At 67.7% G+C, this 113,891-nt stretch carries 106 protein-coding genes, 1 tRNA gene and 3 pseudogenes (1 of these 110 only partly in view); 46 read left to right on the plus strand and 64 right to left on the minus strand.

From position 1 onward, the window contains the following. Positions 1-9 precede the first annotated feature (9 nt). From IOD16_RS30855 to rpmE, 3 genes are all read right to left on the minus strand, one after another. A complete protein-coding gene (locus IOD16_RS30855; RefSeq protein WP_201437221.1) occupies positions 10-1,218 on the minus strand; it encodes an acyl-CoA thioester hydrolase/BAAT C-terminal domain-containing protein in 1,209 nt (402 codons plus the stop codon). Between the two features lie 21 nt (positions 1,219-1,239). After that, positions 1,240-2,295, minus strand: a complete 1,056-nt coding sequence (gene prfA, locus IOD16_RS30860; RefSeq protein WP_236594484.1) for a peptide chain release factor 1 — start codon at positions 2,293-2,295, stop codon at positions 1,240-1,242. Between the two features lie 87 nt (positions 2,296-2,382). Then, positions 2,383-2,595, minus strand: a complete 213-nt coding sequence (gene rpmE, locus IOD16_RS30865) for a 50S ribosomal protein L31 (protein ID WP_053721986.1) — start codon at positions 2,593-2,595, stop codon at positions 2,383-2,385. 246 nt (positions 2,596-2,841) lie between these two features. Here rpmE and IOD16_RS30870 point away from each other — a divergent pair, with 246 nt between their 5' ends. Next, positions 2,842-3,252 (plus strand): hypothetical protein, encoded by a 411-nt coding sequence (locus IOD16_RS30870; protein WP_123745741.1) that lies wholly within the window; start codon positions 2,842-2,844, stop codon positions 3,250-3,252. Between the two features lie 103 nt (positions 3,253-3,355). Here IOD16_RS30870 and rho read toward each other — a convergent pair whose 3' ends face one another. The 6 genes from rho to argS form a co-directional block, all read right to left on the minus strand. After that, positions 3,356-5,473 (minus strand): transcription termination factor Rho, encoded by a 2,118-nt coding sequence (gene rho, locus IOD16_RS30875; RefSeq protein WP_201437222.1) that lies wholly within the window; start codon positions 5,471-5,473, stop codon positions 3,356-3,358. A gap of 344 nt (positions 5,474-5,817) precedes the next feature. Next, positions 5,818-6,708 (minus strand): homoserine kinase, encoded by an 891-nt coding sequence (thrB, locus tag IOD16_RS30880; protein ID WP_201437224.1) that lies wholly within the window; start codon positions 6,706-6,708, stop codon positions 5,818-5,820. Further along, a complete protein-coding gene (gene thrC / locus IOD16_RS30885; RefSeq protein WP_201437226.1) occupies positions 6,705-7,781 on the minus strand; it encodes a threonine synthase in 1,077 nt (358 codons plus the stop codon). The genes thrB and thrC overlap by 4 nt, the downstream gene beginning before the upstream one ends. Then, the gene (locus IOD16_RS30890) at positions 7,778-9,091 is read right to left on the minus strand and encodes a homoserine dehydrogenase (protein ID WP_201437228.1); all 1,314 of its coding nucleotides are present in this window, start codon (positions 9,089-9,091) and stop codon (positions 7,778-7,780) included. Before IOD16_RS30890 ends, thrC begins: the two co-directional genes overlap by 4 nt. Positions 9,092-9,094: 3 nt before the next feature. Further along, positions 9,095-10,519, minus strand: a complete 1,425-nt coding sequence (lysA, locus tag IOD16_RS30895; RefSeq protein WP_123748354.1) for a diaminopimelate decarboxylase — start codon at positions 10,517-10,519, stop codon at positions 9,095-9,097. Continuing rightward, entirely contained in the window at positions 10,519-12,162 is a 1,644-nt protein-coding gene (gene argS / locus IOD16_RS30900) for an arginine--tRNA ligase (RefSeq protein ID WP_201437230.1), read from the minus strand. Before argS ends, lysA begins: the two co-directional genes overlap by 1 nt. Before the next feature lie 170 nt (positions 12,163-12,332). Here argS and IOD16_RS30905 point away from each other — a divergent pair, with 170 nt between their 5' ends. From IOD16_RS30905 to IOD16_RS30915, 3 genes are all read left to right on the plus strand, one after another. Continuing rightward, positions 12,333-13,136 (plus strand): DUF3105 domain-containing protein, encoded by an 804-nt coding sequence (locus IOD16_RS30905; protein WP_201437232.1) that lies wholly within the window; start codon positions 12,333-12,335, stop codon positions 13,134-13,136. Positions 13,137-13,140: 4 nt separating this feature from the next. Next, the gene (locus IOD16_RS30910; protein WP_201437234.1) at positions 13,141-13,824 is read left to right on the plus strand and encodes a DUF305 domain-containing protein; all 684 of its coding nucleotides are present in this window, start codon (positions 13,141-13,143) and stop codon (positions 13,822-13,824) included. A gap of 96 nt (positions 13,825-13,920) precedes the next feature. Then, positions 13,921-14,289 (plus strand): hypothetical protein, encoded by a 369-nt coding sequence (locus IOD16_RS30915; protein WP_201437236.1) that lies wholly within the window; start codon positions 13,921-13,923, stop codon positions 14,287-14,289. A 519-nt stretch (positions 14,290-14,808) separates the two neighbouring features. Here the strand turns inward: IOD16_RS30915 and IOD16_RS30920 are convergent. After that, positions 14,809-15,954: an ROK family transcriptional regulator gene (locus tag IOD16_RS30920; RefSeq protein WP_201441641.1), complete on the minus strand. Its 1,146-nt coding sequence runs from the start codon at positions 15,952-15,954 to the stop codon at positions 14,809-14,811. 178 nt (positions 15,955-16,132) lie between these two features. On the opposite strand from IOD16_RS30920, the gene IOD16_RS30925 reads away from it, so the two are divergent. Beyond that, complete coding sequence (locus tag IOD16_RS30925) at positions 16,133-20,398, plus strand: GH92 family glycosyl hydrolase (RefSeq protein ID WP_201437237.1); 4,266 nt, start codon at positions 16,133-16,135, stop codon at positions 20,396-20,398. Positions 20,399-20,411: 13 nt separating this feature from the next. Here IOD16_RS30925 and IOD16_RS30930 read toward each other — a convergent pair whose 3' ends face one another. Together IOD16_RS30930 and IOD16_RS30935 are read right to left on the minus strand one after the other, a co-directional pair. After that, the gene (locus IOD16_RS30930) at positions 20,412-21,320 is read right to left on the minus strand and encodes a cation diffusion facilitator family transporter (protein ID WP_201437239.1); all 909 of its coding nucleotides are present in this window, start codon (positions 21,318-21,320) and stop codon (positions 20,412-20,414) included. A gap of 43 nt (positions 21,321-21,363) precedes the next feature. Next, on the minus strand, positions 21,364-22,932 hold the full coding sequence (locus IOD16_RS30935) for an SDR family oxidoreductase (RefSeq protein ID WP_201437241.1): 1,569 nt from the start codon (positions 22,930-22,932) through the stop codon (positions 21,364-21,366). Between the two features lie 86 nt (positions 22,933-23,018). Between IOD16_RS30935 and IOD16_RS30940 the strand changes: the two genes are divergently transcribed. Further along, positions 23,019-23,093: transfer RNA gene (locus IOD16_RS30940), tRNA-Arg, on the plus strand. 691 nt (positions 23,094-23,784) lie between these two features. On the opposite strand, the pseudogene IOD16_RS41580 reads toward IOD16_RS30940, so the two are convergent. The 11 genes and pseudogenes from IOD16_RS41580 to IOD16_RS31000 all read right to left on the minus strand — a co-directional run. Then, positions 23,785-24,789, minus strand: a pseudogene (locus tag IOD16_RS41580) (recombinase family protein); the annotation flags it as partial. After that, the gene (locus IOD16_RS41585) at positions 24,786-25,241 is read right to left on the minus strand and encodes a recombinase family protein (protein WP_201437243.1); all 456 of its coding nucleotides are present in this window, start codon (positions 25,239-25,241) and stop codon (positions 24,786-24,788) included. The pseudogene IOD16_RS41580 and the gene IOD16_RS41585, both read right to left, overlap by 4 nt. A gap of 172 nt (positions 25,242-25,413) precedes the next feature. After that, positions 25,414-26,184, minus strand: coding sequence for a hypothetical protein (locus IOD16_RS30960; RefSeq protein WP_201437245.1), 771 nt, complete (start codon positions 26,182-26,184; stop codon positions 25,414-25,416). Then, on the minus strand, positions 26,177-26,998 hold the full coding sequence (locus IOD16_RS30965; protein WP_201437247.1) for a replication-relaxation family protein: 822 nt from the start codon (positions 26,996-26,998) through the stop codon (positions 26,177-26,179). The genes IOD16_RS30960 and IOD16_RS30965 overlap by 8 nt, the downstream gene beginning before the upstream one ends. Positions 26,999-27,209: 211 nt before the next feature. Beyond that, positions 27,210-29,282, minus strand: coding sequence for a type IV secretory system conjugative DNA transfer family protein (locus IOD16_RS30970; RefSeq protein ID WP_201437249.1), 2,073 nt, complete (start codon positions 29,280-29,282; stop codon positions 27,210-27,212). A gap of 100 nt (positions 29,283-29,382) precedes the next feature. Next, positions 29,383-29,613: a hypothetical protein gene (locus tag IOD16_RS30975; RefSeq protein ID WP_201437250.1), complete on the minus strand. Its 231-nt coding sequence runs from the start codon at positions 29,611-29,613 to the stop codon at positions 29,383-29,385. Positions 29,614-29,763: 150 nt separating this feature from the next. Further along, the gene (locus tag IOD16_RS30980) at positions 29,764-29,961 is read right to left on the minus strand and encodes a hypothetical protein (protein ID WP_201437252.1); all 198 of its coding nucleotides are present in this window, start codon (positions 29,959-29,961) and stop codon (positions 29,764-29,766) included. Then, positions 29,954-30,550: an MT-A70 family methyltransferase gene (locus tag IOD16_RS30985; protein WP_201437254.1), complete on the minus strand. Its 597-nt coding sequence runs from the start codon at positions 30,548-30,550 to the stop codon at positions 29,954-29,956. Before IOD16_RS30985 ends, IOD16_RS30980 begins: the two co-directional genes overlap by 8 nt. A 229-nt stretch (positions 30,551-30,779) precedes the next feature. Continuing rightward, a complete protein-coding gene (locus IOD16_RS30990; RefSeq protein WP_201437256.1) occupies positions 30,780-31,481 on the minus strand; it encodes a hypothetical protein in 702 nt (233 codons plus the stop codon). Beyond that, positions 31,478-32,578, minus strand: coding sequence for a hypothetical protein (locus tag IOD16_RS30995; RefSeq protein ID WP_201437258.1), 1,101 nt, complete (start codon positions 32,576-32,578; stop codon positions 31,478-31,480). The genes IOD16_RS30990 and IOD16_RS30995 overlap by 4 nt, the downstream gene beginning before the upstream one ends. Beyond that, positions 32,575-33,396, minus strand: coding sequence for a hypothetical protein (locus IOD16_RS31000; protein ID WP_201437260.1), 822 nt, complete (start codon positions 33,394-33,396; stop codon positions 32,575-32,577). The genes IOD16_RS30995 and IOD16_RS31000 overlap by 4 nt, the downstream gene beginning before the upstream one ends. A 323-nt stretch (positions 33,397-33,719) precedes the next feature. Between IOD16_RS31000 and IOD16_RS31005 the strand changes: the two genes are divergently transcribed. Further along, positions 33,720-35,360: a hypothetical protein gene (locus tag IOD16_RS31005; protein ID WP_201437262.1), complete on the plus strand. Its 1,641-nt coding sequence runs from the start codon at positions 33,720-33,722 to the stop codon at positions 35,358-35,360. Here IOD16_RS31005 and IOD16_RS31010 read toward each other — a convergent pair. After that, positions 35,357-37,153, minus strand: coding sequence for a hypothetical protein (locus tag IOD16_RS31010; protein ID WP_201437264.1), 1,797 nt, complete (start codon positions 37,151-37,153; stop codon positions 35,357-35,359). The two genes, IOD16_RS31005 and IOD16_RS31010, sit on opposite strands and share 4 nt — an antisense overlap. Before the next feature lie 175 nt (positions 37,154-37,328). Between IOD16_RS31010 and IOD16_RS31015 the strand changes: the two genes are divergently transcribed. Then, the gene (locus IOD16_RS31015) at positions 37,329-37,670 is read left to right on the plus strand and encodes a hypothetical protein (RefSeq protein WP_201437265.1); all 342 of its coding nucleotides are present in this window, start codon (positions 37,329-37,331) and stop codon (positions 37,668-37,670) included. A gap of 532 nt (positions 37,671-38,202) precedes the next feature. Here IOD16_RS31015 and IOD16_RS31020 read toward each other — a convergent pair. Then, entirely contained in the window at positions 38,203-38,559 is a 357-nt protein-coding gene (locus tag IOD16_RS31020; RefSeq protein WP_201437267.1) for a hypothetical protein, read from the minus strand. Positions 38,560-38,840: 281 nt separating this feature from the next. Here IOD16_RS31020 and IOD16_RS31025 point away from each other — a divergent pair, with 281 nt between their 5' ends. Continuing rightward, entirely contained in the window at positions 38,841-39,668 is an 828-nt protein-coding gene (locus IOD16_RS31025; RefSeq protein WP_201437268.1) for a hypothetical protein, read from the plus strand. On the opposite strand, the gene IOD16_RS31030 is transcribed toward IOD16_RS31025, so the two are convergent. From IOD16_RS31030 to IOD16_RS31045, 5 genes are all read right to left on the minus strand, one after another. After that, positions 39,649-40,860 carry a JmjC domain-containing protein gene (locus IOD16_RS31030; RefSeq protein ID WP_201437270.1) on the minus strand — a complete coding sequence of 404 codons (1,212 nt, stop codon included), beginning with the start codon at positions 40,858-40,860 and terminating at the stop codon, positions 39,649-39,651. The two genes, IOD16_RS31025 and IOD16_RS31030, sit on opposite strands and share 20 nt — an antisense overlap. A gap of 107 nt (positions 40,861-40,967) precedes the next feature. Further along, positions 40,968-41,090: a hypothetical protein gene (locus tag IOD16_RS41135; RefSeq protein WP_268957648.1), complete on the minus strand. Its 123-nt coding sequence runs from the start codon at positions 41,088-41,090 to the stop codon at positions 40,968-40,970. 89 nt (positions 41,091-41,179) lie between these two features. Then, positions 41,180-41,497 (minus strand): hypothetical protein, encoded by a 318-nt coding sequence (locus IOD16_RS31035; protein ID WP_201437272.1) that lies wholly within the window; start codon positions 41,495-41,497, stop codon positions 41,180-41,182. Positions 41,498-41,502: 5 nt separating this feature from the next. After that, positions 41,503-41,889 carry a recombinase family protein gene (locus IOD16_RS31040; protein WP_201437274.1) on the minus strand — a complete coding sequence of 129 codons (387 nt, stop codon included), beginning with the start codon at positions 41,887-41,889 and terminating at the stop codon, positions 41,503-41,505. A gap of 3 nt (positions 41,890-41,892) precedes the next feature. Beyond that, positions 41,893-42,093: a hypothetical protein gene (locus IOD16_RS31045; RefSeq protein WP_201437276.1), complete on the minus strand. Its 201-nt coding sequence runs from the start codon at positions 42,091-42,093 to the stop codon at positions 41,893-41,895. 356 nt (positions 42,094-42,449) lie between these two features. On the opposite strand from IOD16_RS31045, the gene IOD16_RS31050 reads away from it, so the two are divergent. The 7 genes and pseudogenes from IOD16_RS31050 (at position 42,450) to IOD16_RS31085 (ending at position 49,239) form a co-directional block, all read left to right on the plus strand. Further along, complete coding sequence (locus IOD16_RS31050) at positions 42,450-43,622, plus strand: helix-turn-helix domain-containing protein (protein WP_201437278.1); 1,173 nt, start codon at positions 42,450-42,452, stop codon at positions 43,620-43,622. A 17-nt stretch (positions 43,623-43,639) separates the two neighbouring features. After that, on the plus strand, positions 43,640-43,924 hold the full coding sequence (locus IOD16_RS31055) for a 5-formyltetrahydrofolate cyclo-ligase (protein WP_236594488.1): 285 nt from the start codon (positions 43,640-43,642) through the stop codon (positions 43,922-43,924). Between the two features lie 30 nt (positions 43,925-43,954). Then, a pseudogene (locus IOD16_RS31065) lies at positions 43,955-45,393 on the plus strand (IS3 family transposase). A gap of 45 nt (positions 45,394-45,438) precedes the next feature. Further along, entirely contained in the window at positions 45,439-45,918 is a 480-nt protein-coding gene (locus tag IOD16_RS31070; RefSeq protein ID WP_201437280.1) for a 5-formyltetrahydrofolate cyclo-ligase, read from the plus strand. A 251-nt stretch (positions 45,919-46,169) separates the two neighbouring features. After that, positions 46,170-46,817, plus strand: coding sequence for a hypothetical protein (locus IOD16_RS31075; protein ID WP_201437282.1), 648 nt, complete (start codon positions 46,170-46,172; stop codon positions 46,815-46,817). A gap of 828 nt (positions 46,818-47,645) precedes the next feature. Beyond that, on the plus strand, positions 47,646-48,200 hold the full coding sequence (locus tag IOD16_RS41590) for a CDP-alcohol phosphatidyltransferase family protein (protein WP_442978135.1): 555 nt from the start codon (positions 47,646-47,648) through the stop codon (positions 48,198-48,200). A 136-nt stretch (positions 48,201-48,336) separates the two neighbouring features. After that, positions 48,337-49,239, plus strand: coding sequence for a phospholipase D-like domain-containing protein (locus IOD16_RS31085; RefSeq protein ID WP_201437286.1), 903 nt, complete (start codon positions 48,337-48,339; stop codon positions 49,237-49,239). Here the strand turns inward: IOD16_RS31085 and IOD16_RS31090 are convergent. Continuing rightward, the gene (locus IOD16_RS31090) at positions 49,133-50,686 is read right to left on the minus strand and encodes a hypothetical protein (RefSeq protein ID WP_201437288.1); all 1,554 of its coding nucleotides are present in this window, start codon (positions 50,684-50,686) and stop codon (positions 49,133-49,135) included. The genes IOD16_RS31085 and IOD16_RS31090 overlap by 107 nt on opposite strands. A gap of 138 nt (positions 50,687-50,824) precedes the next feature. Here IOD16_RS31090 and IOD16_RS31095 point away from each other — a divergent pair, with 138 nt between their 5' ends. From IOD16_RS31095 to IOD16_RS31125, 7 genes are all read left to right on the plus strand, one after another. Next, positions 50,825-51,451 carry a NucA/NucB deoxyribonuclease domain-containing protein gene (locus IOD16_RS31095; protein ID WP_201437290.1) on the plus strand — a complete coding sequence of 209 codons (627 nt, stop codon included), beginning with the start codon at positions 50,825-50,827 and terminating at the stop codon, positions 51,449-51,451. Then, positions 51,439-52,032 carry a DUF6461 domain-containing protein gene (locus tag IOD16_RS31100; RefSeq protein ID WP_201437291.1) on the plus strand — a complete coding sequence of 198 codons (594 nt, stop codon included), beginning with the start codon at positions 51,439-51,441 and terminating at the stop codon, positions 52,030-52,032. The genes IOD16_RS31095 and IOD16_RS31100 overlap by 13 nt, the downstream gene beginning before the upstream one ends. 110 nt (positions 52,033-52,142) lie before the next feature. Then, on the plus strand, positions 52,143-52,346 hold the full coding sequence (locus tag IOD16_RS31105) for a hypothetical protein (protein WP_201437293.1): 204 nt from the start codon (positions 52,143-52,145) through the stop codon (positions 52,344-52,346). Positions 52,347-52,450: 104 nt separating this feature from the next. Continuing rightward, on the plus strand, positions 52,451-52,822 hold the full coding sequence (locus tag IOD16_RS31110; protein WP_442978067.1) for a histone-like nucleoid-structuring protein Lsr2: 372 nt from the start codon (positions 52,451-52,453) through the stop codon (positions 52,820-52,822). Next, complete coding sequence (locus tag IOD16_RS31115) at positions 52,822-53,427, plus strand: hypothetical protein (protein WP_201437296.1); 606 nt, start codon at positions 52,822-52,824, stop codon at positions 53,425-53,427. Before IOD16_RS31110 ends, IOD16_RS31115 begins: the two co-directional genes overlap by 1 nt. A 67-nt stretch (positions 53,428-53,494) precedes the next feature. After that, entirely contained in the window at positions 53,495-55,027 is a 1,533-nt protein-coding gene (locus IOD16_RS31120) for a toll/interleukin-1 receptor domain-containing protein (protein WP_201437298.1), read from the plus strand. A 147-nt stretch (positions 55,028-55,174) separates the two neighbouring features. After that, the gene (locus IOD16_RS31125) at positions 55,175-56,068 is read left to right on the plus strand and encodes a hypothetical protein (protein WP_201437300.1); all 894 of its coding nucleotides are present in this window, start codon (positions 55,175-55,177) and stop codon (positions 56,066-56,068) included. A 243-nt stretch (positions 56,069-56,311) separates the two neighbouring features. Here the strand turns inward: IOD16_RS31125 and IOD16_RS31130 are convergent, their stop codons facing one another. Beyond that, the gene (locus tag IOD16_RS31130) at positions 56,312-56,581 is read right to left on the minus strand and encodes a helix-turn-helix domain-containing protein (RefSeq protein ID WP_236594489.1); all 270 of its coding nucleotides are present in this window, start codon (positions 56,579-56,581) and stop codon (positions 56,312-56,314) included. A gap of 258 nt (positions 56,582-56,839) precedes the next feature. On the opposite strand from IOD16_RS31130, the gene IOD16_RS31135 reads away from it, so the two are divergent. Together IOD16_RS31135 and IOD16_RS31140 are read left to right on the plus strand one after the other, a co-directional pair. Continuing rightward, the gene (locus IOD16_RS31135; protein ID WP_201437304.1) at positions 56,840-57,949 is read left to right on the plus strand and encodes a hypothetical protein; all 1,110 of its coding nucleotides are present in this window, start codon (positions 56,840-56,842) and stop codon (positions 57,947-57,949) included. A gap of 1,598 nt (positions 57,950-59,547) precedes the next feature. After that, positions 59,548-60,915, plus strand: a complete 1,368-nt coding sequence (locus IOD16_RS31140) for a hypothetical protein (protein WP_201437306.1) — start codon at positions 59,548-59,550, stop codon at positions 60,913-60,915. On the opposite strand, the gene IOD16_RS31145 is transcribed toward IOD16_RS31140, so the two are convergent. The 3 genes from IOD16_RS31145 to IOD16_RS31155 are packed head-to-tail and all read right to left on the minus strand — an operon-like array spanning position 60,909 to position 64,005. After that, positions 60,909-61,769, minus strand: coding sequence for a hypothetical protein (locus tag IOD16_RS31145; RefSeq protein ID WP_201437308.1), 861 nt, complete (start codon positions 61,767-61,769; stop codon positions 60,909-60,911). The genes IOD16_RS31140 and IOD16_RS31145 overlap by 7 nt on opposite strands. Before the next feature lie 21 nt (positions 61,770-61,790). Beyond that, complete coding sequence (locus IOD16_RS31150) at positions 61,791-62,147, minus strand: hypothetical protein (RefSeq protein WP_236594490.1); 357 nt, start codon at positions 62,145-62,147, stop codon at positions 61,791-61,793. A 34-nt stretch (positions 62,148-62,181) separates the two neighbouring features. Next, positions 62,182-64,005, minus strand: a complete 1,824-nt coding sequence (locus IOD16_RS31155) for a DUF262 domain-containing protein (protein ID WP_201437310.1) — start codon at positions 64,003-64,005, stop codon at positions 62,182-62,184. A gap of 121 nt (positions 64,006-64,126) precedes the next feature. Between IOD16_RS31155 and IOD16_RS31160 the strand changes: the two genes are divergently transcribed. After that, entirely contained in the window at positions 64,127-64,765 is a 639-nt protein-coding gene (locus IOD16_RS31160) for a uracil-DNA glycosylase (RefSeq protein WP_201437312.1), read from the plus strand. 23 nt (positions 64,766-64,788) lie between these two features. Here the strand turns inward: IOD16_RS31160 and IOD16_RS31165 are convergent, their stop codons facing one another. The 3 genes from IOD16_RS31165 to IOD16_RS31175 are packed head-to-tail and all read right to left on the minus strand — an operon-like array spanning position 64,789 to position 69,828. Next, a complete protein-coding gene (locus tag IOD16_RS31165) occupies positions 64,789-65,223 on the minus strand; it encodes a type II toxin-antitoxin system VapC family toxin (RefSeq protein WP_201437313.1) in 435 nt (144 codons plus the stop codon). Further along, positions 65,213-67,855 (minus strand): DEAD/DEAH box helicase family protein, encoded by a 2,643-nt coding sequence (locus IOD16_RS31170; RefSeq protein ID WP_201437315.1) that lies wholly within the window; start codon positions 67,853-67,855, stop codon positions 65,213-65,215. The genes IOD16_RS31165 and IOD16_RS31170 overlap by 11 nt, the downstream gene beginning before the upstream one ends. 47 nt (positions 67,856-67,902) lie before the next feature. Continuing rightward, positions 67,903-69,828: a site-specific DNA-methyltransferase gene (locus IOD16_RS31175; protein ID WP_201437317.1), complete on the minus strand. Its 1,926-nt coding sequence runs from the start codon at positions 69,826-69,828 to the stop codon at positions 67,903-67,905. A gap of 261 nt (positions 69,829-70,089) precedes the next feature. Here IOD16_RS31175 and IOD16_RS31180 point away from each other — a divergent pair, with 261 nt between their 5' ends. Together IOD16_RS31180 and IOD16_RS31185 are read left to right on the plus strand one after the other, a co-directional pair. Next, positions 70,090-70,251 carry a hypothetical protein gene (locus IOD16_RS31180; RefSeq protein ID WP_201437319.1) on the plus strand — a complete coding sequence of 54 codons (162 nt, stop codon included), beginning with the start codon at positions 70,090-70,092 and terminating at the stop codon, positions 70,249-70,251. A gap of 15 nt (positions 70,252-70,266) precedes the next feature. Continuing rightward, a complete protein-coding gene (locus IOD16_RS31185) occupies positions 70,267-70,551 on the plus strand; it encodes a hypothetical protein (RefSeq protein WP_201437320.1) in 285 nt (94 codons plus the stop codon). Between the two features lie 100 nt (positions 70,552-70,651). On the opposite strand, the gene IOD16_RS31190 is transcribed toward IOD16_RS31185, so the two are convergent. Next, positions 70,652-71,101, minus strand: a complete 450-nt coding sequence (locus IOD16_RS31190; RefSeq protein ID WP_201437322.1) for a hypothetical protein — start codon at positions 71,099-71,101, stop codon at positions 70,652-70,654. 316 nt (positions 71,102-71,417) lie between these two features. On the opposite strand from IOD16_RS31190, the gene IOD16_RS31195 reads away from it, so the two are divergent. Next, positions 71,418-71,687, plus strand: coding sequence for a hypothetical protein (locus tag IOD16_RS31195; RefSeq protein WP_201437324.1), 270 nt, complete (start codon positions 71,418-71,420; stop codon positions 71,685-71,687). A 153-nt stretch (positions 71,688-71,840) separates the two neighbouring features. Here the strand turns inward: IOD16_RS31195 and IOD16_RS31200 are convergent, their stop codons facing one another. After that, entirely contained in the window at positions 71,841-72,743 is a 903-nt protein-coding gene (locus IOD16_RS31200; RefSeq protein ID WP_201437326.1) for a helix-turn-helix transcriptional regulator, read from the minus strand. A gap of 99 nt (positions 72,744-72,842) precedes the next feature. On the opposite strand from IOD16_RS31200, the gene IOD16_RS31205 reads away from it, so the two are divergent. Together IOD16_RS31205 and IOD16_RS31210 are read left to right on the plus strand one after the other, a co-directional pair. Further along, positions 72,843-73,628, plus strand: a complete 786-nt coding sequence (locus IOD16_RS31205; protein ID WP_201437328.1) for an NAD(P)H-dependent oxidoreductase — start codon at positions 72,843-72,845, stop codon at positions 73,626-73,628. Positions 73,629-73,952: 324 nt separating this feature from the next. Next, positions 73,953-75,077, plus strand: coding sequence for an acyl-CoA dehydrogenase family protein (locus IOD16_RS31210; RefSeq protein ID WP_328809377.1), 1,125 nt, complete (start codon positions 73,953-73,955; stop codon positions 75,075-75,077). 202 nt (positions 75,078-75,279) lie between these two features. Here IOD16_RS31210 and IOD16_RS31215 read toward each other — a convergent pair whose 3' ends face one another. The 5 genes from IOD16_RS31215 to IOD16_RS31235 form a co-directional block, all read right to left on the minus strand. Further along, a complete protein-coding gene (locus IOD16_RS31215) occupies positions 75,280-75,630 on the minus strand; it encodes a VOC family protein (RefSeq protein WP_123745712.1) in 351 nt (116 codons plus the stop codon). Between the two features lie 61 nt (positions 75,631-75,691). Further along, on the minus strand, positions 75,692-77,086 hold the full coding sequence (locus tag IOD16_RS31220) for an MFS transporter (RefSeq protein WP_201437330.1): 1,395 nt from the start codon (positions 77,084-77,086) through the stop codon (positions 75,692-75,694). A gap of 118 nt (positions 77,087-77,204) precedes the next feature. Then, entirely contained in the window at positions 77,205-78,194 is a 990-nt protein-coding gene (locus tag IOD16_RS31225) for an alpha/beta fold hydrolase (RefSeq protein ID WP_123745710.1), read from the minus strand. A 286-nt stretch (positions 78,195-78,480) separates the two neighbouring features. Then, a complete protein-coding gene (locus tag IOD16_RS31230; RefSeq protein ID WP_123745709.1) occupies positions 78,481-78,834 on the minus strand; it encodes an ArsR/SmtB family transcription factor in 354 nt (117 codons plus the stop codon). Beyond that, entirely contained in the window at positions 78,831-79,277 is a 447-nt protein-coding gene (locus tag IOD16_RS31235; protein WP_123745708.1) for an SRPBCC domain-containing protein, read from the minus strand. The genes IOD16_RS31230 and IOD16_RS31235 overlap by 4 nt, the downstream gene beginning before the upstream one ends. Positions 79,278-79,673: 396 nt before the next feature. Between IOD16_RS31235 and IOD16_RS31240 the strand changes: the two genes are divergently transcribed. After that, entirely contained in the window at positions 79,674-80,501 is an 828-nt protein-coding gene (locus tag IOD16_RS31240; protein ID WP_123745707.1) for a p-hydroxycinnamoyl CoA hydratase/lyase, read from the plus strand. After that, positions 80,498-82,045 (plus strand): AMP-binding protein, encoded by a 1,548-nt coding sequence (locus tag IOD16_RS31245; protein ID WP_123745706.1) that lies wholly within the window; start codon positions 80,498-80,500, stop codon positions 82,043-82,045. Before IOD16_RS31240 ends, IOD16_RS31245 begins: the two co-directional genes overlap by 4 nt. 375 nt (positions 82,046-82,420) lie before the next feature. Here IOD16_RS31245 and IOD16_RS31250 read toward each other — a convergent pair whose 3' ends face one another. From IOD16_RS31250 to IOD16_RS31260, 3 genes are all read right to left on the minus strand, one after another. Further along, a complete protein-coding gene (locus tag IOD16_RS31250) occupies positions 82,421-83,167 on the minus strand; it encodes an SDR family NAD(P)-dependent oxidoreductase (RefSeq protein WP_201437332.1) in 747 nt (248 codons plus the stop codon). Positions 83,168-83,252: 85 nt separating this feature from the next. Then, positions 83,253-84,191 carry a hypothetical protein gene (locus tag IOD16_RS31255; RefSeq protein WP_201437334.1) on the minus strand — a complete coding sequence of 313 codons (939 nt, stop codon included), beginning with the start codon at positions 84,189-84,191 and terminating at the stop codon, positions 83,253-83,255. A gap of 60 nt (positions 84,192-84,251) precedes the next feature. Then, positions 84,252-85,301 carry an amidohydrolase family protein gene (locus tag IOD16_RS31260; protein WP_236594491.1) on the minus strand — a complete coding sequence of 350 codons (1,050 nt, stop codon included), beginning with the start codon at positions 85,299-85,301 and terminating at the stop codon, positions 84,252-84,254. 100 nt (positions 85,302-85,401) lie between these two features. Here IOD16_RS31260 and IOD16_RS40715 point away from each other — a divergent pair. The 3 genes and pseudogenes from IOD16_RS40715 to IOD16_RS31270 all read left to right on the plus strand — a co-directional run. Next, positions 85,402-85,566, plus strand: a pseudogene (locus IOD16_RS40715) (MerR family DNA-binding transcriptional regulator); the annotation flags it as partial. A gap of 359 nt (positions 85,567-85,925) precedes the next feature. Beyond that, positions 85,926-86,330, plus strand: a complete 405-nt coding sequence (locus IOD16_RS40720) for a hypothetical protein (protein ID WP_236595286.1) — start codon at positions 85,926-85,928, stop codon at positions 86,328-86,330. A gap of 30 nt (positions 86,331-86,360) precedes the next feature. Next, positions 86,361-86,723: a MerR family transcriptional regulator gene (locus IOD16_RS31270; RefSeq protein ID WP_201437344.1), complete on the plus strand. Its 363-nt coding sequence runs from the start codon at positions 86,361-86,363 to the stop codon at positions 86,721-86,723. An 85-nt stretch (positions 86,724-86,808) separates the two neighbouring features. On the opposite strand, the gene IOD16_RS31275 is transcribed toward IOD16_RS31270, so the two are convergent. Both IOD16_RS31275 and IOD16_RS31280 read right to left on the minus strand, forming a co-directional pair. After that, positions 86,809-87,567 carry an ABC transporter permease gene (locus IOD16_RS31275; RefSeq protein WP_201437346.1) on the minus strand — a complete coding sequence of 253 codons (759 nt, stop codon included), beginning with the start codon at positions 87,565-87,567 and terminating at the stop codon, positions 86,809-86,811. Beyond that, the gene (locus IOD16_RS31280) at positions 87,564-88,487 is read right to left on the minus strand and encodes an ATP-binding cassette domain-containing protein (protein ID WP_201437348.1); all 924 of its coding nucleotides are present in this window, start codon (positions 88,485-88,487) and stop codon (positions 87,564-87,566) included. The genes IOD16_RS31275 and IOD16_RS31280 overlap by 4 nt, the downstream gene beginning before the upstream one ends. A 103-nt stretch (positions 88,488-88,590) precedes the next feature. Between IOD16_RS31280 and IOD16_RS31285 the strand changes: the two genes are divergently transcribed. Beyond that, a complete protein-coding gene (locus tag IOD16_RS31285) occupies positions 88,591-89,334 on the plus strand; it encodes a TetR/AcrR family transcriptional regulator (protein WP_201437350.1) in 744 nt (247 codons plus the stop codon). Between the two features lie 54 nt (positions 89,335-89,388). Here IOD16_RS31285 and IOD16_RS31290 read toward each other — a convergent pair whose 3' ends face one another. From IOD16_RS31290 to IOD16_RS31305, 4 genes are all read right to left on the minus strand, one after another. Beyond that, positions 89,389-89,856 (minus strand): DUF417 family protein, encoded by a 468-nt coding sequence (locus IOD16_RS31290; protein ID WP_170185227.1) that lies wholly within the window; start codon positions 89,854-89,856, stop codon positions 89,389-89,391. 162 nt (positions 89,857-90,018) lie between these two features. Beyond that, positions 90,019-92,013, minus strand: a complete 1,995-nt coding sequence (locus IOD16_RS31295; RefSeq protein ID WP_236594492.1) for a putative bifunctional diguanylate cyclase/phosphodiesterase — start codon at positions 92,011-92,013, stop codon at positions 90,019-90,021. A 527-nt stretch (positions 92,014-92,540) separates the two neighbouring features. Further along, positions 92,541-92,915: a hypothetical protein gene (locus IOD16_RS31300; RefSeq protein WP_201437353.1), complete on the minus strand. Its 375-nt coding sequence runs from the start codon at positions 92,913-92,915 to the stop codon at positions 92,541-92,543. A 299-nt stretch (positions 92,916-93,214) separates the two neighbouring features. Beyond that, positions 93,215-93,706, minus strand: a complete 492-nt coding sequence (locus IOD16_RS31305; RefSeq protein ID WP_201437355.1) for a MarR family winged helix-turn-helix transcriptional regulator — start codon at positions 93,704-93,706, stop codon at positions 93,215-93,217. An 80-nt stretch (positions 93,707-93,786) separates the two neighbouring features. On the opposite strand from IOD16_RS31305, the gene IOD16_RS31310 reads away from it, so the two are divergent. Both IOD16_RS31310 and IOD16_RS31315 read left to right on the plus strand, forming a co-directional pair. Beyond that, the gene (locus tag IOD16_RS31310) at positions 93,787-94,671 is read left to right on the plus strand and encodes an EamA family transporter (protein ID WP_442978068.1); all 885 of its coding nucleotides are present in this window, start codon (positions 93,787-93,789) and stop codon (positions 94,669-94,671) included. Then, positions 94,640-95,233, plus strand: coding sequence for an NAD(P)-dependent oxidoreductase (locus IOD16_RS31315; RefSeq protein ID WP_201437359.1), 594 nt, complete (start codon positions 94,640-94,642; stop codon positions 95,231-95,233). Before IOD16_RS31310 ends, IOD16_RS31315 begins: the two co-directional genes overlap by 32 nt. Positions 95,234-95,279: 46 nt before the next feature. Here the strand turns inward: IOD16_RS31315 and IOD16_RS31320 are convergent, their stop codons facing one another. Then, complete coding sequence (locus tag IOD16_RS31320) at positions 95,280-97,880, minus strand: glycoside hydrolase family 3 protein (RefSeq protein ID WP_201437361.1); 2,601 nt, start codon at positions 97,878-97,880, stop codon at positions 95,280-95,282. 286 nt (positions 97,881-98,166) lie between these two features. Here IOD16_RS31320 and bdeA point away from each other — a divergent pair, with 286 nt between their 5' ends. Continuing rightward, complete coding sequence (gene bdeA / locus IOD16_RS31325; protein ID WP_201437362.1) at positions 98,167-99,036, plus strand: bis(hydroxyethyl) terephthalate hydrolase; 870 nt, start codon at positions 98,167-98,169, stop codon at positions 99,034-99,036. A 347-nt stretch (positions 99,037-99,383) separates the two neighbouring features. On the opposite strand, the gene IOD16_RS31330 is transcribed toward bdeA, so the two are convergent. Next, the gene (locus IOD16_RS31330) at positions 99,384-99,830 is read right to left on the minus strand and encodes an Lrp/AsnC family transcriptional regulator (RefSeq protein WP_123745692.1); all 447 of its coding nucleotides are present in this window, start codon (positions 99,828-99,830) and stop codon (positions 99,384-99,386) included. Between the two features lie 93 nt (positions 99,831-99,923). Between IOD16_RS31330 and IOD16_RS31335 the strand changes: the two genes are divergently transcribed. From IOD16_RS31335 to IOD16_RS31345, 3 genes are all read left to right on the plus strand, one after another. Further along, positions 99,924-100,757 (plus strand): LLM class flavin-dependent oxidoreductase, encoded by an 834-nt coding sequence (locus IOD16_RS31335; protein WP_123745691.1) that lies wholly within the window; start codon positions 99,924-99,926, stop codon positions 100,755-100,757. Continuing rightward, a complete protein-coding gene (locus IOD16_RS31340; protein ID WP_201437364.1) occupies positions 100,754-101,161 on the plus strand; it encodes a nucleoside deaminase in 408 nt (135 codons plus the stop codon). The genes IOD16_RS31335 and IOD16_RS31340 overlap by 4 nt, the downstream gene beginning before the upstream one ends. 276 nt (positions 101,162-101,437) lie before the next feature. Beyond that, a complete protein-coding gene (locus IOD16_RS31345; RefSeq protein ID WP_201437365.1) occupies positions 101,438-102,109 on the plus strand; it encodes a lytic polysaccharide monooxygenase auxiliary activity family 9 protein in 672 nt (223 codons plus the stop codon). A gap of 66 nt (positions 102,110-102,175) precedes the next feature. On the opposite strand, the gene IOD16_RS31350 is transcribed toward IOD16_RS31345, so the two are convergent. The 8 genes from IOD16_RS31350 to IOD16_RS31385 form a co-directional block, all read right to left on the minus strand. Then, positions 102,176-102,865 carry a hypothetical protein gene (locus IOD16_RS31350; protein ID WP_201437367.1) on the minus strand — a complete coding sequence of 230 codons (690 nt, stop codon included), beginning with the start codon at positions 102,863-102,865 and terminating at the stop codon, positions 102,176-102,178. A gap of 25 nt (positions 102,866-102,890) precedes the next feature. After that, positions 102,891-103,526: a hypothetical protein gene (locus IOD16_RS31355; RefSeq protein WP_201437369.1), complete on the minus strand. Its 636-nt coding sequence runs from the start codon at positions 103,524-103,526 to the stop codon at positions 102,891-102,893. Continuing rightward, entirely contained in the window at positions 103,527-103,739 is a 213-nt protein-coding gene (locus tag IOD16_RS31360) for a hypothetical protein (RefSeq protein ID WP_201437371.1), read from the minus strand. It lies immediately after the preceding gene. 207 nt (positions 103,740-103,946) lie between these two features. Continuing rightward, the gene (gene manA / locus IOD16_RS31365; protein ID WP_201437373.1) at positions 103,947-105,044 is read right to left on the minus strand and encodes a mannose-6-phosphate isomerase, class I; all 1,098 of its coding nucleotides are present in this window, start codon (positions 105,042-105,044) and stop codon (positions 103,947-103,949) included. A gap of 10 nt (positions 105,045-105,054) precedes the next feature. Beyond that, a complete protein-coding gene (locus IOD16_RS31370) occupies positions 105,055-106,011 on the minus strand; it encodes an ROK family protein (protein ID WP_123745685.1) in 957 nt (318 codons plus the stop codon). An 85-nt stretch (positions 106,012-106,096) separates the two neighbouring features. Then, positions 106,097-107,077, minus strand: a complete 981-nt coding sequence (mgrA, locus tag IOD16_RS31375; protein ID WP_123745684.1) for an L-glyceraldehyde 3-phosphate reductase — start codon at positions 107,075-107,077, stop codon at positions 106,097-106,099. A 10-nt stretch (positions 107,078-107,087) separates the two neighbouring features. After that, positions 107,088-107,921, minus strand: coding sequence for a LacI family DNA-binding transcriptional regulator (locus tag IOD16_RS31380; protein WP_123748348.1), 834 nt, complete (start codon positions 107,919-107,921; stop codon positions 107,088-107,090). Beyond that, positions 107,918-110,362 (minus strand): glycoside hydrolase family 2 protein, encoded by a 2,445-nt coding sequence (locus tag IOD16_RS31385; RefSeq protein WP_201437375.1) that lies wholly within the window; start codon positions 110,360-110,362, stop codon positions 107,918-107,920. The genes IOD16_RS31380 and IOD16_RS31385 overlap by 4 nt, the downstream gene beginning before the upstream one ends. 121 nt (positions 110,363-110,483) lie before the next feature. On the opposite strand from IOD16_RS31385, the gene IOD16_RS31390 reads away from it, so the two are divergent. The 3 genes from IOD16_RS31390 to IOD16_RS31400 form a co-directional block, all read left to right on the plus strand. Continuing rightward, positions 110,484-112,604, plus strand: coding sequence for an alpha-galactosidase (locus tag IOD16_RS31390; protein ID WP_201437377.1), 2,121 nt, complete (start codon positions 110,484-110,486; stop codon positions 112,602-112,604). Between the two features lie 138 nt (positions 112,605-112,742). Further along, positions 112,743-113,495: an ESX secretion-associated protein EspG gene (locus IOD16_RS31395; protein ID WP_201437378.1), complete on the plus strand. Its 753-nt coding sequence runs from the start codon at positions 112,743-112,745 to the stop codon at positions 113,493-113,495. Between the two features lie 97 nt (positions 113,496-113,592). Further along, positions 113,593-113,891, plus strand: partial view of a hypothetical protein gene (locus IOD16_RS31400; RefSeq protein ID WP_201437380.1) — the 5' portion only. The gene runs 103 nt beyond the window's last position; the window shows 299 of its 402 coding nt (coding positions 1-299); the start codon lies at positions 113,593-113,595; its stop codon lies beyond the right edge, outside the window.

Below are 113,891 nucleotides of genomic sequence, written 5' to 3' on the forward strand. Positions count from 1 at the left end.
AACGACACATTAGGTGCCCAGTTGGTCCGACAAGAACTCAACGGTCCGACGCCACGCGTCGGCGCGGGCGGCGGCCGTGGCGGCGGGCGTGCCGCCCGTCGAGAACCGCACGCCGGGGCCCGGGACGACCACGTCCGTGCTCGGCCGGTGCGGAGGGCCCGCGATCAGGTGTCCTGCCCCGGGGTAGACGACGTGCTCGTGCCGGTGCGGGTGCCCGTGCGCTTCGAGCCGGCGGAGGGCGACCTCGCTCAGCTCGGCGCACGGCCACGACTCGTCCTGCCCCGATGAGAGCAGCAACACACCGCCGCCGATCCGCTCGACCGGGATCTCGGTGTCCGCGGGGATGCCGTCGGTCAGGTCGAACGCGAGACCCAGCGGCACCGGCTCGCCCGAGACGACCCGGCGGCGCAGCTCGTCGGGGATCGAGTACGGCAGGTACGGCAGCGGCCGGCCCTGCCACGTCCACGACGCCGCCTCGTGCTCCAACTTCTGCAACAGCCGCGTCCCCGGTCCGATGCACTGCGTGACGACACCGCTGCCGACCACGCTCACCACGGCCTTGACCTGCGGGAACGTCGCGCCGACCAGCAACGCCAGCTCGCCGCCGCGCGACCCGCCGACGACACCCAACGCCCCCGCCCGCGCGCCGAGCCACTCCAGCGCGGCGCCGAAGTGCTCCAGCGGGATCTCGACCAGGTCGTCCGGCACGCCCGGCGCGCCGAAGTGCGCGAGGGTCAACGCCGCGAACCCGTGCCCGGCCAGGAGCGCGGCGTCCAGCTCGTGCGTCCCGCCCTCGGACCCGCTCAGCACCAGCACGCCGGGGCGGCCGGTGCGGCCGTCGTCGGGCTCGAACAGCACGCCGACCAGGCCGTTCTCGGTCACCTCGGTCCGCCGCACCCCGTCGGGCACGGCGAGCCGGTCCAGCTCCACCTCGTCGACCCCGACGACCTCGACCACCGTCGGGCCGCTCTGCTCACCCGTCCGGGTCATCGACCAGAACAACCCCATCGGGTCGACGCCGGCGTAGTCGCCCTCGACCGGGGCGTGCCTGGTCAGGTCCACCACGCCGCGCTCGTCGGCCAGGAACACCGCGGCGGACGACCAGTCGCCCGTCGTCGCGCGCACCTCGACCCGGTCACCCGGTGGCAGGTCGACCACCCGCACGTCCAGCGCGGTGTCGAGGGGGGCGCGCCGCGGGTTCACCAGGATTTCCGCCATCGCGCGCCCTCCGTCGTCGCCTCACCCGGCGGCGAGTCGCTCCGCGCGGTCGGCCGACGCCAGGGCGTCCAGCACCGCGTCCAGGTCGCCGTCGAGCACCTGGTCCAGGTTATGGGCTTTGTACCCGACCCGGTGGTCGGAGATGCGCGATTCCGGGAAGTTGTAGGTCCGCACCCGTTCGGACCTGTCCACGGTGCGGATCTGGGTGCGCCGGGCGTCCGACGCCTCCTGCTGCTGCTTCTCCTCGGCCAGCGCGGTCAGCCGGGCCTGGAGGACCTGCATCGCGCGCGCCTTGTTCTGCAGCTGGCTGCGCTCGTTCTGGCAGGACACCACGATGCCGGTGGGCAGGTGCGTGATGCGCACCGCCGAGTCGGTCGTGTTGACGCTCTGCCCGCCCTTGCCGGACGAGCGGAACACGTCGACGCGGAGGTCGTTCTCGTCGATCTCGACCTCGACCTCGTCGACCTCGGGGAACACCAGGACGCCCGCGGCGGAGGTGTGGATGCGGCCCTGCGACTCGGTCACCGGCACCCGCTGCACGCGGTGCACGCCGCCCTCGTACTTCAGCCGCGACCAGACGCCGTCCGGGGTGTCCGCGCGGCTCTTGATGGCCACCGTGACGTCCTTGTAGCCACCCAGGTCGGAGTCCGTGCCGTCGAGCACTTCGGCCTTCCACCCGTGCCGTTCGGCGTACCGCAGGTACATCCGCAGCAGGTCGCCCGCGAACAGGGCCGACTCCTCGCCGCCCTCACCGGACTTGATCTCCAGCACGACGTCCGAGCCGTCGTGCGGGTCGCGCGGCAGCAGCAGCTCGGTCAGCTTCGACTCCAGCGCCGGGACCGTCCTGGCCAGCTGCTCGGCCTCCTCGGCGAACACCGCGTCCTCGGCGGCCAGCTCGCGGGCCGTCTCGAGGTCGGACCTGGCCTGCGCGAGCTCACGGGCGGTCTTCACGACCGGGGTCAGCTCGGCGTAGCGCTTGCCGAGCTTGCGCGCGCCCGCCTGGTCGGCGTGCACCGAGGGGTCGGCGAGCCTGGCTTCCAGCTCGGCGTGCTCGGCCAGCAGGGCGTCCAGCGTCACGATCTCGCTCCGGTCTCGGCGTGCTTCTGGGGGTGGAGACGACAACGGCGCCCACCCGCGGAATCGGGGTGGACGCCGTTCTGGCAGCTACTTGGCGCGCTTGCCGTAGCGGGCCTCGAAGCGCGCGACCCGGCCACCGGTGTCCATGATCTTCTGCTTGCCCGTGTAGAACGGGTGGCAGTTGGAGCAGATCTCGACGTGGATGGCGCCGGACGTCTTGGTGCTGCGCGTGGCGAAGGTGTTGCCGCAGCCGCAGGTGACCTCGGTCGTCACGTACTCGGGGTGGATGCCGGTCTTCAACGTCTTGTCCTTTCCTAGGTGGCCGCCGGGTCCTCGTTGGGATTCTTCGAGGTGAACCGGAGCCGGACTCGACCCGACAGTGTGCCAGATCGGCTGTCAGAGACTGCAACGCGAGGCTTCGCACGCTTGTTCCCGGTGGCTGGGGTCACAACCGTTCACCGATGGCGGTCGACCATCCGGCGCATGAGGTAACCGCTGAACTACAGACAGCAGCGACAGGTGGGGCGTGGACGCCACACTGGCGGGGTGTTCTGCACTGTCGGGCGTCCCCTGTCGTTGACCTCGTGGCTGGCCGTGCCGTTCCTGTTCAGCATCGCCGTCCTCGGCCTCACCGGGTTGGGTGGCCTGCTGGTGGGCGCTCCGGGGCAGCTGGCCCTGTCGAGCCCCGTGTTCGGCGCGGGCGTGGCCGTCGGCGTCGCCACGTCCGGCGCGGTCGGGTGGACCGCCCGGTGGCAGCGCGCCTGGCTGCGGTGGCCGTACCTGGCGGCCGTGCTGGCGGTCGGGGTGCTCCTGGACGGCGTGCGCGTGCCCGTGGCGGCCGTCGTGGGTCTCGGCGTGCCGGTCACCGCGCTGCTGGTCGCCCAGTACTTCCTCGAACGCCGCCGCACCGCCGCGCTGGCCGAGGCGGGTCTGGCCTCCCCCACGCCACCCTGCTGACGGCGCCTCCCGGTCGACCCACCGACCCCTGGACCTCGGGGTCCCGGACGCCCGAAGGCCCGCCCGGCTCGGTGCCGGACGGGCCTTCGGTGGTCGGACGGGGTCAGTCGTTGTCCCCGCCCGGGGTGGTCTTGGCCACCTGCATCAGGAACTCGATGTTCGTCCGGCTCTTGCGGAGGCGGTCGAGCAGCAGGTCGATGGCCTGCTGGCTGTCCAGGGCGTGCAGCACCCGGCGCAGCTTGTGCATGACCGCCAGCTCGTCCGGCGAGAGCAGCAGGTCTTCCTTGCGGGTGCCGGACGAGTCGACGTCCACCGCCGGGAAGGTCCGCTTGTCCGCGATCTTCCGGTCGAGCTTGAGCTCGGCGTTGCCGGTGCCCTTGAACTCCTCGAAGATCACGCTGTCGCCCGCGGACCCGGTCTCGACCAGGGCCGTCGCGATGACGGTCAGCGAGCCGCCGCCCTCGATGTTGCGGGCCGCGCCGAGGAACCGCTTCGGCGGATACAGCGCGGTCGAGTCGACACCACCGGACAGGATCCGGCCGCTCGCGGGGGCCGCGAGGTTGTAGGCCCGACCCAGGCGGGTGATCGAGTCCAGCAGCACGACCACGTCGTGACCCATCTCGACCAGGCGCTTCGCCCGCTCGATGGCCAGCTCCGAGATCGTGGTGTGGTCCGACGGTGGGCGGTCGAAGGTGGAGGCGATGACCTCGCCCTTCACCGACCGCTGCATGTCGGTGACCTCTTCGGGGCGCTCGTCCACCAGCACCACCATCAGGTGGCACTCGGGGTTGTTCTTCGTGATCGCGTTGGCGATCGACTGGAGCACCGAGGTCTTGCCCGCCTTCGGCGGCGACACGACCAGGGCGCGCTGGCCCTTGCCGATCGGCATCACCAGGTCGATGACGCGCGTGGTGAGGATGTGCGGTTCCGTCTCGAGGCGCAGGCGCTCGTTCGGGTACAGCGGCGTCAGCTTGGTGAAGTCCGGCCGGTTGCGGGACTCCTCCGGGTCGAGGCCGTTGATCTTGTCCACCCGCACCAGCGGGTTGAACTTCTGCCGCTGCTGCTCGCCGTCGCGCGGCTGCCGCACGGCGCCGATCAGGGCGTCGCCGCGGCGCAGCCCGTACTTGCGGACCAGCGACAACGAGACGTAGACGTCGTTCGGCCCGGCCAGGTAGCCCGAGGTGCGGACGAACGCGTAGTTCTCCAGCACGTCGAGGATGCCCGCCACGGGCAGCAGGACGTCGTCGTCGCGGACCTCGGTGTCCGTGGTGGGGCCACCCTCGTCCCCGCGGCCACCGCGCCGGCGGCGGTCGCGGAAGCGGCGACCACGACGGCCGCCCTCTTCGTCGTCGTCGCCCGGACCGCTCTGCTGGCGGTTGCGGTTCTGGTCGCGGTCGCGGCCACCCCGGTCACCGCGGTCGTCACGACCGTCACGGCCGCTCCGGTCCTGCCGGTCGCCGCGGTTGCCGCGGTCGCCCCGGTCCTGGCGCTGTTCGCGCTGCTCGGAGCGGTCCTGCCGGTCACCGCGGTCCTGCCGGTCGCCCCGGTCCGACCGCTCGCCCCGGTCCGACCGCTCAGCGCGGTCCTGCCGCTCAGCGCGGTCCTGCCGCTCGGGGCGGTCCTGCCGCTCGGCGCGCTCACCCTGCTGGCGGTCCGCCTGTGGGCGGTCGGCCTGGACGCGGTCGGCCTGGGCGGGTCGGTCGGCCTGGGCCGGCGCCTGCTGGGCGTCCGCGGCGGGAGCCTCGGGGCTGCCCGCGGGGCGGTTGGAGGAACGGCGGCGGCGGTTGCCCCGGCGGCCACCCTCCTCCTCCGCGGCGGGACGGTCGGTCACGTCGAGCTGCTGCTGGGTCGGCTTGTCCACGGCGGGAGCCGCGGCGGCCTTCTCCACGATGGGCTTCTCGACGGCCGCCTTGGGCGCCTCGGCCTTCTTCTCGGCCTTGGGCGGCGTCGCGGCACTGCCCCGACCGGAGGTGCCGCCCTGCCGCTCCTTGATGGCGGCGATCAGGTCGCCCTTGCGGAGGCCGGCCGTGCCGGTGATGCCCAGCTGACCTGCGAGTTCACGGAGTTCGGCCAGCACCATTCCAGAGAGGCCCGCGCGCTTGCGCGGCGTGGCGCTGCCGTTCGAAGGGGTGGTCAGAGCGTTCTCCTCGGCTCCGGAACTGCCGGCAGCGGGATTGGGAGCAGCAGGAGCTTGGCTGCTCAGTACATCGGTGTTGGTCACACATGTCCTTCCTGACCGGAGCGCGCCTCCTACGCGATCCAGCGGACCTGCCGTCCGACGGAATGCGGTGCGGCAGTTTCGTCCCGGTTCAGGCGGACCTGGCGACGGCGCGGAACGCGCACGAAAGCGGAGTCCTCCGGTGCGGGACTTCGGTCACACGGCGAGCGGGTGCCTTCCAGCGTCGGCCCCGTCCATACGGCACAGAGCCAAGTCACTGGAGGAATGCGATCCGGAACGAACGTCCGGGCACCACACCGGCGCCCGTGCGCGCGGTGACTGATGGCCCCGAGGGTAGACGCCGGTCCGGCCGGGTGCAACAACCGGGGCACGGCGCGTCGCATCACTCAGCCGAGTGGCGCAACCCGGACTCCGGCCAGGTCGACCGGCACCCGGCGCGCCTCGAACCCGGCCAGGTCCACCCGGGGCGGCAGCACCCCGTCGGGGGGCAGGGCCAGGACCGCGGGTCCGGCGCCGGACACCGCGGCGGCCACCCCGGCCTCCCGCAGGGACCGCACCAGCCTCGTCGTCGCAGGCCAGGCGGGTTCCCGGTAGGGCTCGTGCAGCCGGTCGTCCAACGCGTCGACCAGCCACGACGGGTCCGCGGTGAGCGCGTGCACGGCCAACGCGGACCGCCCCGCCGCGAACGCCGCGTCCTCGTGCGGCACCTTCGACGGCAGCAGACCGCGCGTGGTGTGGGTGGAGGACTCCTCCGAAGGCACCAGCACGACCGGCGTCACACCGGGGTGCGGGTCCACACGGACCGCGCGGTAGCGGTCACCGTGCGTCCACGCGATCACCACCCCGCCGAACATGGCCGCCGCCGCGTTGTCGGCGTGGCCCTCGAACTCGGCGGCGAGTTGCAACGCGCTCGTGTCCGACTCGCGACCGGCGAGGGCGAAACCGGCCGCCACGCCGGCCACGATCGCCGCCGCCGACGAGCCGAGGCCGCGCGCGTGCGGGATGGCGTTGCGGCACGTCAGCCGAAGCCCCGGCGCCCGCACCCCGACCAGCTCGCACGCCGCCCGGAACGCGCGCACGACCAGGTGGCGCTCGTCGGTGGGCACGTCGGCGGCGCCCTCGCCGGACACCTCCACCACCAGCCCGCCGTCGGTCACGGCGAAGTCCAGCTCGTCGTGCACGCCCAGCGCCATGCCCAGCGCGTCGAACCCCGAGCCGAGGTTCGCCGTGGACGCCGGCACGGTGACGCGCACACAACGGGCCGCCAGGGCCGTCACGCCAGCTCCAGGGCGGTCGCGACGGCGCCGGGGTCCACCGGCACCGGCTCGACCTCGGGCATGCCCAGCAGGGCCGTGTCGGGGTCCTTCAGGCCGTGGCCGGTGACCGTGCAGACGACCGTGGAGCCCTTCGGCAGCCGGCCGTCGGCGACCGTGGCCAGCATCCCCGCCACGCTGGTCGCGGACGCGGGCTCGACGAAGATGCCCTCGGTCGAGGCCAGCAGGCGGTAGGCCTCCAGGATCTTCTCGTCCGTCACGGCCTCGAACAGCCCGCCGGACTCCTCCTTGGCGGCCACCGCGCCGGTCCACGACGCCGGGCTGCCCACCCGGATGGCGGTCGCGATGGTCTCCGGGTCCGCCACCGGCTGCCCGAGCACCAGCGGCGCGGAGCCCGCGGCCTGGAACCCGAACATCCTCGGCGTGGCGGCGATCACGCCGTCGGCGCGGTAGTCGGAGTAACCGCGCCAGTACGCGGTGATGTTGCCCGCGTTGCCGACCGGCAGGCAGTGCACGTCGGGCGCGCGGCCGAGCACGTCGCAGATCTCCCACGCGGCGGTCTTCTGGCCGATCAGCCGCACCGGGTTGACCGAGTTGACCAGGGTGATCGGGTACTCGGTCGCCGTCTTGGAGGCCAGCTCCAGGCAGTCGTCGAAGTTGCCGTCGATCTGCAGGATCCGCGCGCCGTGGGAGACCGCCTGGGCGAGCTTGCCCAGGGCGATCTTGCCGCGCGGCACGAGCACCGCGGCGGTGAGGCCCGCCTTGGCCGCGTACGCCGCCGCGCTGGCGGAGGTGTTGCCGGTCGACGCGCAGATCACCGCGCGGATGCCGCTGGCCAGCGCGTGCGTCATGGCCACGGTCATGCCGCGGTCCTTGAACGAGCCGGTCGGGTTCGCGCCCTCGACCTTGACGTAGACCTGGCAGCCGGTCAGCTCCGACAGGTGCTCGGCGGCCACCAACGGCGTGCCGCCTTCGTGGAGGGTGACGACCTTGGCGCCCTCGGGGAGCTCGATCCGGTCCGCGTAGGCGTGGATGATGCCGGGCCACCCCGGTCGCACGCCCGCTTGGATCGTCATGTTTCTTCGCCTTCCACCCTCATCACGCTGACCACTTCCCGAACCACGGGCAGCCCGCCGATTTTGTCCACGGTCGACCGCAGTGCCGCGTCGGTAGCGGCGTGGGTGACGATCACCAGGCTGGCGTCGTCGACCCGACCCTCCTGCCGCACGGCCGCGATGCTCACGTCGTGTTCCGCGAACACCGCCGCCACCTGCGACAACACGCCCGCCCGGTCGGCGACGTCGAGACTGATGTGATACCGCGTCGGCGTCTGGCCCATCGGTCGGACGGGCAGCGCCGCGTAAGCCGACTCGCGCGGGCCGCGCCCCTGGTGCACCCGGTTGCGGGCCACCGCGACGAGGTCGCCGAGCACCGCGCTGGCGGTCGGCGCGCCACCCGCGCCCTGGCCGTAGAACATCATCTCGCCGGCCGCGTCGGCCTCCACGAACACCGCGTTGAACGCGCCGTGCACGCCCGCCAGCGGGTGGGAGCTGGGGATCATCGCCGGGTGCACGCGCACCGAGATGCCCTCGGCGCCGTCCGTGCTCACCCGCTCGCAGATCGCCAGCAGCTTCACCGTGCGGCCCAGCGCCTTGGCGGCGGCGATGTCGGCGGCGCTGACCGACGCGATGCCCTCGCGGTGCACGTCGGCGGCCGTCACCCGGCTGTGGAAGGCCAGGGACGCCAGGATCGCGGCCTTGGACGCGGCGTCGAACCCGTCCACGTCGGCCGTCGGGTCCGCCTCGGCGTACCCGAGCCGGGTCGCCTCCTCCAGGGTCTCGCCGTAGCCGGCCCCGGTGGAGTCCATGCCCGAGAGGATGAAGTTCGTGGTCCCGTTGACGATGCCCATCACCCTGGTGATGCGGTCGCCGGCCAGCGACTCGCGCAGCGGGCGCAGCAGCGGGATCGCGCCCGCCACGGCCGCCTCGAAGTACAGGTCGGCGCCGGAGGCGTCGGCGGCCTCGAACAGCTCGCCGGAGTGCTCGGCCAGCAGCGCCTTGTTCGCGGTCACCACCGACTTGCCCGCGCGCAACGCGGCGAGCAGCAGCGTCCGGGCGGGCTCGATGCCGCCGATGACCTCCACGACCACGTCCACGTCGGCCGAGGCGACCAGCGCCTCGGCGTCGGTCGTCAGCAGCTCGGCGGGCACCTCGCGGTGCTTGTTCGGCCTGCGCACGGCGATGCCGGTCAGCTCGACCGGCGCGCCGACCCGCGCGGTGAGGTCGGCCGCCTGGTCGGTGAGCAGCCGGACCACCTCGGTGCCGACCGTGCCGCAGCCCAGCAGCGCGACCCTGATCGGTTCGCCGTCGCGTTCGTGGCTTGACACTTCTCATACCTCCAGGCGGAACAGGTCTTCCTCGGTCTCCCGGCGCAGCAGCAACCGGGCCTGGCCGTCCACGACCGCGGCGAGCGCGGGCCGGGGAAGTCGGTTGTAGCCGCTGGCCATGGAGTAGCAGTACGCGCCGGTCGCGGCGACCGCGATGAGGTCGCCGGGCGCGAGGTCGTCGGGCAGCCAGCAGTCGCGCACGACCACGTCGCCTGACTCGCAGTGCTTGCCCACGACGCGGCACAGCACGGGCTGCGCGTCCTCGCCCGCGTCGCGCGAGACGAGCTTGCAGTCGTAGACCGCGTCGTAGAGGGCGGTGCGGATGTTGTCGCTCATGCCGCCGTCCACGCTCACGTACCGGCGCACCACGCCCGCGTCGAGCTGGACGTCCTTGATGGTGCCCACCTCGTACAGCGTCACCGTGCCGGGGCCGACGATGGCGCGGCCCGGCTCGACCGCGATCTTCGGCACGGGCAGCTCGGCGTGCTCGCACTCCTTGGCCACGATGTCACGCAGCTGCCTGGCCAGCTCGGCGGGCGGCGGCGGGTCGTCGTCGGCGGTGTAGGCGATGCCGAGGCCGCCGCCGAGGTCCACGGTCGTGACGTGGTCGAGCAGCTCGCCGCCGTGCTCGTCGCGCAGCTCCGCGAGCAGCCCGATGACCCGGCGCGCGGCGACCTCGAAGCCGCTGGCGTCGAAGATCTGGGAGCCGATGTGGCTGTGCAGGCCGATCAGGCGCAGCCCGTCGGACTTCAGCACCCGGCGCGCCGCCTCGGCCGCGTCGCCGGAGGACAGCGAGAAGCCGAACTTCTGGTCCTCGTGCGCGGTGGCGATGAACTCGTGCGTGTGCGCCTCGACACCCACCGTCACCCGGATCATCACCGGCTGCACGCGTCCGCGTTCGCGGGCGACCTGGTCCAGCCGGGCGATCTCGTAGAACGAGTCCAGCACGACCGCGCCCACGCCGGCGTCGACCGCGGCGGCCAGCTCGGCCACGGACTTGTTGTTCCCGTGCAGCGCGATCCGCTCCGGCGGGAACTCGGCGCGCAGCGCCACGGCCAGCTCGCCGCCGCTGGCCACGTCGATGCTCAGGCCCTCCTCGGCGACCCACCGGGCCACCGCGACGGACAGGAACGCCTTGGACGCGTAGTGGACCCGGGTCGGGTCGCCGAACGCCTCGGCGTGCTCGCGGCAGCGGGCGCGGAAGTCGCCCTCGTCCATCACGAACAGCGGCGTGCCGTGCTCCTGGGCGAGCTGCCGCACGTCCACGCCCGCCAGGCGCACCGCGCCGTCGTCGCCGCGTTCGGCGTTGCGCGGCCACACCTGCGGGTGCAGGTCGCCGAGCGCCCGCGCGGAGGACGGCCGGTTGCCCGCCGTGTTCGACGGGACCATGACGTCGGCGTGCCGGGGACCGGCCGGGTGCGCGCGCATCACATGCGCTCCGGCGCGGTCACGCCCAGCAGCGCGAGGCCGTTGGCGAACACCTGGCGGGTGGCCGCGCACAGGCTCAGCCGGGCCCGGTGCAGCTCGGTCGTCTCCTCGTCGCCCCTCGGCAACACCCGACAGGCCTCGTAGAACCGGTGGTAGGTGCCCGCCAGCTCCTCCAGGTACCGCGCGACGCGGTGCGGTTCGCGCAGCTCACCGGCGGTGGCGACGACGCGCGGGAACTCGCCGACGGTGCGGATCAGGTCGCCCTCGCGGTCGTGCGCGAGCAGGTCGACCGCGTCACCCCGCGTGACGCCGAGGTCGGCGGCGTTGCGCAGCACCGACGACAGCCGGGCGTGCGCGTACTGCACGTAGAAGACCGGGTTGTCGTTGCTCCGCTTGCGCAGCAGGTCGAGGTCGATGTCCAGGGACGAGTCCGCCGAGGAGCGGGTCATGGCGTACCGGGCGGCGTCCACGCCGACCGCGTCCACCAGGTCCTGCATGGTGATCACGGTGCCCGCGCGCTTGCTCATCCGCACCGGCTTGCCCTCGCTGACCAGGTTCACCATCTGGCCGATCAGCACCTCGACCGACGCCGGGTCGTCGCCGAGCGCCGACGCGGCGGCCTTGAGCCTGCCGACGTAGCCGTGGTGGTCCGCGCCGAGCATGTAGATGCACAGGTCGAAGCCGCGCGCCCGCTTGTCCGCCAGGTACGCGATGTCACCGGCGATGTACGCGGGGTCACCGTCGCTCTTGATGACCACGCGGTCCTTGTCGTCGCCGAACTCGGTGGACCGCAGCCACCAGGCGCCCTTGTCGAAGTACAGCGCGCCGGAGTCCTTGAGCTGGTCGACGGCCTTGGCGACGGCGCCGGACTTGTGCAGCGAGTCCTCGTGGAAGAAGACGTCGAAGTCGGTGCCGAAGTCGTGCAGGTCCTTCTTGATCTCCTCGAACATGAGGCCGACGCCGATGCGGCGGAACACCTCGTGCGAGTCCTCGGCGGTCAACGCGCCCGGCTCCTGCCGCAGCACCTCGGCGGCGATGTCGCCGAGGTAGTCGCCCGCGTAGCCGTCCTCCGGCGCGGGCTCGCCCTTCGCGGCGGCGATCAGGGACCGGACGAACCGGTCGATCTGCGCGCCCGCGTCGTTGAAGTAGTACTCGCGGGTGACCGCGCCGCCGTTGGCGGCCAGGACCCGGCCGAGCGCGTCGCCGACCGCGGCCCAGCGGGTGCCGCCCAGGTGGATGGGGCCGGTCGGGTTCGCCGAGACGAACTCCAGGTTGATCCGGACGCCGGCGAACTGCTCGCCGCGGCCGTACGCCTCGCCCGCCGCCAGCACGTCCCGCACGATCGCGCCCTGGGCGTCCGCGGCGAGCCGCAGGTTCAGGAAGCCGGGGCCGGCGACCTCGACCGAGGCGATGGCGTCGGTGCCGGTCAGGGCGTCGGCGAGCCAGCCGGCCAGGTCGCGGGAGGCCACGCCGACCTTCTTGGCGGTCTGCAGGGCCACGTTGGTGGCGTAGTCGCCGTGCTCGGGGTTGCGGGGGCGCTCGATCGTGACCGCTGTCGGCAGGGCGGCGGGGTCGAGGCCGCGGGTGGACAACACGTCCACGGCCGTCGCACGGACCAGTTCAGCGAGCGCAGCGGGAGTCACCCGACAAGTCTAGGGAAGCGTTCCCGCTGGTCTCGACCGGGATGCGCGTCCCGCGAAGTGGGAACGGCAACTGTTGACGACCACCCGGCGTGACGGCCAGTTGACGGTGATCAGACATGGTATCCCTACACTGGCCCGCGGCATGGGCGTATGACGAGACTGAGGCGGACATGACCAGCGGCAAGAAGACGAAGGCCGCGCGCTCCAGCGTTGCGGCGGCGCGCTCCTCGGTGGTGGCCAAGAAGCCGAAGCCGTGGGGGACCATCATCGCGGTGGTGGCCGTGCTGGCCCTGGCCGGCACCGTGTTCGGTTACGCGTACAGCCAGATCGCGGACCGCAACGCGAAGGAGCAGGCCCTCGCCCAGTGGAATCCGTCCGAGGAGAACAAGGACCCCTCGGACAAGATCGCGGGCGTGACCAAGCGCGAGTACGCGCCGGGCAAGCACGTGGACGCGCCGAAGCGGGTCGCGTACGACTTCTCGCCGCCGTTCGGCGGGCCGCACGACAACCAGTGGGCGGACTGCAACGGCGTGGTCTACCCCACGGCCGTGCGCACCGAGAACATGGTCCACGCGATGGAGCACGGCTCGCTGTGGTTGGCCTACAACCCCGACCTGGTGACCGGCGAGGCCCTGGACAAGCTCAAGAGCCGGATCGACGGCCAGCCGTTCTCGATGATGTCGCCGTACCCCGGCCTGGACAAGCCGATCTCGCTGCAGACGTGGGGTCACCAGCTGAAGCTCGACAGCGCCGACGACGAGCGCATCGACCAGTTCATCCAGTCGCTGCGGCGCAACCAGTACACCTACCCCGAGGTCGGCTCGCCGTGCGACAACGCCGCCTTCGTGGACAACCCGGCCCCGTTCGTCGCCGAGGCGCCGGGCCCGGACGCCGAGTCGATGGGCAACGAGGCCGAGAGCGCGCGGAACAACCCCGCGGCGGCCTCCTCCACGGCGCCGTCGTCGGGCAGCTGAGCACGTGACCGACCGGTCCGAGACCACCCCCAGGCGGAGCAGCTCCGCCTGGGTGGTGGTCTCGGTCGCCGTGGTCGCCACCTTGCTGCTGGGCGCGGCGGTCGGTCTGCTCATCAAGCTCCCCGGGTCGGACTCGGCCGCCACGCCGGCCGCCGACTCCGTGGACGTCGGGTTCTCCCAGGACATGGCCATGCACCACCTCCAGGCGGTGCAGATGGCCAACATCGCCCGCGACCGGACGGCCGACGGCAACATCCGGTCGTTCGCGTTCGACGTCTCCAGCACGCAGCTGGAGCAGGTGGGCCGCATGAAGGGCTGGCTGATGCTGTGGGGTCAGCCAGAGCAACCGTTGCAGGGCCGCCACATGGCCTGGATGACCGCGGACGGGGAGCACGGCCACAGCGCCACCGCGGCCACGTCCGCCGGCAGTCCGATGCCGGGCATGGCGACCTCCGAGGAGCTGGCCGAGCTGCGGTCGCTGTCCGGCGTCGAGTTCGACGTCTACTTCCTCCAGCTGATGCTGCGACACCACCGGGGCGGCACCTCCATGGTGCGCTACGCGGTCGACCACGCCGGCGAGCACGCCGTGCGCACTCTCGCGGAAAGCATGCTCAAGTCGCAGGCCAGTGAAAGCGAGTACATGGAACGGCTCATCGCCGAACGTGGGGCGCAACCGCTCGCCAAGTGAGCGACCCGGCGCCGACGCTTTTCACCTTGCCACCCGCTTCTCCTCTCCGATACGTTCCGAATCAAGGCAGCAGGCGGCTGCCACGAGGGGACGACAATGAAGCGAATCGGGGCAATTCTGGCTGCGCTCTTCTCGGTGTTGGCGATCATGGTGGTCGTCAATCCGTCGGCGCAGGCGAGCAATTCCAGCACGAGCGGCTGCACGAACGTGTTCATCGAGTACGAGTCCATCAACTCGACCCTGCGGTACGTGTACTGGGTGGAGTCGCGCAACGTCTGCGGCCCGTACCCCGGCCACTTCCAGACGTACGGCGTCAACGACGTGGACCGCAACCCGATCCTCAACCACCGGGTCTACATCAACCAGTACTTCAACCGCGGCGGCTGCATCACCGGCACCGGTTGGCGGAACGACGGTGGCGGCAATTTCTTCAACATGGGCAGCACCTGCACCCTGATCGCCTGATCTCACCGCGAATGCCGCGGCCCTCGGTTTCGGGGGTCGCGGCATTCGTGCGTTCGGCGATGAATTCGCTCCGGCGGCGGTCCCGCCGGCGGGACGCGATTCCCGTTGTCGACGCCCGCCGGCGGGCCGCGATTCCCACAAAGCACGTCCCGCCGGCGGGACGTGATTCCCGCGGGCGGGAGGCGATTCCCCGCCGGTATTTCCCGCCGGCGGGACGGAACGCTTGGGGCAGTGGCATGAAGGTGAAGCGCGAGCACGGCGACACGTGCCGGACGGCCGGTTCGCGACGTGACGCGTGTGGCCGCCGGTGTGCACGGGGCAGGTGTTTGCTGGCGCGGCACCTGCCCCGCGGCACGGTCGAAAGGGGACCACGTCCCCCGTACTCCCCTTTCGACTCCCCTTCTAACAGCGGAAGGAACACACCCTCCAGGAGGAGGTACGGTCACGCTACGTCGTTACCGACGAGTTCGTTCCTACGACTTTCGAGTGAATCACCAGGTGAGAGCCACTCGACTACCGTCAGAGAGTCACAGCACCGCGCCGGTCGAACACGAGGTCGCGCGCCGACCGCAACCCGATCGCGATGGCGCCGCTGAGCACCGCGCCGTCGCCCAGCTCGCCCGCCACGATCCGCGGCACGAGCGGCGTCATCCGCCGCAGCGCCGCCTCCATCGGCTCCTGCAGCAGGTCGGTGTTGCTGCCGACGCCGCCGCCGAGGACCACCAGCCCCGGGTCGACCACCGCCACCACCGACGCCACCACGAACGCCAGCCGCTCCGCCTCGTCGCGCACCGCGAGCAGCGCCCGCTCGTCACCGGCCCTGGCCGCCGCGAACACCTCCCGCGCCGACCGCGCCGCCAGGCCGTGCCGCTCGGCCAGCGCCACCACGGACTCCGCCGCCGCCGCGGCCTCCACCTGGCCGCGCCGCCGTCCGTCCTCTTCGGACTGGCCGAGGTAGGGCAGGTAGCCGACCTCGCCCGCCGCGCCGTGCGCGCCGCGGAACAACCGGCCGTCCACCACGATCCCCATGCCGATCCCGGTGCCGACCGTGACGCACACGAACACGTCGACGTCCCGGGCCGCCCCGTGCGCCTGCTCGCCGACGGCGGCCAGGTTCGCGTCGTTCTCCACCACCAGGTCCGCGCCCAGCGCGGCTTCCAGGTCGTCCAGCAGGCCGGGGCGTTCCCACCCGGGCAGGTTCGGCGCGTGGTGCAGCGTCCGGTCGCGCGGGTCGGGCACGCCGGGCGTGCCGACCACCTTCACCACCAGGTCCGCCGGCGACAGGCCGGCGTCGGACACCGTGCGCTCGGCCAGTTCCCGCACCGTGCGGACCAACGCCGAGGCCGAGCGGCACCGGTTGCGCTCGTCGGACCGCGCGATCACCGAACCGGCCAGGTCCGCCACCGCCACCCGGATCCGCTCCCTGCCGATGTCGACGCCGAGCACGTGCCCCGCCGCCGGGTTCGGCTCGTAGACCACGGCCGAGCGGCCCGGTCCCGCCGACGTGCGGCCGGTGGTGCGCACCAGGCCGTGCTGCTCCAGGTCGAGCAGCGCCTGGCCGACGGTCGGCTTCGACAGGCCGGTGTCCTGGGCGATGCGCGGCCTGGTCGCCGGACCTCCCACCCGCAGCCGGTCGAGCACCGCGCGCTGGTTGAGCACGCGCATCCCCGCCGGGGTGCCCACCTGGGGCGAGTTCGGGGCCGTCACAGTGCGCGAGTGTAGATCGGGTGGAGCAGCGCCCGGACAGGCTTGCGGACAAGATGCGCGGGCACCCTTGACATCGATGTCAGCAACCCATTTGCTTCGCTAAAGATCGGGTCGGTATGGGCGAAAGGCGTGCGCGATGGGGCACATGCGGGGCAGGAGATCGCTGGTGGTCGTCTCGACCATCGCGCTGGCGCTGGGGACCGTGGGAGGCTGGCCCTCCGCGACCGCCGCACCGGGGGAGCCAACCGTGAGCGAGACGCTCTTCGCCACGTCGTTCGAGGACGGGCAACCGCAGCCGACCTGGACGAGCACCGTGGAGACCGGCCCGGACGGCACGCCGAAGACCGCGGGCGTCGACGGCTCGGACTCCACCGGCATCCCCGGCAACGTCACCGACCGCGTCGTCGACGTGGTGGCCAACTCCGAGAACTCCGGTTCCGGCGAGGTCGCGGCCAACCTGGTCGACGCCAACGTCTCGTCGAAGTGGCTCACCTTCACGCCGACCGGCTGGGCGCGGTTCACCTTCAACGAGCCCGTCGCGGTCAAGCGCTACGCCCTGTCGTCGGCCAACGACGCGCCCGAGCGCGACCCGAAGGACTGGACGCTGCGCGGCTCCGACGACGGCACGACGTGGACCCCGGTCGACACCCGCGCCGGCGAGGCGTTCGCCGAGCGGTTCCAGACCAAGGTCTACGACCTGGCGAACACCACGGCGTTCAAGCACTACCGGCTCGACATCTCCGCGACCGCGGGCGGCGTGGACCTCATCCAGCTGGCCGAGGTCCAGTTCTCCGACGGCTCCACCACTCCGCCGGCGAAGAACATGCGCACCACCGTGGGCAAGGGCGCCAACGGCGGGTACAACGCGAAGGCGGGCGCCGGGTTCACCGGCGTGAAGGCCCTGCGGTACCAGGGGACGCACGTCGCCGAGGGGCGCGGCTACTCCTACAACAAGGTCTTCGACGTCGACATCCCGGTCACGTCGAGCACCGAGCTGTCCTACCTGATCTTCCCGTCGTTCACCACGGACGACCTGAACTACCCGGCCACCTTCGTCTCGGTCGACCTCGCGTTCGCCGACGGCACCTACCTCAGCGACCTCGGCGCGCGCGACCAGCACGGGTTCGAGCTGTCACCACGCGGCCAGGGCGCGGCGAAGTCGCTCTACACCAACCAGTGGAACCGGGTCGCGTCCGTCGTCGGTCAGGTCGCCGCGGGCAAGACGATCAAGCGCGTCCTGGTGGCCTACGACAACCCGAAGGGACCGGCCGGGTTCAACGGCTGGGTCGACGACATCGCGGTGAAGTCCGCGCCGGCCGCGGTCGACCGGCCGCGCCCGTCGGACTGGGTGCTGACCACCCGCGGCACCAACTCCAGCGGCTCGTTCTCGCGGGGCAACAACTTCCCGGCCACCGCGGTGCCGCACGGCTTCAACTTCTGGTCGCCCATGACCAACGCGGGCTCGATCAGCTGGCTGTACGAGTACGCGAAGAACAACAACCGGGACAACCTGCCGACGTTGCAGGCGTTCACCGCGAGCCACGAGCCGAGCCCGTGGATGGGTGACCGGCAGACGTTCCAGGTGATGCCGACCGCCGGCACGCCGACCGCCGACCGGGCCGTGCGCGCGCTGCCGTTCAAGCACGAGAACGAGACCGCCAAGGCGCACTACTACGGGGTGCGGTTCGAGAACGGGATGCGCACCGAGATCGCGCCGACCGACCACGCCGCGCTGTTCCGCTTCACGTTCGTCGACGACACCTCGAGCCTGGTCTTCGACAACGTCAGCAACAGCGGCGGGCTCACGCTCGACCCGGCGACCGGCGTGGTGACCGGCTTCTCCGACGTCAAGAGCGGCCTGTCCACCGGCGCGACCCGGCTGTTCGTGTACGGCGTGGTGGACAAGCCCGTCGTCTCCAGCGGTCGGCTGACCGGCGCGGGCCGCGACGACGTGGCCGGCTTCTTCCAGTTCGACACGTCCGGCGACAAGACCGTCACGATGAAGATCGCCACCTCGCTGCTGGGCGTCGACCAGGCCAAGCGCAACCTGGAGCTGGAGGTGTCCTCTTCGGACACGTTCGACTCGGTGCGCGACCGAGCGCAGCAGGCGTGGGACCGGGTGCTGGGCACGGTCGAGGTGGAGGGCGCGTCGGAGGACCAGCTGACCACGCTGTACTCCAACCTCTACCGGCTCTACCTCTACCCGAACTCGGGCTTCGAGAACACCGGCACCGCGCAGGCGCCCCGGTACCGGTACGCGTCGCCCGTGCAGCCCGCCGGGCCGTCCACGCCGACGCAGACCGGCGCGAAGGTCGTGGACGGCAAGGTCTACGTCAACAACGGGTTCTGGGACACCTACCGGACCACGTGGCCCGCGTACAGCCTGCTGACGCCCGGCAAGGCCGCCGAGCTGGCGGACGGGTTCGTGCAGCAGTACCGCGACGGCGGGTGGATCTCGCGCTGGTCCTCCCCCGGCTACGCGAACCTGATGACCGGCACGAGCTCCGACGTGGCGTTCGCGGACGCGTTCGTGAAGGGCGTCGACCTGCCCGACGCCAAGGCGGCCTACGAGGCGGCGGTGAAGAACGCGACGGTCGCGCCGCCGAACGCGGGCGTCGGCCGCAAGGGCCTGGACACCTCGATCTTCACCGGCTACACGTCCACCGCCACCGGCGAGGGCATGTCGTGGGCGATCGAGGGCTACGTCAACGACTACGGCATCGCGAACATGGCCCGCGCGCTGCACGAGAAGACCGGCGAGGCGCAGTACCAGGCGGCCTACGAGTACTTCTCGAACCGCGCGCAGAACTACATCCACATGTTCGACCCGTCGACGGGCTTCTTCCAGGGCCGCAACCCCGACGGCACGTGGCGCGTGCCCACCGACGAGTACGACCCGCGCGAGTGGGGCCACGACTACACCGAGACCGACGGCTGGAACATGGCGTTCTCGGTGCCGCACGACGGGCAGGGCCTGGCCAACCTCTACGGCGGTCGCGACGGGCTGGCCAAGAAGCTGGACGACTTCTTCGCCACGCCGGAGACGGCGAAGTTCCCCGGCTCGTACGGCGGCGTGATCCACGAGATGACCGAGGCGCGTGACGTGCGGATGGGGCAGCTGGGCCACTCCAACCAGGTGTCGCACCACATCACCTACATGTACGACTACGCCGGTCAGCCGTGGAAGACGCAGGAGAAGGTGCGCGAGATCCTGTCCCGGCTCTACCTGGGCAGCGAGATCGGCCAGGGCTACCCCGGCGACGAGGACAACGGCGAGCAGTCGGCGTGGTGGCTGTTCAGCGCCATGGGCTTCTACCCGCTGCAGATGGGCAACTCGACGTACGCGATCGGGTCGCCGCTGTTCAAGAAGCTGACCGTGCACCTGGAGAACGGGCGCTCGCTCGTGGTCAACGCCCCGGCCAACTCCGCGGAGAACATCTACGTGCAGTCGTTGGAGGTCAACGGGAAGAAGTGGGACAAGTCCTACCTGCCGCACGCGGAGATCGCCGACGGCGGGGTGCTGGACTTCCGGATGGGGTCGTCGCCGTCGCGGTGGGCCACCGGTCCGGACGCCGCGCCGCCGTCGTTGACCACGGGTTCCTCCGTCCCCGCGCCCCTGCGGGACGTGACGCTGTCCGGCACGGTGACCGGCGCGCCGGCATCGTTGGTGGACAACACCTCGCAGACCTCGGGCGCGCTGTCGTGGTTGCAGGTGGACCTGCCGTCGAACAAGGAGAGCTCGTCGTTCTACACGCTGACGTCGGGCAAGGGGGCCGGCGACCCGACGTCCTGGGTGCTGAAAGGCTCCTACGACGGGACGAACTGGTCGACGGTGGACGAGCGGTCCGGCGAGGCGTTCGCGTGGCGGCAGCAGACGCGGGCGTTCAAGATCGCCCGACCGGGGCACTACCGGCACTACCGGCTGGAGTTCCCGGGCTCGGTGACGGTGGCGGAGTTCGAGCTGCTGGCCAAGCCGTTCGTGGCGTGCACGGCCACGGTGACCGGTGAGCACGCCGGGCCGTTGCGCGTGCAGTCGGGCGTGACCTGCGTGGACGGCGCCTCGGTGACCGGTCCCGTGACCGTGGCGGCCGGCGCGTCGCTGTACGTGTTCGGCGGCGAGGTCAAGGGTCCGGTGAACGCCACCGGCGCGGCGGCGGTCGTGCTGGTGGAGACGTCGGTCGGCGGGCCGGTGAACGTGACCGGGACGTCCGGGCAGGTGTCGCTGGAGCGGGTCACCGTCGGCGGGCCGGTGCGGCTGGTGGACAACAAGGGCGGCACGGTCGTCGCGGGCAACACCGTGGGCGGGCCGCTGTCGTGCACCGGGAGCAGCCCCGAACCGGTGAACAACGGGTGGGTGAACGCGGCGAGCGGGCCCAAGACGGGTCAGTGCGCCAAGCTGTAGGTCGTCGACCGGGTCACCAGGAGATTTCGCGGCACCTCTGCGCGGAGTCTCCTGGTTCGACCTGGAGCGTGGCGTGCTCGATGTGGTAGCGCTCGGCCAGCAGCGCCTGCGCCGCGCGCAGCACGTCGGCCGGGTCCACCAGGTCGCGGGTGGTGAGGTGCGCGGAGGCGACCTCCATGCCGGAGGTGAGCGTCCAGACGTGCAGGTCGTGCGCCTCGGCCACGCCGGGCAGGCGGCTCAGGTCGGCTTTCATCTCGGCGACGTCCAGCCGTTCCGGGGCGTGCTGGAAGAGGATGCGCAGCGCGCTCGCGGCCAGCTTGTACGTGCGAGGGAGGACGAACAGGCCGATCGCGACACCCATGACCGGGTCGGCGTAGCGCCACCCGAAGACCAGCGTGACGACACCGCTGACGAGCACGCCGACCGACCCCACGAGGTCGGCCAGCACCTCCAGGTACGCGCCGCGGACGTTGATGCTGTCCTTCGCGCCTTCCCTGAGCATGAAGAACGAGACGACGTTGGCCACGAGGCCGGCGGTCGCGGCCAGCACGACGGGCAGGCCGGGCACCTCGGGCGGGTTGCCGAACCGGCCGACGGCTTCGTGGACGACGTAGCCGGCCACGCCGAACAGCAGCACGGCGTTCGCCAGCGCCGCCAGCACCTCGGCCCGGTAGAGGCCGAACGTGCGGCCACCGCCCGTTCGCGCGCGGCGGGCCAGCATGATGGCCGCCAGCGCCATGCCGACGCCCAGGACGTCGGTGAGCATGTGGGCGGCGTCGGAGATCAGGGCCAGCGAGCCGGTGGCCAGGCCGACGACGAACTCCAACGCCATGAACGCCGCGCCGATGCCGAAGGCGACCCACAGGCGACCGAGGTGCTTGGCGCTCCCCGACGACACACCGTGGCCGTGTCCGTGACCCATGAGCGGAACATATAGTCACATGCGCATGAGTGCAACTCGACTGTCAGGGGCGCCACAACCGTCCCAAGGCGCGGACCAGGCCGGGCGCGATCCGGTGACCCAGGTACGCCGCCTTCGCCTCCATCGTGACGGGTACCACCGCCCGGTGGTCGTCCACCACCTTCAGGACTTCGGCCGCGACCTTCTCCGGCCCGAAGCCGCGCCGGCGTGCCGCGTCGTCCGCCCGGCGGCGTCGTTCCTCCTGCTCGGCCGGTGAGGCGCCGGCGAACGTGAAGGTCTTGGTGAGGTCGGTGCGCACGGCCCCGGGGCACAGCGCGGTCACCTTGATCCCGTGCCGCCGCAGTTCGGCGTCCAGGCACTGGGCCAGCATGAGCACCGCGGCCTTCGTGGTCGAGTAGGCGGGCAGCGCGGCGTTCGGCAGGTAGCCGACCACCGACGACGTGACGACCAGGTGCCCGCCCTCACCCCGGTCCACCATGCGCGGCGCGAAAGCCCTCAGCGTGTGCACGACACCCCAGAGATTGACGTCCACGACCCGCCGCCAGTCCTCCTCCGACGTGCGGAGGAACGAGCCGACCACGCTGATGCCCGCGTTCGCCATCACCACGTCCGGCACCCCGTGCCGCGCCACGACCTCGTCCGCCACCGTTCGCACCGCCGCCGAGTCCGCCACGTCGACCCGGTACGCGTGCCCACCGACCCGTTCGGCCGTCTCCCGCGCCTTCGCCTCGTCCACGTCCAGCACGACCACCTCGGCGCCCTGTCGCCCGAAGGCCAGCGCCGTCGCCCGGCCGATCCCGCTGCCCGCCCCCGTGACGACCACCAACCGCTTCCGCCGCTTGCCGTCGACCGCGTCCGCGATGTGCCGGGCCACGTGCTCCGGGTGCGTCCGCGGCGCCCAGTGCCCGGCGTGGATCGTGCTCCGCGTCAACTCGTCGACCCAGGGCTCCGCCGCCTCCAAGTGCTCCCGCACCACGTACGGGTCCTTCGCCAACTCGATCTGGTGAACCGGCACCGACACCCGTGCCGCGGGCAACCCCCGCCCGACGTTCGCCCGGTACAACCCCAACCCGTTGACCAACTCCCGCCGCCCCGCCCGCAACCACTTCCGCACCGGAGGCAGCGCCCACACCAACTCCGGCGCTACCGGCACCTTGAACCCCGCGATGTACCAGGACCGAGCCAGGACCTTGAGCACCTTCACCGGCCGCAGACGATTGCGCCTGACCCAGTCCGCCACCTGCCCCAGGTCCGGCCCGGAGATGCTGGTGAACGACCGGAACAACTCGGGCCTCGCCGCCACCGCCGCCCACCCCTGCAACGACCCCCAGTCGTGCCCGACGAGGTGCACCGGCCCACCGACCGCCTCCACCACCGCCACGAGGTCCTCGACCAACCGCTCAAGCCGATACCCCTGGCTCCCCCGAGGCGCGTCCGACCCACCAGCTCCCCGCACGTCGAACCGCACCACCCGGAACCGCTCCCCCAACCTCGCCGCCACCCCCTCCCAGACGTCGGACGTGTCCGGGAACCCGTGCAGCAACACCACCGGAACCGCCCCGGCCACCCCGCTCTCGACCACCCGAATCCGCAGGTCATCGACCCGAACCACCCACTCGCGTCCTGGCTGCACAACCCAAGAGGGTAGGGGGTGAAACCCGCTGTCCCGAGTGCGCTAAGCTTCCACCCGTAGCTGCGGCCCCCGTAGCTCAGGGGATAGAGCACCGCCCTCCGGAGGCGGGAGCGCAGGTTCGAATCCTGCCGGGGGCACCAAAGTAGTCACATTCAAACCTTCGACCCTCTGAACAGGGATCGAAGCAAGATCCAGAAGACCCCCAGCAGCGCTCAGCGCCCTGGGGGTCTTCTCGTTGGGATCGCCACCCTCTTTACCCTCGTTCAAGCCATCTGCCAGCTCAGATGCTGGCGACAGCCTTGCTCGCCCTCGCTCCATGACCTCGCTTCCAAGCAGCACGTCGAACGGCTCCGCCAACGTGCCCCGCACCCCTTCGTCGTCGATGTACAGGTGCGTGAAGAACGCCTGGTTGAACAGCCGACGCAAGAACGGGCCAGCCGTTCTGTAGGCGCCGTGGCAGTCACGGGCCAGGTCCAGAGCAGCGGTCAGGTTCCCTTCGATCCGGTCGAACTCCGCGGCTGCCCCAGCCAGGCGCTGCTCGATGCTGGCTAGCTGCTCGCTGATGCGTTGCTGCTCCCCGGCGATCAGGTCCATCGGGACGGCGCCGGTGTAGATCGCTTCGACCAACTTCTCTCGGCGTGCCATCAAGGCGGCTCGCTCACCAGACAGGTGCTTGCGCTCCTGCTCGGCCTCGCTGCGATACGAGGCCAGCTCGGACCGAAGCCCTGCCTCTACGGCGTCGCGCAGTGCGGGATCCATACGCACCGTCGCCCAGTAGTCCTCGACCAGCTTCTCGATCTTCGCTACCAGCAGCGCCTTGCGAGTACAGGTAGTGCGCTTCTGGTGCCGACCGAGGCATATGAAGTACGGGTAGGTCATGCCGTGGCGGTTCTTGGCGTTCGTGATGATCAGCCTGCTGCCGCAGTCGCCGCAGAAGACACTGGACTTGAGGTAGTGCCGGTGGTCACGCTGCTTCTCGCCGACCAAGTGCGCAGCCAGAACATCCTGGACTTTCTGCCAGGTGACCGGGTCGACCAGCGGCTGATGCCTGCCGGGATGCCGAACACCCCGGTAGACGACCTCTCCCTTGTAGTACGGGTTGGTTAGGATCGAGTGCAGGACGTTCGGCCGTACCGGCCGCGCCGGGTACTTCGGCGTGCGACGCGTACGCAGACCTCGAGTCTCGAGCTCGTCGGCAAGCGTCCGCAGCGTCCAGTTGCCGGAGGCGAACGCTACGAAGGCCCAGGCGATCAGCTCAGCGCGTTCCGGGTCAATCTCGACAGTGCGCTCCTCGCGCCCTTCGGACGTGAACCGGCCGACGTTGCGGTAGCCGAGCGGAGCCTTGCCAGGCGTGCCGCCGGTCTTAGCCTTCTGGCTCATGCCCTTGTGCACCTCGGTGGCGAGGTTGCGCGAGTAGAACTCCGCGATCGAGGACATGATGCCGTGTAGCAGCATGCCTGACGGCGTCTCGTCGATGTTCTCGGTAGCCGACACGAGCGCGGCGCCCGACTTCTTGATCGCCATCGTGATCTCGACGTCGTCTGCGCGGTTCCGGGCGAGGCGGTCCACCTTGTGCACCAGCACGTAGTCCACCCGGTTTGAAGCCAGGTAGCGCAGCATGCGCTGCAGGTTCGGCCGGTCAGCAGACTTGGCGGACTCGCCCGCGTCGACGAACTCCTCGATGATGACGGCATCGAGGCTCTCTGCCTTACGCCGGAGCGCGTCACGTTGAGCCGGGATGGAGAAGCCCTCGGCCTGCCCGCCTTTTTCGGCTTGCTCCTTGGTGGACACACGGAGATACGCGATGGCGGTCGCCAAGGAGCCAGTGGGTGTCATCGCTCCTCCTGTTCCTGCTCACCAGGGGTCGACCTGCCACGTTCAACGATGCCCATGAACAGGGCGCGCAGTTCCTGCTGACGGATGAAGCGCTCAGCGACCTCCACTCCGGTCATCGTGACGACCTCAGCGCCGCAGGCACGCACGCGGCCGATGACTTCCTCCAGCTGCCTCATGTCACGCGCCAGTCGGGCGTAGTCCCACACCACTACGGCTCGGATGTCGCATTGGACAGCGAGGTCGTCGAGCAGCTGCTGGAGAGCAGGCTGCCGATCAAGGTGCGCTGGCCGCCCCACATCGACGTACTCCCGCACGACGGCCAGCCCGTGTTTGTTGGCGATGCGCTGACACGCCTCACGCTGCAGCGCGACAGCAGCGGCGTCGTCCGGATGCACGGAACCCAGACGTAGGTACATGACCGCACGCCTCCTGCTAATTGCTTCGTCGCTCATACCAAGCCTCCCTTCCACGAGTTTCTCTATGCCGCTATTTCACCGGCCGCATTTACCTTTTCCGATCATACCTCTGATTTACTTAAATTCCAGTCCAATTTTCCGTTAAAGGAAATGGGCGCGTTTCACCGCGACAGGCGAGTGGAACAAATTAGAGCACCACACAGACGAATCACTTCAAGAAGACGTACAGCCGTCCTTCGAGGAACACGATGTTCCAAGTTTCACGAGCCGCCATCGACAGGCGCCGGTAGTCCAACGTGATGAAGTCGGCGAAGCCCCAGCGACTCGCGACCTGCCTGACCGCCTCCATGCAGGCTCGGGCGTCTGTCAGCTCGTCGACCAACGCCGCCATCGAGTCGAAGCTGCCGACGTAGCAGTCCTGGAAGCCCTTGAGGAGGTCCGGCTGGTCGATGGCAACGGTCGGCAGACGCAGGTACGCACTGAAAGCAGCTCCGTGCTGCTGGAGCGCCTCCCCGACCTGATCAAGCAGTGGCACGGACTGGGCCACTCCCTCCTCAGCGGACGCCGGGTCGGCTGGTGAACTTCGAGCTTCGATGTGGCGGGCGAGCCAGCCCACCCAGGTACGTACTTCGTGCTGCTCCGGCGTCTGGCTGTAGATCAGGGCCAACTCACGACTCAGTTGCTGCGGGTCGAGGCGGCCAGTGGCCGCAAAGTGATGCAGCGCCGATGGTCCTTCCGAGTACTCGTTAGCCAGCGCCCGGGCAATGGGTCGGGCGCCCCAGTCCGGCAGCGCACCGCGCGCCTCGGCCTCAAACAATGCGTCGCCGATGACATCAGCAAGGTCTTCATCTCGATCCACGGCACCGGTGAGATCGATCTCGCCGGGGCTAAGCCGCTCCTGCTCGGGGATGCCGTGGTCGTTGTCGTCAGGGTTGCGTGGTTGTCGTTCTATGGGATACCTCCTTTCGTCGTTAGTCATTGCTGACCTCGCCAGGCGTCGCGTGCCCACGGGCGATGAGCGCGGAGAACTCCGCCGTCGTGATGATCCTGAACACCGCGGGCTGGATGGCCTTGTCCCCAGCGAAGGCGGCCTCCAAAGCCGCACGCCGGACAGCGTCGGGCACCACCCAGACAACGGCCGGAAAGAGGCCGTGCTTCGCCTGGTGGGCGCCCGTCCGGGCGTACCGCTGGTAGACCTTGGCCTTGCGCACGACGACCGGTGGATGCTCCGTCGCCAGGTCGGCCTCGAACCACCAGTGGTCTTCGTAGTCGCCGCTCGCAGTGACGGCGTAGAGGTCGGGTTTCAGCCACTCAACCGTGCCGTGTTCCCCGATGAACGAGCGCCAGCAGGACGGCTCGGTGTCGACCGTGAGCACCTCTACCGCCTGTTGGGCCTGCAACTCGTACAAGCCGATCGCCAAGTCGGCCACGGCGAGCGTGTGAGCAGTAAAGGCTGGTGACGGTTCGACGTAGCGGCGACGGTGCTTCTCGCCGTGCATGGTGCGCTGCAACCGCTCCCCCGCAGCACCGAGTTGCCACGTGATGCCCGACGACCCGGCACGTACACCTCCGATGCGCCGTCCCAGCCGGGCAACCAGATTGTGGGCTTCAAGCCGACCGAGCACCCGCATGACAGCGGTGGCGGCTGCACCAAGACTGGCGTGGCCGGAGGCGAAGTGAAGCCTGCGAATCTGTGCGGTGGTGAGCAGCCGGAAGGAACGCAGCGACGCCAGGATCGCGAGATCGCGCTCCGAGAGATGCTGCAACAGGCTGGTCGTCGTACTTGGGCTCATGACCAGCCTCCTGGCGCGCGTCCGGGGCAGCCGTCCGGGACGACACCGTGACCCCCGGATCGGGGGTCAGTCCCATCCGGGATAGGGAAACGTGATGGCTTTGAGCTGCGAGAACGTAGCGCCAAGGTCGTCGCGGATAGACGCGCGGACAGACGGCTGAACCAAGACGCGTCGCTAGCCACACCAGCCCTCGAAGTCGCCTCGAACAAGCTCATCGCTGCCTCCGCTTTCGGCCGATGGGCTCAGACACACCGGACAACACAGCGGTAGAGCCATCGGCACGTGCCTTACTGGTGTCGGTGCTGGTCTGTTCCGAGCTGTCGGGTGCGTAGTTGGCGCGCGTAGCGGCCCGCACTTGATCCGGATGGCGGATCGCCGGAGGCGGTGGCAGCGTCCGCACCAAGGCCCAACCGGAGGGATGCCCGTCCGCAACGAGGTTGGCGTACGCGTGGAAGCGGGGCAGGGCGACGAAGTCCTCCGGGCCGAGGTCACGTGCGAGCTTGGCCGCTTCGCGGGCGTCCTCGTGCTCGGTGGCGAAGATGACCTTGGATCGCGCGTTCATGTCGACGGCGGTCCGAAGCGCAGGCGGGAACTGCGCGCGGAACTGTGCAGCCAGGAACCAGCCGACCGAGAGCGACCTCGATACCGCGAGCGCGTCGGCGAGCGAGAGCGGCAGATTCAGGAAGCGGGGCGCCTCGTCGACGTACACCACGCCGGGACGCTTCTGCGCGTCCGGCTCGTCGGCGCGCTCCTGGGTAGCCTGCCAAAGATCAGCGACGATCAGGCTGCCGAGAAGTGAGGCCGTGCCTGGCCCGATGATGCCTTCGTTGAGTGGCACCAGCACGACCTTGTTCTGCCGGAAGGTGTCCCGCAGCCGGAACCGGCCACCCTGCTGACCCAGCATCCGGATGAGCGCAGGCCGGAGCAGGAACTGGCGCAGCTTGTTCAGCGGTGCAGCGATGGCTGCCGCCTGCGCTGCCGGGGACTGGCTGTCATACCAGGCCCAGAACCCCGCCAGCGCCACATCGTCTCGGACATGGCCTACCTGTCGACGGCGGAAGACCGGATCGGTCAGCAGTGTTGGCAGGTCGAGCAGCGTTGCCGGGCGCTCGTCGGTGCTGGCGCGGGCGAGCGTGCGCAAGCTGGCGCTGAAGATGTCGGCTGTGCGTGGACCCCAGCCGTCGCTGAACACCGCTTCGAAGACAGCCAGGATGCCATCGACCACCACATCCGGGTCGCGGCCCGTGACGTCGAGCGGGTTGAAGCCGACGGGCAGCTCATCCGCTGCGTTCAGCTCAACAACGTCGGCCAGGCGGTGTTGCGGGATGCGCGAGAGGATGTCGTCGATGAGCTGGCGCTTGGGATCGAGTACGGCGACCGGTCGACCGCCATCGACGTCGGCGAGGATGAGGTGAAGGAGGGCGTTGGACTTGCCCGAGCCGCTCGGACCGAACGTGACCCCGTGGTACGTCTGGTCCTGTGCGCTGATGCCGAGCTGTCGGTCATCGCCTGGTGCGGCGCTCTCGGCGAACACCCGAGGACCGGTGTGGACGGACGTGGCGGCGCGAAGAGCCTTCGGATGGGCCGCGGGCAAGCCAGGAAAATTGCCATCTCCCAGCGGCCAGCCGAGCAGGCCCACCAACTCGCTGACCGCGAGGTGCAGCGGCCAGCGCCAAGGAAGCTTGACGTTGTTGACCGCCTTCGGTGGCAGCCGCACCAAGTCGATGCGGACGCCAGGTGACTGGGCGGTCGCGATGGCGCTCAAGGCGCTCGTGATGAACCGCCGCGTCCTGTCGATGTCGGCGCTGGCAGCACCCAGACGCACCACCGCGGCGAAGCCACCGTGAGCCAGGCGCTCTCGCATCCGAGCGCGGAGTTCGGTACTGGCGGGCCGGTCGCCCTCCAAGAGCGCGCGCAGAAAAGAGCGCCCTGGTGCGGGCGCGTTGGCGGGAACGATGCGGGGAGCATGGCGCGGTCCGAGTGCTACCTGCACCACAAGGTGGTCCCCTGGATACTTTGCAGCAGCGAGTGCCGAGAGCAGGGCTCGCGTGGTGCCTTCCGGCCGGTCGCTCAGCAGCGGCAGTCCTGGCGGCATGATGCGAAGCTCGGCAGCTACGTCGACCGCGCGGCGTGGGGTGTTGGTTCCCGTGCTTGGCGAGGTCAGGAGGGTTCCGGGGATGAGATCGCCGAGCAACCGCCGCACAACGTGGACATCGGTTGCTCGGCAGCCGATCAAGTAGCGGACGCCCGCACTATCGGCGCGGACTTCCAGCACGAGCCGCATACCCGTACGGTCAGCGGCCAAGCCCTCGAGGAACCGAACAACGACGCCCAGGTCCAAGGGCCTCGGCAAGTGCAGGCCCGAGAAGACGATGTCGGCAGCCTTACCCATCGACTGCCCCCTCGCCCCGCCCCATGGGCCGCTGGTCGCCGTTCCCTGCGTCCTGGACGTGCTCGGCTTGGGCCTGCTTCTCCAGGTCGGCCACCACCAAGCCGAGTAGCGCCTTGCTGAGCTTCTCAATGTCCACCGGCTCACGCCGGATACCGCGTACGGTGTAGCGACGATCGACGCCCCGCAGACGACGGGACTGGCGGTGGTTCTTTTTCTTGACCATCTTGGACGGACCTCCTTTCGTTACACGACGAGCCGGGATGTTGCCGGAAACGCAACAGATAATTTCCGGATCAACTTATGAACTATGTTTACCGTCTCGTCAACTATGATTGTTAATTCCACAACGCTCCACCCCTGCCGAGTGGGACAGTCACCAGCGCGAGCGCCGCCAGCGGATAAAAGCCGTCACGGCCCAGGTGAACACTGCGAGCAGTGCACCACCGACAAGCCACGGCACGATGGGCTTCAGGTAGATGACCGCGAGGTGCAAGGCGATCACTGAGCCGAGCACCAGCAGGCTGGCGCGGAACAGCCGCTCGACGGGACGGGGTGCCTTCTCGTCACCCACAGTCGTCCACCTCGCTGCGGTAACTTGGTACGGGGTAGCCGGGGACGGAGATGTCCGAGTTGATCTCGTTGCCCCATACTGACCAGTCCGCATTGGACGGTGGCCGCCTGCGGGCGAACAGCTCCAGGTATGGGCCGTGAGAGATGCGCTCGATGACGGCGTACTGCTCGTCCGGCTTGCGCGAGTGTTCCTGCACCGGCGCGTTGATCCACGTCGGCTGACTGCGGAAGTTCACCGGTGCACGTCCCCGCGTGGCGAACAACAGGTGCTCGGTGGAGTTGCGCAGGTACTTCCCCAGTCCCATCCGGAACTTGATCCACGTAAGCGGGCTGCGCACGGTGAAACCCCACGCCTCGGCAACGTCGTAGCCGTCGCGGAGGGTCGCGTTGGTGACCCACAACCAGAGGTGCGCGTCCGGTGCCGCCAGGTCCCCAACCGGCATGGCCTTGATGCGCTCCAGGCTCATGAGGTTGTAGTGGCGGGCGGCACCACGTTCACCTTGCTGCTGGATATCCCACGGCGGGTCTGCCAGGACGGTACGGAACCGCCCGGAAGGATTAGAGGGCCAGTTACTGCTATTTTGGTTCACGTATGAGGCTCCTTTCTATTCGACTGAGCGATTTACTAGGCGCGTGTTCGACACTGCCTCTAGGTATGCGGCATCCATGCCAAGGAGGGAACCGTCGGTCCGCTCGAACATTCGCCCGAATCATCGAGCGAACCGACGATCGCCTGCCGCCGTTATTTCTCGTTTTCTGGCAGCGTGCATCACTCAGCCAATTGCGTTGTGGAATGAACTACAGGAGCTCGACAGGCTTCTACTTGGAGGCGAGGCTTCCCGGCCGATGAGCGACGAGACTTGCAAACAGTGCGCGGGCTACCGCGCCGGGTGCGTCTCCAGGTCGCACTGTCGTCACCGCGATGCGGTCGTCGAGCAGCGCGATGTGTGGCTGGCCACCTAGCACCACGGCATGCACCTCACCGGGAAAGACCGCTAGGTCGGACAAGATCGCCCTGGGGTCAGGATCGAGTAGTTCGAAGTCTGACAGCACGACGAGCGTCGTCTTGTAACCCTGGTAGCTGTCCGCCAGTCCGACGGCCCTACGCAAGCTCGGACCAAGTTCGCTTGACCCCGCTCCGCCCTGTGGCGTCCGCAAGCCTCGGCGCAGCCGCCGAAGACCACGGCCGGTGAGCCGGACCGGGGCGACATCGGCGTCGCCCCCAACATCGAAGTGGACAACAGCACCGAACTCGCGGGCTACGCCAGCCTGAGCCACGCTGACGAACGCCCGCTCCATCTCCTTGTACCGCGCCGCCACCGGGTCATTGCCGCCACTGCTGGTGACGGATCCCGAGTCGTCGGAGACGGCGATGAGCAGAGTCGGGTACGGTGCCGGCTGGCCAGCGTCGCCAAGTTGGTAGGCCGGTTCGGGCAACCCGATCCGATCACCCGAACTGACGCCGCCAAGAAGCTGCGCAGGGCACAGGGTGCTTCGAAGCACCGTTGGTCGCCGGTTCATGACCGGTCCCCCCGTCGCGCCTTGCGCCCGATAACTCCGCTGGGCTCGCCTGCGGGGAAGCCGTGCCCAAGTACATGCACGTTGTTCCGCTGCACCCGCCACGACAAGGACTCCACGCGCTTGGCGGCTCCATGCCCGCGTAGCTGGTACTCGCTCTTGATTGAGCGGGCTTCCTCCAAGGCTTGAGCCCGTTGCCGCGGAGCCGCCGAGGAGGCCAGCTTGAAGTGCCGCTTGACTGCGCGGCGCAACCGGTTCTCCATCGTGCCGACCAGGTCAGCCACCTCGTCAGCAGCGGTGTAGCCCAGCAGTCCCGACCCGAGCGCCGTGGCGGCCGCGAGCAAGCCGAACGTGAGACCGGCCTCGCCGCCTTCGATACTGCTGCGGAGGATGGCGATGCCCAGCGCCAGCAGTGCCACTACGAGCAACGAGAGCAAGCCGACCAGCCGTACAACCGCCATGCCCTTGCCCGCGCCGGTGAACAGCCGCCAGTACCGCTGTTCGTCCTTGCCGAGCGACTCCGGGTCGCGCTGACGGGCTTGCGCCATCCGGAGATCCTTGAGTTCCGAGCCAACGAGTCCGGCGCAACCCGCGGCAACGCCTGATGCCAGTGCCTGCCAGAAGGCAATGAACGGGATGTCGCCGTTTACGACGGCCGCCGACCAGACACCCGCCATGTCGCCCAAGATCAAGAGCGGCCAGCAGACCCAGTAGCGCACCTTCGCACCGGACTCTCGCCTGATGTATGGCGTGAGCACACGGACGGCGTCTTGGTAGTCGGCCTGAGCTTCCTGGACTTCCTTCTCACTGGCGGCGAGCAGGAAAGCAGTCGCGGTATCGGCTGAGGCGAGACCTTCTGCCTCGACCTGGTACGGCCGAGCCGCACTCTCGCCCTCAGCGGGCCACACCAGCTCCTGCTCGTCGGCGAGGGCGCCGTACTCGTACTCGCTGTATACGGTGCCGACCGTGCCAGGGCGGCCTTGTGCCTCTACCTCGGAGACACGCGGCAATGCGACGGCGTCAGCTTCTCGTGTCCACGCATCCACAGAACGCTGCGAATCGACAGGGCCGCGGCGGTGCTGGCGAATCACGCGGCTCACCGGCCTTCGGTGGCGAAGTCCGACACCGACACGCACTTGCTCGCCGCTGTCTTGGCGCACAAGGCGTTGTAGTAGTGGACAAGTCCTTCCACCACCGAGGAGGGCGGCGCACCCTCGGCGACCCGGCCGAGACCAGCCACCGTCACGGACGCGCCTACAAGCTGCGGCAGCGCGACCTGGTCGGCGAGCGCCAGTGCCTCGTCCTTGCCGAGCGGCTTCGCGCCGAGGTCAACGCCGACGTTGTGGAAGCCATCGCTCAGGATGACCAGCTCGAGCTTGTAGCCGCTGCCGAGCTGCTGCGTCCACTCCGCAGCGAGGCGGTACTGAGCGGTGATGTCGCTTCCCCCTTGTGGCAAGGCGGCAGTAGCCGGTCCGTACCCAGCGCGCACCTTCTCCATCACGCCCTTGACCGCCTCGGGCACTCGCTTCAGACGAGCGTTGTCGGTGGCACCAGGCATCTTGAGTTCACCGTCGAACAACACCGTCGTGGCCGCGCTGGAGGCCGAGAAGACCAAGACCCTCAGCCGGCCTGAGCACACGGCCGTGCGGGCGGCGATGGACTCAACGGCCGCCATGCGCTCTGTAGTGATGGCGTCCGACGCACTGGAGCCGGTGCCGTCGATCTCCACGAGCGAGGCGGGCGGCGACGCCGGGTCGCAGGCGGCGAGGAGCTGCTGGTTGGTGGCCAGCTCATCCTGCGGGGCGGAACCATCGCCGCAGCCCGACATGAGGAGCAAAGCCAGCACGAACCCGGTGATCAGGCTCGCCGTGCAGAGGCGGGAGAGCGTCCGTGGTGTCACGGAGACGTAGGTCGACATGAGCGGGTCCTCCAGTTGGTCTCAACTGAGCCGGGATGCACTCGCGCTACCCGGCTTGGAACCAACCTTCGGCCTGATGTTGCTCGTAGAATGAGCACGGAGTGAGCAGCTTGTGCGCTCTGAGCGTGGGGAGGTCAGACTCGGTGCTGCAAGCAGAAGGCGATCCCCTCGCATCGCTCGAAGCGGAGCTGGACGTCTGGCGCAAAACACCGTTTGGTCGCCTGGTTGCCCGTCACTACTGTCCGCCGGCGCTCGCTTGGGCGACACGCAAAGTCCGCAACATCGATGATCAGGCGCCCGTTCGCCCAGACCACATTCGGGCGATGCTCACGGCCGTGACGGCCTCACCAGGTGAGGAACCCGCCGCTGGACGTGGAGACCCTGGCGAGGCGATCACCAGCATGCGGGTCATCAGAGAGGTCTTTGGGCTGACCAGAGATTCGAAGGAAGCGAGCACCCGCGTTCGGCAAGAGATTGCTGGGCAGGCAAGTGGACACGGACTGACGTGGCACACGATCCGCAAGCACAGCCAGGTGTACGTCGAGCAGCTCAGTACCGCAATCCGTGCAACGCTCAGCACGTTGGGGGCAGCCGACGCACCGATGGGTAGTACGTCCGGTGGTCTAATACCGCGCCCCGATGACCTGGCATGGCTACACGCGGCGTACCGCGAAGCTCTTGCCGGTGGCGGTGGAGTCATCACCGTCTGGGGACTGGACGGCGCGGGCAAGTCGAGCCTCACCAAGCGGTTCGCCAGCGAGATCGCACCGTCTGGAGCCTTTGGGTTCATCCGTCTCGGGAGGCGAGGACTGTTCGAGGAGGACGTACGACAGATCCTCCAGCTAGAGGGTGTCGATACGACTTCGCTGTCCGACGACCACTGTCAGGCACTCTTCCGGACCACGGCGGTACGGTTCAGCGCCGTTCGCCTTCTGGTGCTCGACGACGCCCAGAAGGAAGGCGACGTCTCGGCGCTGCTTCCCCACGGGAGCAACGTCCCGGTCGTCGTCACCGCTCCGAGGCGGCTGCTACAGACCGACCCAGGTCGATTCCGGCAGCTAGGGCACGTGACGGTCAGCGATACCGCCGCCTACCTCAGGCAAGAGCTGCCACATGTTGGCGAGGAGACCGCCCACAGGCTTGCCGAAGTCCTTGGAGGGCACGTTGAGTCGATGCACCACGTCGTTCGCTACCTCTCAAGCCAGCCAGCAGTGGACGCCAACGCCTTTCTCGGCGAGATCACTCAGGGAGCGAGTCAAGTGCTGGAAGATCTGGCCGAGGTGATCGACGCACCGCGGAGCTTGCCGTCGATCGTGCGTGAGCTTTACGGCGCCGTCCACGAGGACGCTCTCGCGAACGCGATCTTGACCACCGTTGTCTGGACGGCTAACTCTGGTGAGCGACCGACCGAGCTGGTCGTCGAGACCGTGCGGAAGCTCGGTCACGCTCCCACGGAGTTGCAGCTACGAGCAGCTGTACTCCGCCTCGAGCGCGTTGGGTTGCTGACATCGACGGCGACGTCGCTTGCGGTCCCTCGCCTAACGGCACGCATCCTGCGCGAGTTCACGGCCGCTGACCGTGAGCCTGTCCTGGTTGCATACGAGCGGGCGATCGCAGTGCCTCCTAAAGCGGGTGAGGGGTCGCTGCTGAACATCCTTCGGTGGGAGTACCAGTTCCTGGCCGAGCACCGGGTCGCTGTGGCGACGGCGCTCGGCAACCAGCAGAGACAGCTACCGGCTCTCATTGCGCTCGACGCCAGTGACTGGGCCTTGCTTATGACGGACGCGGATGGCCGCCGAACCGCCGAGATGTACCGAACTACCCCAGAGTCGCTCCTCCGCGCGCGGCCGTCTGCTCCAGGCTGGGAGGTAGTCGACGCCGGACACAGGAGGCTTATAGCTGGCCTTGCTTCGAAGGTCTATCCAGCTATAAAAGCTGGCTGGCAGAGCAAGCAATCGATCTAAAGTCGACCCAGAACGATCCTGACGAGTTCACCCACCTTCGCCTTATCGTTTGGATCCGACTGGTTGCCATTTCGAGTGATTGAAATATCAACTGTGCGATCTTTGTGGAATATAATTGCCCGGGAACCATCCACGTACGTGATTTGCGCGGAAAACTCGCGTAACTCTTCATTCTTCCCCTCGCCTCCTACCTTACGAACGACATCATCGTATAGCGGCTTTGCATCTTCCGGCGCGACGGGTTCCATGATGCTCAGTTGCGCGATGGTCATGTTGGGTCCGAGTTCTGGGGAACGGTAGACACAGTCAGTCATGCCGATCTCGACGCCCGTGTCCATAGTCCCGACAGAGGGTGGGCTGTTCGACTGCTCAAGCTGGCCGCCAAGGATTCCGATTACGTCATCACGCGCGAGGACGTTGCAGGCCACCGGCATATCTTTGGAGTACTCCGTCGAAGAGGGCTGAACAGCTGGAATCTCTGGCCCGACTTCAACCCACGCCCCGTTTTGCCATCGATATTGCTTCGCGTTCGTTACAGCCGTCGTTCTGAACGGCTTACCGTTATCGTCGATGACTAAGGTTCTTTCTTCGCCGTCGACCACCAGGGTAAGTTCGACCTTGTATGTCCATGAACGCTCGATCGTGAACGCTTGAATATCGATAACCTCGGTCTTGCCCGAATCGATCGGGATATGCAGATCCTTCGGCTGGTCGTCGGTGCCGTCGAAGTAAGTCTTCTCGCCCTTGTCGAGGTCAATGGAAATATGACGCACGGGCGACGCCCCTTTACCGCCACACGTCGCCACATGTCCCACATTTGGACTCTTGTCGGGCTCGATCGCCACTCGCTTAGCACCGACGATAACAACCGTGTGTCCCTCGTCCGGCGTTATGCTGACTCGCGTTAGCGTGGAGCCAACATCGATGGCGCCATTGGCATGCGCCCACTGATAGCGGTCGTAGCAAGTATCTCTGGCGACAGGCGGAGGTTCGACGTCCTGAATGGCAGACGAAAAGAGGTACTCACCGCCGGTCAACTCGTTCCGAGTCTCGATAGCGTCATAATCGGTGGTGACGACTGTCTTATAAGGTTCGTCCGGCTTCGACGAGTCGATGATCTTCCATATGCCGATTGCTACGATCGCTAGAGCAACGCCACTTGCTGCCAAAAACAGCAGCCTACGCCTAGTGGACGTTCTGGGAATTTCGGGGCTAGGGAGCATTTCACCCGGATCAGAGTCCTCAGCAAGCGCAGCGCCGCCGATGGTGGCCTGTCGCAGACCAAGTTCAGTGGCAAGTTTCAGAGCCTCGTCACGGTCGTTGCGCAGGAAGTCGTGCAAAGCATCGACAGCCGCAGGCATCCATACCGTTTTCTGGAGATTACGTTCAGCCTGGTAGTCCGTCGATGTTTGCGTACCGTTAGCGAGTGCAGCCGCGCGTTCCTCCGGGGAGAGTGCGGCTAGTCTTGCCAAATGAAGGCGCGCACCTTTCGATTCAACATCCTTCGGGGCCTTCCGTTTGCCTAGGTGATGCTCCAGGATCCCCTGAGCTTGCTCCGGAGTTTGGCCGAGACCCAGCAGTTCCCTGGCAGGGTTCAAAACCTGACTAACGTATTGAGGATCTTTAGCGTCTAGGGCTGCCCGCAGGAAGCCTCCGACCAAGTTGGCTTTAGCTTCGCTTGTCTCGACCGCCTGAAGGTCAAGATCATCAGTAACAACCTTTATGACGTGGCTCGCCTCGAAGAAGTGTGCGCGAGGCGGCTTACTAGGACCCTTTGAGTCGGTGATGATCATGTTGAGATCGTCAAGCAGTACTGCCGCTGGCCATTCTCGGGACACCAGCACCTCCTCCGAAGTGCCGATGAGTGTAGCCCAGGCATCCAGACGTGGTGCCACTAGGGTACCGGCTTGAAAAGATGATCATGAAATGTTATAGCAGTATGTGGGCGGCCAATAAAAAGAGGAACCAATGGCCGAATCTGCATACCTCCATCGCGTCGTACGGAAGTTCGAGGACTTCGTTGCCTCGTACGGAAACATCCGAAGCGTTTCAAGTGTCGAGCTACTACTTCTTGAGTGGCTCGCTGAAGGTGATGGCGTCAAGGACTGCGCCAACAACCGAACGATCTTCTTCGCCGTGGCGACGCTCGTCCTTGCCGAGTGGCATGACGACACAATGAATAACGGAAGCTCTGCTCGGATTCCACGTCACATCAAACGTGCACGTACGTCACCCGGCGACTACCTCCACGGAAGCATCTTCGATGAGTACTTCTTCGAAACTGCCAAGGATGGAAAACTCAAAGAGTGAACAAGTAGCTCATTAGACGAGCCCGCTCATGCCGCCCGCCCGCGCCCGCTTCCCATCGGGAGCGGGCGCAACTTCACAATTATCCCCCGTTTGAGGTATTTGCTGCCTCTTATCTCCTTGTTTCCTTCAGCTTGCGACCGCCATATCGCCACCTTTGGTCAATGTTCTCCATCTTCTCGACACGAATATTTGCGGCTCCATAGCTTCCTCATTGGGTGCGCGCACCTCTCGCAGCCGCCTCGGCGGCCTGACCAGAGAGGTACCCAATGGGTTCTCGGGACAAGGGCAAAGAGCAAGAAGAGAAGGAAGCTCGTGATGCCGAACTGAAGGCGGCACACGAAGCAATGGAGCGCCTCGCTTCCGAAGAGAAGTGATCGCGTCGTTCAATACATGAGCTGCATAGACATATAGCTTGGTGCTGCGACGACGAGTGAAAACGGCGGGAGCGCCACCTCGATTTGTAGTCATTACTGACCAAATCTTAGGTGGGGCTCCCGCCTCGCGGTCGGCTTCGACAGCTCGAAGCCAGTATCTACTCGCCTGCGGGCTTACCCCGGCGCTGCGCAGGGCGTCCGGTGGCCGTCTCGTCGATCTGAGAGTCGGGCTTTGGAGCCTCGTCTCCACCGAAGATGGCGGCGATAGCCCGTTGCCGGGTTTGCGCATCGCGCTCGATCTCGGCCCTAGCGGCTGCCGCCTTACGCAGGATCACAGGATCTGCTTTAGTCTTTTCAATCCAGTGTTCCAAGGCCATCCGGATTTCCTCGGTTGCCGTGCGACCGGTGAGCTGCGCCAGAACATCAAGTTGCGCACGCAGATCTTCAGTGATCCGGACGGCGAGCGTCCGAAGCTGACCGGTACCCGTGGGGGTAGTCGTTGGTTGCTCGCTCATCGAGCGAGTCACCTCCTCGGTTTAGTGCGGCCGACGACTTGACAGTCATCTGAAAGCCGCATGACACCGACGAGGTGTAGGTACTGCCACTGCGGCCCTATAGGTTCGCGATGGCCTGCTCTATCAATCACTCAAAGCAGAAGTATTTGCAACGCTATCTTCGCTCTTGATGTAGCAACTACGTCACTAAGCCGCGACTGACGTCTCGGAAGTCTCCATGCGCATGACGTAAGAATCCAATGCCAGCTAGCAAAGAACTCCACACATGCTACGTTGTTGTTGTGTCCATCGACCTTCGTAAAACCTCCACCGAAGCGGTCGCCTCCCGCGTCAAGAAAACCCTCGCCACAGACTTCGACTCCGCCACCGAAGTCCGCAAACGTCGCTCCCTCGGGTACGCCACCACCCGAGGCACCTGGGTACGCATCGAAGTCCGCGCTCTCGCCCGCGTAGATGGCCAAGGGTGGGGACTGGAAACCGCCGCCGTCCTGGACGGCGTGGCTATGCCTGCCTGGCTGCAAGGTGTCTCCTGGATCGACCACGACCTTGGCGTCATGTGGCGAGCCGACGAAACCGAACGGGTGATGGACACGCCCATCAGGGCCGGAGGCACCCTGAAGCAGAACCCCGACCTGCCCGAGTCGTGGTGGGCGACGTTCCGGAGCTCTATGCAGGCCCTGGCCGCTCACACCATGACTCGGACCGCCACGCCTCATCTCCACCCCCTCACCCAGGAGCGCGTCAGCGCGACCATCCACAAGCTGTTCCCGGCTGTGGACACCTCGCTCACCGAGTGGCGGGCCGCCCACGCCGATCTCGCCTGGGCCAACCTGACGGCTCCAAACTGCTACTTCCTCGACTGGGAAGACTGGGGCATGGCACCGCGCGGTTGGGACGCCGCCAACCTGTGGGCCTCATCCTTCTCCGTACCTGAACTGGCCGAGCGCGTCTTCGAGGAACTTCGTGACGAGCTGGACAGCCGGACGGGCAAGCTCGCGCAGCTCTACCACTGCGCCGAGATTCTGAGCTACCCGCCCGGCTACGCCGACGAACTCGTGCCGCTGGCTCGTGAGAACGCCGACCGGCTGCTCAGCGACCTTCGGGCGTGAGCACACCCTTGTAGCCAGCCGCCAGTTCCGGCGTCAGCGCGGCACAGATGCCCTCCTCGACCAAGACGTCGGCCAGCATCGACGCGTCGACGCCGGTCTCGGCCGCCACCTCCGGGATGACCACCGGCCTCCCGCTGAGCAGCAGCTTGAGCGCCGGAAGTGCGGCCTTGCCGAACTCGATCCGCCGCGCTGCTGCCGCCAGCACCACCGTGTCGTCCAGCTCCTCCAGGTGCGGCGCGAACTCCGTCACGCAGACCACTGCCGTGGGAGAACCGAACACCCCGTGCGTGGCGATGTGCCTGCTCGGCGGCATCTCCCGTTCGCGGGCGGCCAGGAAGTCGTCAACGCTCGTCGTCGCGGCCAGCTTCACCGCACCATCGGTAAGAGCGAACTGCTGCTCACCGCGGAAGCGCACCGAGTCCCATCGGGCGATGTCGTGCCGGAACACCTCGCTCCGCCGCGACTGGTCGGCCAGCCAGGTGAAGTAGTCCACGCCGGTGCGCTGGGGAAAGCCGAACGTGAGGTGCAGGCTGAACCCGTCGCCTCGGTCTTCCCGCGTGGCCTGGTGCCAGTAGCCCCTCGGGATGTGCATCACGTCCCCTGGCTGCATGGTGCCCTTCCAGACGATCTCCTCAGGCGGCTCGACGTTCGGCTCAGCGTCGCGGTACATCGGCGCGGGGCGCGTAAGACCTCGGACTTCCCACGACTTCTGGCCGGCCACCTGCACGATGAGCACGTCGTGGTCGCCCCAGTGCAGGTTGAACCCGGCCGCATCGCCGGTAGTGAGGTAGGTGTTGACCTGCACCAGCTCGTGCGTCCACCACTGGAGCGCCCGGCAGGCGACTTCGAGCGTGGCGTCGTAGGTGTTGACGCCGTCGAGCACCAGCGTGGCGCCCTCCTGGACGAGCCGTCCCAGCCGTTCCATGTCGACCATCGGGACGCCCTCGGATCGCCGGACGGGCTTCGTCGAGATGAAGGCGTTCGGGTGCAAATCTCGGCCACTCTGCAAGATGCGTAGGCGCGAGGCCGTCAGGCTCCGCCGCATGATGATGTCCAGCAGCTTCTCGGGCGTCAGCAGCTGCGAGCCGAGAGCTGGGTCGGGGAGGGAACCGCGGGCGAACTCACGACCCAGTAACCCCGGCCCCATCCAGCCCAGGGCCTCCTCGATGCCGCGAACCAACTGATGATCCATCGCGTAGGTGTCCTTATCTCTTCATGACAGAAGGGGCTCCGCGGCGTAGCCGAGTGCGGAGCCCCTTCTGCTTCGGGTGGGTGTACGTGAAGGAGCGGTCTTACGGCCTACGGGTCGCGGGTCTCACCCGAGTCGCCGACGGCGCCGTCCGACGCCTGCAGCTCCGTGCGGTTCTGGACGACCGGGGTGCGCTGCACCTCCACCACCAGTCCCAGTTCGGACTCATCCACGTGAATCACCTCCTTCCGTTAGTCGTGCCTGATCCACCCCCTCACGGCTGAAGGGGCTGTCCTTGGGTGTGGGCCGCTAGTACGCGGCGCTACTCCGGCGGCTCCGGAAGCCGTTGGCCCGGTGGCAAGAGCAGCGCTCCCGCGATGTCGCCGAGACGACCGCTGATCCTCACCAAGGCCGCGGGCGGCGCGAACGGCGCGTCGCTGCTGAAGGTGTTTTGCACCCGAGCGTGCGCGGCGTGGTACAGCTCGCGCTCATCCGCCCACACCTGAACGATGTCGACCACGCCGCCCGGTGTGACGCGGTGAAGATGCAGCCCGCTGAAGACGCCGTCGCCGTCGAGCAGCGGCAGTGCAGCGAAGCGCGCTTCATGCAGCAGCTGCCGCACGAGGTCGTCCTCGAACATGGGCGCTACCACCACACCGACGTGTCGTCTTGGTGCTGGCTGATGACCACGATCTGCGCCGGTGTCTGCGAGATCCGCAGCGCCAGCACCATGAGCGCCTGCTTCGAGCGGGACAAGTGGTCGTTGCTCGGCACGACGAAGCCGAACGTCTCCGGCATGGCGAGCACGTCCAGGAGGCCACCAAGACCAGGCCGCTGCACCGTGTCGCCAAGCGGCCCTCGGTCAACGAAGACGTTGGCGAGCACCAGGCCACGGGCACGGCAGAAATGCCGGATCTCCCGCTGCCAGGCCACGATCTCCAGCTCGTCTGGCTGCTCGGCCAGCAAGTAGCCGTAGACGACCTTCGGCGACTCCACCTGGAGGACGAGCTTCTCCTTCTTGGCGGGCAGCATGGCTTAGAACCCCTCGCGCAGCCGGTACGCGCGGCGCACATGGTCACACGGCCACACCTCACGGCACCGCGGGCACGAGCCGTCGACGTCGATGTGCAGCAGGAAGGCGATCACCGTCAGGTAGTAGAGGGTGGCCGGTTCGGGAACGTCGGCCGTGGACGCGGCGCACTCGCCGAGGATGTTCTTGTCTTGCAGGGGGATCACGGCCGCGAGGTTGGTCATGGGGTTGCCGCCTGAGTGATCGGTAGTGGAGGTGGATGGCAGGGCCGACGACGGCGTCGGGGGCTTAACGTCATCGGCCCTGCCGGTCTGGGAACCTCGGCTCGGTGGTGACCAGGGCCGAAGATCGTGGTCAAGGCGGGTCGAATGAGACTGGTGTGAACGTCGGTGCTGGTCGATGGCCCTCAAGTGCCGTTGTCGCGTCGTCTTGGTGGCCGTACGCTCAGACAACCGGATGTAGCGGATCGAACACAGGGCGTCCTCCGGGCGGTGTCAGGGCAGAAACCGGACATTGGCCCCGATGACCTGCACGAACAACGGCAGATCGGCGGGAGACCGACGTGGCAGCCAGACGGCGAAGCTTGGCGAGGCGCCGTAAGTCGCTGGGGTTCAGTCAGGAGTCGCTGGCCGAAGCGCTCGGCGTCGATCCCAAGACTGTGCAGCGCTGGGAGCGTGGTGTCACCGAGGACGGGCCGCAGCCATGGCTTCGGCCCAAGCTGGCTCGTCTGCTCGAGGTCTCACCGGACGGGCTTGAAGCGTTGCTCGTCGACGTCGAGCGTGACGACGGCGAACCAGACGAGCGCCTTGCCTACACGCTCCAGCATCCCGGCAGTGTCGATCTCACAGCGGTAGCACGACTCCGGGAACGCGTCCACGAGCTGGATGAGCGCTATGACCGCGCGCCTTCGACGTCGCTGCTGGCCGAGACTGGCCAAGCGCTCGGGCAGGTCACGTTCCTTTCGAGCCACGCCAAGACGCAGCGGATTCGCCGTGAGCTGAGTGCGGTGGAGGCCGAGAGCGCCATCTTGATGGGCCAGCTGGTGTGGGACGCCTCCCAGCGCCGTGACCACGCCACCGCGCACCGGTACTTCGACCAAGCTGTCACTGCTGCTCGGAAGGTGCACGACACCGCGGCCGAAGGGCTGGCCCTGCTGCGGAAGAGCTACGTCGCCCTGTACGGCGAGACCGACCCCGACACTGGACTTACCCTCACGCGCCGGGCAGCCGAGACGACTGCGGAAACAAGCCACGTCCTTAGCGGCCTCGCCCTGCTGCATGCGGCTGAAGCCCACGCCATGCGGGGCGAGTTGGCTGAGTGCGAACAGGCCCTTGGCGAAGCCGAGACTCGCTTCGAGCAGATCGACGAAGACGACGCGGCGATCGAGCTGTTCTCGCCCACCCAGCACGGCCGTTTGGCCGGCTCCTGCTACCTGTTCCTAGGACGGGCCAAGCAGGCTGAACCCATCCTCCAAGCCACCGCGGCCCAGCTCCGGGATCGCTCGAAGTCGCAGGCCATCGTGCTCGGCAACCTCAGCTTGGTCTACATCCGCCAAGCCAAGCTGGACGAAGCCGCGGGCACGCTGCACGGCGCGATGGACGTCATTGAGGCGACCTGGGGCGGTGGCGGGCTCAACATCCTGTTCGACGCCTGCCGCGAAATGCAGCCGTGGCGCACGGAGCCCAGCGTGCAAGATGTCTACGACCGGGTCATGACCCTGATGGCTACGCGCTGAACCGTAGGGAGCACCAGGTGGCGGACGTCGACCAGGCGAAGCAAGCCGCACGCGAGAAGGTGTGGTCGCTGCTTGAACGCGAGCGGGCCGTGCCGCCAGGTGTCCACGGCCGCATCCCGGCGTTCTTCGGAGCCGATGAAGCCGCCGCCCGCCTGGCTGAACTGCCCGAGTGGCGTGCAGCGCGTGTGGTGAAGGCCGTTCCGGACACGCCACAGGAGCCTGTCCGGGCTCGCGCACTCCACGACGGCAAACCCCTCTTGGTCAGACTGGTGCGAGACACCTCGTGTGATCGAGGTTCGTGATCAAGGGCGGGATCGGAGATTCTTGTGCTCGTGTCCACCCCATCCGACAAGCAGTCCCGGCGTTCCTCCGGCGCGACACCCACCGATCCGGCCGCGCGTCCGTCCCGGCGGACGTTCACCACCGAGTACAAGCTCGCTTTGGTCGCGGAGTACGAGAATGCCCCGAACGGGGAGAAGGGCGCGATCCTGCGCCGCGAGGGCCTGTACTCCTCGCACGTCATCGAGTGGACCCGGGCTCGAGACGCGGGCCGGTTGGGCGGTGCGGCGGCGGAATCGACGGCCTCGGCGACACCGGCGCGCAGGTCGGCCGAGCAGGTCGAGCTGGAGAAGCTGCGCCGGCAGAACGAGAAGTTGGCCTCCGACCTGGTCAGGACCCGGATGGCGCTGGACATCATGGGAAAAGCTCACGCGCTCTTGCGGGAACTCTCCGTGAGCACGGACGAGGGCAGGCCGCCCAGGACGTGACGGCGGCCGCGTTCGCCGAGCTGCGCGCCGCCGACGTCCCGGTAACCACGTCGTGCGCGCTGACCGGCAGGTCCCGGGCCACGCACTACCGCCACGCCGGGATGACGGGCCCGCCGTCCGGCCCCCGGCCGCGACGTCGTCCGCCGCCGCACGCCCTGGACGCAGCCGAACGCACCGAGGTGTTGGAGGTGTTGACCAGCCCTGTCTACCGGGACCTGGCGATCCCGCAGGTGTGGGCACGCGAGTTGGACGAGGGCCGTTACCGGTGCTCGATCTCCACGATGTACCGGATCGCCCGCGCCGCCGGGCAGGTCCGCGAACGCCGCCGCACCGCCACCCACCCGCCCCGGACACGCCCGGAACTGCTCGCCCGTGGTCCGAGCCAGGTGTGGTCGTGGGACATCACCGCGTTGAAAGGGCCGGTGAAAGGCATCTGGTACCGCTGTTACGTCGTGCTGGACATCTTCTCCCGGTACGTCACCGGGTGGCTGGTCGCCGCCGCGGAGGACGCGGTCGTGGCCAGGGACTTCCTCGCCGACGCCGTCGCCCGCAACGGCACCGCGCCACACACGGTCCACGCCGACCGCGGCGGCGCCATGGTCTCCAAACCGGTCTCCGCGCTCCTGGTCGACCTCGGCGTGCTCCGCTCGCATTCCCGTCCCCGCGTCTCGAACGACAACCCCTATTCCGAAGCCCAGTTCAAGACGATGAAGTACGTGCCCGACTTCCCCGAACGGTTCGGCTCCCTGGCCGACGCCCGCGCGTTCTGCGAGGAGTTCTTCCTCGCCTACAACCACGAACACCGTCACTCCGGCATCGGCATGCACACCCCCGCGTCCGTCCACTTCGGAACCGCAGAACAGATCCGCGACCAACGCCAGGCCACTCTCGACCGCGCCCACACCCGACACCCACAACGCTTCGCACACCGACCCCGACCACCCCGACTGCCCGAGACAGCCTGGATCAACCAGCCTGTCGAGCAACCGCAACCGACCCCGTAAACACAACCTGTCTCATCTGAATTGACAACTACCGAACTTCTCTACATGGCTGTGCCGAAGCTCGCGGAGCCGAAGCCGTTCGTCCTGCTCGACCCGGCGGAGCTGACCGTACCGCCTGAGGAAGTGTCGGTACGGCACACGGCGGTGAAGCTCGGACGCCAGGTCGACGTTGACGCCATGCAGCCCGTGGACCTAATCGTGTGCGGCAGTGTGGCCGTGAACCGGCACGGTGTGCGCCTCGGCAAGGGCGCTGGCTACTCCGACATCGAGGTGGCGCTGCTGCAGGAGGCCGGGCTCATCTCCGAGGAGACGACGATCGTGACGACGGTGCACCAGCTCCAAGTCGTGGACGACGAGCTGCCCGAGACGGCACACGACTTCAGCGTGGACATCATCGTGACGCCGGAGGAGGTCATCCGGTGCAGTAACCCTCGTAGGCCGAAGGGCTTGCTGTGGGACGAGCTGCCGGCGGAGAAGGTGGCGGCGATCCCGGTGTTGCGAGTTAGGAAGCAGCTCCGGGCGTAAGACCGCGATCACGCTTATGCGCTGTGCAGCACAGCGTTCCGCATGTGCCTTGAGGGGGTAAAGTCGTGCCGCGTCCAGAACGTCCTCTTGACCCGTCAAACGGCCCCCTTCAGAAGTTCGCTAACGAGTTGCGGCAACTACGACGGCAGGCAGGCAACCCTAAGTACTTGACGATGTCTCGACAGTCTGGGCGATCACGCACTGCACTTTCCGAAGCAGCTGGTGGGGACCACCTCCCAACGTGGGAAACTGTGGAAGCGTTCGTCAAGACCTGCGGCGGAGATATCGGTGAATGGCGCGTGAGATGGGAAGCATTGCAGCAACAGATGCGTCAATCGGGCCTTGGACTCACCAAGGGCCCGGTCGTGCTTGGGGTATCTGCAGAGAACCCCGCTGTTGCTGAGGCAGTGGTCTCCGAAGGTAGCGGCCAGACAGTCGACGTTCGGGACCGAGCTGAAGTCCTACTTCGCATGTGGCAGGAGCAGAGAGCGCAGGCACGCCAATGCGAAAACCATCGTGCAATAATGACTATGATCGTTGCACTTGTGGCGTCAGTAGCGTTAACCTACCTGGCCGTCGGCCACGCGGCACCCGAGATTACTATAGGTGTTGCTGTGGCAATAGTCATCCTCGGCCTATTTGGCGCACTTGGAGTCAGTAAGTATTACGAACGGTTCAAGATGCACATGGATGCCGCCCAAATGTTGCGCGGCCGTCTGAACCGAATGTTGCCAGATCTTCAGCTTGAGAACGACTGGGCAATGAATCGCGCTCAGCACGCAAGCAACTACACCTTCTTGCATCGAGTACCGTTGCACTATCTTTGGGTGGCGATTCACGTAGGGGTCAGCGTGACGGGCTTGTTCGTGATCGGATTCTTGGTGATTCGCTCGGTGTAAATATGCGCAGCAGAGCAGCCCGTTGTTTCACCTCATGGCTGGACAGGACGGTCACGCACACGCGTAGTGTGACGTCGACGGTGAGGGCATAAACCGCCGACGCAACGATGTTGACCGTCGCCAGTGCTGGACAACGGCGCCGTAGGCTACGACTTGAGCTATGGCTGAGCCGCAGAACGACATCCGCAGATTCTCTCAAGATACGCGTCTCTCGACGCGATTTTTGACAGCGCGAACTCCTGTAATCTGCCATGAATCTGCTTAGTCCTTGGGGCAGGAAATCGCCACGAGTAGCATCCTTGCTGATGGCTGCGCCTTCATGGCTTGCAGCAGTTCGTATCGCGATAGGAATCGCTTACGTGGCTTGGGGCGCACATCCAGCATGGGGTCATTGGCTGCTATGGCAGTTGTTGGCCGTCTGCACAATAGTCGCGGACCATCGCCTTAGTCGCATCCTACGATCTAGCCCATCCGTGGGAGGTGCCTTTGACACTCTAGGTGACTTCCTCTTCGCCCAGTTGCTGTTGATCGCAACTGCTGACACGTACATGGTTCCTTGGGTGGCTCCCGCTATAGGGTGTCAGTTCCTTCTGGTTGTCACGGCTCGCATCTTGTTCGCGCTAAAACACCACTACTTCGCCGTTCCGGTGCTGGCCAGCTATGGGGCAGCGGCGGTCAATGTCTGCATCGCTCTAATAGCCATCAACTACACCTGGACTGGCGACGATGTGAGGATGCTCTTTGCCGTGACTGTCGGAGCGAACCAAGTATATCTACTCGTCTGCTGGATGCAGGCGTTTCGTAGTCCTGTCAGTGATCGGAGCTCAAATGAGTAGACTTAGTGCATGGATCCGGGCTTCCTTGCCCAACACGCTTGCTGCAATCCGGCTCATTGCTGGTCCGTTGTACTTGGCCTGGGGATCACTGCCCGCTGAGCCATTGGAGTTGGTAATCCTCATTGCGATTGGCGCTACGGACCTGGTCGATGGAAGATTGGCGAGAGCTTGGGGTACAACGAGCCTGCTTGGTCGGTATCTAGACCCACTCGCGGACCGGACGTTTATCGCCTGTGTCCTCATCAAGCTGGTAACTCACGGCATCCTGACTTGGTGGTTGTTTTGGCTCATCATCGTTCAGTACCTGCTTCTGTCAGTCCTCTTCCTTGCCTATCACAAAATCGTGGGCAACCCACCGCCTCCGGATTTCTGGGCACGCCTAGGCGCTGGACTTGCGGCGGTCGGTGGTGCTATCGCACTTTCGGGGTTGCTACCTCTTCTGGCTAATCTGCTTCTGTACTTGTTCGCTGCCACCAACCTTGCGTACCTAATGGCGGTTACCCGGCGAATGATGCTACGGCCAGAACGCAAGGTTTCTGTCGATTGATCAAACGTGCGGAATTATGTAATATCAAAGATGCATGAATGACCTTGTTGCCTTACACGAGAGCCCTCCGGGCCTACTATCGACACCGCAATACGCACTGGACCCGTCCGGATCGTACCTCGACAGCCTTGTGGAAATGATCAACAAGGCTCGGGTACGGGTTGTCATTGTTGCACTTCTATGGGGTTACGACTCGGTCACCAGTAAGCTTTTTGATGCGCTGCGCAGATCGGCAAATCGCGGAGTTTCAATCCACGTTGTCATTGACGGCGTGTATTCCAGAGCCTACTATACCGGTCGACGGTCCTACTATCGAAGGGCGATTCAGAGCCTCGATCAACTTGCTCAAGTTGGCGTCACTGTAAACATCCTTGGAAGCTCGTCAGTCAATCCACTGAGAGGACGATGCCACGCGAAGTTTGCTGTAGTAGACGACTACGTCTTCGGGTTCGGGGGCGTGAACATCGCCCGGAAGGCCACGCAAAATGTCGATTACATGATCGGCAAGTCATATGTCGATACAGCGGACAGCATGCAGCAGTTCGCTGAAGACATTGCCACCGGCGCTCCCGTCGTCGACAAAGTCATCACGGTCGACAACATGACCTCCGTCTTGTTGGATGGAGGAGTTCAGGGCTCATCCGTCATATATAACGAGGCGTGCAGGCTCGCCTCTATGGCTCGCCGGGTAATCTATGTGTCGCAGTTTGCTCCGACTGGACGACTCGCGGGTCTACTGCACCGAACAGACGCCGTACTGTATTTTAACCGTTCCCTTCAGAGTGCTCCGCCAGTAGCACTAATGCTCACGGCCGACAAGATGATCGGCGGCACTAGGACAGCGTACAGAAGGGAGTCGTATCTACATGCGAAATTCATGCTCGTAGAGCTCGGGAACGGCTCACGAGTAGTTTTGAGCGGATCTCATAACTTCAAGATGCAGGGCGTTCGGTACGGAACCGTCGAGATAGCGATACGCTCGAGCGATGTCCAGCTGTATACGCTGATCGAGAACTTCTATCGTGCGCATATTGCGTGAGCTTGCTGTGTTTCTGCAAACTAGAGCGATGGTTGCGGTCGTGGGGAACCAATCGGGTCAGCGTCCGCCTCGGGAATACTTTGTGTGACAGCTTTTGGAGTCGTGCGCGCCTACGTCTAGCCTGTCGAGCTTTCGACAGCGGCGGCGGCTTAAAAGGGGGCCGCAACAGCGCTTCGACCATCGACTCCTTGGCCCTCATCGTGCGGCACTCGTCGAACATCCGCCAAATATCCTCGACATCGTCTCGTCCCGATGCGCGCAGGTGGTCGGCGAGTGTGGCAACCAGGGTTTTATCCGCTCGCCGCACGAAGGAGTCAAGTAGTAGACGGAGGTCTTCGTCCATTTCGCTCCTGGTCAGCCATGCATGAACCTGTCTTGGCAGAGCCGACGCCGCATTCGAAAGCGCCTCATACCAGTAGCCTGATCTCCGTGCGAGCCTTCGTATGTCAGCCGCATAGTCGGCAACGGCCAATTGACTCACGGTGAAAACCGCATAACGAACCTGCCGCGATCGGAACTTGGCGTCGATTCTCCGAGGACTGATACCTTCTAGTGGATCGGCCGCGACAACACTATCAAGACCCCCGCTCAACATCTCCTCGACGGCGACGATACCGTCATGATGCGCGAAGGTGAGGGTCGGATCATCTACTACCCGCCTTGTAATTGCGGCACCGTTGAATCCACGCTTGGCGTCGAGGTCGAGTACGTACCCCTTCTTTGGCGAGCGAGCTGAACTCGTTGCGGCATGAAAGACGTACAGGCCGCGGAAGGTGACTTGAGGATAGGCTGCTGCCAACATCTCTTGGATGCTCCCCTTGTATCCGGTATCGATCACGACGAAGTCATCGACCGCATCCTTAGGGTCGAGGTAGATGTTGTCGATCTGGAGGTATTCCAGCATCTCGTCCCAGTTGGCGGGCTCGGCAGTGCGGCTCCTCTGCACCTGCGGCTTCCTGTATCGATAACCCTGAACTGCGTCTAGACGCTGAGGCCACCATCTCTCTGCATCCTTGATCGCCTCATGGGTGACCGCTCTAGATACAGGGGCCAACTCTCGGCAGAAGAAGTGGTGAAACGCCGGATCAAGCTGATGGATCGCGTAGCTCAGCGCCAGCGCATCCCTGCCGACGAAGATCGCTCTTAACCGCCGTCCACTTGCAGCTTCCTGGAACTCTCGAAGGTCGGCGAGCATGTCGACTGCGACCTTTGTAATGAACGGCCCGAAGTACCGGTACACAGTGTCCCATGCCGTATCAACGGCCTGTTGATCAGCGGTGTCATGGACCCCGAGATCAGCGTAAAGTTTGAATCGGTGTTCGGGATGCAAGCCGTCGGCCTGATGGTCGGACTTCACGATCCGCTGCGCGGGGCTCACGTAACGTGTAGGCGGCAGTTGTGGCGCGGGCTGGAGTGAGTCGTTCGGTGGCGACACACCTGTGCTCATATGTCGAAGTTACAGCGAACGAGATAGCTATGCGGCGACTTGGCCGTCTGGGTGAACCGACAGGAAGCCACTGTTGAACCGCGTCTCGGGACGCCATGCTGGTGGCCGCCTTGCCCTCTGCCGTAGGAGTTCGTTGCCGTGGCCAAGACCCGCTCCACCGGTCTCTTACCAATCCTCGTCGTCGGTGCCGTCGTCATCCTGTTCGGCCCCCGGCTCCTCGACGGCGTGCAGGATGCGGTCTCCGACCTTGGCAGTTCGGCCGAGGTCTCCTACGTCGTCGCCCCAGCCGTCAAGTCGCGTGCCGACCAGTGCACCGCGGAGCAGCTGCTGAAGGATCGGCAGTGCGACGACCTCAAAGTCGTCCAGCTCAGCGCCGAGAAGATGCCCTACATCACGCGCAACATCCAGCTTGCCTGGGCCGAGGGCAAGCCAGCCATCCTCCACAAGGACGCCCCCGGCACCGACCAGACCAAGCGCGCCACCGTCTGCGGCACGAGCGTCTTCACCAAGACGTTCGCCGATGGCAGTTGCGACGAGTACGCCTTCGCCTCCAGCGTCGAGGGTGGCCAGTGGGCCAACGTCCGCACCGAAGAAGTGCCCCTCCGGGAGCAGAATTGCCAAGGCGGCACCCTGCGCCAGGAGTACCGTCGAGCTGGCATCCAGCAAGGTGATGCCTTCATCGTCGTCATTACTAATTCCGAGAAGATCGCCACCAGCGCCTACGCCGGGAGCGACACCGCTGAGGACCAGTCATGCACCAGCTGATCGCCTCCTACGACTGGATCGAGCACCAGGACGTCGTGCTCACCGTCGCCGTCATCCGGCACTCCACGGCGCAGGAAGTCGTGCGTACTTACGGCGGCGACCCGGCCCAGAGCCAACTCATGACCACCATCGAGGCTGAAGACGCCGCCCTCGATGACCTCGGCTTCTTCTACGTCCAGGTGTTCGAGCACGAGGGTCGTGTCATCGCCCTGGAGAACAACGGCTGGAGCGGCACTGTCCCGGAGATCGCACGCCGAGCCTCACAAGGGGGTGCCACCTTCTTCAGCGCGCACTGGAACGTCAACGGCTTGTTCCGCATCACCGCTGCGGAGGACGGCAAGGTGACCGCTTCCTTCGACCCCATGCGCGTCGAGGCGGATGATCTCGGCGACCTCGTCCCGAACTGGGCCGCCGCGGTGCCCCTCGAGGTGGGCAAGCTGCGTGCGACCTCCTTGGCCGTGGCCGAACAGCGAACCGGCGTGGCGTTCGACCAAGCGTGGCTTGCGAGCAAGCTGCCGACATACCGCATCCCTGATCCGGAGGTGCTGCTGAAGCAGGCCGCTGGCCCGCAGGCGCCATGAACCTGATGTGCCAGGGAGAATGTATTCCGGAATAGATTCGCTCATACATGAGCGAACAGGGCTCGATCGGGCGATTGCTGGACCATGGGTCTACCAAGACACTGAAACTCATGAACCCCCGCGAGCTTCGTATCGAGCTCCCGCCTGACCTTCCGAACGACCGGTACGCCACGATCACGCACGCCGTCTTCTCAGTGCTGGACGTAGCTGGGATCTTGGAAGTGTCGATGGTGCGGGTGGACGAGTTCGCTACGGACAGCGACCTCAACGACGACTTCGACCGACACAGCGAGCAGTACCCGTGGGGGCGATAGTCCTCTGGTTAGTGAAGAGGTCGACAGTCCGAAATCTGTCACACAACGGCAGGCTGGTCTTGATAGCCTTACGCTGCTAGTCCGGACAACTGCGCTGATCACTAGTGAGGCTCTTCGTGGCACAGAAAGTTCTCGTCCAACTCATCGACGACCTCGACGGCACACCAGCCGAGGACGGCCAAACCATCACCTTCGGCCTTGATGGCATCACCTACGAGATCGACCTCAAGCCGCAGAACGCTGACAAGCTTCGTGCCGGCCTGGCCGACTTCGTCGCCGCGGGGCGCAAGACCGGTGGTCGAGCCAAGCGCGGCGCTGCAGCCGCTCCTGGTGTCCGTCGACCTGCGTCTGATGCCCGAAACAAGGAGCAGACCAAGGCCATCCGTGAGTGGGCTCGCAGCAACGGTCACGAGCTGGCCGACCGCGGGCGCATCCCGGCCAGCGTTATCGAGGCGTTCGAGGCGGCGCACCGCTGATGACCTCCACCGCCGAACCCGACCTGGAGGTACACGGCGAGTTCTGGCTGCCTGGCACCGACGACAAGAAGGTGCCGGGCATCCTGACCTTCAGCGCTGAGGAAGGCGGCTCGCTCAAGCTCATCGGCAGCTTCACTGAAGTGAATCTGCTCTTCGAGGAAGCGCCAGCCAGGGACTACAGCCGTATCCTCGGTCGTGACGACAAGGCTGGGTACACCCTCGACGGCTGCCTGCGAACCCGCGAGACACAGACCCTCGGGCGTGGGGCACGCCAAAACTTCTACGTTGGTCAAGTCGTCAAGGACGTCTGGTTCGACAAGGACGAGGCCATCGAGGCGGAGATGGTCGATGTCGAGATCGATCATCTCCTCGCTTGGACGAAGATTTCCGGCATCACGAACCAGTGGACCACCGAAGACGAGCTCGGCGGCAAGGGTCGCCTGGGGCCACCCAAGAGTTGGCCCGCCGGAAAGGGCACGAGCTGGCCGACTGCGGGCACATCCCCGCCAGCGTCATCGAGGCGTTCGAGGCAGCGCACCGCTGAAGTGCATGACAACGCCATGAAAGCCGTGGTCGTTAGGCTCCGTCATGAAGCAGTCTCGTAGGTGAGAGTGCTTCATGTCTGCCTGAGCAGGGCTAACGCTGTCGGATCTCCGCAGTACGCTGCCAGCCATGCCGAGCGACGAGGTCAAGCACGTCTTCGTGTCCTACGTGCGGGAAGACGCCGAGAAGGTCGACCAACTGTGCCAGGCGCTGGAAGCAGCCGATATCCCGTACTGGCGGGATCGCACGTCGCTCGCGCCAGGTGATCACTGGAAGCGGAAAATCCGCGAGGCCATTCGCTCTGGAGCGCTGGTGTTCCTCGCCTGCTTCTCCGAGCACTCTCAGGCCAAGGCTAGATCCTACATGAACGAGGAGCTCTCGCTCGCGGTCGAAGAGTTTCGGATACTCCCACCTGGAGCGACATGGATTATCCCCGTCCGCTTAGATGATGTGAACGTGCCGGAGTGGGATCTTGGTGCAGGTAGAACGCTTAACGATCTTAACTACGCTGATCTCTTCGGAAGTAAGTACGTTGCGAATCTTGTGGGCCTGACGAATACGATCAGCAAGATCGTTGGGGCTACGAGCCCGGACCCTGCAACGGTGCGGGCTTCGGTCGAAGAAGCCAGTGATGCCGAGCGTCCCGCCATGCTGCGTCGCATGACCAAAGAGATGATCGTCGATCCGGCCAGGCGCATCGAGTTGGACAACCTCGTCTTGCAGGAGGTGCAACGAGTCCTCGAGGCGATGCGGGACGAGGCGCAATTCCCGACCCAGCGACTGGAGGGCACCGCCGAGGATCAGATGGTGCGCTGCGCTGAGGTCGCCGCAGACTACTGGCGACTCGCCGAAGCGTTCTGCGCATCGCTTCAAGTCGCCGTGCGTTGGACTAACGACCCACAAGAGCTCACTCCGTGGGCTTCTGGACTTAGGGCACTTGCTGGCGAAGCCTTGAAGCTGCGAGGCGGCAACAAGTTCCTTCTTGACCTCCGGCACGTGCCGGCCTTAACCGCAACATTTACGGTCGCTCTCGCCGCGGTCGGTCAATCTAGGTGGAAGAACCTAAGAACCCTGCTGGTTGACATCAGTTTTCCAGGGAAGCATCAGGAACTTCGCGATCCTCTCTTGATGGTGGAGTACCCCTGGGCGCCTTTCCGGAGCATGGGCGAGCGGCTGCCCAAAGTGGTCGCCGGTGTGGCTAAGACCGGAAATGATCCGCGTGCTGTACTCAACGCCCTGATGGATAGTGACGATCATGATTACGATACGCCCATAGCCGAGTGGCTCCACGCGATTCTGAGGCCACACTTCAGGGATCAGTATCCGGATGATGCTATGTATGACAACTTCTTCGACAGAGCGGAGGTCATGCTTGGCCTGATCTCGCAAATTTACGAGAGTGCGCGCTATCACGGCGAGCTAAGAGAAAATCCGGAAGTGAGTGTGCCAATGAGGTACTCCAAGTGGCTCGGCCGTTCTGTATGGCGCGCCGATTCTGGACTTAGCGCTCTTGAGGAGATTGCATCTGAGATGAAGTCGCAGGGTCGGATATGGCCACCACTGTCAGAATTCTTTGATGGCCGGCATGAATATGCCGTTGGCACCCTTGGGTCCTACACTGAAGCGTTCAATCGGTTCAAGAGTTACTTGGAGTCCAAGTAATGCTTCCTTCGGCGCACCAAATCTAGATCGGTCAAACGGTCCCATCTCACGGAAATATCAGCTGTCTGACGTCGTTACAACTCGACCTGACGGGGCATTGGCAAGTAGGGTCGTGGGTTACCGCAGGTGCCGGAAAGGAATCTATCCATGACATTGGTTGCCGCATGGGTGCAGCGTCACGCTACGTTGCGCCAGTTGGTCATCGCGTCGGACTCTCGAATCACAGGAGGAGAGTCGTGGGAAGCATGCCCTAAAGTCGTTCCTCTTCCGCGACCCGGTACGGTCATCGCGATGTCTGGTGATGCTGTCGAAGCGTACGCGTTCTTGATCCAGGCGATCAATACTTGCAACTTGTTGGACGGGAATCAATCCGGTCGGACGGACATAGGCTACTTGGCCAAGAAGCTTCGAGACGTATATGCCGACATTCGTCGCCATGTTCGCGACCTTCCAGCCGGCGAATCGGTGCCGTCAGTTCCAGAACTGAACATCGTCTTGTGTGGCTGGTCATGGAGGAATCTCAGGTTTGAGGGTTACTCCTACAAGTTCGACGTCAATGGCGTGCTCCGAATGAATCGTATCGGGCAGTTAGATGAGCATCGCGCCTACGGCGTCTACTTCTTTGGTGACGCGGACGCCGAAGCCAGTAAGCGCCTCAAAGTGCTCCAAAAACAAAAAGGACTCCCAGTGCCAATGACGGGAGATCCCAGGGCCCGCGAAGTGGCCCGTAATGCTTACTTGGAGTGGGAGCCACTTGAAGTTCTCTTGGATATCATCGGTGACCGCGGACAAACTTCCGTTGGAGGAGTTCCACAGATCGCATATATCTACCAGCGAGGCGAATCCGAATGTTTCGTATGGCGCGATCAAGCTGGGAATGATCATTTTGGCGGACGGCCGGTACAGCCGCGTGAGCGGTTTGACAGGAGAATTCTGAAGTGGGCAGGCGACAGGGTCATAGTTTCGTTCTCTGATCGAGGAATCGCCCTCAGTCAGTTGGACAGCGCGTCGGACGGTGTAGGCGACTACGCGACCGAGTGAGTAGCTTACTTGGGATATTACAATGCCGCGAGTGAACTGCGTGCGAGGTATCGCCGAGCGGAGGGGCAGTGTTGTTTATCGGATCCAGCCGAATTGCGCCCAGTTCGGCTAGATCCGCCGCATCTCCGGTACGCCGAGCTTGTCGATCAAGTCCGCCCCGCGCGGCACCTCAGCGTGCCGATGCTTGCCAAACACTCGCGCATCCACGTGAACAGACGAACTCGAAGCCTTTAGCCGTGCTATCTAGTCCTTCTCCGCGTCGGCGGGGCTGTGCTCCAACTCGTGCACGAGTCGCTCCACTGCTGCTACCAGCGTCGTTCCCAGCGCCTCCGCCACCCGTCGCAATTCGATCACGTCGAGCCGCCGCTCGCCCGACTCGTACTTGCTCACGAACGACTGAGGCTCGTCCAGGCGCTCGGCCACGTCGACCTGCGTCAGCCCCGCCTCCAGGCGCATCCGCCGTAGGAGCGCGCGAAACCGGCGGTACTCCTCGGCCGTGATGCCCTTGTCCACCGGCATAGGGCACTTCGTCGCTTGCCAATATCCCAAAATCGGATACTGTGGCCGTGTCCTCGGCCGCAAAAGATCAACAGCGGCCCACGCAGTGATCCGCGAGGGGGGTGAGTCATGCGCATCGCGTTCAGCGGAGGTGGCGGCGGCATCTGAGCTGACTGCCAGTGAAGGCATGGCGACGGCCCTGGGTGTCTGTAGCACCCAGGGCCGTCGTCTACGTATTCAACACTACGACAAAACTTGGTACAATAAAGCTGCATGGCCACGTCGTTCCGTCAGCTGTACAAGACCAAAGCCCAGCTCGTCGCTGTGCTCCTTGCTGCTGGCGGCCTCGTGACTCTCATCTTTGCCAAGTGGCCGCCGGTGGTTGGTCTCCTTGCCGCACTGCCGATCCCCATCCCGCTGACCGAACTCGGCTCGGGTCTCTTCGGCATCGGCGTTGTCGGCTTCTTTTTCGAGCTCCTGGACCGGGAGGTCGGCGAGCAGCACACCAAGGAAGGACTCCGCGAAGCCGTGCGTGCTGAAGCACCCGCCATCCGGGACGCAGTCCTCGACGCCCTGGCCTTCGACCCCAAAACCTTGAAGGGCGTCGCTTCCGATGATCACCTCGACAGGATGGCCACCAACGCCATCGCCTTACGGCTTAAGGACAAGACCCTCGCAAGCGACCTTTACACCGACCTCCGCGACCAGGTCATCCACGCGCCCGAGCGCTGGCACGAGGTCGACGCAGCGGTCGCCCTCCACCCATGGAACGGACGGCCAGCGAGCGCAGTCAACTCAATGTTCGTCGCAACCGTTCGGTGGGAGTACAAGGTCAGACCGGCCACCAGCACGATGCGCTTCGCCTGCGTGAACGACCAGGCGGAGTACCGCGAACTGCTGCGCGACCAGGCCGTCACGTCCGTGTGGCACTTCGACCCGTCAAGCAGCCTGGATGCCGCCAACCCGGAGGTCTTCGAGCTCACCAGCGTCACGGTCAACGGCAAGCCGCGGAAGGTACGTCGGACTGAACGCACCGGCGCCCAGCTCTACACCGTCGACCTAGGCAGGGAGGCCCAGGGCAGTGAGGAGATCACGGTGGCCTACACCTACCGCGCACTCGTCCTCCGTCATGGCCACCTGCTGTACCTCGACTTGCCGAGGCCAACCAAGGGCTTCCACGTCCAACTCGACTACGGTCAGGCCGGCATCCGGCGGATGAACACGCTCGACTTCTTCGCGAGCAGCCAGGTCTCCCGCGTCGAGCACTCCCGGCACAGCGACGAGCCGAAGACCGTGAACATCAGCTTCGACGGCTGGATGCTGCCGCGGGCCGGAGTGGCGTTCGTGTGGGTGCTGAACGAAGAGTTGCTGACAACGAAGTAGTTTCGCAATCCACTCACGCTTGTGTTCATAAAGAGATTTGTTACGCTGAGTATAGCGGTCGAGCACGTTTGCTCTCGCCATCTCGCACCAAGGCCTTGTAGTAGGTAGGCGTCACGCTATTCGCGTCAAGCAGCGAGATCCGCGCATCACACACGCTACTCTGCCCTTGGGCGTCTTCGGACGCTCAAGGGCTCTTCCAATATCTGTCGTCGGACTTTGTGACGTGCTTAGTACGCATAGCGTAGACGAACTCGCAGAGGATTGCACACTTCTCCTGATCCGTTCGGTGCCGCTTGCACATAATGTTTCCCGCGTATTCATCGTAGTGGGCCGAGTAACGCTTGAAAAGTCAGGAACGATAAACATACTAGCCGAGGCATGGGTAGCGCACCGCTGGAACGGAGGGCAATGATGGCCAAAGTGTGTTCACGCTATTGCGGCGTGATCGGTCGTCCTTAACGCCCTATATCAACGTGCGGTCGATTCGTCTTTATTGATCCGCTGGGAGGCCGAAGTGCAGCTTCCGGCAGAGTTGAGTCCTGACATGATACCCGTAATCGCGCTTGCCGTTGCCCTTATAGTGGGCACCTGGGGTTTCGTTCAATACTTCCTGACCGGCCGCAGGTTGCATGTTCGATTGCGTAACGACCGCTACTATCCGCCGCTGCCCGGGAAGATAGATACTCTAATAGTCGAAGTTCGTAACCTCGGACGCACGTCGGCTTTCGTGTCCAAGGTAGAATTTTTTGGCGGCGACTGGTATTGCTCTGGCACCCTCGAAGGTGGCTTCCCCAAGGAAGTCCCTGCTGGAGGCAGAGAGGTGTGGACGTTGCCGCCATATCCTCGTGAAGACGGAACGTACTCGAAAAACCTGAGCCCAAATGTAGATTACTTCTGTCGCGTCCATATTCATAGTTCCCGGAGGCCATATATAGTGCACTGAAGCTACAAAAAATTCGGATCGTGGAGCACGCCTGGCAGAAGGTTCGAGACCCCTTACATTGCTTATCTTCTTGTGCGAAAACTTCGGGTTGTGCCGACGGATCGTCGCGACTCGACAGAACCGGACGTACTGTGAACCATTTGAACAGTCAGAGCCGGTGCTGATTCACCGTGACACAGACCGCGAGCTGGTATCCGCAGCCGCGGAATGCGGCAAGTCATCGGAGTGTTAACCAGCAGCGGCTAGTCAGCACTCCAACCAAAAGTACGCGTCCTTCGAACCCGCCAGAAGCCGGGCGATCAGCGAGGCGAACGGTCGTCCTCGATGAACGGCATGAGCGAGATGCTCTCGAACGCCACGCCATGCCGGATCGTCAGCCACTCGTCTCCACCGTCGACTTGGTTGGTAAGCACAGGTCCCAGTCGCGGAGCGTCGCTCGCGGGTTCACCGGCGAGCCCAGCAGCTTGCCCGCCTCATTGAAGGCAGGCTTACCCATGGGCGTTCCACAAGTTGTTCGAGTTCAAAGTTGCTCGGCGATCGCATACATCTTGTCCATGCCCGAGTCACACCTAGATGCTGGGCAGGGCCTACGTCAATCGGTTCATGAGTTGCTAGGCTGTTTGTCCACTGCTTTCGTACGCGTAGGTGATGCCTCGTGAAGCGCTGGACTCAGCTCACCGACCACCAGCTCGCCGTGCTCCAGCGCGTCGGTGATCCGGACGACCAGGTAACCGCTCGCGACTCCGCCTTGGCCACCACCGTGTACGCCCTCCGCAACCGCGGCCTGGTCGTCACGCCGCGCGTAGACGGCCGGTGGAGAGCCGAGATCACCGTGGCCGGTCGGTTCTACCTCGAGCATGGCTACCATCCCGAGCGGCCGGATGTGCCTGGTCAAGCCGGAACACTGTCGAGGCGCCGCTCGCCGAGGCCTGCTTCGGAGAAGAAGCGGTCGGCTCGACAGATCACTGTCGAGACGCTCCTCCAGCTGCTCGAAGAGCAAGACGGCTCCGTCCGTGTTGAAGACCCGGACAGCGAGACGCGGGCGGCCTGGCGCCGGGCCATCGCGGCAGTGAAGCGTCAGAACCTCGTGCCCGCTGGCATGCACCTCCGCCATCACGGCAGGGACGAGGGCGACTTGGTGATCGAGCTGGTGCAGGGAGAGCACCCCGACGCCAAGTACTGGGAGCCGCGCCCGCAACTCGCCGCGCCCGAAGCTGATCCGCCGCACCCTGCGGTCGCCAAGCTGAGCCGTGATCCAGCGCCGCTACGGGTATCGAAGGACAGCCGTGAACGAGCGCTCCGTCTGCTCCACATCCTCGCTACCGAGTGGGAACGTAGCGGCCACGCCGTAGCGGTCGAGGCTGACCAGCCAGGACTTACCTTCACGTCCGGGACGTCCCGCTTCGTCCTGGAGGTGAGCGAAGAGTCAGACTTGGTGGAGGCTCCACACCTTGAAGAACTTGAGCGGAAGCCGACCTACTCCTGGCAGCGCGTCCCGGTTAGATCGCGGTACGTGTCGAGTGGCCGCCTGGTGCTCGAACTACCGCACAGCTGGGACTACAACGGTCGACGGCGCCGCTGGGCCGACCGCACCAGGTGGTCGCTGGAGGACAAGCTCGGCGACGTCTTGAAGGAGCTCGAAGGCCGCGTTCGGCTCGATGAAGAGCGGCGTATCGCCGCGGAGCGGGAGAAGGCGGCTCGGCGAGTGCAGTGGGAAGAAGCGATGGCCGAGGCTCGGTTCCGCTTCGCGGAGGATGTACGCATCGCAGCGCTGAACGAGCAGATGCAGGCATGGGAGACCGCCGCCAAGGTGCGTGCCTACTGCCAGGCCGCCGAAGCGGCGCTAGTTGAGTCGCCCGACAGCGATGTTGTCGAGTGGCTGCGGTGGATGCGGAACTACGCCGACCGGATCGACCCCGCGGTCTGCGGGGTGCAAGCACCCCAGCTTCGCGAACCAAGCGCGCACGAGCTGCGGCCGTACCTCGATCGGTGGAGCCCGTACGGCCCCGACAGCAGCTACTGATCGTCTTCGCGCTTGCTTCGCCGCAGCGCCTCGATCGGAACACCGAGTTCCTTCTCTAGCTTCTCAGCGGCTGGCTTGTCCCAGCGCCGGAGCGCCGTCACCGCCTGCTCCACCAGCTTGCCGAGCCGGAAGACCTCTTCGCGCAGCGCCTCCAGCTCGGTGTGGCGTTCGGTTCCGCCCTGACCACACCACTCCCGCACCAGCGCCCGGGCAGGGACGTACCGCTGGTCTGCCTCTACGCACACCTCCGGACTGAAGTACTGCCCCTCGCCTCGACGGCTTCCGTAATAGCTGCCGTGGATCGCCTCGTAGCGCGCCCTCACTTCCTCACGGGCGACCTCGTCCAACACTTCGTCGGCGAGCACCTGAGCGGCACGCTTGGCGATAACCAGCATGGTGGCGAAGGGAACGGCCCAGGCTCCGTCGCCTTGAGGGATGCTCAAGGGATCGCTCGTCAGCTCCGTAGCGTCCAGACGCAGCAGCTTGGCGAGAGCGGGCAAGTCCTTGATGAACAGGATGCCAGCGTCTTTGTTAAGGCCAGTTTCAACGCAGCTCAGCGCTGCTCGGTCGTCGATCACCATCTCGGCCGCCACCAGCTCGTGGTCATCTCGGGGCCGCCACGAGGCGTCATGGAGCGCAGCCCAACGCTGATCGTGTGCCAGCCACTCCTCGACTTTGTCCCAGGTCGTCTTCAGCCGAGCGGGCGAGACCCACTCCTCGCGGCCCTCGTACTCGTCCTCTACGAAGCGGATCAGCACGCGTGGCGGGCGGTTGACTCCGATGCGCCTGATCTCTACGCGGGCTAGTGGGTCGCGCTGCTTCGCGCGGTACGCCCACTCCTCACCGACTTCCATGAGCTGCTCCTGTCAGCGGCATCACGTCGTCAGGGAGCGTAGGTAGCTGTCGACGTCGAAGCCGTAGTCGATGAGTCGACGCCGAGCCGTCTCCAGCTCCTCGTCGCTGAACAGCGGCCTGTACTCCGGCTTCAACACCAGGGCCTCGACGCTGTGCCCCACCATGTTCGCCTCCCACAGCGTGGTGAAGCCAGCGGAGACATTCGGTGTCTGGAGAAGGAGATGAGCAGCTCCGACACCGCCGTTCATGGCGACCATGTGCAGGAATGCCTTAGCCTGGTAGTTGATCGTACGAACCAGGTGTCGGTAGCCCTCCATTGTCTCGTCATGGAACTGTCGTTCCAGCCTGATCATCTCAGGATCGGAAGGTGTCGTCACAGCGTCTCCTCGCACACGTCGGTGCTGCGCTAGCTTAATCCGATACAGGAAAGCCGCGCGGCCAGATGCGGACCGTCTGCTCCGCCAGTGCCCTCGTCCGCTCCTGGATCGTGTGATCGTCCCAAGCGTTGCCGTACGTGTTGAGCAGGTGCTTGTTGAGCAACAACACGCTGTGCTCATCGATAATCTGGCGCTTGCCTTTGATAGCGGTGCCGTCGTCGAGGGTTGTCGGCAGCCAGGGGTAGTTCGAGACGACCGGGTTGAGCTTGCTGGTCACAAGCGTCAGGTTGCCGAGTTGCTGTACGTGCTGGTTGCGATCTGCCGGGTCGACGTCATCCTCGACAGGCCAGTAACGCTGCCAGGACTGGGGCATGATGTGCTCGATCGTCAGATCCCCACGACGGCAGTGCGCTTCCTCGGTCTTGGGTGAGCGGTAGCTGTCCTCGAGCGCTTCGAGCAGCATGCGCGCCCGGCGCCGTGGGACCAGAGTCTTGTAGAGCCGCATCGACTCGAGGCTGGTGATCACTTCGTCGTCGGTCGGCCAGCGCCGGGAGTCGCCGTGCTGGGCCAGCAGGTACTCCACCGCAGCCTTTCCGACCTGCTCCCGGTCGACGGTCTTGAGGTGGCGAAGCAGCTCGACCGCCAGGGTGTTGGTGTCGCTGAGCGTCACTCGACAGAGCAGCCGCCGGATGACCCAGCTCTCGACCGCGCGGAGCGCCTGGTGGCGGGCTGGCTCCGGGATGGCCGAGCCGGGTCGGACGAGCCAGAGCAGCAGCGGCATGGTGGCCGCGATGTCGGCGACCTCGATGACCCGGTAGTGGAAGGTGCCCTCGACAGAGAAGGCCGGCAAACTAGCGAGCTGCCGGTAGCAGGCGCTGTCCTCCTGGAGCTCCGCCAGCATGGGACGCACGTCGGTCAGGTCCTTGACGATCTGGTCGCGGAAGCTGATGAAGATCTTGTCCGACGGCACGGTGTGCGCGAGGCGCATCGTCAGCCAGTAGTTGAGGAACACGTCGATCCGCGGCCGGTTCAGCCGCCCTTGCCGCAGCTCCTGCCGCCAGTACTCCTCGTCGAAGCCAGCCCAGTAGTCCCGGTTCAGCTTCTCGATGTCGACGCCGTGCTTCTCCGCGAGCTGGAACACCGCGTTCTTAATCAGGTCGGCCGCCAGCAGCGGACTGCCCCGATCGTTGAGGGCTTCGAAGATCGCCTGGGCGTTGTCATCTGGATCCAGGTCGATGACCACCAACTTCAAGTGCAGCGCCAGCGCCTCGGTCAACGCCTGGAGCCGATCCGCCGGCTTGATCTCGTCCGGTGCCTCCAGCGCCCACGCCTCGATGCGCTCGCGCAGGAACCGGATGCCCTGGCTGACCCGGTGCTCGCCGTCGTCGTTGCCGTGGTCGTCGTCCATCGCCGCCTGGAACGCCGCACGGTCGGCAAGGATGGGCCACACCTTGAGCACCTCGTCGTCGGTGTCGACGACGTGCGCTGGGTTGCGCACCAGCGTCTCCAGCAGTGCCGCGTCCCGCGGCCGCCCGTGCTGCCTGGTTACCTGAAGGGCCGCGTTCAGCAGGAGCTGGAGGGTGATCAGGCGCTGCTGGCCATCGATGACGTGCCGCATCGCGATGTAGCCCGAGGGGTTGAACTGCTGCTCCAGGACCACGGCGCCGAGGAAGTGCGGTGGCACCGGATCCTCCGGCTTCACGCGCTCGAGGACTTCCTCGGCGATGGCCCTCACGTCGTCCCACAGCGGCATCCACTGCTTGTCCACCGACCAGACGTACGGGCGCTGGAACACCGGGATGATGTACCGAACCTGCGGCTCGAACAGCTTCTTCGGCGTCAGCGTGTTCGCCTGCATCCGGCGTGCCCTCCAGGTTGATCGGGTGCATGCTCGTTGACCGCCGAGACCGACGCCCGTAACGAGCCTGTAGGGGAATCCGCTTCTAGCGGGTAGACGTTACAACCGCAAGGAGACGCCCATGCCCGCCCGCGCCAACCGGTTGTCAGCTGTGGTCCGCGCCAAGCACGCCCGACTGAGTGAACCTCACATCGCCCCCTTCGTCGCCCTTGCCGACGAGATCGCAGCCGCGCGAGGGCTGACGCCCGGTGAAGTGCCGTACCCCGATCCCGAGTTCGCCGGTACAGCCGCACAAGCACTGGTACTTCTCCAGTCGCCCGGACCCAAGACGTCAAAGACGACCGGGTCTGGACTCCTCAGTCTTGAAAACGACGATCCGTCCGCTCAGCGCTGTTACGACGAGTACCGGCGAGCTGGCTTGGACTGGCACCAGGTGCTGCACTGGAACACTGTGCCATGGCCGACGGCCTCCACCGACCCTTCTGGCAAGGATCTCCGCGACGCCCGGCCGTGGCTGCCACGACTGCTGGCTCTGCTTCCCGAAATCAAAGCCGTTCTCCTGCTGGGCAGAGTTGCACGTGATGAGTGGCGACGAGCTGCCACGACGGAGCTCACTCGGATGCCGCTCGTCCCAGTCTTCATCGGGCCTCACCCGAGCCAGCGCGGCATGGCTCGGGCGAACGCCAAGGAGCGCCTCTCGGATGCGATTGAGAAACTTGCCGGGACCCTCTCAACGTATCCTCGCGAGAACCGTGTATGACTTACACGAGGGAGACTCGCTTCTTATATACCTCGCAGTAGCTGCGTCTTAGCGAAACCAGACACAGCGTTGCAGAGCTTCTTGTCGGTTGTGAGGAGCGGAAGTCCGCGCTCCAACGAGCGGTCGACCAGGAGCGCATCATAATAGCTGATGTTTTTATCTGCTGCCAGCACAGCGGCCCGCTCAGCTGCATCCACATCGGTGATGTGAATAGTAATCCCTAAGTCATCGATCACCCGCGAGGCCGCCACATACTCGTCGCGTTCGATTAGGCGAGTCAGTAGTCCAAACTTGCGCAGCACGTTGCCGAACTCGAACCGAACATGGTCGATGGTCTCCAGATACGCGTGACCGCCCAAGTAGGCGTCGCGTACTTCCCTGGCATGTTCAAAGCCGACTTGTTCGATGAACCACCGGACGAACACACCGGTATCGACGATGTACGCGTCACCAGCCATGGGTCTCGTCCCTAAGTCGACGGATCTCCTCGTCCACGCCCGTGACGCCACGGGTCTTATCGCTAACCTGGGACATCAGGCTGAGGAGTTCCTCTCGACTTCGCTTGCGGCCAGCGGGACGGGATCGAAGATACTCGGCCCGACGATGTTCGTAGACCAAGTCTGCCAGTTGCTCCATCGAGCGGAGGTCCCTGGCATAGCGAGCGAACAGGCTCTCGTCGACGCGCAGGTAGGACCACTGGACCCCGCTGGCAGCCGTAGCGTCCGACGCCCAGCGGACCGCACGCTCATCCTTGTGCGGTACGTCGAGGTCAGCCAGTCCCTTGGTCTCCACCACGAGGCAGGCACCCGACGTGAGCCGTACGACGAAGTCGGGGTAGTAGTAGGCCAACCGGCCGCCTTCGGCGCGGTACTCCAGCGAGAACCGAACTTCACGGGCGAGCTTCGCGAACGCCGCTACGTCCTGGCTTCGATCGAGGAAGCCGCAGAACTGCACCTCGAACCCACTGTCACACGGCTGCGCCGAGAAGATCGACTTGTCGGCGACCGCGATCTCCCGGCTCCAAAGGAAAGGGCGAGTTCGAGACAGAAGAAGCGGCTTCGGTTCGCCAACGGCCGCAGAACTAGTGAGCGTGCGCTCATCCACTGCCTGCCGAAGTGCAGTCAAGATGATTTCCTGTACGGCCGGCTCTCGGAGCGTAGCGAGTACCTGCGGGTCCGCGAGGTTAACCTGGCGACCGAAGATTCGCTCTTCGATGTAGCCCTTAACCAGAGGAAGCAAGACTGCAAACTGCCCGACAACCCGAGTTTCGCGAGCGAGCTCGTTGGCAAACCATGCAAGAACCGGCTGCGGATGATCTGCAACCGGAAGCGGGTACTCAGCCCGTTCAACAACCTTACCAGTAAGTAAATCACGGCCAGTGTACTTCACTGTCTCGGCTTCAGGACTGCCCTTAAGAGGGATGCGGCGTTCTGGCACGTCTGACGGTCGAAGTGAGCTGAGCTCCGAAGAACTGCGAGCCAACACCCGAGTCAGCTGCGGGATCTCTATATCGAACTCGAGCTTCGAGGGTTCCACAGCAATGACGGCAGCTCGGACGTCCACATCTTCGGCAGCCCTACGCTCGACACTGAGGTCGTCCTCCTTGTGCAGGGCTTCATCCCACAACCTTCGGAACGCCTCATGTTCGATGATGACGACTTGTTCCTCGAACCCTGACCAAGGAGGTGTCATGCGCCGTAGACCACGACCGAGGGTTTGTTCGGGCAGGATCTCCGCTTTGGCGGTTAGAGGCCGAAGCGGAACGATGACGTTTACATTCCGGACGTCCCAACCCTCACGCAGCATAAGGACACTTACGATCGCGGAGTAAGGGCTATCGTCACTATCAACCTCACGAGCCCACCGGCGAGCCTGCTCCAGGTCGGCCTTCGAAACTTGCCCCTTTTCCTTGCCGCCCATGTTGACATGGATCGTCAGCACACGACCTGTAAGATCGGAGATTGTCTCCAAGTAACGAGCAATCTGATCGGCAGCTACAGTGCTCTCCGCCATGATGAACAACAAGGGCTTCTTACCGGCAGGTTCAAGCGCGCGCCGAAACTCACGCCATTTAGCTACACCCGCACCGATACGTTGCTGGTAACGGATCGCCGCATCGTCGCTTACAGCTTCACGTTCACCAGATAGTTCGCCGATGATCGGCCGTTTGACGATCCCATCCTCGATCGCCTGCGCAAGAGGATAGTCGGCAACGATATCGTCGAACAAGCGGCCATTCTGGTTTCGCGGGGTGGCTGAGAAGTCTAGCTGAACAGCAATTCCTTCATCCGCCAGTTCGTGGAGACGGCCTAGCGATTGCCAGATCGTCAGTTCTTCACCGGTGTCTCGCTTGATTTGGTCGTGAAGGTGATGCGCCTCATCGTTTACAACCAGAACCCGCCCACGACTCGCCAACTGGACCAAGGCTGGTCGCTCCTGCGAGCGATTCTTCGGCGGACGTGGCCCCAGTAGCAAGTCCACCGGATTAGTTGTAGCAGGTGGAGTCCGCTCGTAGAGAGCCTGGACATTTGTGAGCACCAGCGCGCCGGTCGAATGCATCGAGACGGGATCGTTGCGTAGTGACACGAGCAGATCGAACTCGTGTCGCCACTCCGGCGGAATCACAGGATCTTCTCTGAAAATCTTTCCAGCCTCAAAGTCCGCCCGTAGACGCTCGTAGACAATTAGGTTGGGCGCAACGACGAGGGACGTCGTGGTGAGCTCTGATTCAGGCTCGTAAATCTTATGAAAGTACGCCCAAGCAATGAGCAGGCTCATCACTTTGGTTTTCCCTGAACCAGTCGCAGCCTTGAAGACGTACCGCGGATATGATCGACCTTCCACAGGGAGAGGCCCGACCGCGAAGCGTGTCACTAGTTCTGACATCATGCGCGACTTGGCTACCTCGTACAGGTAGATGGCAGTCTCGACAGCTTCTCTCTGAGCAAAGTAGTACCTGAAGGGCGCACCGTCAGCAGTTTGGTGCTCGTCGTGGAACCAGTGCTCGAGTAGGCGCTTGGATGTGTCGGAGGCACCTGCATAACCACCTTGACGCCAGCTCGATACTTCTTCGCGAATCTGATCGACCAAGGGCGCATAGCTTGGCCGCCTACCTTGCGGGATCGCGTATGGGTCACTCACTTGATAGTCACCGCTACCGACGTCGTAGTGTCGTTACCGAAAATGTCGACTACTTTTACCAGGACCGTGTATGTACCAGGCTCGTCGTAGTCGCTCACGGCCGTAAGCTCGAGACTGCGGTTCGCTTGAGTACGGTACGACTGCCACTGGTTGTGGAAAGTGTCGTTACTCCCGCTCTCCCCGAAGGTGAAGTCGACTGCCCAATAGTCGACGTAGTCGGACCATCCGGTGATCTTGTCTCGAATCGATGCCGGAAGAAGACCAGGATTAGGAATAACAAAGTCGACGAGACGAACGCTAACTTCTCGCTTCTTTACCTTCGACTCAACCTTGATGTATGCGAGCTCATGAAATACAAACTCACCAGAGGCAACCACTCGTGGATCCATCACTTCGCGAGGGATCTGACGAAGCCTCAAGTCCAACCCGCGCGCGCGGGCCTCATCCTGAACAATCTCGTGGAGTCCCATCTCGAACTCCCAGCCGAGCACATCAATTGCCGGGTAACCACCACTCTGAGCTTCTTCGAGCGACTCCTTGACTTCCCCAAGAGACACAGGAGCGTCGACCGCTCCGACATGAACTGCACGCTTCCCCAGGGTTCCGTGAATATGCTGAAACTCGTGGACTGCAGTCGCGCCGTACAAGTCAATAATGAAGTCAAGGTAAGCTTGAAGTCCTGCCCCTGTCGTGTCTCGCTGCCAAACCTGGCGCTCATACCGACCGAGATTGCATACTTCGAACGGTTTGCAGCCAGGACGTCCGAGCAGGCGCTTACGAGTGGTGTGGATTGCGAAGCGCCCGATATCGACAGCAATCCAGCGCCTGTTCAGCCGTTCAGCGACGGCTGGCGTCGTTCCAGAACCGGTGAAACAGTCGAGAACAATACTGCCTTCGTCTGACGAAGACTTGATGATGCGCTCCAGCAACGCTTCAGGCTTTTGCGTATCGTAGCCAAGCCGCTCCTTGGCTTGCGCATTGACGGCATAGATGTCGTCCCAGACATCACCGATCGGCTGCCCCGGAGCATCGGTGATAAACCGCTTGTGACGCGGGAACCCTCCCTTCGACGACCACAGGATGCGTCCCTCTGTGTCGAGATGATCGAGTTCCTCAATTGGAACAGCCCAGTGTCGACCAATGGTATTCGGATCAAACCCACGCCAAGTTTTTCCGGTCGAACCGCTCCGCTTTCCTGGACCGGTGAGTGAAACACTCTGGTACTGGCGACCTTGTTCGTCGACGGTTGAATAGTGACTTTTTACATAAGAGTCGTCGTACGGACGGTATTGCGGATGCCAGATGTGTTTACTCGATTTAGCGAAACATAGAATCGAGTCATGAATCTCACCAAAGTCCTTGGTGCTGGCATGGGCCGCCGTACGTTTCCAGATAATCTCCGCACGAAAGTTCTCTTGCCCAAATATCTCGTCCAGCAGAACCCGGGCAAGATGACTCACGTTGGGCGCAAGATGCAGGAACAAAGATCCGCGGTCAGAAAGCAGCTCCCTCAGCAGCACTAGCCGCTTATAGAGCATATCCAGGTAGCTCTCGACACCCTTGCCCCAGGTGTCACGATATGCTTTTTCCTCGATGACCGAAGAAATCTTTGTCAAGTCCTGCTCGGCCACCTCGTCACCAACGGCGATGCGAACCTTATAGTCTTGACGAGAGTCAAAAGGTGGATCGATATAGATCAGATCGATCTGGCCGGCGAACTCTTCGACCAGGGCACTGAGCACATGTAGATTGTCCCCCCAGATGAGTCGATTGCGCCAACCGTCGGACTCTTCTGAACCATCAGCGAAAAGTGTGCCGCGATCTGCACGACTTGCATTGACTGTCTCTACGACCTGGAGAGGTAGGCGGTAACGCGCCACCTTCTCTTCCTTGCCGTCCCACTCAAGCCGTACGCCGCTCACAGACACCCGTCCTCACGATCGATCGCATCGATGTCACGATACTTCCATGCTTCGCTGCGCAGGTCTTGCATGGTGAGCTTGGCGTACGGCCCGTGTGAGCTGGTCCTGCATGGTGTGCAGGGTGGGCGCGGTTCGTACGGTCTAGTGCGGTAACCATGAACGTTCACCGGGCTCGAGCACGTCGGGCAGGCAACCGCCGCACCTCTCGCAAGGGTGTGTTCGGCCGAACCGCCCAAGTCGGTGGACGCCTAGCATGCAGCCGTGCCCCGACGGCGAAGCCTGCGCCCCAGGCCACAGGTCATCTCTCTCCCTGCGCGGCTTCTCCTGGCCGCCGGGCCGTTCCTGGTCGGGTGCCTGTTCCTCTGGCGGCTGCTCAACCCGGTGGGAAGCGACGCGCGCGGGTTGAACCCGTTCTTCGGGTAGGTTCTGCTGTCGCTCATGGTGGTCGCCGTGGTTTACGTGCTGACGAAAAGTTTCGGCGGCTGGGCGCACTGGGTGAACCGGGCCGCGAAGTACCTGATCGAAGGCGTGGTCGCGCTGATCATGGCGACACTGGTGCTTGGAGGGTTGGTGTTGCCGCACGTCCTCGACGCCTCGCTCGGAGCACGGGACATCGGCGGTCCAGGCAGTGCCAGACTGCTCGGCATGCTCGGACTGGTCGGGAGCCTGGTAGGCGTCTTCTTCTGGCTGCGGGCACGACGGCGCAAGCGATCCGGGAGCTGAGCGCGGTCACACCCGCTGGTCCGGGGCCGGTACCTCGTCCGCACCGTCTTCAACCCGCTGAACGTTCGGACCACTGCAGGCGGATTTCCGGCGGAGGACACTAGCGACGCCGATCCCTCACCACTGCTGGACGTCTAGGGATGCCCCGCTTCACCAGCACGTTGCGGATGGTGGAGTGATCGACCGCGAACTTCCGTCCTACCTCTGCGAGCGTCCGTCCATGATCGACATAGAGCCTGACCGCCTCGTCCTCCTGGGAAGTGCTGAGCGCCCTGATGGGCCGACGTGCCACCCCATGCCGATCCAGGTGCGCACGCACCGTGTGCTTGTCCACCTTGAAGCGTCTGGCCAGCTCCCGTTGTGTCGCCCCGCGGCGGTAGGCCAAGACCAACTCGGCGACTTCGGCAGAGGACAGCTTCCGGTTCTCCTTAACCTCGACTGCTACCGAGGTCAGGTCGTCGACACCAGCTTGGGCCACCGCTGATGATGCGACTGGGCTCTCAGCAGGGTGGACCTCGCCACTCGTCCGTGCCTTGAGCAGGCGGTCCAAGGTAGCGGAAGGGTTCGAAAGGGAGTCACGGAGGCGCACCACCACGTAAGGCCCTTGACCAGCGCGATGCCGGTCAAGGGCCTCATTCGTCTGTCCGGCCGTGCCCGGCTAGAACCGGCCGTCTGCGGCTGTCCGTGCCAAATACGGGCCAAAGTTCCAGCCCTTTCTGCCAGCGGCGTAGCGGCGGCCCCGGGCGTGGAGACTTCGGGCCGTGCACGCTGACAGGCTCGAATGGTGGTGAGCCTGGCCGTTGCGCTCCCCGGTGACAGCCGACCGTCCACCGCTGTGCCGAATCAGGCGAGAGCGCGGTTCGGCGGTGTCGGTGATTTGGTTCTCCCCGTCCTTCGTCGGGAGGGGCAGGCTGTGCTCGGCCGGGACCTGGGTGTGCGGGCTCCAGGTCGCCGAAGGCACGGACGAGCTGAAGGCCTACTCGGGTCCGGTGTCTCGGTTGTGGGTGGTGTTGAAGGAGAAGTACGGCCTGGAGGTGATGGGCGAGGGCAAGCTGGTGCCGCCCTACCAGGCCGCCGCGCCTCCCGCGGTCCGGCGGCCTTCCGGAAGCCGTGCGGGAGGACTTCGTCACTGGTGAGTGCGAACCGGCGGTCGACGCATTCCGGACAATCCGGACCTGGTCGACGTGCCGATTGTCGATCGGGCACCGCCGCCGCACGGCTTCGGTTCGGCGGCGACCGCCGATGGGCCCGGCCCGGGACCCGACCGATGATTTTCCTGTTCGGGGGAACTACGCGGTGAAAACCATTGCCGGAGGCGGTGCTGTTGTCGCCATCGCGGCCAGTCGGGCGAGGCTCGCGGATTCCGGGCTGTCCTCTTCCGCGCTGAACACGTGCATGACGAGGCCCATCTCGCCGGGAGTGCTGGGCACGTGGAGGGTTTCGTAGTCCAGCGTCAGAATCCCCTCCTCGGGGTGGCGCAGGCGTTTGCGGCCCGCGCCGCACACCACGACCTCACCGCCGGCCCAGATCCGGCGGAAGGCGGGGCTCTTCCCGGACAGGTCCCTGATCAGCCCGACCAGGTCCCGGTCGTCCGGGTAGCGGCCCGCGGCGACGCGCAGTTGGCCCACGACCTCGGCGGCGCGGGGTTCCCAGTCCGGGTGCAGGTCCCGGGCGGCCGGGTCGAGGAACAGGTACCTCGCGTTGTTGCGGTCGCGGCGGGCCGGGTCGGACAGGCCCCCGAACAGCTCGCCGCCCAGGCTGTTCCACGCCACCACGTCGAGGCGGTGGTTCGTCACGAACGCCGGGAAGTCGCCCACGGCGGCCACGATCCGGCGCAGCAGCGGGCTGACGCGGGCGCTCGGGGCGGCGCCGCGGCGGACCCCCACCAGGGTGGCCAGGTGCCCGCGCTCGGCCGCGTCCAGGCCGAGCGCGCGGGCCAGCGAGTCCAGCACCTCGGGTGACGGCTGGGTCGCACGGCCCTGCTCCAGGCGCACGTAGTAGTCCACGCTGATCCCCGCCAGCTGGGCCAGCTCCTCGCGCCGCAGACCGCGCACCCTCCGGCGGCGGCCCCCGGCCAGGCCGACGTGCTCCGGGGCGACGCGGGCCCGGCGGGCACGCAGGAACGCGCCCAGCGCCCGCCGCGCGTCACCGATGCCGTCGACGTCCCCGGTGCGGTGGTCCACGCCCTCCATGCTCCCCAGTATTACCTGGCCCTCGCGGTACCAGGACCGCCGGACCGCCGGACGGACCGGGTGCTGGCTGCCTCGCCGCGCACCCGCGAACGTGGTGGCATGAGCTCGAAGAAGATCCTCGTCGTCAGCGCGCACCCGGAACCTCGGTCGCTCAACGGCGCCCTCACGTCCTTCGCCGCCGGTCACCTGCTCGCGGCGGGACACGAAGTGCGGGTGTCCGACCTCTACGCGATGAAGTGGAAGGCGTCCGTCGACGCGGACGACTTCCCCGACCACACCGGGGCGGGGCCGTTGGACGTGCTGGCCGCGCACGAGCGGGCCACGCTGGCGGGGCGGCTGACGCCCGATGTCGCGGCCGAGCAGGAGAAGGTGCGCTGGGCGGACGCGGTCATCCTGCAGTTCCCGATGTGGTGGTTCTCGCTGCCCGCGATCCTCAAGGGGTGGGTCGACCGGGTCTTCACCAACGGTTTCGCCCACGGCCCGGCGGTCCCGCCGCCGTACACCGAAGGCGCCCTGGGCGGGCGGCGCGCGCTGCTGTCGGTCACGATCGGCGCCCGCGCGTCGGCGTTCTCCGACCGGGGCGCCCACGGCCGGTTGGCCGACCTCCTCTTCCCGGTGCAGCACGGCGTGCTGTGGTTCACCGGGATGGCGCCGCTGGCGCCATTCGCGGTCTACGGCGCGGCCGGCCTGTCGACCGAGGCCTACGCGGCGGCGGAGCGGGAGTACGGGCGGCGGCTCGACGGCCTCTTCACCGACGAGCCGGTCCCGTTCCGGTCCCTCGTCGACGACTACGACCGCGATCTCCGGCTGCTGCCGGACCTGGGGGCGCCGGGGACGACCGGGCACGACCTCCACCTCCGGGAGACCGGCCCGGCAGGAGGATGACCTCCCGGACGTCGGCCCATGGGACGACTTCGGGCACCTGCGGGGTGAGGCAGAAATATTTGCGGCGTTCCGGCCTCGGACCGACCGTCCGAAATGAACACGAAGAGTGTCTATATGGTCACGGAAAGCTATTTCCGTCGGTCTTGAATGGATAGCGCCGATCGGGTGCTTTTGAAGCAATACGGAAGAGGCACCGGCGCACCGCGCCATGCGAAGGTCAATCGCAAGTCGCAGGCCCTTTGACCGGAGGCAAATGTGTCGATCATCGATACGTCCCGACCCCAACCGACACTGGAACAATTGAAGGAAACACTGTCGCAGTTGGTGCCAGTACTGCGGGACAAGGCCGCGTGGGCGGACGAGAACCGCCGGCTCCACGACGAGTCGATCCAGGCGCTCGCCGACGCGGGGATCTTCAAGCTGAGGATGCCCGCCCGGTACGGGGGCTACGAGGCCGACACCAAGACCCTGGTGGACGTGTCCATCGCGCTGGGCCGCGCCGACGGCGCGCTGGCGTGGACCGTCTCGACCTACTGGATCGCGTCGTGGATCGTCGGCCTGTTCCCGGACGTGGCGCAGGACGAGGTCTTCACGACCCCGGACGTCCGGGTGTGCGGCGCGGTCAGCCCGAGCGGCGTGGTGGTGCCGGTCGAGGGCGGGTACGTCCTCAACGGCTCGTGGCACTTCGTCAGCGGCGCGTGGCACGCGAACTGGCAGGAGCTGGCCACCATCCTGCTGCGGCCGGACGAGGAGCCCCAGCCCGTCATCGTGGCGGTGCCGATGTCGAGCCTCGAGATCGTGGACGACTGGCACACCTCGGGCATGAGCGGCAGCGGCAGCGTCACCACGGTGGCGAAGGACGTGTTCATCCCGGCGACGCACATCATCCCGATGGAGGCGGCGATCCGCCCGAACGGCGTCTCCGAGCTGAACGCGGACCGGCCGATGTGGCGCAGCCCCACCATCCTGGCGGGTTCCGCCGCGACGGTCGGCATGCTGGTCGGCATGGCGAAGGCGGCCTACGACGCGTTCATGGAGCGCATCCCCGGCCGGCCGATCCGCTACACCGACTACGAGCACCAGGCCGAGGCCCCGATCACGCACATCCAGGTCGGCACGGCGTACATGAAGATCGAGCAGGCCGAGTACCACGCCTACCACGCCGCGGCGCTGGTCGACGCGAAGGCCGCCAGCGGCGAGCCGTGGACGATCGCGGAACGCGCCCGGGTCCGCGCCGACGAGGGCTGGGCGACCAAGCTGGCGAAGGAGGCCGTCGACCTGCTCGCCTCGGCCAGCGGCGGCTCGTCGATCTACCGCCACGAGCCGATCCAGCGGATCGTGCGCGACATCCAGGCGATCAGCGTCCACCCGATGTTCAGCCCGGATTCCAACACGGAGACCTTCGGACGGGTGCTGTGCGGGCTCGAGCCCAACACGATGTTCATCTGAGTCGGTCTGTTCGGCCAAGAGCCGCCGCGCGGTCAGCGCGGCGGCTCTTCGCTGCGCGGGGCGGGAAGGCCACCGTCCACAGCGGACGGGGAACGCGCGGCACGGGCTGTGGGGCGCGACCGAGGCGAGACCGGAGCACGGTGGACGCCAACGTGCCCGGTCGGCGGGGTCCGCCGACCGGGCACGCGAGGCGAGCCTGCGCTCAGTCGTTCTTCTTCCACATGATGATCTGCAGGTAGTTGCCGTCGGGGTCGGCGAACGTGCCGAACTTGCCGGACTCCCGGTCCGCGACCGAGATCCACTCGACGCCGGCGGCCTTCAGCTGGGTCTCCACGGCGTCGAAGTCGTCGACGTGGAAGTTCATGATCACGCGACCCGGTTCGTTGTTCTTCGCCTCGACGTCGTCGCGCCCGTCGATGACCAGCAGGAAGCCGCCGAGGTCGATCGGGCCGTCGCCGCTGAACTCCGGGGCCAGCGCCTTGATGTACCACGCCCGCAGCTCGGCGGGGCGGGTCGTGCCGAGCAGCATGCTGCCGGGCTTGAGCGTCGTCATGTCGAAATCTCCCTCGTTGTGTGATCCAGCTCGCGGCAAAAGGCTATCGCCACACCGGTGGTCAGGAGGCCGCCGCCGCGGTCTCCGGGGCCGAGGCGCTGCGCTCGTCACGAGGACGCAGCCCGAACCAGATGAGGGCGACGCTCACGAGCGTCACCGCGACGTTCACGCCGAGCGCGAGGTGGGTGCCCGACAGCGTGTCGGCCTGCGTGGCGGCGATCGCGACCATGATCGGCGCGCCGATGGTGAGGGCCACCTGCTGGGTCATCGAGGTCAGGCCGGTCGCCAGGCCCTGCTCCTCGTTCGGCAGGCCCGAGGTGCCGATCACCGTGTACGACACGATGCAGGCGACGTGCACGAAGAACCCGAGGAACAGCGCGGGCACCAGGATCACCAGGGCGAGCTTGTTCGAGCCGAGGAACACCAGCGGCAGGATCATCAGCGCCTGCAGGGTCAACGCCACGGTCAGGACGTTGCGGCCACCGTGCTTGCCGATGAAGCGACCCGCGATCGGACCGGCGAACACGGCCGCGAGGCCGGGGATGCCGAACGCGAGACCGGTGATCACCGGGTTGAACTTCAGCACGTCCTGGAGGTACAGCGTCATCAGGAAGATCATGCCGGTCTCCATGGAGAAGATCACGAGACCCGCGAAGTTGCCCCACTTGACCGTGGGCTTCTTGAGGAAGCGCACCGGCGCCAGCGGCGCGGACGACTTGGTCTCGATCACCCAGAAGGCGGCCAGCAGCACGATGCCGATGGCGGCGGCGACGAGGCTGGACTCCATGATCGCGTAGACCACGGCCAGCAGACCGCCGGTGACCGTCACCGCGCCCGGCACGTCCAGCTTCTGCCGGTTCGGCACCTTGCTCTCGCTGATCAGCATGGGGGTGGCGACGATGATGGCGATGGCGAACGGGATGTTGATGAAGAACGCCGCCCGCCAGCTCAGCAGGCTGACCAGGATGCCGCCGACCAGCGCGCCGGCGGTGAAGCCGCCGGAGAGGATGGCGCCGTTGAGGCCGAGGGCGCGGTCGCGCATCTTGCCCTCGGCGAACGTCGTCGTGATCAACGACAGACCCGCGGGGACGGCCATGGCGGTGGAGAGGCCCTGCAGCGCGCGAGCGGCCAGCAGCATCTCCGGGTTGGTCGCGAAACCGCCGAGCAGCGACGCCACGGCCAGCAGGACCTCACCGGCGATGAACAGCTTGCGCCGGCCGAACAGGTCCGCGAACCGCCCGAACAGCAGCATGAAGCCGGCCGCCGGCAGCGTGTACGCGGACACGATCCACGGCAGCTGCGTCAGGCCCATGTCGACACCGCCGCCGACCTGCGGCAGGGCGACGTTGAGGATCGAGTAGTCGGCGGCGAAGATGAAGGCGGCGCCAAGCAGCACGAGGAGGATCAACCGCTGCCTGCCGCTGAACCGCAGCGGGGAGGACGTTTCGGCAGTCAAGATGCGATCCCTTTCTTGGAGTGTTCCCACAGATGTCGTGATCCAGCCACGCTTTCCGGCTAGGCCGAGCCGCTCGGCGAAGCCGGAAGGCGTGACCAGGCTTTGCGCCGCGGCTGTGCTAGAGGTCGGCCAGGAACTTCACCAGTTCCGCGTTGACCTCTTCCGGCCGTTCCTGCTGCGTCCAGTGACCGACCCCGGGCAGCACGACCGTGCGCTTGAGGTTGGGCACCAGGTACGACAGGTTGGCGATGAGCTGGTCCATGCCCGGCAGCGACACGCTGCCGTCCCGGTCGCCGTGCACGTACAGCGCCGGAGGAGTCATCGGCGCGCCTTGGAAGGGCGCCGTCAACTCCCAGCTCAGGTCGATCGTCCGCCACCAGTTCAGGCCGCCGGAGAAGCCGGTCCGGGCGTACTCGGCCGTGTAGAACTCGAGGTCGGCTTCGGTCAGCCAAGCGGGCAGCTCGGCCGGTTCGGGCATGAGGTCGGAGAGGTCGCCGCCCTCGGGCACCACGGGGAGCGTGGGTCCGTCGGCCCGCGGCGAGTCGCCGAAGCCCCAGTTGAAGAAGCGCAGGAGGGCGGCGCGCGGGTCGCGCTCCAGCTCCGCCTCGGCCACGCCGGGCTCCTGCAGGTAGTTCATGTAGAAACCGGGACCGAGCGCCTGGGTGAGCCCGGTCAGGGCGCTCACCGGGCCGCGCGGCAGGTAGGGCACGCTCAACGCGACGACACCGCGGACGCGGTCCGGGCGCAGCAGCGCGGCGTTCCAGGCGACCGACGTGCCGAAGTCGTGCGCGACCAGCACCGCCTGCTCCTCGCCGAGGGCGTCGAGCAGGCCGATCACGTCGCCGACCAGGTGCAGCTGCGAGTACTTCTCCACCGCTTCCGGGCGGTCGGTCTGGCCGTAGCCGCGCAGGTCCGGGGCGACCGCGTGGTAGCCGGCCGCCGCCAGGGCGGGGAGCTGGTGGCGCCAGGAGTACCAGGACTCCGGGAAGCCGTGCAGCAGCACGACCAGCGGCCCCTCGCCCTGTTCGGCGATGTGCATCCGGATGCCGTTGGTCTCCACGAACCGGTGGGTGATCCCGTCGGTCTTTGCCGATTGTTGGTCGCTCATGGTGCGCCTTCCTTGACAGGTGCCCGAGGTGGACTCCCCGGAAGCTTCCTTCCGGATCGACACCGGCTCCAACTTCTGCCTTGCTCAGTCGCCGAGCGCGAAACCAGGTATTCTCGGATTAACGCGGACGTCCGACCGGACAGGCTCGGAACCTTTTTCGTGACATGCCGAAACACCCCATGACTGGGTGACCGACACTCGGCCTATCCCGGACGACCCGTTCGCCGAAAGGCGCGCGAACGGGTCGCGACCAAGGAACTCGAATTACGTCCCGGTACCACCGGTACTACGACAAATCCCGCTCCACCGCTTCGGCGACCCGCTTGATGGCCGCCAACCGGCGGTCCCAGTCCGCCGCGAGCGAGGACATCCACCGCGTGGTGGCGTCCAGCCCGGCCGGCCGCAGCGAGTACCTCACCTCGCGTCCGACCCGGTTGCCGACCACGAGCCCGGCGGCGTCCAGGACGGCGAGGTGCTTGACGATCGCCTGCCGGGAGACGGGTAACCGCCCGGCGAGCGTCGTCGCGGTGACCGCGCCCTGGGCGGCCAGCAGGTCGAGCAGTCGGCGACGGGTGGGGTCGGCCAGCGCGACGAGAACGTTGCCGACCTCTTCGACCGCATCGTCCGGTTCTGTTCTCACACAGTCGACTCTTCGACTCGCTTCTTCGCCGCGTTGAGGACCTGCGGCCAGCCGCCGGTGTTGTCCTTGATCGTCCGCGCGCGCACGTCCTCGGACACCGCCAGCGCGGCGAACCCGCTCTCCACCACGGTCAGGCGCGTCTTGTCGCCCTCGGGGGACAGCGTGAACTCCACCAGCGTGCTGTTGCCCTCGGTCAGCTCCTGACCCGGGAACGCGGGCGCCCAGCGGTACGCCACGTAGGAGTGCGGCTCGACCTTCACCACGGTCACGGGGAAGTCGCCGTACTCCGGGTTCTTGGCCACCGTCGACTCGCCCTCGACGGCGGTGGTGTCCTTGATGCTCTCCGGGTCGGCCACCCAGAAGCCGGGTGCGGACACCAGGGACCAGACGCGCTCGACAGAGGCGTCGATCAGTGTGTCGCGTTCGATCCGGTCGTCGCTCATGAGGAAGCTCCTTCAAGTGCCATCATTGAGTGCAACCAGATGATTGCACGTCGTCCAGGGTCGTGCAACCCGGTAGTTGCACGACATCTCGACCCCGGCGGTCGAGCCCGACGCGGACACGGTGCGTGATCCACCTTGTCGTCTGCGTCACCTAGGTGGGGAATGCGCACGTGCCCCGAGCCGATGAGCCGGGGGTCGTTCGCAGTATTGCCGACGAACCCGCCGTCAGGCCGCGGCCGAGCCGCAAAAGCACGCTGGGAGAAGTAATCCCGATCGTCTGCGGGCGATGCTGGTCTCCGTTCACCCGAGCCGCACCGAGTGTTTTTCCCGAACGCCACCAGCCGAGCGGTCGATAGCGAGGCGTGCGCACTTCGCCTCTCGAAGAAGGGTCCATACATGATCACGCTGGATACCGTGAACCTGGAGATCGACGGGCCGACGGCCACGATCTACTTGAACAGGCCGGACAAGAAGAACGCGATGAACCCCCAGATGCACCGGGACATGAACGCCGCCCTGGACGCCATCGAGGAGGACGGCAACGTCAAGGCGGTCGTCATCACCGGCAACGGGGACAGCTTCAGCTCCGGCATGGACCTGGAAGAGTGCTTCCTCCAGCCGTTCGACGACCCCCAGCTGTTCTACAAGACCAACCTGGTGGCGCTCAGGTGGTTCCAGCGCCTGAAGGCGTTCCCCGCGGTGACCATCGCGAAGGTCAACGGCTTCGCCTTCGGCGGCGGTTTCCTGGTGGCCGGCCTGTGCGACCTCGCGGTCACCGACGAGGCGGCGCTGTTCGGCCTCTCGGAGATCAACTTCGGCATCTTCCCGGCCGGCGGCGCGACGTGGGCGGCCACGCACAACCTGCCGCGCAAGAAGGCGCTCTACTACATCCTCACCGGCGACACGATGACCGGCGCGCAGGCCGCCGAGTACGGCCTGGTGAACTTCGCCGTGCCCGCCGACCAGCTCGACGCGGCCACCGACAAGATCGTCCGCAAGATCGTCAAGAAGAACCCGGTCACGCTGGCGCTCGCCAAGCAGGTCTACGAGCGCACCACCCAGCTCGACCTGCCAGCCGCGATCGACTACGACCAGGCGAAGCTGTGGGAGCTGTCCCGGCTCAGCGGCAACGAGTGGATCAACGTGGCGCTCAAGCAGTTCGAGAAGCGCGCCTACCAGCCCGGGTTGGCCACCTACGACCGGCCGGCCGAGGTGCGCGCATGACGGTCGCCGGCCCGGACGTCGAGATCCCCCAGACCTCGCTCACGTCGTTCGTCCTGCGGCACGCGGACGAGTACGGCTCCGAGATCGCGACCGTGGACGCCGCGAAGAGCACCTCCTACACGTTCGCGGAACTGGCGTCACACGTGCGGCGGGCGGCGCACGGGCTGCGCCGGGGCGGCTTCCGGAAGGGCGACGTGCTCGCCATCCTGGCCCCGAACGTGCCGGAGTACCCGATCGCCTACCACGCGGCCGCGCTGGCGGGCGGCGTCATCGTCGCCCTCAACCCGCTCGACACGTCGGACGACCTGGTCGCCCGGCTGGAGGAGACGGGTGCGCGGTTCCTGGTGACCGTGCCGCACGAGATGCCGAAGGTGAGCGCCTTCCTCGACCGCACCGGCGTCGAGGAGGTCATCGTCCTCGGCGAGGCGGACGGCGCCACGTCGTTCTCCTCGCTGGTGGCGTCCGACGACGAGATCGTGGAGACGGCGCTCGACCCGTCCGAGGACGTGGTGACGATCCTGCACTCCAGCGGCAGCACGGGTCTGCCCAAGGGCGTGCAGCTGACGCACCGCAACATGATCGCCAAGGCGTTGCTGACCAGCATGGTGGCGCCGAGCGGCCGGGGCGAGAAGGCGCTGGCGATGCCGCCGTTCCACCACGCCTTCGGGCTGTCCATGATGATGAACGCGAGCCTGTACCAGGGCACGACGCTCGTCACCATGGAGCGCTTCGACCCGGAGGCGTTCCTCAGGACGATCGAGGAGCACCGCATCACCCAGCTCTACATCGTGCCGACGATCGCCGTGCTGCTGGCGAAGAGCCCGCTGGTCGACCGGTTCGACCTGTCGTCGCTGCGCTCGATCGTCTCCGGCGGCGCGTCGCTCGACCCGCAGATCGCCCGCCTCGTGCGGGAGCGGATCGGCTGCGAGATCGGCCAGGGCTACGGCATGACCGAGGCGATGTGCTCGTTCATGCAGGCGCCGGACACCGTGTCGGCGTCCGTCGGCCGGACCGCGCCGGGCGTCGAGTGCAAGATCGTCGACGTCGACACCGGCGAGGAGCTGGGCCGCAACCGCAACGGCGAGATCCTGATCCGCGGGCCGCACGTGATGAAGGGCTACCTGAACGCGCCCGAGGCCACGCGCAAGACGTTGGAGCCGGACGGGTTCCTGCACACCGGCGACCTCGGCTACGTGGACGACGACGGCGAGCTGTTCATCGTCGACCGGATCAAGGAGCTCATCAAGTACAAGGGCCAGCAGGTGTCGCCGGTCGAGCTGGAAGCGGTGCTCATGCGGCACCCGCGGATCGTGGACGCGGCCGTCGTCGGCATCCCCGACGAGGAGTCGAGCGAGATCCCCAAGGGGTTCGTCGTCAGCGACGGGTCCATCACCGCGCAGGAGATCATGGACTGGGTCGCCGAGCGCGTCGCGCCCTACAAGAAGATCCGGCAGGTCGAGTTCATCGACCAGATCCCGCGCACGCCGGTCGGGAAGATCGAGCGGCGCACGCTCAGCGCACGCACCGCGGCGGGGGCGGCCTGAGGACCCACCCGGGTGTCGCGGCCCTCGGCTCTGAGGTGAACGCGCCCGCGCCCTCGGCCCCGCCGAGCGGGCCGGCGATGGCGCGCGGCCCGGTCGCTCCGGCGACCGGGCCGCCGCCGCATGCGCGCCGGGCCGGGTTCGGCACGGGAGATCCGGCTTGAGCACGCGTGATTCGGCTCGGGCCCGGGAGATCCGGCTTGAGCACACGTGATTCGGCTCGGGCCCGGGAGATCCGGCTTGAGCACACGTGATTCGGCTCGGGCACGGAAGATCCGGCTTGGGCAGGCGCGGCCGGTTCGGACCCGCGATGTCCCGGCGCGCGAGAAAGGGGCAGGGCCGTGGTTCGGCCCCGCCCCCTGGTCCCCGCCGCCGGTGTCAGGCCAGCTTCTTCAGCCCCACGCCGTTGAGGACGTAGCCGGGCGCGATGGTCGAGGCGTCCGCCTGGAGCAGGTCGACGATCGACTTGCCGGCCAGCTCCGGCGTCAGCAGCGGACCCACCCTGGCCAGGAACTCGTCCTGCGAGAGGCCGGACCTGGCCGCGTAGGCGCGCACGGCCGGGCCGCCGACGTCGGTGGCCGGCGCGAACTGGGGCAGGACCGTGGTGAACGTGATGTCCATGCCGGCCCGGCGCGCCTCGTCCTGCGCGTAGCCGGTGATGAACCGCAGCGTGGACTTCGCGCCCGCGTAACCGCCGCTGAGCGGCGAGCCGCCGATGGCCGCGCCGCTGCTGAACACCACGACGCGGCTGCCCGGCCGCAGCGGCGTCAGCAGGATCTCGCGCAGCCAGTGGAACGCGATGCGGACGTCGGCCTCCCAGTTGACCGCGAACGTCTCCCACGTCTGCTCCTGCAACGGCCGCATGTGGGGCGTCGCACCGGCCACCAGGACCACGGCGCTCGGCTCGTGGCGGTCGATCAGGGTCGCCGCGACGGTGGCGTCGCCGGCGTCGACCACCTCGGTGCGGATCGGCCCGGAGCCCGACGCGGGTTCCGGGAACGTCGCGGCCGTGCGGGACACGGCGACGACCGGCGCGCCGGCCGCGGACAGCGCCGTGGCCACACCGTGGCCGAGGCCCCGGCTCGCGCCGACGACGATCGTGGTCCTGCCGGACAGGTCGCTCATGGGTCCTCCAAGTCGTGGTGGATCCGACGGTCCATTCGGGAGAGCCGGACGCGGATCCAGCATTCCGCCACCGGGTTCGCCGGACCTACTCCCCCGTTGCCCGCCCGGCGCCGGGCGCGCAGCGGACCAGGACGGCGGAGTAGACGACCAGCCAGGCGACCCACAGCAGCCAGCCGACGAGACCCAGGAGTCCCAGCACGCCGGGACGGGCGAGGACGAGCGGGGTGAGCGTGGCCGAGGTGCCCAGCAGCACGGCCGAGGAGTAGCCGAGTCGGGCGTGCCACGCGGGGATGAGCCCCGCGTGCCGCCCGCTGAGGGACAGGCCCACCAGTGCCGACGCCAGGAACACGCCGTTGAGGGTGAACAGGGCGTCGTGCAGGGACCAGAGGGCTCCGGTGGGGTCGTCGGCCGCGGCCAGGCGGAGCGCGGTCACGGCGGCGAACGCGCCGTTCTGGAGCAGCACGCCCGCGAACCCGACCAGGGACCACGCCTCGCCGCGCTCGCGGTCGGACCGCCACAGCGCCGCCACCGCGCCGGCGGCGAAGACGGTGGTGGCGTGCCAGACCTCGGCCGCCTGCTCGTGGGAGTCGACGCCGGCGAAGAACGCCTCGGCGAGGGTGTCGTAGTCCTGGTCGGCGAAACCCGTGACCTCGATGATCTGCAAGCGGTACACGGTGAACGGCGAGTTGTCCGTCGGCGGGGCGTACGGGACGGCCAGTTCCATCGTGCCCGGGGTCAGGCCGTGCTCCACCGCGCGCACGATCAGGGCGTCGGTGCGACCCCAGTCCATGGCGAGGTAGGCGTCGGCGACCAGGACGGCACGGGTGGCGCCGTGGTCGTTGCCCTCCAACGCTTCCTGGGCGGCCTGCGCGGACCGGCCCACGTCGTCCTTGAGGTAGCGGTCCATGCCGCGTTCGCCGTCGGGCTGCTCGTAGCCGACGAGCGGGATCAGGGTCTCGCCCTCCGAGACGCTCCAGACGCCGTGGGCCGCGAAGAAACCGGCCAGCGCCGCGGTTTCGATCATGGCCGACAGTATGCCGACGCGGGTGCGCCCGTCGGGGCCGTTCGGCGGATCCGGCGGCCTCTACCTCCGGGTCACCCGGACCGGCAGCCCGCGCAGGATCACGGCGATCGGGTGGGCGAGCTGGTCGAGGTCGGCCCTCGGGTCCTCGGCGTAGACCACGGCGTCGGCCGGCGCGCCCGGTTCCAGGCCCGGCAGCCCCAGGTAGGCGCGGGCGTCCCAGGACGCGGCGGCGAGGGCGTCGTGCGGGCGCATCCCGGCGCCGGCCAGCGCGCGGACCTCCTCGACGATCCCGCCGTGCGGCATCGAGTCCGTGCCCGCCAGCACCCGGACACCGGCCTCGGCCGCGGCGGCGACCAGCGAGCCGTGCGCCTGCGCGCCACGCAGGAACCACGTCCTGCCGGGACTGTCGGGCCGGCCGCGCACCTCGGGCACCGACCGCGCCATGACCGACAACGTGGGCGTCAGCGCGGTGCCCTGCTCGGCCATCCGCGTCAGCAGGTCCGGGTCCAGCGACATGCCGTGCTCCACCGAGTCGGCGCCCGCCAGCACGGCGACCTCGCCGCCGGCGGTCTGCTGGGTGTGCACGGCGACCCGGCCGCCCACCGCGTGCACCGCCCGCACCACGGCGCTCAGCACGTCCAGCGGAACCGGCTCGCCGTCCGAGCTCCAGTCGCCGATCACCTTCGCCCACCCGGTGCGCGCCGCCTGCGCCGCGGCCAGCGCGGGCAGCTCGGCGTGGTCGGCCCGGCGGCCCCAACCGTCGATGAACTGGCCGTGCTGCGCCAGCCACGGGCCGGCGTGCCAGGCCCTCGGGGTGTCGGGGTCGACGCCGAACCACGGCGGCGGCTCACCGGCCAGGCCCGGCGCCCTGATCACCGTCACGCCGGCGTCCACGTGCTGCCGCAGGTGGTCGCGCAGCACCGCGCGGTCGAGCGGGTCGCCCGCCGCCGCGGCGCCGGGGTGGGTGTGCGCGTCGACCAACCCGGGCAGCAGCCACCCCTCGGCCACCAGGTCGGCGTTCTGGACGGGGTCGGTGGTCCACCGGTCGCCGTCGGCGTACAGGTCGACGTGCTCGCCGTGCGGCAGGGCACGACCTCGGATCCGGATCACCACTTCAGCACCCCCGGTCTCCCGCGACCCCGTCGACCCTAGCCGCGATCGGGACGTGGGACCTCGAGTCCCCGGCAAGGGGAGACCCGAGGGTGGTGGCATGGACGGCGACGCGGTCTTCCCGATCGGTGAGCCGGCTCGGCGGACCGGCCTGACGGTCAAGGCGATCCGGTTCTGCTCCGACGAGGGGATCGTGCCGCCGACCGGTCGCAGCCCGGCCGGTTACCGGTTCTGCGGCCACGACGCCGTGGCCCGCCTCGACCTCCTGCGGACGTTGCGCGAACCGGGTCTGGACCTGCCGACGATCCGGCGGGTGCTGGACCGGGAGCTCGCGCCGGCCGAGGTCGCGGCGGCGCACGCGGAGGCGTTGGCGGCGCAGATCGGCGTGCTGCGGTTGCGCCGGGCGGTGCTGACGGCCGTGGCGGAGCGCGGGGCCGGCCCCGAGGAGATGGGTCTCATGCACGGACTGGCCAAGCTTTCCGAAGACGGTCGCCGGCGCCTCGTCGGCGACTTCCTCGACCACGCGTTCGGCGACCTGGCGGACGCCCGGCGTTCGCGGGGATCATCCGCTCCCTCACGCCGGAACTGCCCGGACGGCCGGAGGTCGCGCAGGTCGAGGCCTGGGTGGAACTGGCGCGGCTCGCGCGGGACCCGGGCTTCCGGGCGGGCGTGCGGCGGTTGGCCGAGCACCACGTCCTGGTGCGCGACGGTCTGCGGCCCGATCCGGCGGCGGTGGTCCGCGACGCCACCGCGCCGGCGGTGGCCGCCGGGGTCGAGCCGACGTCGGCTCGGGCGCGTCGGGTCGTCGCGGAGGTCCTGGCGCGGGTGCCGCACGTGCCGGTCGAACGGTTGGCCGCGTTGCTGGAGGCCGCGAACGACCCGCGGCGTGAGCGCTGCCCGCGGTTGTCGGCCGTGGTCAACGGGTGGCCGCCGCCGGAGAGCGCGACGCCCGCGTTCGGCTGGTTCCTCCGCGCCCTCGGTCGCGGGCCGGTCGACGCCGGGTTGTGCGGGTCCGTGCCGCTGGGGTAGGAGTGGGGTCGGGCGCGGGAGGGGTGTGGCATGCGGATCGGGGAGCTGGCCGAGCGCACCGGGGTGAGCGTGCGTTCCTTGCGGTACTACGAGCAGCAAGGCCTGTTGCCCGCCGACCGCACCGCCGGCGGCCACCGGGAGTACCCCGAACGCGCGGTCGACCGGGTCGTCCGCATCCAGGAGCTCTTCGCCGCCGGGCTGAGCAGCAAGAAGATCGCGCTGATGCTGCCGTGCATGCGGGACGCGGACGGCGGGCCGTCCCAGATCGCCACGCCGCGACTGGTGGACGACCTGACCGCCGAACGGGCCCGCATCGACCGGTTGATCACCGACCTGGTGCGGTCGCGGTGCGTGCTGGACGAGGTGATCGACGCGGCTTCGGGTCCGCGCTGACGGCCGAGCCGAGGCCGCGTCGGTCTTCCGGTCGGTGGCGCTCGGCCCCCGGCGCGCGCCGGGGGCCGAGCGGGTCGGGCGCGGCTCAGTCGCTGACGCGCCGCCGGTAGAGGGCGGTGGCCACGACGAACGACGCCACCAGCAGGCCGACCGACCACAGCAGCGCGAGCCGGCCCTGGTCGCCGATCGGCGTGCCGGTGAGCAGGCCGCGCACGGTCTCGATGACCGGCGTGATCGGCTGGTGCTCGCTGATGCCCCGCAGGAGCGGCGGCATCGTGTGGGTCGGCACGAACGCGCTGCTCAGGTATGGCAGGAACAGCATGAAGAAGCTCAACGCGCCGGCCGACTCGACCGACTTCGCCACCGCGCCGAACCCGGCCGCCAGCCACGACAGCGCCAGCACGTAGAGCAGGAGCAGCCCGGCCACGGCCGCCCACTCCAGCGGTGACGCGGACGGGCGGAAGCCCATCCCGACCGCCGCGCCGACCACGATCGTGGTGGACAGGGCGTTGCGGGCGACGCTGGCCGTGACGTGCCCGGTCAGCACGGCGAAGCTCCGGATCGGCATCGAGCGCAGGCGGTCGATCATGCCGCTGTGCATGTCGTCGGCCACGGACATCGCGGTGGACGCGGCGCCGTACCCGGTGCACAGCAGGATGATGCCGGGCACCACGTAGTTGACGTACCCGGTGCCGGTGTTGATCGCGCCGCCGAAGACGTACACGAACAGCGCCATCATCATCAGCGGCAGGACGATCGACATGAACAGCGTGTCGAGGTTGCGCCTGCCCAACCGGATGCTGCGGCCGACCATGGTCATCGAGTCGGCGATCGCGTGGCTCATGCCGGCACTCCTTCACGTGCGGTCAGGGCGAGGAAGACGTCGTCCAGGGTCGGGCGGTGCGAGGTGACCCGGGTCGGCACGACGGCCGCCGCCCGCAGGTCGTCCAGCACGGCGTGCAGGTGCGCGGCCGTGCCGTCGGACGGGACGCTGAGCAGGAGCCGCTCGTGGTCGGCGAAGCCGCCGAGCCGCGCGGTCGAGGCGTCGAGCGCCGCGGCCGAGGTGAAGCGGAGCTCCAGCCGGTGGCCGCCGACGCGGGCCTTGAGGTCGTCCGCGGTGCCGTGCGCGGCGACCTTCCCGCCGGCCAGCACCATGATCCGGTCGGCGAGGCGGTCGGCCTCCTCCAGGTACTGGGTGGTGAGGAAGATCGTGGTGCCGGTGCGGGCCAGGTCGCGGATGGCGTCCCACGTGGTCGTCCGGCCGGCCGGGTCGAGGCCGGTGGTCGGCTCGTCCAGGAAGATCACCTTCGGCGAGGCGACCAGGCTCATGGCCAGGTCGAGCCGCCGCCGCATGCCACCTGAGTAGGTCTTGACCCGCCGGTCGGCGGCGTCGACGAGGTCGAACCGCTCCAGCAGCTCGCCCGCGCGGGCCTTGGCCCCCGACCGGCCGAGGTGCATGAGCCTGCCGACCATGACCAGGTTCTCCCGGCCGGTCTGCTCGGCGTCCACCGCCGCGTACTGCCCGGTCACGCTGATCACCCCGCGCACCTTGGCCGGTTCGCGCACGACGTCGAACCCGGCCACCCGCAACCGGCCCCCGTCCGGCCGCGACAGCGTGGACAGGATCCGGACGGTGGTCGTCTTGCCCGCGCCGTTGGGTCCGAGCAACGCGAAGACCGACCCCTCGGCGACCTCCAGGTCTATCCCGTCCAGCACCGCGGTCGACCCGTACGCCTTGCGCAGGCCGGTCGCCTCAACGATCATCACTGCCCCCTTTTGTGTACCAGGTACGCTAAAAAGCGTAGCTCATACGCAGTTGATTCCGGTAGCCCTAGACTGGCCGGCAGCGGTGACGAGAGGGTGATGGATGACCGAGGAGCACGAGCTACCAGCGGAAATCGCTCTGCTGTGGGGTCTGCGCGAGACACCGAGACGCGGCCGCAAGCCGACCCTGTCGGTCTCCGAGATCACCCGGGCCGCCATCGAGGTCGCCGACGCCGAAGGTCTCGCGGCCGTGTCCATGGCGCGGGTCGCGCAGCAGCTCGGCAACTCCACGATGGCGCTCTACCGGCACGTGAAGAGCAAGGACGAGCTGCTCACGCTCATGTCCGACGCCGCGTTCGAGGACCCGCCGCCGATGCCCTCGGACGGTTGGCGCGCCGGGCTGACGCTGTGGGCGACGAGCGTGCTGGCCAGGTTCCGCCGACACCCCTGGTACGCGCGGATCCCGCTGTCCGGGCCGCCCATCGGCCCGAGGAACCTGACGTGGTTCGACCGCGCGCTCGGCGCGCTCTCCGACACGCCGTTGAGCGAAGAGGAGAAGGTCGGCGTGGTGATGGGCCTGCTGACGCTGGTGCACGGCGAGATGCGGATGACCGCGGAGCTGGCGGAGGGCTTCCGGGTGAACCCCGAGGCGTTCGGACCGGCGTACGCGCGGGCGTTGCGACAGGTGGTCGACCCCCTACGGCTACCGGCCCTCGGCCGGGTGGTCGAGGCCGGCGTCTTCGACCACGACCACCTCTTCGACGAACGGGACGTGGAGGCCGACTTCCACTTCGGCCTCGACCTCTACCTCGACGGCGTGGCCGCGTACCTGGCCCGCCGGGGGTGATGGCGCCGCGGGGCCGGTCGGGGCCCCGCCCCGCGGCGCCGCGGCGCCGCGCGATCACCGCCGGGCGACCCCGGCGCGCGCCACCCGCTGTCGCACGGGCGCGTCCGCCGACATGACCGCGAGGCCGGCGGTGATCAGGACCAGGTTCTTGACCACGAACTCGCCGGTCATGGTCAAGAGCAGCGGGTTGCCCGTCTGGAACGCGACGGACGGCTGCGTGACGAGCGTGGCGAACGTGCCCGCCAGGTGGAGCACCACCAGCAGCGCCACCCAGCGCAACCGGAACCCCACCACCAGAGCGATCCCCAGCACCACTTCCACCACGCCGAGCGTGAGCACGAAGACGCCCGGGTCGAGCCACGGGACGGTCCGCGCGACCAGGTCGGCCACCGGCGTCGTGCCGGTCACCTTGAGGGCGCCGAACCACACGAAGACCAGGCCGAGCGAACCCCTGAGCAGGGGGATGCTCAACGTCCGCAGGGTGTTCGCGGGCGCATCCGGACGGGACGGGAACTCCGTCATCCACATCACTTCCTTCGCGGGCGGGACCACGTCGACCCGCCTGCGGGAGGTCGGCCCGTTCGTGGTCCACACTGACCGGAATCGGACTGGGAGCGCTCCCAGAACTGTAACGGTAAGGAAACGCTGTGTGAAGGGCTGATTCCACGCCGTCCCAGCCGGCGGCTAGTCGTACCACTCGATCGGGTCGGGGAACGCCCCGGCGGGCAACGGGTCGCCGAAGAACGAACCGAGGCCCGCGGCCACGCCCGCCGCACGCCACCAGTCGGCCTGCGCGCGCGTCTCCAGCCCGTCGACCAGCACCTCGCCGGCCGCCTGCCGGGCCAGTCGGACCAGCTCGGCCAGGTAGTCCGCATCGCCCCGGGACTGCCGCTCGACCAGCCGCCGCGCCACCCGCACCGACCCGATCGGCAGCTCGGCGGCCACCGCCAGGTCGTCCGGCCCGAGGCCGAAGTCGACCAACGACGTGCCGACGCCCAGCTCGGCCAGCACGGTCAGGTTGTCCACCGCCTCGGACTCCGCCAGCGCCGCCACCGGCATCCCGACGACCAGCCGCGACGCGGGCAGCCCGGTGTCGTCCAGCACCCGGCGCACCCGCCGGACCAGGTCGCCGTCACGCGACTGGTTCCTGGTCAGGTCGACGTGCAGCGACGCGGTGAACCCGGCGCTCTGGCCCCACCACCGCACCTGCCCGCACGCGGTGGCCAGCTGCCACTCGCCCAGCGGCAGGATCAGGCCGGTCCGCTCGGCCGGCTCCGCGCACCCGGCGTGGTCGAGCGAGTCGTCGCCGCGGTCCCAGTGCAGCGAGGCCGCCACGCCGACCAGCGCGCGATCGGCCAGGCCCACCACCGGCCGGTAGCGCACGTCGATCTCGCCGTGCTCCCACGCGCCCGGCATGGCCACGGCCAGCGCGTCGGCCCGCCGCTCGGCCGCGTCCTGGCCCTCGTCGAACAACGCCCACTGGCCGCGACCGCCCGCCTTCGCCCGCCGCAACGCCTGCTCGGCGGCCCGCATCACGTCCTCGGGCTCCCAGTCCGGCGGCGGCCGGCGCACCACGCCGACGCTGACCGACACGGCCAGCCCGCGGTCGTCGAAGTACACCGGCTCGGCCAGCTCGCGGTTGAGCTCGGCCACGGTGCTCGCGACGTCCGGCGTGGTGGCGGTGTTCTCGACCAGGACGGCGAACTGGTCGCCGTCGAACCGGGCGATCATCGCCTTCTCCCGCGCCAGCACGGCCTTCAGCCGCCGCGACACGTGCACGAGCAGCCGTTCGCCGGTCGGCCGGCCGAGGCTGTTGCACACCACGCCGAACGCGTCGACGTCCAGGTGGAAGACGCTGATGCCACGCACCGGGTCGGCCCGGCGCAGCGCGCTCTCCAGGTGGGTGGTGAAGTACTGCCGGTTCGGCAGCCCGGTCGACACGTCGTGCAGCGCCTGCCGGTGCAGCTCCGACTGGAGCAGCATCAGCTCGGTGCCGTCCTCGACCACGGCGACGAAGTGCACCGGCTGGTCGTCCGCGCCGCGCAGCAACGACACCGTCATCGAGATCCGGGCGACGTCGCCGTCCTTGCGCAGCAGCCGCTGCGGCTGCCGGACGCGCTCCTGCCGGTCCTCCAGCAGCGCCAGCATCGCCTCGCCGAGGACCCGGACCGACGCCGGGTGCACGAGCTCCAGCAGGGCGAAGCCGGCCAGCTCCTCGGTGGTGTAGCCGAGGATGTCGCCGATCGCCGCGTTGGCCCGCACGATCCGCCCGGCCGGGTCTACGACCAGGATTCCGCTGGACGACGAGGTGACGACCTCCTCGAACCGCGCCTCGCTCTCCTTGAGGTGCCACTGCGCGTCGCGGACCGCCTTGAGCAGCGAGAGCTGCATGGACTCCTGCTGCTCGAACACCGCTCGCCTGCTGGCCGCCAGGAACCCCGTCGACAACGCGCCGAGCACGGCCACGATCGGCTGGGCATGACGTTCCACGGGCTGGAACTCCGCGAGACCCAGCAGCCCTTTCCCGAGCACGTCGAGGGTGACCCGCAAGCCGTCCTCGGTGAGGTACCCGAGTGAGACGAGCTGCTCGCCGATGCGCTCGGCCCGCTGCGGCGAAGGCGACTGCCCGGAGGCCTCGGCGTGCACCGCCGCGCACAGGTCGTCGAGGCGGACTCGCATTTCGCGGTCGAGCTCGTCCCTGCCCAGCGCGACGACCACAGCGCCGCTGAGCAGGTACGACCACTTCCGCGCGAGGAGTTCACGACCACGTTCGGGTGGTGACGTGGCCCCTTGCCTCTGACTGGGGATCGACATTCCCGTTGCCCTGTTGTGATATCGACGATTCGCGGCAGTTTACCTACCCCCCGCCGGCCAACACTCAACCGGAAGTGTGAACCACGAACACCCACGGTGACTTCTGCATGGGCATTTCACCTCTTTCGGCGCACACCATTCGACCAACCCCGGCGTGGACCAGCATCGACATGTCACGGCCGAACCCAGGCCGGTTCGAAATCGGTCGGACAACTCCTCGATCCCGCCCCCGGAACACGAAGTTCACCTGATCGGGGCTGTCGCTCACTTGGTCGCGCCTATCGCGCGCACGTCGACCGCATCGGCGTCGCGGGCCAGCCTATCGAGATATCCAGCCCGGGTGGAATCGGGTGGCCGAACCCGGAATTCGCGACCATTCCCCGACTGACCGGTCAGGCGGGGATCGGCATCAGTCGGTAAGAGCCGGCGGTCGTGGCGGGGACCTCGTGGTAGACGGTGGCGGCGAGGGTGGTGCAGGCGGTGTCGGCGAACAGCTGCAACGCGGTGCCGTCACCGAAGCCGCGGGCGGCGGAGCGGGCGGTGGGGAAACCGAGGTCGGTGACCGGGTGGCAGCCGTAGGACTGGGGCACGACGGTGCGGGCGCCGGTGAAGGAGGCGCCGGAGAAGACGCAGTAGCCCGATTCCCGGCAGTGCCCGCTCACGTCGGAGGCGGAAGCCGCGGCGGCAGCCTGAGTGGTGGCCGCCGCGGCGAAGAGGAGAGCGGCGAGCACGGTGAAGCGCCGGCGCGGCGCGGATGTCCCGATCACGATGTCCCCCTTGGATCGCACGCGCCAAGCCAACCCAACGCGGGCGGCGGTGGCAATCGGCCGAACGGGACCGCCCGCGTGCGCGGCTTGGCGGTGGCCCGGAAGTCCTCCTCGGGGCCTGGGGTCGCCGGGCGAGGAAGCCGTGGCCGAGGCGGCCGGTGTCCCAGGTGACGCCGAACCCGGTCGGCTGCCGGTGGCCGAACAGCACTCCCCTGCCCTGCCGGTCGCGCAGGCAGGAGCTCGGGGTGCTGCCGGGCGTTCTCGGCGGGCGCGGTGTCGGCGGGCGCGGCGGCGGGGCGTTACTTGTCGCCGAGCGAGGCCAGCAGCTGCTTCAAGGTGTCGGCCAGCGCCGTCCGCTCCTGCGAGGACAGCGCGCCGAGCAGCCGGTTCTCGGTGGCGAGGTGGTCGGGCAGGGTCCGGTCGATCAGCTCGCGGCCGGCGTCGGTGAGGGCGACGACCACGCCCCGGCCGTCGTGCTCGTTCGGCGTCCGGACGACCAGCCCCCGCGCTTCGAGGCGGTCGAGCCGCTGGGTGACGGCGCCGGACGTGACCATCGAGGAGCGCATCAGCTCGGTCGGGGTCAGCCGGTGCGGCGGCGCACTGCGGCGCAGGGTCGCGAGGACGTCGAACGACGCCCGGTCCAGGTCGTGCGCGGCGAAGGTCTTGCCCAGCTCGACGTCCACCAGCCTGGCCAGGCGGCTGAGCCTGCCGATCACCGCCATGGGCGAGACGTCGAGGTCGGGGCGCTGCGCGTGCCACTGGCCGAGGACGAGGTCGACGTGGTCTGCCATCGAACTAGCTTAGCGGTGAGGTAAGTCACCGCCGAGATACCTTAGCGGTGAGCTACTTTGTCTTAGTGCTAAGCAAATGGGTGACCGCGCTCGCCCCCGCCGTCTGGGGCACGACCTACTACGTCACGACCGAGTACCTGCCCCCGGACCGGCCGCTGCTGGCGGGGTTGCTGCGGGCGCTGCCGGCCGGGCTGTTGCTGGTCGCGGTCACGCGCCGGCTGCCGCGCGGCGACTGGTGGTGGCGTTCGCTGGTGCTGGGCACGCTGAACATCGGCGTGTTCCTGCCGTTGCTGTTCCTGGCCGCGTACCGGCTGCCGGGCGGGGTGGCGGCGACCGTCGGGGCCGTGCAGCCGCTGCTGGTGGCGGGGTTCGCGGTGGTGCTGCTCGGGCAGCGGCTGACGACGCGGACGGCGCTCGCCGGGGTCGCGGGGATCGTGGGCGTGGCGCTGCTGGTGCTGCGGGCGGACGCACGGCTGGACTGGGTCGGCGTGGTGGCCGCGCTGGGCGGTGCGGTGGTGATGGCGGCCGGGGTGGTGCTGAACAAGCGGTGGACCACGCCCGCGCCGCTCCTGGCGGTGACCGGGTGGCAGCTGGTGGCCGGCGGCGTGGTGCTGCTGCCGGTGACGTTGCTGGTCGAAGGGCCGCCGCCCGCGTTGACGGCGGCCAACGTGGGCGGCTTCGCGTACCTGGGCGTGATCGGCGGCGCGCTGTCCTACGCCCTGTGGTTCCGGGGCATCCGGCTGCTCCCCGCGACGCGGGTGACGTTCCTCGGGCTGCTCAGCCCGGTCGTCGCGACGGCGGTGGGGTGGCTGGTGCTGAGCCAGGAGTTGACCGCGTCGCAGGTGCTCGGCGCGGTGGTCGTGCTGGTCGCCCTCGTGGTGGCCCAACGGGAACCGGTGCGGCGGGAACCGGTGGAGACGAAGGAGGAAGTCCGTGCGGATCACGGTGTTCGGAGCGCTCGGTAGCGTCGGCCGCCGGGTCGTGGCGGAGGCCCGGCGGAGGGGGCACGAGGTCACGGCGGTCAGCCGGCGGGCCGGCGCGGGCGGCGAGACCGGTGACGCGCGGCTGGTCGCGGACGTCGTGCGGCTCAGCGCCGGGCGCGACCTGGTGATCAGCGCCACCCGGCCGGCCGACGGGGACGAAAGTCAGCTCGTCGAGGCCGCGCGGGCGTTGCTCGCCGGGGTCGCGGGGACCGGGGCGCGACTGCTGGTCGTGGGAGGCGCGGCGACGCTCGTGACACCCGAGGGGCACACGGTCGAGCAGGCGCCCGGTTTCCCCGCCGGGTTGGTCGCCATCGCGCGGGCCTGTGCCGAGCAGTTGGCCGTCTGCCTGGCCGACCGGGCGGCGGACTGGACCTACCTGAGCCCGCCGGTGGTGCTGGAGCCCGGCGAGCGGACCGGCGTGTTCCGGGTCGGCCGGGACGAGCAGGTCGGCGAGGTGATCTCGATCGAGGACCTGGCGGTGGCGTTGCTGGACGAGGCCGAGGCGCCCCGGCACCGGCGGGTCCGGTTCACCGTCGGGTACTGAGCCGGCGAGGGGCGGGCGGAACACCGCCCGCCCCTCGCCGGTCAGGTCAGGCCAGGCCGGCGCACGTCCTGGCGTCCGGGTCGGCGGCGGCCTTCGGCGCCCAGCGGACGTTGGCGAACGAGGCCTGGAACGCGCCCTCGGTGTAGACGAGGAACGGCGTGTTGACGTTCTCCAGGTCGAGCCCGCCCTCGGCGAAGCACGAGATGGGGATCTTCACCGTCGACTTGACGCCGGTGGGCAGCGAGGTGAACAGGCCGGTCGCGTCGACCTCGGCGAAGCACGGGTACTGGCAGTGCGTGCTGACGACGGTCCGCGCGGCCGGCGCCTGGTGCACGATCACGTCGAAGACCAGCGCGGCGTTCGCGTTGAGGTAACCGCGCAGGTCGCTGCCGCCCGCCGGGTCCTGGAGGTAGACCTGGCCGGGACCGGTGCCGGTCCAGGTGGTCTTCATGGCGTCACCCTGGACGTTGACGTCCGCGGGCACGACGGTGATGGAGCTGTGCGCCGCTTCGCCGTCCGGCCCCAGCTCGGTGCCGCCCCAGTTGTCCGGGGAGCCGATGTAGCTGCGGTAGGGGGCGACGTCGGTGCGGACGTGGACGTCCAGGTCCTCGGTGGCCGTGCCGCCGCCGCCGTTGCCGGAGCAGCCGGCCTCGGGCGAGGTCTCGTCCAGCCGGCCGAGGTTGCCGGTCTGCCAGGAGCGCAGGCCGTACCCGGGCTTGAACAGCGGGTCGCCGTCGGCGTCCAGGGGCGTCTGGCAGGCGCTGCGCGGCCACGAGAACGACAGCTCGCCGGTGAAGCCCGGGTAGGTGTGCTTGCCGCGGATCAGCAGGTCGGCGACGCCGGCGCCCTCGGTGCCCGGCAGCCAGGCCGCCACGAACGCGTCGGAGCGGTTCAGCTCCTTGTTGACGTGCAGCGGCCGGCCGGAGAGGTAGACGGTGACGACCGGCGTGCCCTTGCCGCTGACCTTGTCGAGCACGGCGAGGTCGTTCGGGTAGAGCTTGGCGGCCTCCAGGGAGCGCTTGCCGAGGTCGCCGACGCCCTCCGCGTACGGGGTCTCGCCGAGCACCGCGATCACGGCGTCGAAACCGGTCGGGTCGACGTCGCCGGTCTCGCTGAACACCACGTTCCGCTCGCCGAGGGCCTCCTTGAGGCCGCCGAGGACGGTGGTGCCGCCGGGGAAGTCGGCGTTGGTGTTGCCGGTGCCCTGCCAGGTCAGCGTCCAGCCACCGGTCTGGTTCTGCATGCTGTCGGCGCTCTTGCCGACGACCAGCACCTTCGAGCGCGGCGAGAGGGGCAGCACGCGGTTGTCGTTCTTGAGCAGCACCTGGGACTCGCGGACCGCCTCGCGGGCCAGCTCGCGGGCTTCGAGGGCGGCGGGGGAGCCGGCGTGGTGGCGCCGGGACGGCTTCTCGCCGTCGAGGACGCCGGAGCGGAGCTTCACGCGCAGGATCCGGGTCACCGCGTCGTCGATGCGGGCCAGGGGGATCTGGCCGTTCTCGACCTGGGCGACCGTGTTGGCGATGAACGCCTTCCACTCGTTGGGCACCATGACCACGTCGATGCCCGCGTTGATCGCCTGGGGGCAGGACGAGTTGGTGCAGCCGGCGACCTGGCCGATGCCGTTCCAGTCGGAGACGACCAGGCCGTCGAAGCCCATCTTGCCCTTGAGGATGTCGTTCACCGCGAGCTTGCTGCCGTGCAGCTTGCCCTCGTCGACGCCGGAGTCGTTGGTCCAGCTGTTGAACGACACCATCACGGTCTGGGCGCCGGCCGCGAGCGCGCCGTAGTAGCCCTGGCCGTGCACGTTGATCATCTCGGCCTCGGAGGCCGGGTTGACGCCCTGGTCCTTGCCGCCCACCGTGCCGCCGTCGCCGATGAAGTGCTTGGCGGTGGCGAGCACGCCGACCCGGCTGCGGCTGTTGCCCTGAAGGCCGCGGGTGGCTTCGTAGCCGTACGCGCGGGTGATCCGCGGGTCCTCGGAGAAGCCCTCGTAGGTGCGGCCCCAGCGGTCGTCGAGGGGGACGGCCAGGGTCGGCGCGAAGGCCCAGTCCTGGCCGGTCGCGCGGATCTGCTCGGCGGTCGCCTTGCCGATGTCCCGGATCAGGCACGGGTCGTGCGCCGCGCCGAGGCCGATGTTGTGCGGGAAGACGGTGGCGCCGTAGACGTTGTTGTTGCCGTGCACGGCGTCGATGCCCCAGATGGCGGGCACGCCCGTGCGGCTGGCCTTCGAGGCGTCCCAATAGGCGTCGGCCAGGGCCAGCCACGCCTCGGGCGCGGCGTGCTTGTCGCGGTTCGGCCACGAGCCGCCGCCGTTCAGCACCGAGCCGATGCCGTACTCGCGCACCTCGTCCGGGGTGATCGCGCCGATCTCCGGCTGGGTCATCTGGCCGACCTTCTCGGCCAGGGTCATGCCGGCGAGGATCCTCCGGACGCGGCGCTCGTCGGAGGGGTTCGACTTCACCCGGCTCTCGACCCTCGGCCACTGGGCCAGCTCGGGGAGGCGCTCCTCGATCCGGGCGCAGCCGTGCTCGGTCCGCGGCTCGCCGACGACCGGTTGGCGGGCGGGTGACGCGGCGGCGGCGCCCCCGGTGAGGAGACCGGCGGCGAGCACCGCGGCCAGGGCGGTGCTCAGGTGTCTGCGGGACATCGGCGGTTCCGTTCGTCCGACGGCTCTGTCGCGGCCGATCTTCGTGACCGGGCGGGTCGCGGTCAAGGGGGCCGTGGGAGCGCTTCCTCGCAGGTGGGAGTTACGGTCGACGGCCCACTTCCCGGTCCCGGTAGGTGAATTTCTTTCAAATCCGTGATCACGTGGGGACGGTGCGTAGTTTTTTACTTGACTCCGGAGTAGGTAGTGGGCCAGACTCGGCCGCGGTAAGCACGGTCCACTCAGGACTCTCTCCGCCAAGTCCTTGCCACACCGGGAAGAGCACACCATGTCCCTGAGGTCTCCCCTGTCCCGCCGCGCCGTCGTCCTCGCCGCGGTGGTCGCCCTCACCACGTCCGGCACGGTGGCCCAGGCCGCCGAGAACCCGTACGAACGCGGCCCCGCGCCGAGCACCGCGAGCATCGAGGCCACCCGCGGCCCGTTCGCCACCGACCAGGCGACGGTGTCCTCGCTGAGCGTGCGCGGCTTCGGCGGCGGCACGATCTACTACCCGACCAGCACCGCCGAGGGCACGTTCGGCGCGGTCGCGGTGGCGCCCGGCTACACGGCCTCGCAGTCCAGCCTGTCCTGGCTCGGGCCGCGCCTGGCCTCGCAGGGCTTCGTCATCTTCATCATCGACACGAACTCCCGGTACGACCAGCCCGCCTCGCGCGGCGACCAGCTGCTGGCGGCGTTGGACTACCTGACGACGAGCAGCACCGTGCGGTCGCGCATCGACTCGTCGCGACTGGGCGTGATGGGCCACTCGATGGGCGGCGGTGGCGCGCTGGAGGCCACCGAGGACCGGCCGAGCCTGCAGGCCTCCATCCCGCTGACCGCGTGGAACACCACCAAGACGTGGTCGACGGTGCAGACGCCGACCCTGGTCGTCGGCGCGGAGGACGACTCGGTGGCCGCCGTCTCGACGCACTCCGAGCGGTTCTACACCGGCCTCCCGTCCACCTTGGACAAGGCCTACCTGGAGCTGGCGGGCGCGAGCCACTTCGCGCCGAACAGCGCCAACACGACGATCGCGAAGTACAGCATCGCGTGGCTCAAGCGGTTCGTCGACAACGACACCCGCTACGAGCAGTTCCTGTGCCCCGCGCCCCGCGCCGCGGCCATCTCCGAGTACCGGGACACCTGTCCGCACTCCTGACCTCCCGACAGGCCGTTCCCGCTGTTCAACAGCGTGAACGGCCTTTTGGGCGGTCCGTGGGAAAGCGCTTGCCGGCGGTGAACCCGGTGCGCTACCGTCGTTCCTGGGAACGTTCCCAGAGATGTCCCGCAACGCACGGCGGCGGCGTTGTCGGGGTCGAGGGGCCGTCGTCCAGCTTGGCGGGGTGTGGGGCGAGAGCGCTCTCCCCCAGGCCTTGGAGGTCTCGACGATGAGACCGCCCCTGCTGGCGACGGCCCTTTCGACGTGCTCGTGGGCCCGACGAGGCAGCACCTCCTCCATCGGCGGCCACGACCAGGCATGACGACCGCACCGGGGGCGCGACCGCGCTACGTCGCCGACACACCCCGGTACGGCAGGGTCTGGCTGTAGACGATGTTCGTGGTCGTGCTGCCGAAGCCGGTCAGGTCGTTGACCACCCGCTCCAGGTGCGGCATGGAGGTGGCGGCGACCTTGAGCGTGTAGCAGTCGTCGCCGGTGGTGCGCAGGCACTCCAGGATCTCGGGGCGGTCGGCCAGCAGCGCGTGCAGCGGCTCATGCCGGTTGCCGGGGTACTTCAGGCGGACGACGGCGAGCACGGCGTAGCCGACCTTCGCCAGGTCGACCTCGGCCCGGTAGCCGGTGATCACGCCGGCGGACTCCAGCCTGCGGACCCGTTCGGTGGTCGCCGAGGCGCTGAGGTTGACCCGGCGGCCCAGCTCGCTGAGCGCGATCCGGCCGTCGCGCTGCAGCTCGGCGAGGATCGCCCAGTCGGTCGGATCGAGGTTCCCGGTCATGGGCGGATTTTACCGGGGAATCCACGGCAGAGGGCCGGTCAGACCGGGCGGAACCTCTTCAGGACGCGCTGGTTTCCGCATAGCGTTGGCGCCGTGCAGATCGGTGTGAACGTTCCGAACTTCGGGCCCGGCACCTCGCCGGACGTGCTGCGGGACTGGGCGCGGACGGTCGAGGGCCTCGGCTTCGACCTGCTGATGGTGTCCGACCACGTGGCCGTGACGCCGGACGTGGCCGAGCAGTACCCGGCCCCGTTCTACGAGCCGTTCACCGCGCTGGCGTGGCTGGCCGGCGTGACGTCGCGGATCCGGCTCGGCACCACCGTGCTGGTGCTGCCGTACCGGCACCCGTTGCTGGTGGCGCGGATGGCGGCGAACGTGAACGAGCTGTCCGGCGGTCGGTTCGTGCTCGGCGTGGGCGTGGGGTGGGCCCGGCAGGAGTACGAGGCGCTGGGCGTGCCCTTCGCCCAACGCGGCCGGTTGACCGACGAGGGGCTGCGGGTGGTCCGGGACGCGTGGCGGGACGAGTCGGACTACCGGGCCGGCCGGATCCCGATCTGGGTGGGCGGGCACTCCGACGCGGCGCTGCGGCGGGCCGTCCGGCTCGGGGACGCGTGGCACAGCCTGCGCCTCACCCCCTCGGCGTACCGGGAGGCGCTGGAGCGGTTGAAGGTCATCGCGGAGGCGGAGGGGAAACCGTTGCCCGCGTTGACGCCTCGCGTGCTGCTGCACCTCACGCCCGACGAGCTGGGGCCGGAGCGGCGGTTGGGCGAGGGTAGCGTCGCGCAGGTCCTGGGCGACCTGGCGGAGCTGCGGGCGTCGGGCGCCGAGGCCGTGGTGCTGGACCCGTTCGTCGGGGATCCACAGGAGACAGTCCACCCGGAAGTCGCGTGGCAGGCGTTGGCCACGGTGCGAAAGGAGTTCCGATGAGCTTGCGCAGGGCGATCGAGCTGGCGGCCGAGGCGCGTGCGTCGGGCAACCCGCCGTTCGGCTCGTTGTTGGTGGGGCCGGACGGCGCGGTGTTGGTCGAGGAGCGCAACTCCAGCGTGACGGACGACGACATCACGGCGCACCCGGAGCTGAAGCTGGCCCGGTGGGCGGCGCGGTCGCTCACGCCGGAGGTGGCGGCCGGGACGACCATGTTCACCAGCTGCCAGCCGTGCGGGATGTGCGTCGGCGCGATCGAGCGGTCCGGGCTGGGGCGGGTGGTGTTCGCGCTGTCGACCGAGCAGCTCAACGAGCTGAAGCCGGGTGGCGGCTTCGCCCCCGTGCCGCAGGAGGGGCCGGCGTTGCTGGAGGAGGCGTCCGTTCCGGTGGCGGGTTACTACCGGTAGTCGCCGTGGGCTGAACGTTGAATTCGGGGGTCCGGAACGTAGGACACGCGTGTTCTCGGCGTAGGACACGCGTGTTCGGAACGTAGGACACGCGCGTTCCGGGCGTAGGACACGCGCGAATGGCGGTAGTGGTTGGGCTGTTCGGGTGCCCATTTGGAACGAAAAAGCTTCGCGCCGGTGTGGGGTTCACAGCCGGTGTCCGATTCGCTACCGTGAGGTCTGGGAGCGCTCCCAGTCCGGCATTCGGTCAATCCTCAACGTGGAGGACTCACACACATGACCTTCCGACGCGGTACCCGATCGGTGATCGGCGTCTTCAGCTCGGTCCTCGCGGTCCTCGCGGCCAGCGTCGTCACCTTGGTGGGCGCATCAGGCGTCGCGAGCGCTCACGGCTCGGTCACCGACCCGCCGTCGCGCAACTACGGCTGCTACCAGCGCTGGGGCAGCGACCACCTGAACCCGAACATGGGTCAGACGGACCCGATGTGCGCGCAGGCCTGGAAGGCCGACCCGAACGCGATGTGGAACTGGAACGGCCTGTACCGCAACGGCGTCGGCGGCAACCACCAGGGCGCCCTGCCGAACGGCCAGCTGTGCAGCGGCGGCCTGGCCGAGAGCGGCCGGTACCGGGCGCTCGACACGGTCGGCGCGTGGAACACGGCCACCAAGCCCCGCCAGTTCACGCTCACCATCACCGACCAGGCGAGGCACGGCGCCGACTACCTGCGCATCTACATCACCCGCCAGGGCGTCAACACCGCGACCACGCCGCTGCGCTGGAGCGACCTGGAGCTGGTCACCTCGACCGGCCGCTACGGCACCACGGGCCTCTACCAGGCCCAGGTGAACGCGGGCAGCCGCACCGGCCGCCACGTGGTGTTCACGATCTGGCAGGCCAGCCACATGGACCAGGCGTACTACCTGTGCAGTGACGTGAACTTCCAGTAGGACGGCAAGCAGTGGTGAGCGCACGGGTGCGGCCGGGTTTCCGCCGCACCCGTGCGCTCGACCACGTCAGGCGGTCAGCTCGAGGTAGTGCAGCGAGGCGCGCAGCACGTCCAGCTCCTCGGCCGAGGGCTTGCGGAAGACCTTGTGCAGGCCTTGCACGTCACCGGTGAACCGCGCCGAGATCCGCCGCACGTCGTAGTCCACCTCCAGGTTTCCGTCGACGGCTTCGACGGAAACCTCGAACGTGAAGGTGTGCAGCCTCCCGTCGAACTCCTCCACCCCGTCGCCGATGCCCACGGTCAGCGCCAGACCGACCACCGCGTACTTCTCGGCGCCGCACAGGTGCGCGCTGATCGCCAGGCCCGACAGCTGCCCGATCAGGTCGGCGAAAGCTTCGATCCGCTCGACCTCGCCCCGCGTTTCCGGGGCCATGTCGTCGAGGAGCCCCCGAGCGGTCTCGGTGCCGTCGAGTCGATTGACGAGGTGCTCGGACTCGACCCCGGCGAGGGCCGGGAGCATGTCGAACGCCGTCTGCCAGGTGTCCGCGTCGTACGGGTCCGGTTTCTTGGCCAGGTAGCGGGCGAGCCCGACCGGGTAGGTCAGCAGGGTGTCCGCGAACCGCCGGTACGCCTCGTCCGTGCGCCCGGAGCAGTTGACGATCAGGGCGAAAGCGGTGCCGTGGTCGTTGCCGCCGGAGAAGATCCGGGCCTGTTCGCCGTCGTCCCGGTCGCGCCGGGCTGGGATCGAGGTGGTCATTGGGTGCCTCCCGAGTTCGACCGGACTACTTCGACGGCACGAAGCCCGCGTCGTCGTCGAAGAAGTCCTGCGAGTTCTCGATGTCGTCGAGAGCCGCCTGCTTCATGAGGTCCTCCCACTTCTTCCGGATGTCCGTTTCGTTCAGCGAGTCGATGTCCAAGAGGCCACCGATGCGCTGGTAGGAACTTTCGACCTCGAAGCTCTCGGAACTGCCGCAGGGGATGTCGATGATCCGCTTGCTCTCGGCGTAGCTGATGAAAAAGCCGTTCAACCGAGGTATCACCGTGTCACCCTGGACCGTGATCGTGATTGATTGGATGAACAGGGCGGTCGGCGCCTCCTTCTTCTCGGTAGCCGCCTTGATCCTGGTCTGCACGCTTTCCAGGAACCCCTTGAACGCCCCCATCGCGCCGCCCGGGCCCACCGCCAGCGACATCAGCGCCGAGGCCACGCCCTGCGCCACCTCGATGCCCCTGCCGCTGTGCCGGAAGCGGGACTCGAGCACCTCGTCATACGCGATCAGCGGGTACTTGGTGAAGATCTGCTTCCACGCGTCGATGTTGAAGATGAGGTCGGGATCGGACCCCTGGGTGATCCACTTGCGCATCTTCGTCGAGCCGAGGCTGGTGAGCTGGACCAGGCGCTTCTTGGCCTCGGCCACCTACGCCGCCATCTCCGGCGGCACGGCCTCGGGCATGATGATCGCGGAGGCCGCCGAATCGTCTCTGTTGTAGATGCTCTCCTCGGAGCCGTCACCGACGGCGGGGCCGGTCGTGGACAGTTCGTGCGCGAAGAACGCGTTCGCCGCCAGGAATTCGTCCTCGACGATGGACGGGCCGATTTTATTCGCACCGGAATTGACGGTGGTGGTCATGATTCGTCCTTCTCCCATTGCGAGTGGGTGAACAAGTCATGGCCAGAAAATCACGGCGTAGGAATGATCGGTAGGGGTCGACCTCGACAGTGAGATGACTTCACCTGGCCGAGTTGGGTGCGGGGCCGGATTCGTGACACGAACGTCACGGACCACCTGGAAGCGGGTCACCCGACCCTCGATCGTGTGAGGGGTTGGCGCGTGGGCTCAGAGGTTCGTGGTCGCCCAGAACGCCTCACCGGCGCCGGAGACCTCGGCCGCGTCGGCGCCGTGGGGCAGGAACAGCGACTCACCGCCGCGCAACGCGACCTCGTCGCCACCACGGCGCACGACGACCAAGCCCTTGGTGCACAGCAGGAGCTGCGGACCACCGCCGGCCAGCACCGCGCCCGGCCGCACGGCGTGCAGGCGGAACTCGGGTTCCGGCGTCCGGTAGGTCCTCAGTGGACCGTCAACCTCGCCGTCGAGCACGGCGGCGGGACCGGTCGCGCGGTCGACCAGCGACAGCACGGCCGGCACGTCCACCGGCTTGGTGGTCAGGCCCGCGCGGAGGACGTTGTCGGAGTTCGCCATCAGCTCCACGCCCGTGCCGCGCAGGTGCGCGTGCAGCACGCCCGCGCCGACGTGGACCGCCTGCCCCGGCCGCAACCTCACCGCGTTGAGCAGCAACGCCGCCACCACGCCCGCGTCCGCCGGGTAGACCTCGGCCAGGTCCGCGATGTGCGCCAGCGCGGGCACGCGGGCCGCCGCCGACGCCACCTCGGCGACCAAGCCCGCGTCGGCGGTGCACAACGCCCAGCGCAGCGCGCCCCACGGGTCGCCGGCCGCGAGCGCGTCCCGCATCGGGGCCAACGACGGCAGGTTCAGCTCGTCCAGCAACGCCGCCGTCTCGGCGGCCGGGCGGAAGCCGGACAGGGTCTCGAAGTCGGTCAGCGCGACCAGGACCTCCGGCTTGGGCCGGTCGTCGCGGTAACCGCGCTCGGCGAACCCGACCGCGGCCTGCGCGCGGTCCGGGTGCACCTGCAGCGACAGCGGCGCGGCCACGGCCAGCACCTTGAGCAGGAACGGCAGGCGCGGGCCGAAGGCGGCCAGGCTGTCCGGCCCGAGCAGGCCGACCGGGTCGGCGGCCAGGTAGGCGTCCAGCGGCACGTCGCAGCCGGCCAGCCGGGACGGGTCGTCGGGGTGCGCCCCGACCCACAGCTCGGCCTGCGGCGCGGCGCTGGGCGACGGCTCGCCGCGCAGCTCGGCCAGCGCGGTCCGCGAACCCCAGTGGTACTCCCGGACGATGGTGTCCAACTTGCGCACGGCGCGTCCCTCAGATCCCCACGGGCACGGACGGGACGCGGTCGTCCGCGAGCAGCGCCGCGGCCCCGATCAGTCCCGAGTCGACGCCCAACGTCGCCGGGCACACGTCGACCCGGCGCATGAACTCCAGCCCCGCGTAGTCCGCGAGCGGCTGGGTGATGGCGGGTTCGAGCAGGTCCCAGGCCTGCGCCACGCCACCGCCGATGACCACGCGGTCGACCTCGCACAACGCCGAGGCGACCGTGATGACCTGGGCGACCGCCGCGCCGGAACGCCGGAACGCCGCCCGCGCGGTCGGGTCGCCCGCGCGGGCCGACGCGGCGAGCGCCACGCCGTCCGCCGTGCCGCCGAGCGGCTGCCAGCCCTGCTCCGACGCCCAGCGCACCATCGACGGGCCGCTGGCGAAGGCCTCGGAGCAGCCGTGGGCGCCGCAGCCGCACAGCGGGCCGGTCGGGTCGACGACGAAGTGCCCGACGTGGCCCGCGTTGCCGGTGGCGCCGAAGTGCGGCCGGCCGGCGAAGACGAACCCGCCGCCGATGCCGGTGGACACGACCATGCCGAGCAGGCACTCGCTGCCACGCCCGTTGCCGTGGTGGTACTCGGCCAGCGCCATGCACAACGCGTCGCCGCCGAGCCGGACCGGCAGGCCGGGCAGCAGCTCGCCGACGCGGGCGGTGATCGGGAAGTCGCGCCAGCCGGGGATGTTGACCGGGCTGATCGTGCCGGTGCGCAGGTCCATCGGCGCGGCCGAGGCGATGCCCGCGCCGAGCACGGTGCGGCCGGCGGCGGCCCGCAGGAGCTCGTCGAGCACTCCCGCGAGGCCGCCCCAGACCGTCTCCGCGTCACCGGTGGGCGTCGCCGCGGTGCGGCGGGCCAGGACGGTGCCGTCGGACTCGACCAACGCCGCGGCGAGCTTCGTGCCGCCGATGTCGATGGCGACCGCGACCGGCTCGAGTGCTTGCCCCATGGACTTAGTTAAGCGGTTAAGCAAAGTTTCGTCAAGAGGTGGTGCCAGCAGGGCTGAAGCGGTTCACCTCACGCCGCTCGGGACGTCACAGGTGCCGTTCGATCTCGGCCAGCTCGTCGGCCTCGAACGCCAGGTTCGCCGTCGCGGCCACGTTGTCCTCCAGCTGCTTCACGCTGGAGGCCCCGATCAGCGCCGACGTCACGTTGCGCAGCACCCAGGCGATGGCCAGCTGCGCCAACGTCTGCCCGCGCCGCTTCGCGACGTCGTCCAGCGCGCGCACCTTCGCCAACGTCGCATCGTCCAGGTTGGACGCCGACAGGAACGGCGAGGCGCCCGCGGCCCGCGAGCCCTCCGGCACGCCGTCGAGGTAGCGGTCGGTCAGCACGCCCTGCGCCAGCGGCGAGAACGCGATGCTGCCCGCGCCGACCTCCGCCAGCACGTCCAGCAGGCCGTCCTCGACCCACCGGTTGAACATCGAGTACGAGGGCTGGTGGATCAGCAGCGGCGTGCCCAGCTCGCGCAGCACCCGGGCGGCTTCCCGGGTCTGCTCGGCGGAGTAGTTCGAGATGCCGACGTAGAGCGCCTTGCCCGACCGGACGACGTGGTCCAGCGCGCCCATCGTCTCCTCGATGGGCGTGTCCGGGTCCGGGCGGTGGTGGTAGAAGACGTCGACGTGGTCGAGGCCGAGCCGGGCCAGCGACCGGTCCAGCGAGCCGACGAGGTACTTGCGGGAGCCCCACTCGCCGTACGGGCCGTCGAACATGTGGTAGCCGGCCTTGGTGGACACCAGGATCTCGTCCCGGTACGGCCGGAAGTCCTGGGCGAACAACCGACCGAAGTTCTCCTCGGCGCTGCCGGGCGGCGGCCCGTAGTTGTTGGCCAGGTCGAAGTGCGTCACACCGAGGTCGAACGCCCGGCGCAGGATGGCCCGCTGACCGTCGAGGGCCTTGTCGTGGCCGAAGTTGTGCCACAGGCCCAGCGACACGGCGGGCAGCTTGAGCCCGCTGCGGCCGGACCGGCGGTAGGGCATGGCGTCGTACCGCGACTCGGCGGCGTGGTGGGTCATGTGGATCCTCTTATCGGGTGCTCTCCCGCGCGATGAGCGTGGGCTTGGGCGACCAGCGCTCGGCGACCTCGACGCCGTCGATCAGCTCCAGCACGGACTCGGCGACGGTGACGCCGAACTGGTGCACGTCCACGCTCATCGTGGTCAGCGCGGGTGAGGCGAGCCGGCACAGCGACGAGTCGTCCCACGCGACCAGGCTGAGCCGGTCGGGCACGGCGACGCCGAGCTCCTTGGCGACGTTGAGGCCCGCGACGGCCATCACGTCGTTGTCGTAGAGGATCGCGGTGGGCGGCTCGGGCGCGTTGAGCAGCGCCGTGGTGAGCTTCGCCCCGGACTCCTCGGAGTAGTCGCCCTCCAGCACGACGGGCTCGATGCCCGCCTCCGCGCAGCCCTCGAGCAGCGCGGCGGTCCGCGCCCTGGTGTGCAGCAGCGCGTCCGGGCCGCTGACCCGGGCGATGCGCCGGTGCCCGAGGTCGAGCAGGTAGGCCAACGCCTCCCGCACGGGTCCGGCGTCGTCGGTGCGCACCGCGGGCACGGCCAGCTCGTCCGGCTCGCCCACGTACAGCGCGGGCAGGCCCATCTCCCGCAGCACCGCCGGCCGGTGGTCGTCCACCGTGCGGTTGACGACCACGACCGCGTCCACCAGACCGCCCGCCGACCACCTGCGGTAGGCGGCGATCTCGGCGTCCTCGGCGCCCACGATGTGCAGCAGCACCGACCGGTCGCGCTCGGCGAGCCGCTCCTCGATGCCCGCGATGAACTCCATGAAGAACGGTTCCGCGCCCAACAGGCGCGCGGGGCGGGCCAGGACGAGGCCCACGGCGCCGGTCGAGCCGCCGGTCACGTCCGCACCGCGCACAGGTCGTTGGCCGAGCGCAGCACCGCCGGACCGGCCAGCGCGGACGGGTCGGCCAGCTCGGCCTCCGTGCGGACCAGGAACGAGTACGTCCCGCCGGCGGGCAGCGTGACCAGGGTGTCGTCCACGACGGCGTCCTCGGCGACCCGGTCGGCCAGCACGGCGACGTCGCGGGCGAGGGAGGACGCGGTGACGTCCACCCGGTAGCCGCCCTCCACCCGCCGCACCTCGGCGGTGAGCGGGGCGGGGTCGTAGGCCAGCTCCAGGTCCTCCCGGAACAGGTGCGCGGTGCGCGCGTCGGCCGTGCTCACCACCAGCACCTCCCCCTTCGGGTCGCCCGGCGTGACCAGTTCGGCCGCCAGGTCGATCCGCGCCACCGACCTCGCCGGCACGTCGAGCGGGAGTTTAACCGCCGCGAGCACCTCGCCCGTGAACGTCCGGCGCTCCAGCGCGAGGTCGCCGGTCCAGGCCTCGCCGGTGTCGTTGACCGCGATGAGCGCGTCCACGCCGTCACGCGGCTGGACGGTGAGCAGGCGTGGCGCGAAGGCGTGCTTGAGGGCGTAGTACAGCGGCTTGAGCCGCTCGTCGCCGTCGACCGCGGCCCACGACGTGACCGGCCAGCAGTCGTTGAGCTGCCACACCAGCGCGCCGGCCGTGCGCGGCCAGTGCGAGCGGAAGTGCTCGACGCCGAACGCGACCGCGCGCGCCTGGTTGAGCTGGGTCGCCCAGTGCCAGTCCGGGAACTCCGCGGGCGCGGGCAGGTGCGGCGCGAGGCCACGGTCGAGCTTGCCGTTGCCGTCCTCGGCCTTCTGGTGCAGCAGGAACGCGGGCGAGGTCGGGGTCATCGGCTCGTCGTGCACCCACTTGGTGAGCGTCGCCCAGGTCGGCGGGCCCTGGAAGCCGAACTCCGAGCAGAAGCGCGGCGTGTGGTCGCGGTAGTGGGTGTAGTCGACCCGGTTCCAGACCTCCCACTCGTGGCGGGTGCCGTGGGTGTCCTCGTTCGGGTGCAGCTCGCCCGGGCTGTACGGGCTGCCCGGCGAGTAGTGGCGGGTCGGGTCGAGCTCGGCGACGATCCCCGGCAGCAGCCGGGTGTAGAAGCCGAGGCCCCAGGTGCGGCCCTCCAGCTGCTCCGCCCAGCCCCAGTCGGCGAAGCCCCACAGGTTCTCGTTGTTGCCGTTCCACAGCGCTAGGGACGCGTGCGAGGTCAGCCGGGCGACGTTCTCGCGGGCCTCGGCCTCGACCTCCTCCCACAGCGGCGACTCCTCGGCGTAGGCGGCGCAGGCGAACAGGAAGTCCTGCCAGACCAGCACGCCGCGCTCGTCGCAGACGTCGTAGAAGTCCTCGGTCTCGTAGATGCCGCCGCCCCAGATGCGCAGCATGTTCATGTTGGCGTCGACGGCCTGGTCGACCCGGCGGGCCAGGCGGTCGCGGGTGACGCGGGTGAGGAAGTGGTCGTCCGGGATCCAGTTGGCGCCCTTGGCGAACACCGGCTCGCCGTTGACGACGAACGTGAACGGCGTCCCGACCTCGTCGGGCGTCGTGTCGACGGTGATGGTGCGGAAACCGATGCGACGATCGGCCCGGTCGACGTCCTCGCCGGCGGACCGGAGGATGACGTGCAGGTCGTAGAGGGGGTGGTCGCCGTAGCCCACGGGCCACCACAGGTCGACGTCCGGCACCTCGACGGTCACCACGGCGGAGTCGCCCTCGACCCGGACGTGCTGCTCGACGCCGGCCACGGTCGCCACCGCCGTCAGGTCGGCGTCCTGGGCGCGGTCGACCTCGACGTGCACCTCGACCCGGCCCGTGCCGTCGGCGTCCACCGTGACGAGCGGGCGGACCTGCGCGAGGCGCGCCTCGGTCCAGCGCTCCAGCCGCACCGGCTTCCAGATGCCGGCGGTCTGCAGGTCAGGGCCCCAGTCCCAGCCGAACGAGCAGGCCATCTTGCGCACGGCGTTCATCGGGTGCGGGTAGGCGCGGTCGCGCCGGCCCAGCGCCTCCTCCTGCCGCTCGGCGTGGGCCAGAGCGGAGTGGAAGGTGACGACGAGGTCGTTCGCGCCGTCCTCGAGGTGCTCGCGCACGTCGAAGCGGTAGGAGCGGAACATGTTGGCCGTGTGGCCGAGGACCCGGCCGTTGAGCTCGACCGTGGTGACGGTGTCGAGGCCGTCGAAGGCCAGCTCCACCTTCTCGCCCGGCTTCGCCGCCTCGGCCTCGAAGGTCAGGGCGTAACGCCACTCGGCGCGGTGCATCCAGGCCAGCTCGGCCTCGTTGGTGTCCAGGTACGGCTCGGGGATCAGGTCCGCCGCGAGGAGGTCGAGGTGCGTGCTGCCGGGCACGACGGCGGGCACTTCGCGATCGGCGACGACCGCCGGGATCGGCCCGCCCACCGCGCTCAGGCGCCACCCGTCGTGCAAGGTCGTGCGAATCATCGTTCCTCTTTTCCCGGCGGCGGCGGTGGGTTTCTGCCGTGTGACGTTCAAGGTATGGCGATTCTTACGCCAGCAACTAAAGTAAGTCAACGAGCTTCACCACCAGAGAGGAAGACCACAAGTGGCAGACGTGACGCACCTGCGGGCCGCGGGTGTGAGCCTGGTGCTCGACTTCTCCGGGAGCACCCTCCCCCGGGTCCGCTACTGGGGCGCCGACCTGGGTGAACTCTCCACCTCCGAACTGGCCGCGACCCTGCTCGCGCAGAGCCCGCACCCCATCGGCTACTCGGTCGACGGCCCGGTGGACGTGGCCGTGCTGCCCGAGCAGTCGGCGGGCTGGCTCGGCACCCCCGGAATCGTCGGCAACCGGGGTGGGCGGGACTTCTCGACCGCGTTCCGCGTGGTGTCGGTGGACGGTCCCGCGGTCGAGGCGGTGGACGAGGCCGCCGGGCTCGGGCTGGCCCTGCACGTCGAGCTGACGCCGGCCGGGCTGGTGCGGCAGCGGGCCGTGCTGACCAACACCGGGTCGTCGGACTTCACCGTCGACGCGGTGAACCTGACCCTGCCCGCGCCGCCGCAGGCGGTCGAGATCCTGGACTTCACCGGGCGCTGGACGCGGGAGCGCAGCCCGCAGCGCACGGCGTGGAACCACGGTCTGCACGTGCGGGAGAACCGGACCGGTCGGACCGGCTACGACTCGGCGTACCTGCTCGCGGCGGGCACGGCGGGGTTCGGCAACCGCACGGGCGAGATCTGGGCCGTGCACACGGCCTGGTCGGGCAACCACCGGACGTTCGCCGAGAAGACCTACCACTCCGTGTCCCTGCTCGGGTCGGGCGAGCTGCTGCTGTCCGGCGAGGTCGTGCTCGGCCCCGGCGAGTCGTACACGTCGCCGTGGCAGTACGCGTCGTACGGGCACGGGCTGGACGAGGTGTCCGCCCGGTTCCACCGGCACCTGCGCTCGCGCGCGTCCCACCCCTCCTCGCCCCGGCCGGTCGTGGTGAACACCTGGGAGGCCGTCTACTTCGACCACGACCTGGACCGGCTCAAGGCGCTGGCGGACGCCGCCGCGTCGGTCGGCGGCGAGCGGTTCGTGCTCGACGACGGCTGGTTCGGCTCGCGGCGCGACGACCGGCGCGGCCTGGGCGACTGGTACGTGTCGGACGAGGTGTGGCCGGACGGGCTCGGGCCGCTCACCGACCACGTGACCGGGCTGGGGATGCAGTTCGGCATCTGGGTCGAACCCGAGATGGTCAACCCGGACTCGGAGCTGGCGCGGGCCCACCCCGACTGGCTGATGGCGGCGGGCGACCGGCTGCCCCGCACGGCGCGGCACCAGCAGGTGCTCGACCTGGCCCGGCCCGAGGCCTCCGCGCACATCCTGCGACGGCTGGACGCGCTGCTGTCCGAGTACCCCGTGTCGTACCTGAAGTGGGACCACAACCGGGACCTGGTGGACGCCGGGCACCGGCCGACCGGGCGGGCCGGGGTGCACGGCCAGACGCTGGCCGTCTACCGGCTGCTGGACGAGCTGCGGCGACGCCACCCCGACGTGGAGATCGAGTCGTGCTCGTCCGGTGGCGCGCGGGTCGACCTGGAGATCCTGGAGCGCACCGACCGGGTGTGGGTGTCGGACTGCATCGACGCGCTGGAGCGGCAGTCGATGCAGCGGTGGACGAACGCGCTGATCCCGTTGGAGCTGATGGGCACGCACGTGGGCGCGGGGACGTCGCACACGACCCACCGGCAGCACCCCGTCGACTTCCGGGCCGGGACGGCGCTGTTCGGGCACTTCGGCATCGAGTGGGACCTGACGGCGGCGTCCGACGCCGATCTCGCGCGGCTGCGGTCGTGGGTCGAGCTGTACAAGGAACTGCGGCCCCTGCTCCACTCGGGCACCTCGGTCCACGGAGATCACCCGGACCCGGCGATCGAGGTGCACGGGGTGGTGGCGGAGGACGGGTCGGACGCCGTGTTCGCGATCGTCGCCCTGGCCACGTCCCAGCTGTACCCGCCGGGGGCCGTGCGCCTGCCCGGCCTCTCGACCGACCGCACGTACCACGTGCACCCCCTCGCGCCCGGCGACGTGCCGGACGGCAACGCCCACAACTGGGGCGTGCCCCTGCCGTGGTGGCGGCCGGAGGGCGTGACCCTGCCGGGCCGGGTGCTGACGACGGCGGGCGTGCAAGCCCCGGTGCTCCACCCGGAACGCCTGGTGCTGGTGCGCGCGACGGCCGTCTGACCGCGATTCCACCCGAGTGCCGCACACCGAGGTGTGCGGCACTCCGTTTTTGTCCCCATTCGCGTCCGAATTCTGCGGACTCCCACTCGATCACCGCTGCCAGCATGGGACCGGCGGGGCGAAAGGGGGAGGCCGGTCGTGAGTGGACACGTCGTTTGCTCGATCGCGGAATTGGACGCGGTGGGCGACGCGCTGGAACTCGACGTCCGCCGATTTCCCTTCGCCGTGGGGCACGGCGGCGCGACCGTCGAGGAACGCGTCGCGCTAATCGAGTCGGTGCACCGGGACCTGTCGGCGCGGGACCTGGTCCGGGGCTCCGAGTTCGCGCCCGACCTGGTCGAGCGGCTGAGGCTGTTCGCCGAGGCGCCGGTGGGCATCGCGCTGGTCGGCACGGTCCGGGACGCCCCGCTGGTCGCCCGCGCGGCGTCCGATGGGCGCGACGGAGTCCTTGCGGTGCAACGAGGTGAGGTCGTCGCGTTCCACCGGCACTCCTCGGACACCGTCGTGCGGGCGCTGGTCGGCCTGCTGCCCCAACTGCGCCCCGGTCCCGGTTCCCCGGTCGTGGTGGCCGCACCCCCGCCGGGAGCGCCCGACGAGGACTTCTCCCAGTTCCGGTTCACCTCGGGCGTGCGGCCGGCGGCCACCGCCGGGTCCGCGGCGGCGGAAATGATGCGGCGCCCCCGACTCGGCGCGGGCCACTTCAGCGCTGCCGTGCGAAAGGGGGAGCTGGAAGTCGAGCTGGGCGCTTTCAGCTACCTCGACACCGAGGTCGGGCGATACGCCATTCTGCCGGGCATCGATTCGGACGGTCGGCCGAATGCCACGTGCACACCGGCGGACCACCGGTACCTGGAGCGCCGACTCAGGCAAATCATTGGCCCCACCGAGTGAATTCCGCCGAGAACACGCGCGGATTCGGCCCGGAAGCGGTACAGATCATCCCTGCCGGAGCACGCCACGTGGGGCATCACTGGGAGGAGTGATCACCATGGACGCGATCGTCGCCGGGATCAGCGGCATGAGCACCGCGATCTCCGACTTCGGCGCCGCGGTCGGGGCCGGCTTCGTCGTCAGCGCGAAGGGCGGCGCGGCGCTCGTCGAGGCGATCGACAGGATCGTGTCCCAGTCGCAGCGGCACATCATGACCGCCGACCGCCTGTCCCAGGAGCCGCCTCTGGGCACGACGCCGGGCGCGCAGGTCTACAAGCCGTTCCTGGCGACCATCGCTTCGGACCCCGACGAGGGGTTGGTGCCCGCGTTGCAGAAGTTCACGACCGACCTGGCGCT

The sequence above is a fragment of the Saccharothrix sp. 6-C genome (genome assembly GCF_016695385.1).
In the GTDB taxonomy this organism is placed as follows: domain Bacteria; phylum Actinomycetota; class Actinomycetes; order Mycobacteriales; family Pseudonocardiaceae; genus Actinosynnema; species Actinosynnema texasense.

Bases quoted from the DNA above. Each gene is read 5' to 3' on its own strand.
- IOD16_RS30855 (WP_201437221.1), bottom strand. From the start codon at position 1,218: ATGGCGGAAATCCTGGTGAACCCGCGGCGCGCCCCCCTCGACACCGCG.
- thrC (WP_201437226.1), bottom strand. From the start codon at position 7,781: ATGACGATCCAAGCGGGCGTGCGACCGGGGTGGCCCGGCATCATCCAC.
- lysA (WP_123748354.1), bottom strand. From the start codon at position 10,519: ATGCGCGCGCACCCGGCCGGTCCCCGGCACGCCGACGTCATGGTCCCG.
- IOD16_RS30905 (WP_201437232.1), top strand. From the start codon at position 12,333: ATGACCAGCGGCAAGAAGACGAAGGCCGCGCGCTCCAGCGTTGCGGCG.
- IOD16_RS30915 (WP_201437236.1), top strand. From the start codon at position 13,921: ATGAAGCGAATCGGGGCAATTCTGGCTGCGCTCTTCTCGGTGTTGGCG.
- IOD16_RS30920 (WP_201441641.1), bottom strand. From the start codon at position 15,954: ATGCGCGTGCTCAACCAGCGCGCGGTGCTCGACCGGCTGCGGGTGGGA.
- IOD16_RS30925 (WP_201437237.1), top strand. From the start codon at position 16,133: ATGGGGCACATGCGGGGCAGGAGATCGCTGGTGGTCGTCTCGACCATC.
- IOD16_RS30930 (WP_201437239.1), bottom strand. From the start codon at position 21,320: ATGGGTCACGGACACGGCCACGGTGTGTCGTCGGGGAGCGCCAAGCAC.
- IOD16_RS41585 (WP_201437243.1), bottom strand. From the start codon at position 25,241: ATGAGCGACGAAGCAATTAGCAGGAGGCGTGCGGTCATGTACCTACGT.
- IOD16_RS30960 (WP_201437245.1), bottom strand. From the start codon at position 26,184: ATGACTAACGACGAAAGGAGGTATCCCATAGAACGACAACCACGCAAC.
- IOD16_RS30965 (WP_201437247.1), bottom strand. From the start codon at position 26,998: ATGAGCCCAAGTACGACGACCAGCCTGTTGCAGCATCTCTCGGAGCGC.
- IOD16_RS30970 (WP_201437249.1), bottom strand. From the start codon at position 29,282: ATGCGGCTCGTGCTGGAAGTCCGCGCCGATAGTGCGGGCGTCCGCTAC.
- IOD16_RS30975 (WP_201437250.1), bottom strand. From the start codon at position 29,613: ATGGTCAAGAAAAAGAACCACCGCCAGTCCCGTCGTCTGCGGGGCGTC.
- IOD16_RS30990 (WP_201437256.1), bottom strand. From the start codon at position 31,481: ATGAACCGGCGACCAACGGTGCTTCGAAGCACCCTGTGCCCTGCGCAG.
- IOD16_RS31000 (WP_201437260.1), bottom strand. From the start codon at position 33,396: ATGTCGACCTACGTCTCCGTGACACCACGGACGCTCTCCCGCCTCTGC.
- IOD16_RS31005 (WP_201437262.1), top strand. From the start codon at position 33,720: ATGCTCACGGCCGTGACGGCCTCACCAGGTGAGGAACCCGCCGCTGGA.
- IOD16_RS31010 (WP_201437264.1), bottom strand. From the start codon at position 37,153: ATGATCATCACCGACTCAAAGGGTCCTAGTAAGCCGCCTCGCGCACAC.
- IOD16_RS31015 (WP_201437265.1), top strand. From the start codon at position 37,329: ATGGCCGAATCTGCATACCTCCATCGCGTCGTACGGAAGTTCGAGGAC.
- IOD16_RS31020 (WP_201437267.1), bottom strand. From the start codon at position 38,559: ATGAGCGAGCAACCAACGACTACCCCCACGGGTACCGGTCAGCTTCGG.
- IOD16_RS31030 (WP_201437270.1), bottom strand. From the start codon at position 40,860: ATGGATCATCAGTTGGTTCGCGGCATCGAGGAGGCCCTGGGCTGGATG.
- IOD16_RS31035 (WP_201437272.1), bottom strand. From the start codon at position 41,497: ATGTTCGAGGACGACCTCGTGCGGCAGCTGCTGCATGAAGCGCGCTTC.
- IOD16_RS31040 (WP_201437274.1), bottom strand. From the start codon at position 41,889: ATGCTGCCCGCCAAGAAGGAGAAGCTCGTCCTCCAGGTGGAGTCGCCG.
- IOD16_RS31070 (WP_201437280.1), top strand. From the start codon at position 45,439: ATGGCTGTGCCGAAGCTCGCGGAGCCGAAGCCGTTCGTCCTGCTCGAC.
- IOD16_RS41590 (WP_442978135.1), top strand. From the start codon at position 47,646: ATGAGTAGACTTAGTGCATGGATCCGGGCTTCCTTGCCCAACACGCTT.
- IOD16_RS31085 (WP_201437286.1), top strand. From the start codon at position 48,337: ATGATCAACAAGGCTCGGGTACGGGTTGTCATTGTTGCACTTCTATGG.
- IOD16_RS31090 (WP_201437288.1), bottom strand. From the start codon at position 50,686: ATGAGCACAGGTGTGTCGCCACCGAACGACTCACTCCAGCCCGCGCCA.
- IOD16_RS31100 (WP_201437291.1), top strand. From the start codon at position 51,439: ATGCACCAGCTGATCGCCTCCTACGACTGGATCGAGCACCAGGACGTC.
- IOD16_RS31105 (WP_201437293.1), top strand. From the start codon at position 52,143: ATGAACCCCCGCGAGCTTCGTATCGAGCTCCCGCCTGACCTTCCGAAC.
- IOD16_RS31115 (WP_201437296.1), top strand. From the start codon at position 52,822: ATGACCTCCACCGCCGAACCCGACCTGGAGGTACACGGCGAGTTCTGG.
- IOD16_RS31120 (WP_201437298.1), top strand. From the start codon at position 53,495: ATGCCGAGCGACGAGGTCAAGCACGTCTTCGTGTCCTACGTGCGGGAA.
- IOD16_RS31125 (WP_201437300.1), top strand. From the start codon at position 55,175: ATGACATTGGTTGCCGCATGGGTGCAGCGTCACGCTACGTTGCGCCAG.
- IOD16_RS31135 (WP_201437304.1), top strand. From the start codon at position 56,840: ATGGCCACGTCGTTCCGTCAGCTGTACAAGACCAAAGCCCAGCTCGTC.
- IOD16_RS31145 (WP_201437308.1), bottom strand. From the start codon at position 61,769: ATGGAAGTCGGTGAGGAGTGGGCGTACCGCGCGAAGCAGCGCGACCCA.
- IOD16_RS31155 (WP_201437310.1), bottom strand. From the start codon at position 64,005: ATGCAGGCGAACACGCTGACGCCGAAGAAGCTGTTCGAGCCGCAGGTT.
- IOD16_RS31160 (WP_201437312.1), top strand. From the start codon at position 64,127: ATGCCCGCCCGCGCCAACCGGTTGTCAGCTGTGGTCCGCGCCAAGCAC.
- IOD16_RS31165 (WP_201437313.1), bottom strand. From the start codon at position 65,223: ATGGCTGGTGACGCGTACATCGTCGATACCGGTGTGTTCGTCCGGTGG.
- IOD16_RS31185 (WP_201437320.1), top strand. From the start codon at position 70,267: ATGGTGGTCGCCGTGGTTTACGTGCTGACGAAAAGTTTCGGCGGCTGG.
- IOD16_RS31200 (WP_201437326.1), bottom strand. From the start codon at position 72,743: ATGGAGGGCGTGGACCACCGCACCGGGGACGTCGACGGCATCGGTGAC.
- IOD16_RS31205 (WP_201437328.1), top strand. From the start codon at position 72,843: ATGAGCTCGAAGAAGATCCTCGTCGTCAGCGCGCACCCGGAACCTCGG.
- IOD16_RS31215 (WP_123745712.1), bottom strand. From the start codon at position 75,630: ATGACGACGCTCAAGCCCGGCAGCATGCTGCTCGGCACGACCCGCCCC.
- IOD16_RS31225 (WP_123745710.1), bottom strand. From the start codon at position 78,194: ATGAGCGACCAACAATCGGCAAAGACCGACGGGATCACCCACCGGTTC.
- IOD16_RS31235 (WP_123745708.1), bottom strand. From the start codon at position 79,277: ATGAGCGACGACCGGATCGAACGCGACACACTGATCGACGCCTCTGTC.
- IOD16_RS31240 (WP_123745707.1), top strand. From the start codon at position 79,674: ATGATCACGCTGGATACCGTGAACCTGGAGATCGACGGGCCGACGGCC.
- IOD16_RS31245 (WP_123745706.1), top strand. From the start codon at position 80,498: ATGACGGTCGCCGGCCCGGACGTCGAGATCCCCCAGACCTCGCTCACG.
- IOD16_RS31250 (WP_201437332.1), bottom strand. From the start codon at position 83,167: ATGAGCGACCTGTCCGGCAGGACCACGATCGTCGTCGGCGCGAGCCGG.
- IOD16_RS31255 (WP_201437334.1), bottom strand. From the start codon at position 84,191: ATGATCGAAACCGCGGCGCTGGCCGGTTTCTTCGCGGCCCACGGCGTC.
- IOD16_RS31270 (WP_201437344.1), top strand. From the start codon at position 86,361: ATGCGGATCGGGGAGCTGGCCGAGCGCACCGGGGTGAGCGTGCGTTCC.
- IOD16_RS31275 (WP_201437346.1), bottom strand. From the start codon at position 87,567: ATGAGCCACGCGATCGCCGACTCGATGACCATGGTCGGCCGCAGCATC.
- IOD16_RS31280 (WP_201437348.1), bottom strand. From the start codon at position 88,487: ATGATCGTTGAGGCGACCGGCCTGCGCAAGGCGTACGGGTCGACCGCG.
- IOD16_RS31285 (WP_201437350.1), top strand. From the start codon at position 88,591: ATGACCGAGGAGCACGAGCTACCAGCGGAAATCGCTCTGCTGTGGGGT.
- IOD16_RS31290 (WP_170185227.1), bottom strand. From the start codon at position 89,856: ATGACGGAGTTCCCGTCCCGTCCGGATGCGCCCGCGAACACCCTGCGG.
- IOD16_RS31295 (WP_236594492.1), bottom strand. From the start codon at position 92,013: ATGCGAGTCCGCCTCGACGACCTGTGCGCGGCGGTGCACGCCGAGGCC.
- IOD16_RS31305 (WP_201437355.1), bottom strand. From the start codon at position 93,706: ATGGCAGACCACGTCGACCTCGTCCTCGGCCAGTGGCACGCGCAGCGC.
- IOD16_RS31320 (WP_201437361.1), bottom strand. From the start codon at position 97,880: ATGTCCCGCAGACACCTGAGCACCGCCCTGGCCGCGGTGCTCGCCGCC.
- bdeA (WP_201437362.1), top strand. From the start codon at position 98,167: ATGTCCCTGAGGTCTCCCCTGTCCCGCCGCGCCGTCGTCCTCGCCGCG.
- IOD16_RS31330 (WP_123745692.1), bottom strand. From the start codon at position 99,830: ATGACCGGGAACCTCGATCCGACCGACTGGGCGATCCTCGCCGAGCTG.
- IOD16_RS31340 (WP_201437364.1), top strand. From the start codon at position 100,754: ATGAGCTTGCGCAGGGCGATCGAGCTGGCGGCCGAGGCGCGTGCGTCG.
- IOD16_RS31345 (WP_201437365.1), top strand. From the start codon at position 101,438: ATGACCTTCCGACGCGGTACCCGATCGGTGATCGGCGTCTTCAGCTCG.
- IOD16_RS31350 (WP_201437367.1), bottom strand. From the start codon at position 102,865: ATGACCACCTCGATCCCAGCCCGGCGCGACCGGGACGACGGCGAACAG.
- IOD16_RS31360 (WP_201437371.1), bottom strand. From the start codon at position 103,739: ATGACCACCACCGTCAATTCCGGTGCGAATAAAATCGGCCCGTCCATC.
- IOD16_RS31370 (WP_123745685.1), bottom strand. From the start codon at position 106,011: ATGGGGCAAGCACTCGAGCCGGTCGCGGTCGCCATCGACATCGGCGGC.
- mgrA (WP_123745684.1), bottom strand. From the start codon at position 107,077: ATGACCCACCACGCCGCCGAGTCGCGGTACGACGCCATGCCCTACCGC.
- IOD16_RS31385 (WP_201437375.1), bottom strand. From the start codon at position 110,362: ATGATTCGCACGACCTTGCACGACGGGTGGCGCCTGAGCGCGGTGGGC.